Source organism: Amycolatopsis sp. A133 (genome assembly GCF_031082405.1).
In the GTDB taxonomy this organism is placed as follows: domain Bacteria; phylum Actinomycetota; class Actinomycetes; order Mycobacteriales; family Pseudonocardiaceae; genus Amycolatopsis.
In genome coordinates this window covers 172490-283089 of sequence record NZ_JAVHJU010000034.1, presented here as the reverse complement: position 1 = coordinate 283089, position 110600 = coordinate 172490, and the positions used below count along the sequence as shown (strand labels likewise).

At 71.2% G+C, this 110600-nt stretch carries 117 protein-coding genes and 2 tRNA genes (2 of these 119 running past the window's edge); 62 read left to right on the top strand and 57 right to left on the bottom strand.

Annotated elements, in window-relative coordinates; translation table 11 throughout:
* A protein-coding gene (locus Q5425_RS23310) for a serine/threonine-protein kinase (protein ID WP_308674393.1) crosses the window boundary here: on the bottom strand, positions 1–377 show its 5' portion. It extends 514 nt beyond the left edge of the window; only the first 377 of its 891 coding nucleotides appear in the window; it begins with the start codon at positions 375–377; its stop codon lies beyond the left edge, outside the window.
* An 8-nt stretch (positions 378–385) separates the two neighbouring features.
* The gene (locus Q5425_RS23305) at positions 386–2080 is read right to left on the bottom strand and encodes an N-6 DNA methylase (RefSeq protein ID WP_308674392.1); all 1695 of its coding nucleotides are present in this window, start codon (positions 2078–2080) and stop codon (positions 386–388) included.
* A 77-nt stretch (positions 2081–2157) separates the two neighbouring features.
* On the opposite strand from Q5425_RS23305, the gene Q5425_RS23300 reads away from it, so the two are divergent.
* The 6 genes from Q5425_RS23300 (at position 2158) to Q5425_RS23275 (ending at position 7246) form a co-directional block, all read left to right on the top strand.
* Positions 2158–2901, top strand: a complete 744-nt coding sequence (locus Q5425_RS23300; RefSeq protein ID WP_308674391.1) for a protein phosphatase 2C domain-containing protein — start codon at positions 2158–2160, stop codon at positions 2899–2901.
* Positions 2902–2946: 45 nt separating this feature from the next.
* Positions 2947–3031, top strand: a tRNA-Ser gene (locus Q5425_RS23295).
* Between the two features lie 539 nt (positions 3032–3570).
* On the top strand, positions 3571–3831 hold the full coding sequence (locus tag Q5425_RS23290) for a hypothetical protein (protein ID WP_003056176.1): 261 nt from the start codon (positions 3571–3573) through the stop codon (positions 3829–3831).
* 4 nt (positions 3832–3835) lie between these two features.
* On the top strand, positions 3836–4081 hold the full coding sequence (locus Q5425_RS23285; protein ID WP_003056173.1) for a hypothetical protein: 246 nt from the start codon (positions 3836–3838) through the stop codon (positions 4079–4081).
* 34 nt (positions 4082–4115) lie between these two features.
* Complete coding sequence (locus tag Q5425_RS23280; protein ID WP_308674390.1) at positions 4116–6842, top strand: FtsK/SpoIIIE domain-containing protein; 2727 nt, start codon at positions 4116–4118, stop codon at positions 6840–6842.
* The gene (locus tag Q5425_RS23275; protein ID WP_308674389.1) at positions 6839–7246 is read left to right on the top strand and encodes a hypothetical protein; all 408 of its coding nucleotides are present in this window, start codon (positions 6839–6841) and stop codon (positions 7244–7246) included. Before Q5425_RS23280 ends, Q5425_RS23275 begins: the two co-directional genes overlap by 4 nt.
* On the opposite strand, the gene Q5425_RS23270 is transcribed toward Q5425_RS23275, so the two are convergent.
* The 5 genes from Q5425_RS23270 to Q5425_RS23250 form a co-directional block, all read right to left on the bottom strand.
* A complete protein-coding gene (locus tag Q5425_RS23270; protein WP_308674388.1) occupies positions 7243–7626 on the bottom strand; it encodes a YbaB/EbfC family DNA-binding protein in 384 nt (127 codons plus the stop codon). The genes Q5425_RS23275 and Q5425_RS23270 overlap by 4 nt on opposite strands.
* Entirely contained in the window at positions 7623–8192 is a 570-nt protein-coding gene (locus tag Q5425_RS23265) for a hypothetical protein (RefSeq protein ID WP_308674387.1), read from the bottom strand. Before Q5425_RS23265 ends, Q5425_RS23270 begins: the two co-directional genes overlap by 4 nt.
* Entirely contained in the window at positions 8192–9373 is a 1182-nt protein-coding gene (locus tag Q5425_RS23260) for a putative T7SS-secreted protein (protein WP_308674386.1), read from the bottom strand. Before Q5425_RS23260 ends, Q5425_RS23265 begins: the two co-directional genes overlap by 1 nt.
* Positions 9370–9864, bottom strand: a complete 495-nt coding sequence (locus Q5425_RS23255) for a hypothetical protein (RefSeq protein ID WP_308674385.1) — start codon at positions 9862–9864, stop codon at positions 9370–9372. Before Q5425_RS23255 ends, Q5425_RS23260 begins: the two co-directional genes overlap by 4 nt.
* A 137-nt stretch (positions 9865–10001) precedes the next feature.
* On the bottom strand, positions 10002–12467 hold the full coding sequence (locus Q5425_RS23250) for an endonuclease/exonuclease/phosphatase family protein (protein ID WP_308674384.1): 2466 nt from the start codon (positions 12465–12467) through the stop codon (positions 10002–10004).
* Positions 12468–12593: 126 nt separating this feature from the next.
* Here Q5425_RS23250 and Q5425_RS23245 point away from each other — a divergent pair, with 126 nt between their 5' ends.
* On the top strand, positions 12594–13517 hold the full coding sequence (locus Q5425_RS23245) for a CapA family protein (protein ID WP_308674383.1): 924 nt from the start codon (positions 12594–12596) through the stop codon (positions 13515–13517).
* A gap of 291 nt (positions 13518–13808) precedes the next feature.
* Here the strand turns inward: Q5425_RS23245 and Q5425_RS23240 are convergent, their stop codons facing one another.
* Both Q5425_RS23240 and Q5425_RS23235 read right to left on the bottom strand, forming a co-directional pair.
* Positions 13809–14255, bottom strand: a complete 447-nt coding sequence (locus tag Q5425_RS23240) for a limonene-1,2-epoxide hydrolase family protein (protein ID WP_308674382.1) — start codon at positions 14253–14255, stop codon at positions 13809–13811.
* Between the two features lie 16 nt (positions 14256–14271).
* Positions 14272–15189 carry a TauD/TfdA family dioxygenase gene (locus Q5425_RS23235; protein ID WP_308674381.1) on the bottom strand — a complete coding sequence of 306 codons (918 nt, stop codon included), beginning with the start codon at positions 15187–15189 and terminating at the stop codon, positions 14272–14274.
* A 309-nt stretch (positions 15190–15498) separates the two neighbouring features.
* On the opposite strand from Q5425_RS23235, the gene Q5425_RS23230 reads away from it, so the two are divergent.
* Together Q5425_RS23230 and Q5425_RS23225 are read left to right on the top strand one after the other, a co-directional pair.
* On the top strand, positions 15499–15873 hold the full coding sequence (locus Q5425_RS23230) for a hypothetical protein (RefSeq protein WP_308674380.1): 375 nt from the start codon (positions 15499–15501) through the stop codon (positions 15871–15873).
* The gene (locus tag Q5425_RS23225) at positions 15870–16448 is read left to right on the top strand and encodes a hypothetical protein (RefSeq protein WP_308674379.1); all 579 of its coding nucleotides are present in this window, start codon (positions 15870–15872) and stop codon (positions 16446–16448) included. Before Q5425_RS23230 ends, Q5425_RS23225 begins: the two co-directional genes overlap by 4 nt.
* Here Q5425_RS23225 and Q5425_RS23220 read toward each other — a convergent pair.
* The 7 genes from Q5425_RS23220 to Q5425_RS23190 all read right to left on the bottom strand — a co-directional run bounded on the left by Q5425_RS23220 (position 16441) and on the right by Q5425_RS23190 (position 19599).
* Positions 16441–17223 (bottom strand): NAD(P)H-binding protein, encoded by a 783-nt coding sequence (locus Q5425_RS23220; protein WP_308674378.1) that lies wholly within the window; start codon positions 17221–17223, stop codon positions 16441–16443. The two genes, Q5425_RS23225 and Q5425_RS23220, sit on opposite strands and share 8 nt — an antisense overlap.
* Before the next feature lie 42 nt (positions 17224–17265).
* Positions 17266–17745, bottom strand: a complete 480-nt coding sequence (locus Q5425_RS23215; protein WP_308674377.1) for a hypothetical protein — start codon at positions 17743–17745, stop codon at positions 17266–17268.
* A gap of 53 nt (positions 17746–17798) precedes the next feature.
* Positions 17799–18218, bottom strand: coding sequence for a contact-dependent growth inhibition system immunity protein (locus Q5425_RS23210; protein WP_308674376.1), 420 nt, complete (start codon positions 18216–18218; stop codon positions 17799–17801).
* 89 nt (positions 18219–18307) lie between these two features.
* Positions 18308–18395: transfer RNA gene (locus Q5425_RS23205), tRNA-Ser, on the bottom strand.
* 33 nt (positions 18396–18428) lie between these two features.
* On the bottom strand, positions 18429–18644 hold the full coding sequence (locus tag Q5425_RS23200) for a CsbD family protein (protein ID WP_308674375.1): 216 nt from the start codon (positions 18642–18644) through the stop codon (positions 18429–18431).
* A gap of 20 nt (positions 18645–18664) precedes the next feature.
* The gene (locus tag Q5425_RS23195; RefSeq protein ID WP_308674374.1) at positions 18665–19093 is read right to left on the bottom strand and encodes a nucleoside deaminase; all 429 of its coding nucleotides are present in this window, start codon (positions 19091–19093) and stop codon (positions 18665–18667) included.
* 23 nt (positions 19094–19116) lie between these two features.
* The gene (locus Q5425_RS23190; RefSeq protein ID WP_308674373.1) at positions 19117–19599 is read right to left on the bottom strand and encodes a tRNA adenosine deaminase-associated protein; all 483 of its coding nucleotides are present in this window, start codon (positions 19597–19599) and stop codon (positions 19117–19119) included.
* Positions 19600–19676: 77 nt separating this feature from the next.
* On the opposite strand from Q5425_RS23190, the gene Q5425_RS23185 reads away from it, so the two are divergent.
* On the top strand, positions 19677–20906 hold the full coding sequence (locus Q5425_RS23185) for a M20 family metallopeptidase (protein WP_308674372.1): 1230 nt from the start codon (positions 19677–19679) through the stop codon (positions 20904–20906).
* Here the strand turns inward: Q5425_RS23185 and Q5425_RS23180 are convergent.
* Positions 20903–22849, bottom strand: coding sequence for a phosphocholine-specific phospholipase C (locus Q5425_RS23180; protein WP_308674371.1), 1947 nt, complete (start codon positions 22847–22849; stop codon positions 20903–20905). The two genes, Q5425_RS23185 and Q5425_RS23180, sit on opposite strands and share 4 nt — an antisense overlap.
* Before the next feature lie 85 nt (positions 22850–22934).
* On the opposite strand from Q5425_RS23180, the gene Q5425_RS23175 reads away from it, so the two are divergent.
* The 4 genes from Q5425_RS23175 to thrS all read left to right on the top strand — a co-directional run bounded on the left by Q5425_RS23175 (position 22935) and on the right by thrS (position 26099).
* The gene (locus tag Q5425_RS23175; RefSeq protein WP_308674370.1) at positions 22935–23402 is read left to right on the top strand and encodes a heme-degrading domain-containing protein; all 468 of its coding nucleotides are present in this window, start codon (positions 22935–22937) and stop codon (positions 23400–23402) included.
* A gap of 91 nt (positions 23403–23493) precedes the next feature.
* The gene (locus Q5425_RS23170) at positions 23494–24087 is read left to right on the top strand and encodes a dihydrofolate reductase family protein (protein WP_308674369.1); all 594 of its coding nucleotides are present in this window, start codon (positions 23494–23496) and stop codon (positions 24085–24087) included.
* On the top strand, positions 24084–24716 hold the full coding sequence (locus Q5425_RS23165; protein WP_308674368.1) for a dihydrofolate reductase family protein: 633 nt from the start codon (positions 24084–24086) through the stop codon (positions 24714–24716). The genes Q5425_RS23170 and Q5425_RS23165 overlap by 4 nt, the downstream gene beginning before the upstream one ends.
* A gap of 117 nt (positions 24717–24833) precedes the next feature.
* Entirely contained in the window at positions 24834–26099 is a 1266-nt protein-coding gene (thrS, locus tag Q5425_RS23160) for a threonine--tRNA ligase (protein ID WP_308674367.1), read from the top strand.
* Here the strand turns inward: thrS and Q5425_RS23155 are convergent.
* The 5 genes from Q5425_RS23155 to Q5425_RS23135 all read right to left on the bottom strand — a co-directional run bounded on the left by Q5425_RS23155 (position 26029) and on the right by Q5425_RS23135 (position 30958).
* A complete protein-coding gene (locus tag Q5425_RS23155; RefSeq protein ID WP_308674366.1) occupies positions 26029–26871 on the bottom strand; it encodes a MerR family transcriptional regulator in 843 nt (280 codons plus the stop codon). The two genes, thrS and Q5425_RS23155, sit on opposite strands and share 71 nt — an antisense overlap.
* A 106-nt stretch (positions 26872–26977) precedes the next feature.
* Positions 26978–27805, bottom strand: a complete 828-nt coding sequence (locus Q5425_RS23150) for an ABC transporter permease subunit (RefSeq protein ID WP_308674365.1) — start codon at positions 27803–27805, stop codon at positions 26978–26980.
* Complete coding sequence (locus Q5425_RS23145; RefSeq protein ID WP_013230680.1) at positions 27802–28695, bottom strand: ABC transporter permease; 894 nt, start codon at positions 28693–28695, stop codon at positions 27802–27804. The genes Q5425_RS23150 and Q5425_RS23145 overlap by 4 nt, the downstream gene beginning before the upstream one ends.
* Positions 28692–29735 carry an ABC transporter ATP-binding protein gene (locus tag Q5425_RS23140; RefSeq protein ID WP_308674364.1) on the bottom strand — a complete coding sequence of 348 codons (1044 nt, stop codon included), beginning with the start codon at positions 29733–29735 and terminating at the stop codon, positions 28692–28694. The genes Q5425_RS23145 and Q5425_RS23140 overlap by 4 nt, the downstream gene beginning before the upstream one ends.
* Complete coding sequence (locus Q5425_RS23135; protein ID WP_308674363.1) at positions 29732–30958, bottom strand: extracellular solute-binding protein; 1227 nt, start codon at positions 30956–30958, stop codon at positions 29732–29734. Before Q5425_RS23135 ends, Q5425_RS23140 begins: the two co-directional genes overlap by 4 nt.
* A gap of 62 nt (positions 30959–31020) precedes the next feature.
* Here Q5425_RS23135 and Q5425_RS23130 point away from each other — a divergent pair, with 62 nt between their 5' ends.
* From Q5425_RS23130 to lysA, 5 genes are all read left to right on the top strand, one after another.
* Entirely contained in the window at positions 31021–31725 is a 705-nt protein-coding gene (locus Q5425_RS23130) for a GntR family transcriptional regulator (protein ID WP_308674417.1), read from the top strand.
* A complete protein-coding gene (locus tag Q5425_RS23125) occupies positions 31722–32627 on the top strand; it encodes a dihydrodipicolinate synthase family protein (protein ID WP_308674362.1) in 906 nt (301 codons plus the stop codon). Before Q5425_RS23130 ends, Q5425_RS23125 begins: the two co-directional genes overlap by 4 nt.
* A 470-nt stretch (positions 32628–33097) precedes the next feature.
* A complete protein-coding gene (locus Q5425_RS23120) occupies positions 33098–34129 on the top strand; it encodes an acyl-CoA desaturase (RefSeq protein WP_308674361.1) in 1032 nt (343 codons plus the stop codon).
* Positions 34126–34305: an RGCVC family protein gene (locus tag Q5425_RS23115; RefSeq protein WP_308674360.1), complete on the top strand. Its 180-nt coding sequence runs from the start codon at positions 34126–34128 to the stop codon at positions 34303–34305. Before Q5425_RS23120 ends, Q5425_RS23115 begins: the two co-directional genes overlap by 4 nt.
* A gap of 391 nt (positions 34306–34696) precedes the next feature.
* Positions 34697–36040 carry a diaminopimelate decarboxylase gene (gene lysA, locus Q5425_RS23110; RefSeq protein ID WP_308674359.1) on the top strand — a complete coding sequence of 448 codons (1344 nt, stop codon included), beginning with the start codon at positions 34697–34699 and terminating at the stop codon, positions 36038–36040.
* On the opposite strand, the gene Q5425_RS23105 is transcribed toward lysA, so the two are convergent.
* On the bottom strand, positions 36037–37575 hold the full coding sequence (locus Q5425_RS23105) for an APC family permease (RefSeq protein WP_308674358.1): 1539 nt from the start codon (positions 37573–37575) through the stop codon (positions 36037–36039). The two genes, lysA and Q5425_RS23105, sit on opposite strands and share 4 nt — an antisense overlap.
* A gap of 263 nt (positions 37576–37838) precedes the next feature.
* On the opposite strand from Q5425_RS23105, the gene Q5425_RS23100 reads away from it, so the two are divergent.
* Positions 37839–38315 (top strand): Lrp/AsnC family transcriptional regulator, encoded by a 477-nt coding sequence (locus Q5425_RS23100; protein WP_091319192.1) that lies wholly within the window; start codon positions 37839–37841, stop codon positions 38313–38315.
* A gap of 43 nt (positions 38316–38358) precedes the next feature.
* Here the strand turns inward: Q5425_RS23100 and helR are convergent, their stop codons facing one another.
* Both helR and Q5425_RS23090 read right to left on the bottom strand, forming a co-directional pair.
* Complete coding sequence (gene helR, locus Q5425_RS23095) at positions 38359–40563, bottom strand: RNA polymerase recycling motor ATPase HelR (RefSeq protein WP_308674357.1); 2205 nt, start codon at positions 40561–40563, stop codon at positions 38359–38361.
* Between the two features lie 101 nt (positions 40564–40664).
* The gene (locus Q5425_RS23090) at positions 40665–42482 is read right to left on the bottom strand and encodes a LamG-like jellyroll fold domain-containing protein (protein ID WP_308674356.1); all 1818 of its coding nucleotides are present in this window, start codon (positions 42480–42482) and stop codon (positions 40665–40667) included.
* 79 nt (positions 42483–42561) lie between these two features.
* Here Q5425_RS23090 and Q5425_RS23085 point away from each other — a divergent pair, with 79 nt between their 5' ends.
* Complete coding sequence (locus Q5425_RS23085) at positions 42562–42954, top strand: VOC family protein (protein ID WP_308674355.1); 393 nt, start codon at positions 42562–42564, stop codon at positions 42952–42954.
* On the opposite strand, the gene Q5425_RS23080 is transcribed toward Q5425_RS23085, so the two are convergent.
* Positions 42930–43418, bottom strand: a complete 489-nt coding sequence (locus Q5425_RS23080) for a DUF6328 family protein (RefSeq protein ID WP_308674354.1) — start codon at positions 43416–43418, stop codon at positions 42930–42932. The two genes, Q5425_RS23085 and Q5425_RS23080, sit on opposite strands and share 25 nt — an antisense overlap.
* A gap of 125 nt (positions 43419–43543) precedes the next feature.
* Between Q5425_RS23080 and Q5425_RS23075 the strand changes: the two genes are divergently transcribed.
* The gene (locus tag Q5425_RS23075) at positions 43544–44107 is read left to right on the top strand and encodes a superoxide dismutase (protein WP_308674353.1); all 564 of its coding nucleotides are present in this window, start codon (positions 43544–43546) and stop codon (positions 44105–44107) included.
* Here Q5425_RS23075 and Q5425_RS23070 read toward each other — a convergent pair whose 3' ends face one another.
* From Q5425_RS23070 to Q5425_RS23060, 3 genes are all read right to left on the bottom strand, one after another.
* Complete coding sequence (locus Q5425_RS23070) at positions 44108–44497, bottom strand: TIGR03667 family PPOX class F420-dependent oxidoreductase (protein ID WP_308674352.1); 390 nt, start codon at positions 44495–44497, stop codon at positions 44108–44110. It abuts the gene before it with no gap.
* 66 nt (positions 44498–44563) lie between these two features.
* Entirely contained in the window at positions 44564–46468 is a 1905-nt protein-coding gene (locus Q5425_RS23065) for a DUF2339 domain-containing protein (protein ID WP_308674351.1), read from the bottom strand.
* Between the two features lie 59 nt (positions 46469–46527).
* Complete coding sequence (locus Q5425_RS23060; protein ID WP_308674350.1) at positions 46528–47493, bottom strand: Gfo/Idh/MocA family oxidoreductase; 966 nt, start codon at positions 47491–47493, stop codon at positions 46528–46530.
* A gap of 58 nt (positions 47494–47551) precedes the next feature.
* Between Q5425_RS23060 and Q5425_RS23055 the strand changes: the two genes are divergently transcribed.
* Positions 47552–48091, top strand: coding sequence for a hypothetical protein (locus Q5425_RS23055; RefSeq protein ID WP_308674349.1), 540 nt, complete (start codon positions 47552–47554; stop codon positions 48089–48091).
* On the opposite strand, the gene Q5425_RS23050 is transcribed toward Q5425_RS23055, so the two are convergent.
* Positions 48072–48647, bottom strand: a complete 576-nt coding sequence (locus Q5425_RS23050) for a hypothetical protein (protein ID WP_308674348.1) — start codon at positions 48645–48647, stop codon at positions 48072–48074. The genes Q5425_RS23055 and Q5425_RS23050 overlap by 20 nt on opposite strands.
* A 124-nt stretch (positions 48648–48771) precedes the next feature.
* Between Q5425_RS23050 and dusB the strand changes: the two genes are divergently transcribed.
* Complete coding sequence (gene dusB, locus Q5425_RS23045) at positions 48772–49911, top strand: tRNA dihydrouridine synthase DusB (RefSeq protein WP_308674347.1); 1140 nt, start codon at positions 48772–48774, stop codon at positions 49909–49911.
* Here dusB and Q5425_RS23040 read toward each other — a convergent pair.
* Positions 49832–50227 carry a hypothetical protein gene (locus Q5425_RS23040; protein ID WP_308674346.1) on the bottom strand — a complete coding sequence of 132 codons (396 nt, stop codon included), beginning with the start codon at positions 50225–50227 and terminating at the stop codon, positions 49832–49834. The two genes, dusB and Q5425_RS23040, sit on opposite strands and share 80 nt — an antisense overlap.
* Positions 50228–50342: 115 nt before the next feature.
* Here Q5425_RS23040 and Q5425_RS23035 point away from each other — a divergent pair, with 115 nt between their 5' ends.
* From Q5425_RS23035 to phoU, 11 genes are all read left to right on the top strand, one after another.
* A complete protein-coding gene (locus Q5425_RS23035; RefSeq protein ID WP_308674345.1) occupies positions 50343–50993 on the top strand; it encodes a VC0807 family protein in 651 nt (216 codons plus the stop codon).
* A gap of 26 nt (positions 50994–51019) precedes the next feature.
* Positions 51020–51718, top strand: a complete 699-nt coding sequence (locus Q5425_RS23030; protein ID WP_308674344.1) for a GntR family transcriptional regulator — start codon at positions 51020–51022, stop codon at positions 51716–51718.
* Positions 51715–52710 (top strand): ADP-ribosylglycohydrolase family protein, encoded by a 996-nt coding sequence (locus Q5425_RS23025; RefSeq protein WP_308674343.1) that lies wholly within the window; start codon positions 51715–51717, stop codon positions 52708–52710. The genes Q5425_RS23030 and Q5425_RS23025 overlap by 4 nt, the downstream gene beginning before the upstream one ends.
* Complete coding sequence (locus Q5425_RS23020) at positions 52707–53582, top strand: PfkB family carbohydrate kinase (protein WP_308674342.1); 876 nt, start codon at positions 52707–52709, stop codon at positions 53580–53582. Before Q5425_RS23025 ends, Q5425_RS23020 begins: the two co-directional genes overlap by 4 nt.
* Complete coding sequence (locus tag Q5425_RS23015) at positions 53579–55012, top strand: cytosine permease (protein ID WP_308674341.1); 1434 nt, start codon at positions 53579–53581, stop codon at positions 55010–55012. The genes Q5425_RS23020 and Q5425_RS23015 overlap by 4 nt, the downstream gene beginning before the upstream one ends.
* Positions 55009–55539: a cysteine hydrolase gene (locus tag Q5425_RS23010; RefSeq protein ID WP_308674340.1), complete on the top strand. Its 531-nt coding sequence runs from the start codon at positions 55009–55011 to the stop codon at positions 55537–55539. Before Q5425_RS23015 ends, Q5425_RS23010 begins: the two co-directional genes overlap by 4 nt.
* Positions 55540–55549: 10 nt before the next feature.
* On the top strand, positions 55550–56383 hold the full coding sequence (locus Q5425_RS23005; protein ID WP_308674339.1) for an alpha/beta hydrolase: 834 nt from the start codon (positions 55550–55552) through the stop codon (positions 56381–56383).
* A gap of 85 nt (positions 56384–56468) precedes the next feature.
* Positions 56469–57032: an isopentenyl-diphosphate Delta-isomerase gene (idi, locus tag Q5425_RS23000; protein ID WP_308674338.1), complete on the top strand. Its 564-nt coding sequence runs from the start codon at positions 56469–56471 to the stop codon at positions 57030–57032.
* Positions 57033–57152: 120 nt separating this feature from the next.
* Positions 57153–57827, top strand: a complete 675-nt coding sequence (locus tag Q5425_RS22995; protein ID WP_308674416.1) for a GGDEF domain-containing protein — start codon at positions 57153–57155, stop codon at positions 57825–57827.
* Between the two features lie 1368 nt (positions 57828–59195).
* Positions 59196–60626, top strand: a complete 1431-nt coding sequence (locus Q5425_RS22990; RefSeq protein WP_308674415.1) for an LCP family protein — start codon at positions 59196–59198, stop codon at positions 60624–60626.
* 83 nt (positions 60627–60709) lie between these two features.
* A complete protein-coding gene (gene phoU / locus Q5425_RS22985) occupies positions 60710–61375 on the top strand; it encodes a phosphate signaling complex protein PhoU (RefSeq protein ID WP_308674337.1) in 666 nt (221 codons plus the stop codon).
* A gap of 74 nt (positions 61376–61449) precedes the next feature.
* Here the strand turns inward: phoU and pstB are convergent, their stop codons facing one another.
* From pstB to Q5425_RS22955, 6 genes are all read right to left on the bottom strand, one after another.
* Positions 61450–62226 (bottom strand): phosphate ABC transporter ATP-binding protein PstB, encoded by a 777-nt coding sequence (gene pstB, locus Q5425_RS22980; protein WP_308674336.1) that lies wholly within the window; start codon positions 62224–62226, stop codon positions 61450–61452.
* 10 nt (positions 62227–62236) lie between these two features.
* Positions 62237–63154 (bottom strand): phosphate ABC transporter permease PstA, encoded by a 918-nt coding sequence (gene pstA / locus Q5425_RS22975; RefSeq protein ID WP_308674335.1) that lies wholly within the window; start codon positions 63152–63154, stop codon positions 62237–62239.
* Positions 63155–63156: 2 nt separating this feature from the next.
* Positions 63157–64077: a phosphate ABC transporter permease subunit PstC gene (gene pstC / locus Q5425_RS22970; RefSeq protein ID WP_308674414.1), complete on the bottom strand. Its 921-nt coding sequence runs from the start codon at positions 64075–64077 to the stop codon at positions 63157–63159.
* A 198-nt stretch (positions 64078–64275) separates the two neighbouring features.
* Positions 64276–65406, bottom strand: coding sequence for a phosphate ABC transporter substrate-binding protein PstS (pstS, locus tag Q5425_RS22965; RefSeq protein ID WP_308674334.1), 1131 nt, complete (start codon positions 65404–65406; stop codon positions 64276–64278).
* Positions 65407–65631: 225 nt separating this feature from the next.
* The gene (gene mshD / locus Q5425_RS22960; RefSeq protein ID WP_308674333.1) at positions 65632–66537 is read right to left on the bottom strand and encodes a mycothiol synthase; all 906 of its coding nucleotides are present in this window, start codon (positions 66535–66537) and stop codon (positions 65632–65634) included.
* 70 nt (positions 66538–66607) lie between these two features.
* Complete coding sequence (locus Q5425_RS22955) at positions 66608–67363, bottom strand: response regulator transcription factor (protein ID WP_308674332.1); 756 nt, start codon at positions 67361–67363, stop codon at positions 66608–66610.
* Between the two features lie 152 nt (positions 67364–67515).
* Here Q5425_RS22955 and Q5425_RS22950 point away from each other — a divergent pair, with 152 nt between their 5' ends.
* The 9 genes from Q5425_RS22950 (at position 67516) to Q5425_RS22910 (ending at position 73567) form a co-directional block, all read left to right on the top strand.
* Entirely contained in the window at positions 67516–68415 is a 900-nt protein-coding gene (locus tag Q5425_RS22950; RefSeq protein ID WP_308674331.1) for a DUF2993 domain-containing protein, read from the top strand.
* A gap of 10 nt (positions 68416–68425) precedes the next feature.
* A complete protein-coding gene (locus tag Q5425_RS22945; protein WP_308674330.1) occupies positions 68426–68854 on the top strand; it encodes a thioredoxin family protein in 429 nt (142 codons plus the stop codon).
* Positions 68855–69119: 265 nt separating this feature from the next.
* Positions 69120–69551, top strand: a complete 432-nt coding sequence (locus tag Q5425_RS22940; RefSeq protein WP_308674329.1) for a DUF4395 domain-containing protein — start codon at positions 69120–69122, stop codon at positions 69549–69551.
* A gap of 26 nt (positions 69552–69577) precedes the next feature.
* The gene (locus Q5425_RS22935) at positions 69578–70414 is read left to right on the top strand and encodes a sulfurtransferase (protein ID WP_308674328.1); all 837 of its coding nucleotides are present in this window, start codon (positions 69578–69580) and stop codon (positions 70412–70414) included.
* Positions 70414–70725, top strand: a complete 312-nt coding sequence (locus Q5425_RS22930; protein WP_308674327.1) for a DUF1416 domain-containing protein — start codon at positions 70414–70416, stop codon at positions 70723–70725. The genes Q5425_RS22935 and Q5425_RS22930 overlap by 1 nt, the downstream gene beginning before the upstream one ends.
* A gap of 260 nt (positions 70726–70985) precedes the next feature.
* Positions 70986–71600 carry an FABP family protein gene (locus tag Q5425_RS22925; RefSeq protein WP_308674326.1) on the top strand — a complete coding sequence of 205 codons (615 nt, stop codon included), beginning with the start codon at positions 70986–70988 and terminating at the stop codon, positions 71598–71600.
* Between the two features lie 4 nt (positions 71601–71604).
* Positions 71605–72201, top strand: a complete 597-nt coding sequence (pxpB, locus tag Q5425_RS22920) for a 5-oxoprolinase subunit PxpB (protein ID WP_308674325.1) — start codon at positions 71605–71607, stop codon at positions 72199–72201.
* Positions 72198–73043, top strand: a complete 846-nt coding sequence (locus Q5425_RS22915; protein WP_308674324.1) for a biotin-dependent carboxyltransferase family protein — start codon at positions 72198–72200, stop codon at positions 73041–73043. Before pxpB ends, Q5425_RS22915 begins: the two co-directional genes overlap by 4 nt.
* A gap of 98 nt (positions 73044–73141) precedes the next feature.
* Positions 73142–73567 carry a hypothetical protein gene (locus tag Q5425_RS22910; RefSeq protein ID WP_308674323.1) on the top strand — a complete coding sequence of 142 codons (426 nt, stop codon included), beginning with the start codon at positions 73142–73144 and terminating at the stop codon, positions 73565–73567.
* Here Q5425_RS22910 and Q5425_RS22905 read toward each other — a convergent pair.
* On the bottom strand, positions 73546–74394 hold the full coding sequence (locus Q5425_RS22905) for an aminodeoxychorismate lyase (RefSeq protein WP_308674322.1): 849 nt from the start codon (positions 74392–74394) through the stop codon (positions 73546–73548). The genes Q5425_RS22910 and Q5425_RS22905 overlap by 22 nt on opposite strands.
* Positions 74395–74425: 31 nt before the next feature.
* On the opposite strand from Q5425_RS22905, the gene Q5425_RS22900 reads away from it, so the two are divergent.
* The 3 genes from Q5425_RS22900 to Q5425_RS22890 are packed head-to-tail and all read left to right on the top strand — an operon-like array spanning position 74426 to position 77110.
* The gene (locus tag Q5425_RS22900; protein ID WP_308674321.1) at positions 74426–75565 is read left to right on the top strand and encodes a folate-binding protein; all 1140 of its coding nucleotides are present in this window, start codon (positions 74426–74428) and stop codon (positions 75563–75565) included.
* Positions 75566–75614: 49 nt separating this feature from the next.
* Positions 75615–76178: an aerial mycelium formation protein gene (locus Q5425_RS22895; protein ID WP_308674320.1), complete on the top strand. Its 564-nt coding sequence runs from the start codon at positions 75615–75617 to the stop codon at positions 76176–76178.
* Positions 76175–77110, top strand: coding sequence for an asparaginase (locus Q5425_RS22890; protein WP_308674319.1), 936 nt, complete (start codon positions 76175–76177; stop codon positions 77108–77110). The genes Q5425_RS22895 and Q5425_RS22890 overlap by 4 nt, the downstream gene beginning before the upstream one ends.
* Positions 77111–77145: 35 nt before the next feature.
* Here Q5425_RS22890 and Q5425_RS22885 read toward each other — a convergent pair whose 3' ends face one another.
* Entirely contained in the window at positions 77146–78042 is an 897-nt protein-coding gene (locus Q5425_RS22885; protein WP_308674318.1) for a hypothetical protein, read from the bottom strand.
* A gap of 207 nt (positions 78043–78249) precedes the next feature.
* On the opposite strand from Q5425_RS22885, the gene Q5425_RS22880 reads away from it, so the two are divergent.
* Positions 78250–78438 carry a DUF3073 domain-containing protein gene (locus tag Q5425_RS22880; protein ID WP_308674317.1) on the top strand — a complete coding sequence of 63 codons (189 nt, stop codon included), beginning with the start codon at positions 78250–78252 and terminating at the stop codon, positions 78436–78438.
* A 120-nt stretch (positions 78439–78558) separates the two neighbouring features.
* Positions 78559–79413 carry a 3-hydroxybutyryl-CoA dehydrogenase gene (locus Q5425_RS22875; protein WP_308674316.1) on the top strand — a complete coding sequence of 285 codons (855 nt, stop codon included), beginning with the start codon at positions 78559–78561 and terminating at the stop codon, positions 79411–79413.
* Here Q5425_RS22875 and Q5425_RS22870 read toward each other — a convergent pair.
* From Q5425_RS22870 to Q5425_RS22855, 4 genes are all read right to left on the bottom strand, one after another.
* Positions 79404–80231, bottom strand: coding sequence for an ECF transporter S component (locus tag Q5425_RS22870; protein ID WP_308674315.1), 828 nt, complete (start codon positions 80229–80231; stop codon positions 79404–79406). The two genes, Q5425_RS22875 and Q5425_RS22870, sit on opposite strands and share 10 nt — an antisense overlap.
* 274 nt (positions 80232–80505) lie before the next feature.
* Positions 80506–82116 carry an ATP-binding cassette domain-containing protein gene (locus Q5425_RS22865; protein ID WP_308674314.1) on the bottom strand — a complete coding sequence of 537 codons (1611 nt, stop codon included), beginning with the start codon at positions 82114–82116 and terminating at the stop codon, positions 80506–80508.
* Positions 82113–83183: a CbiQ family ECF transporter T component gene (locus Q5425_RS22860; protein ID WP_308674313.1), complete on the bottom strand. Its 1071-nt coding sequence runs from the start codon at positions 83181–83183 to the stop codon at positions 82113–82115. Before Q5425_RS22860 ends, Q5425_RS22865 begins: the two co-directional genes overlap by 4 nt.
* A complete protein-coding gene (locus Q5425_RS22855) occupies positions 83173–83796 on the bottom strand; it encodes a hypothetical protein (RefSeq protein WP_308674312.1) in 624 nt (207 codons plus the stop codon). The genes Q5425_RS22860 and Q5425_RS22855 overlap by 11 nt, the downstream gene beginning before the upstream one ends.
* Before the next feature lie 77 nt (positions 83797–83873).
* Between Q5425_RS22855 and Q5425_RS22850 the strand changes: the two genes are divergently transcribed.
* Both Q5425_RS22850 and Q5425_RS22845 read left to right on the top strand, forming a co-directional pair.
* Positions 83874–84782 carry a Gfo/Idh/MocA family oxidoreductase gene (locus Q5425_RS22850; protein WP_308674311.1) on the top strand — a complete coding sequence of 303 codons (909 nt, stop codon included), beginning with the start codon at positions 83874–83876 and terminating at the stop codon, positions 84780–84782.
* Between the two features lie 296 nt (positions 84783–85078).
* Positions 85079–85825 carry a GNAT family N-acetyltransferase gene (locus Q5425_RS22845; RefSeq protein WP_308674310.1) on the top strand — a complete coding sequence of 249 codons (747 nt, stop codon included), beginning with the start codon at positions 85079–85081 and terminating at the stop codon, positions 85823–85825.
* Here the strand turns inward: Q5425_RS22845 and arfB are convergent.
* The 6 genes from arfB to Q5425_RS22815 all read right to left on the bottom strand — a co-directional run bounded on the left by arfB (position 85822) and on the right by Q5425_RS22815 (position 90708).
* Positions 85822–86238: an alternative ribosome rescue aminoacyl-tRNA hydrolase ArfB gene (gene arfB / locus Q5425_RS22840; protein WP_308674413.1), complete on the bottom strand. Its 417-nt coding sequence runs from the start codon at positions 86236–86238 to the stop codon at positions 85822–85824. The genes Q5425_RS22845 and arfB overlap by 4 nt on opposite strands.
* 48 nt (positions 86239–86286) lie before the next feature.
* Entirely contained in the window at positions 86287–87357 is a 1071-nt protein-coding gene (gene purM, locus Q5425_RS22835) for a phosphoribosylformylglycinamidine cyclo-ligase (protein ID WP_308674309.1), read from the bottom strand.
* 29 nt (positions 87358–87386) lie between these two features.
* On the bottom strand, positions 87387–88922 hold the full coding sequence (gene purF / locus Q5425_RS22830) for an amidophosphoribosyltransferase (RefSeq protein ID WP_308674308.1): 1536 nt from the start codon (positions 88920–88922) through the stop codon (positions 87387–87389).
* A 118-nt stretch (positions 88923–89040) separates the two neighbouring features.
* The gene (locus Q5425_RS22825) at positions 89041–89346 is read right to left on the bottom strand and encodes a hypothetical protein (RefSeq protein ID WP_308674307.1); all 306 of its coding nucleotides are present in this window, start codon (positions 89344–89346) and stop codon (positions 89041–89043) included.
* Positions 89333–89572, bottom strand: a complete 240-nt coding sequence (locus Q5425_RS22820; protein ID WP_308674306.1) for a DUF397 domain-containing protein — start codon at positions 89570–89572, stop codon at positions 89333–89335. The genes Q5425_RS22825 and Q5425_RS22820 overlap by 14 nt, the downstream gene beginning before the upstream one ends.
* Positions 89573–89829: 257 nt before the next feature.
* Entirely contained in the window at positions 89830–90708 is an 879-nt protein-coding gene (locus Q5425_RS22815) for a helix-turn-helix transcriptional regulator (RefSeq protein ID WP_308674305.1), read from the bottom strand.
* A 200-nt stretch (positions 90709–90908) separates the two neighbouring features.
* Here Q5425_RS22815 and Q5425_RS22810 point away from each other — a divergent pair, with 200 nt between their 5' ends.
* Positions 90909–91706, top strand: coding sequence for an SAM-dependent methyltransferase (locus tag Q5425_RS22810; RefSeq protein ID WP_308674412.1), 798 nt, complete (start codon positions 90909–90911; stop codon positions 91704–91706).
* A gap of 65 nt (positions 91707–91771) precedes the next feature.
* On the opposite strand, the gene Q5425_RS22805 is transcribed toward Q5425_RS22810, so the two are convergent.
* A complete protein-coding gene (locus Q5425_RS22805) occupies positions 91772–92152 on the bottom strand; it encodes a sterol carrier family protein (protein WP_308674304.1) in 381 nt (126 codons plus the stop codon).
* A gap of 56 nt (positions 92153–92208) precedes the next feature.
* On the opposite strand from Q5425_RS22805, the gene Q5425_RS22800 reads away from it, so the two are divergent.
* The 5 genes from Q5425_RS22800 (at position 92209) to Q5425_RS22780 (ending at position 97067) form a co-directional block, all read left to right on the top strand.
* Positions 92209–92913, top strand: coding sequence for a type VII secretion system-associated protein (locus Q5425_RS22800; RefSeq protein WP_308674303.1), 705 nt, complete (start codon positions 92209–92211; stop codon positions 92911–92913).
* A gap of 88 nt (positions 92914–93001) precedes the next feature.
* Positions 93002–93826, top strand: coding sequence for a lysozyme (locus tag Q5425_RS22795; protein WP_396135216.1), 825 nt, complete (start codon positions 93002–93004; stop codon positions 93824–93826).
* Positions 93827–94018: 192 nt separating this feature from the next.
* Entirely contained in the window at positions 94019–94888 is an 870-nt protein-coding gene (locus Q5425_RS22790) for a lysozyme (protein WP_308674301.1), read from the top strand.
* A 177-nt stretch (positions 94889–95065) separates the two neighbouring features.
* Positions 95066–95959, top strand: a complete 894-nt coding sequence (locus Q5425_RS22785; RefSeq protein ID WP_308674300.1) for a hypothetical protein — start codon at positions 95066–95068, stop codon at positions 95957–95959.
* 4 nt (positions 95960–95963) lie between these two features.
* Positions 95964–97067, top strand: a complete 1104-nt coding sequence (locus Q5425_RS22780) for a pentapeptide repeat-containing protein (protein ID WP_308674299.1) — start codon at positions 95964–95966, stop codon at positions 97065–97067.
* 73 nt (positions 97068–97140) lie between these two features.
* On the opposite strand, the gene purL is transcribed toward Q5425_RS22780, so the two are convergent.
* On the bottom strand, positions 97141–99447 hold the full coding sequence (gene purL / locus Q5425_RS22775) for a phosphoribosylformylglycinamidine synthase subunit PurL (RefSeq protein ID WP_396135215.1): 2307 nt from the start codon (positions 99445–99447) through the stop codon (positions 97141–97143).
* Positions 99448–99622: 175 nt separating this feature from the next.
* Here purL and Q5425_RS22770 point away from each other — a divergent pair, with 175 nt between their 5' ends.
* From Q5425_RS22770 to Q5425_RS22760, 3 genes are all read left to right on the top strand, one after another.
* A complete protein-coding gene (locus Q5425_RS22770) occupies positions 99623–101257 on the top strand; it encodes an ABC transporter ATP-binding protein (RefSeq protein ID WP_308674298.1) in 1635 nt (544 codons plus the stop codon).
* Complete coding sequence (locus Q5425_RS22765) at positions 101254–102999, top strand: ABC transporter ATP-binding protein (RefSeq protein ID WP_308674297.1); 1746 nt, start codon at positions 101254–101256, stop codon at positions 102997–102999. Before Q5425_RS22770 ends, Q5425_RS22765 begins: the two co-directional genes overlap by 4 nt.
* A gap of 66 nt (positions 103000–103065) precedes the next feature.
* Complete coding sequence (locus Q5425_RS22760; protein WP_308674296.1) at positions 103066–103491, top strand: pyridoxamine 5'-phosphate oxidase family protein; 426 nt, start codon at positions 103066–103068, stop codon at positions 103489–103491.
* A 92-nt stretch (positions 103492–103583) separates the two neighbouring features.
* On the opposite strand, the gene purQ is transcribed toward Q5425_RS22760, so the two are convergent.
* Positions 103584–104261 carry a phosphoribosylformylglycinamidine synthase subunit PurQ gene (gene purQ / locus Q5425_RS22755; protein ID WP_308674295.1) on the bottom strand — a complete coding sequence of 226 codons (678 nt, stop codon included), beginning with the start codon at positions 104259–104261 and terminating at the stop codon, positions 103584–103586.
* Positions 104258–104497, bottom strand: coding sequence for a phosphoribosylformylglycinamidine synthase subunit PurS (gene purS, locus Q5425_RS22750; RefSeq protein WP_125308766.1), 240 nt, complete (start codon positions 104495–104497; stop codon positions 104258–104260). Before purS ends, purQ begins: the two co-directional genes overlap by 4 nt.
* 155 nt (positions 104498–104652) lie before the next feature.
* On the opposite strand from purS, the gene Q5425_RS22745 reads away from it, so the two are divergent.
* Positions 104653–106221 carry a GMC family oxidoreductase N-terminal domain-containing protein gene (locus Q5425_RS22745; RefSeq protein WP_308674294.1) on the top strand — a complete coding sequence of 523 codons (1569 nt, stop codon included), beginning with the start codon at positions 104653–104655 and terminating at the stop codon, positions 106219–106221.
* Here the strand turns inward: Q5425_RS22745 and Q5425_RS22740 are convergent.
* Positions 106178–106711 (bottom strand): nitroreductase/quinone reductase family protein, encoded by a 534-nt coding sequence (locus Q5425_RS22740; protein WP_308674293.1) that lies wholly within the window; start codon positions 106709–106711, stop codon positions 106178–106180. The genes Q5425_RS22745 and Q5425_RS22740 overlap by 44 nt on opposite strands.
* Positions 106708–107487: a glucose 1-dehydrogenase gene (locus Q5425_RS22735; RefSeq protein ID WP_308674292.1), complete on the bottom strand. Its 780-nt coding sequence runs from the start codon at positions 107485–107487 to the stop codon at positions 106708–106710. The genes Q5425_RS22740 and Q5425_RS22735 overlap by 4 nt, the downstream gene beginning before the upstream one ends.
* Positions 107488–107599: 112 nt before the next feature.
* Between Q5425_RS22735 and Q5425_RS22730 the strand changes: the two genes are divergently transcribed.
* Positions 107600–108238 (top strand): TetR/AcrR family transcriptional regulator, encoded by a 639-nt coding sequence (locus Q5425_RS22730; RefSeq protein WP_308674291.1) that lies wholly within the window; start codon positions 107600–107602, stop codon positions 108236–108238.
* Between the two features lie 131 nt (positions 108239–108369).
* On the opposite strand, the gene Q5425_RS22725 is transcribed toward Q5425_RS22730, so the two are convergent.
* Both Q5425_RS22725 and Q5425_RS22720 read right to left on the bottom strand, forming a co-directional pair.
* Positions 108370–109866 carry an aldehyde dehydrogenase family protein gene (locus Q5425_RS22725; RefSeq protein ID WP_308674290.1) on the bottom strand — a complete coding sequence of 499 codons (1497 nt, stop codon included), beginning with the start codon at positions 109864–109866 and terminating at the stop codon, positions 108370–108372.
* Positions 109867–109899: 33 nt separating this feature from the next.
* Positions 109900–110600, bottom strand: the 3' portion of a protein-coding gene (locus Q5425_RS22720) for an MFS transporter (RefSeq protein ID WP_308674289.1). The gene runs 442 nt beyond the window's last position; 701 of the gene's 1143 nt are visible here — the last part of the coding sequence; its start codon lies beyond the right edge, outside the window; the stop codon is at positions 109900–109902.

Genomic DNA, 110600 nt, shown 5'->3' with positions numbered 1-110600 from the left:
ACCGCGAGCGCGTGGGCGGCGGTCAGCACCGCGCACGCCTGCGCCGCGATCGCCGCGGCCCACGGCACCGGCAGCGGCCCGTGCTCGGCGAGCAGGTCGGCCACGGTCACGCCGTCGACGAACTGCATGACCTGGAACAACCGGTCGTCGTGGGTGCCGTAGTCGTACAGCGTCGGGACGCCGGGGTGGTCGAGCGTCGCCAGGATGCGGGCTTCGCGGGCGAAGCGGGCTTCCAGCTCTTCGTCGCGGCCCGGCAGCCTGAGCAGCTTGATCGCCACGCGCCGGCCCAGCCTGCGGTCGTGCCCGCCGTGCACCGCGCCCATCCCGCCGCGGCCGAGCGGCAGCTCGTCGAGCTCGTAGCGGTCGGCGATCAGCATCCGTTCCCCTATCGGCCCGGCCTGAGCCGTCCTTCGACAAGTCCTGCGAAGCCTAGCCGGACCAGCTCACGGCCCGTTTCGGCCGCCTCGCGCAGGACCTCGTCGAACTCGGCCAGCCGCCGGAAGACGCGGCCGTGCTCGCGCTGGAGCTCGATCGGCAACCGCGGGATCCGCACGCGCCTGCCGTCGATCCGGGTGGACGCCGACGCGGCGGGCAGGTCGGCCGCGCGCAGGCAGCCGGCCAGGAAGTCCGCGTCCAGCCGGCCGGCGTCGACGCGGTAGACGGTGAGACCGGCACCCACCGGCCGCGGAGATCCACTGTGGACGTACGCGATGCCGGTCACCGACGCGACGACGTCACCCGCCTCGGCCAGCGGGTGCTCGGCGTCCGCGCGCACCGCCGCGTGCCTGACCTCGACGACACCGGCCTTGACCAGCTCGCCGATCGTCGTGAACGCCGGTCCGGCGGCCGCCGGTTCGAGCGGCGGCAGCTGCGGGGCCAGCTCGGCGAACCGGGCTCGCACGGCCTGGAAGGCCTGGCCGGGATCCTCGTCCCTGGTGCGGCGGTGGGCCGGTGTGAGGTCGACGTCGTCGTCGAGCAGATCGATGATCCGGACCCCGGATTCGGGGTGGTCGCGGAACTCCCCCCAGAGTTCATCCACTGTGGACAGATTGTCGCCCGCTTCGCCGAGCAGCACGGTGGACGGCGCGCGCTCGCCGGGGGCCGGCCGCCGCAGCAGCCAGAGATCGGGGCCCGCCGAGGCCAGCGTGACGACCGCGCGGACCGCGCCCGCGCGCAGCAGGTTGCCGCGGATGCGCTTGCCACTGCGCCGGCCGGCCGCCGCGCCGGGCATCAGGATCGCCACCGTGCCGCCGGGTTCGACGTGCGCGAGGCAGTGCTGCACCCAGGCGAGCTCGGGCTCGCCGCGCGGGGGCAGGCCGTACTCCCAGCGCGCGTCGCCGACCAGCTCGTCGTGCCCCCAGGCCCGTTCGTTGAAAGGCGGGTCGCAGAGCACCGCTTCGGCGGCCCGCCCGGCGAAGGCGTCTTCGCGCAGCGCGTCGACCGCGTAGACCTCGGCTTCGATGCCGCGCAACCGCAGCCGCAGCGCCGCGATCGAGGCCGTCATCGGATCACTGTCCTGCCCCAGCACGGTTTTTGCGCCGCTCGCCAGCGCGAGCGCGCCGAAGCCGCACGCGGGGTCGAGGATCGTCGACACCGGTCCGACGAGCCGGGCCATCAGCTCGGCGACCGGCTCCGGCGTGGCCGACAACCGTCGCGAATGCGCCTCGAAGTACCGGCGGCACAACAGTTCGAACGCCTCGACCGGCCCCGCCTGGTGCGTCAGCTCGCTGAGCAGGGTGAGCAGCTCCGGGTCGTCGAGCTTGCTGTCGAAGGTGTCGAAGATCCCGGCCTGGAAGGCGAAGAAGACCCCCGCGCGGCTGACGCGCTCGGCGAGGTCGAGGTCGTCGCCGAGGGCGCGCAGGCGCTGCCAGGCGCGTTCGCCGGCGCTCAGCTCGAACTTCTTGCCGCGCGCGGTGAACCAGCCGGCGACGGCGGACAGGCTGAACAACGGGCTCGACGCCGTGCCGCCGACCGGCTGCGGGAAGTCCGGGTAGCGGCGGCGCCAGTTGCTGACGGCGGCCCGGCCGACCCCGGCGAGCCGCGCGATGTCGGCCGCGCTGACCGTGGCATCGTCGTCCATGGCGAGGACTCTATCGGAGGATGCTCCGTTCAGCCGAGGCCCTTGTGAACTCAGTCAACCAATGCTTTCATGGGGGCATGACACACGATCGGTACGTCCTGCGGTACGCCGCGGGGTCGGACGTCGGCAAGCGTCGCCGGGTCAACGAGGACGCGGTGTACGCGAGTTCCCGGCTGCTCGCCGTCGCCGACGGCATCGGCGGCCAGCCGCACGGCGAGGTCGCCAGCGCGACGGCGGTCGACGTGCTGCGCGAGCTCGAAGTGGACCTCCGGCGGATCGATCTGACGAACGTCGACCTGGCGGCCACCCTGGCCGGCGTGGTCAAGTCGATCGACGCGCGGCTGCACGAAGTGGCTTCGCAGGAGCCGGCGACCGAAGGCATGGGCACCACGCTGACGGCCCTGCTGTTCGACGGGGCCGAGTTCGCGGCCGCCCACATCGGCGACTCCCGCGGCTACCTCCTGCGCGAGGGTGGCCTGCGCCGGCTGACCCGCGACCACACGCTCGTCCAGGCACTGGTCGAAGACGGCCGCGTCGCCGCCGAGGACGCCGAGACCCACCCCCGGCGTTCGCTGCTGATGAAGGCGTTGCAGACGGCGGGTTCCGGTGACCCCGACATCTGGACGTTCAAAGCGAAGCCGGGCGACCGCTACCTGCTCTGTTCCGACGGCCTGAGCGGCCCGGTCTCCGAGGCCACGTTGCGGGACGTGCTGGCGGCGGGCGCAGAGCCGGCCGAGGTGATCCCGGAGCTGATCCGCCTGGCCAACGAAGGCGGCGGTCCGGACAACATCACCTGCGTGGTCGCCGACGTCACAACCTGAAGGCCCCTGCTCGGCCTCCCCGGGCCATCCGGTATCGTCTTCTGCGGAGGATTGGCCGAGCGGCCTAAGGCGCACGCTTGGAAAGCGTGTTGGGTTCACGCCCTCGCAGGTTCGAATCCTGTATCCTCCGCACTTGAAGCAGGCGAAACGCCGGGCAGCCGTCACAGGCCACCCGGCGTTTTGTCGTCTGCGCCCCCTTCGGCGCCCCCTTAGACGCCGCGTTCGGCGCCGCCCGCGCGACCCACCGTCGGTATGTCCTGGACACGTTCGCACGGCACTTTCGGCCCACTGGAACGTGAAATGCCTTCCGGGCTGCGGAATTCTCTACCAGTACGAGGAGTTACGAACAGGGCTGAGCGAAGGCCGTTACTCCGGTCGCGCTAGTCTCACCGTCACCTCGCCCGCCCCTGTCGAGAAAGGCCCGCAGTGGCACGAAAACCGCTCTGACCTGGGGTAGCGGTGGCCAGCGACTTCAGTCTGCGGTACTGGTGGCGGGACAACCCCGCACAGACCGTGATCGGCCCGGCCCCGGACGTTACACGTCCGGGGCCTTGCTGATTCCGGGCCCGCGATCACTCGGCAAAGTCTGATGATCACGCTGAGTCGCTGGATCTGTTTCAATGGAATCCGTCCCCTGTACGACACCAGATTTCGAGGAGTAGAGGCCCGATGGCCGGAGTCGAAGAGATCCGCGCTGGCATCGCGCTCGCCAACGAGAAGGCGTCCGCGAGCATCGCCGCCCTGCAGCAAGCAGCGCAGTCTCTCGAAGAAGCCCAGCAGTCGCTCGCACAGGCGACGCAGGGGAGCAGCCAGCACGAGGTGAGCCAGGCGCACGGTCTCCTGGCGGAAGCCCTGCAAGGCATCAACGGCTTGCAGAGCACCGTCCAAGCAAGCATTTCCTCCGCCGACTCCTACTCGGCGCGTCTCTAGCCGGATGACGCTCGCCGAACTCCACCAGCTGCTCACCGCTGCCGTGACCGGGCTCGCTGACGCGCGGGCCCACTCCGAACGGGCCACAAGCCTGCTCGGGGAAGCCCGGCAAGCTCTCGTGGATGCCCAGGCCAAGGCCGATCCCTGGCTTCCTTCGCAGTACGCACAGGCCGGCGAGGGGCTGGACCAGCTCCTCGTCCGGCTGCACGCCGCCGAGGATCTGGTGAGCGGATACCGGTCGCGCCTGTAATCCTTGTAGGGGACACCTTTTCTTGGGGACGCCGATGGCCAACAAAGCAGCCGAGCAACGCAACCGCGTCGAAACCGCACTCGACCGCGTCCGCCATCAGATCGGGCTGGTGCTGGGTGCGGCCGCCGGCGCGCGCCAAGCCGCGGAGGCCGACCTCGCGAAGCTCCGGTTGGAGCAGGAGATCGTCAAGGTCGGCATGAACCACGCCAGTGCCGAGCAGCAGCACGAATGGTCCCGCCACCCGGCCGCGCACGAGGTGTTCGGCGCGCTCGGCAGCGTGCGAAGCGCTTTCTACACCGACTGGAGCCAGGGCCCGGCCACGCTGCGGGAACTCGTCGCGCAGAACGCACCCGGCCCCGCCGGGCTGCCGCCGGGCGACTGGCTCGGCACGGTCGGGCACAACCCCGGCCTGACCTCGCCCGGGCTGTGGCGCGTCGGCACCGCCACGGCCGCCGGCGGCGACGCCACCCGCACGTTCGACGTCGCCATCCCGTTGCTCGACGAGTCGCACCTGGCCATCACGTCGGCGCCCAAGACGCGGTCCGCGATCGACGGCATCGTGCAGAACCTGCTGGTCCGCGTGCTTTCGACGTTCGAGCCCGGCGCCGTGCGGGTGCACCTGTGGGACATCGGGCAGCTGACCGCGATCCTGCCCGACCTCTACCCGCTCAGCCACACCAGCGCGCTTTCGCTCTACGACCCGGGCCGTCTCGAGGACCTCCTCGACGAGCTGGCCGGGCACATCCGCCGCATCCACGCCAGCTGCATGTCCGCCGGGTTCACGTCGCTGCGGGAAATGCGGAAGGAGACCGGGCAGCGGGGCGAGCCGTACCGCATCGTCGTGCTCTACGGCAACGGCGAAACCCTCGAACCCGAACGCGCCCGCGACCTCAAGCGCGTCGCGAGCGGTGCGCTGGCCGCGGGCATCTGCCTGATCATGGTCGACGTGCCGACCGCGGTGAGCGCACCCGTCGAGACACTCAGCCTGCTCGACGACCGGCACGCGATCAGCAGCATGACCGGCACCGACCTGGTCGCCGACCTCGAGGCCGCGATGCCGTCCGCGCAGGTGATCCGCGCCGTCGACAAGATCGCCAAGGCGCTGATCGCCAAGCAGGGCGGGCCGCGGTCGTTCGACGACCTCCTGCCGGCGGAGCTCGGCCAGGAGAACTCGGCGCGGGAACTGCGGGCCCCGGTCGGGTTCTTCGAAGGCGAGCCGGTCGAGGTCGTGATCGGCGACGCGAGCCCGCACGCCCTGATCGGCGGCCCGTCCGGTTCGGGCAAGACGAACTTCCTCTACGCGCTGCTCGGCAGCCTCGCGGCCAGGTACACCCCGGAAGAGCTGGCGCTGTACCTGCTGGACTTCAAGGAAGGCGTCTCGTTCGCCGGGCTGGCGCCGGGCCGGAAGGACGCGAGCTGGCTGCCGCACGCGCGGCTCGTCGGCGTCAACGTCAACACCGACCGCGAGTTCGGCTTGGCGCTGCTGCGGTTCCTGGCCGACGAGCTGCGCCGCCGGTCCGCGGCCGCGAAGGAACACGAGGTCACGAACCTCGCCGACCTGCGCGAAGCCGATCCGGGCGGGCACTGGCCGCGGATCGTCGCGGTGATCGACGAGTTCCAGTACCTGTTCGCCGGCCGCGACCAGGTGACCGCCACGGCGACGCAGCTGCTCGAGGACATCGCGCGGCGCGGCCGGTCGCAGGGCATCCACCTGGTGCTGGCCAGCCAGGACGTCGCCGGCATCGAGGCTTTTTGGGGCAAGCCGGCGGTGTTCGAGCAGTGCACGCTGCGGATCGCGATGCCGAAGGCGCGGCGCGTGCTGGCCGAAACGAACAACGCGGCGGTGTCGGCGCCGAAGTGGCACGCCGTGATCAACCACGACTCCGGCGTCGCGCACGGCAACCAGCTGGCCCACATCCCGGACGCGAGCAGCAAGAACGTCTTCGTCCGGCTGCAGCACCGGCTGTGGGAGGAGTACGCGGGCCGCTTCCCGCGGCCGCGGCTGTTCGACGGCGCGCATTCGCCGATCCTGGAACGGTTCCCCGCCTACCTCGACCTCAAGCCGAACTCGAAGCCGCGGGCCCTGCTCGGCCAGTCGATCGACGTGACCGAGACGGCGTGCGGGGCCGACCTGCCGCGGGCGCCGGGCCGCAACGTCGCGGTGCTCGGCTCGGCGACCGCCGAGGCGCTGTCCATCATGGACTCCGCGGCGCGGTCGCTGTCCCGGCAGTACGAACCGGGCGAAGTCGAGTTCATCCTGCACTGCCCGATCGAGGCGTGCGCCGACGCAGCGTTGGAGCTGACCGAGCGATTGCGTGGAGACCACCCCGCGACGCTGGTGGAGGACCTGACCGGCGTCCTCGAGTCGATGACCGGCTCCATGTCCGGCGGCGCGAAGGTGCTGCTGCTGTACGGCGTCGACGCGGCCCTGCCGTCGCTGGAGGCCAAAGCGGTCGGGCAGCTGAAGAGCGGCCTCGACCACCTGCGGATGGTGCTCAAACAGGGGCCGGGTCACGGCATCCACACGATCGGCTGGTGGCGCAGCATCGCCCGGCTCAAGGACACGCTGGGCTTCGCCGGCACCGACGACATCGGCACGTGGGCGGCGCTCGACGTCCAGGGCAACGAACTGTCGCCGTTCGCGGCGGGCCAGGTCGTGCACTGGTCGCCGCGGCCGGGCCGCGCGTTGTTCTTCGACCGCACCACCCACGGTGCGCCCGAAGTGATCATCCCGTTCCAGCGTCCGGAGAACGACCGATGACCGACGACGGTGCCACCGCGGCCATGCGGTACAAGGAGATCATCGCCCTCTCCCGGGGTTCGGCGGAGAACCTGCGGTCGTGGGAGCTGGCCCGCGCGGAAGCCCTGGAAACGGAGATCGAGGCCGCCCAGACCGCGATCGAGGTGGCGGCCGACCGCGAGGCGCGGGCGGCCGAGCGGGCGACGCGCTGGTGGAAGATGGCGCTGCACAACATCCAGGGCCTGCTGTGGCTCGCCCCGGGCGACGAACCACGCCCGGTCCCCACCGCGCGCGCGGCCTACCTGGAGCGGTACCTCGAGGAGGTCAAGCCGAGCTACCAGGAGCTGGTGCAGGCGGTGCTGGCGCTGGGGTGGCGGGCCAAGCGAGCGGCGGCGAAGCGCGGGGACCAGCCGCCCCCGGTTTAGACGTCGAACACGGTGTCGTAGGGATCGTCGTCGTCCGCGGGGGCCGGCCGGCGCTGCGGCGGCGCCGGTGCTGGGCGCGGCGCCGGTGCTTGCTGGGGCGGCGCCGGCGGTCTTGCGGCGGCCACGGCCTCCCGGATGGCCGCGGTGATGGTCCGGCTGAGCGTGACGGCGTCGAACCGCATGGCGTCGGGCGCAAGCCGCACTTCGCTGACGAGCCCATCGGGCCCGGCGAGCACGGTGACGCTCCGATCCGGCGAGACGACAGTCGTGTGGCCGCTCCCGGCGATCCCGGCCAGGAGGCGCCGGTTTTCGGCCTTGCGGTCTTCGATCTGCTTGAGCTGCCAGCGCATTTCCTCGATGAGCTGCGCGTTGTCGCTCATGCGGCCTCCCCGGCCCGGAGGCTCCAGGCCACCCTCGCCGTCGCTTCGGCGATCGCCGGCCATGCGTCTTCCGACTCCGCTACCACCGACAGGATCACCACGGACCGGCCGTCCGGCAAGGGGATCTGGTACTCCGCCTTGATCTGCGTCCGCACGTCCCGTTCGGGCAGGCGGAATTCGCCCCCGCTGATGGCGACGACGGCCGGGCCGATCGGGAGGCGCACCGGCTGGACCACCGCGTGCTGGTGGCGGCCGCGGTACTCCTCGGCCATCGCCGCCACCACCGCATCGCGGTTGCCGGGTGCTGTGTCCGGCCACTGTGCGACGCCGAGCGTCAGGGTCGCGACATCACCCTCTCGAGGCCCGACGGCGAACTTGCCGAACACGCGGATGCCGTTGGCCTGCATGGTCGGGATCAAGGCCAGCAGGTAGCTGCCGAACTGTTCGACGCTGATCCCGGACGCCGGATTTTCGGCCACCATCCAGGCCTGCCTGCGGTTGAGCTTGTCGTCGCTGCCCACCGGCAGGCCGGCGAACCCGGGCGGCAGGTCGATTTCCAGAGGCATCAGTTCCACACCTCGTCTTCCGCCCGCTGACGTCGGCGCTCCGGCGCGTTGTCGGCCTGCATCCCGGCATCGGCCGCGTTCCAATACGCCACCCCGGCCCAGGAGATCCCGGCGGCGGCGAGTTGATCGGCGCTCTTCGGCACCCAGTAGTTCTTGAAGTCGTCCAGCGGGCTTTCGAAGTTGCCGCCGCCGAAGAGTTCACCGAGTTCCTGCTCGCGGAGCAAGCCGTAGGTCGCCCCCTTGATGGCCCAGTCCGGCGCCCCCGGCACGAGGCCGAGCAGCGTGGTCACGACGCCTGCCCCGTCGAAGACCAGCGTCTCGAGCGCCACGTCGGCTCCCGCGCCGGCGGCGACCCCGTGCCCCGCCAGCGCGGCGAGCCCCAGCTCGCCGGCCACCGCGCCGACGACCGTTCCGGCCGGCTCCGGCAGGAAGTCACCCAGCACGCCGAGGGCGTTGCCGAGGTCGCCCGTCACGTCCGAGACCTTGGAGATCACCTCCGCGTGGTCCTGGACGAAGTTCCACGCCTCGTCGACCCCGTCCGCGAGGGTGTTCGACAAGTCGACAAGTGCCCCGCCGACCGCGTCGCCGAGCTTGTCGAGGACGTCCGGCTCGTCCGGGGCCAGCTCCTTCGCTTTCCGCAGCTGTTCGGCGACCTTGGCCGCGGCGTCCGTGTGCTCCAGCTGAAGCTGCTTCGCCGCGTCTTGGACGTTCTGGCAGCCGTCGATCGCGGCCTGGAGCTGCTGACCGGCGTTGTCGAGCAGGCGCTGGGCGATCTGCAGGGACTGCTGGTCCGGAAACGTCCGGTTGGCCAGCGCCAGGTCCGGGTTCGCCCGCGCCTGCTCGGCCGCCCGGGCCGCCGCTTCCGCGCGCGCTTCGAGCTCGGATGCGCGTTTCTGCAGGTCACCGAGGTTCTGGGCCCAACCTTCGAGCGCATCGGCGGCGCGGCTCATCGACTTGGCGGCGTCGTCGAGGTACTCCGGCAGCGGGCCGACGCGCCGGGCGAACGCTTCGCTCGCCTCGCCCTGCCAGACGCCCTGCTTCCGGACGATCCGGCGGAGCGAATCGTCGGCTTCGGTCAGGTCGTCGCCCACCGCGCGGTACTTGCCGGCCAGGTCGGTGACGCCGTCGAGGTCGCCGGGCGCCGGGTCGAAGCCCAGGGCCGGGAAGTCGCGGGCGCTCATCGGTCGAGGCCGTTCAGGAGATCGGTGATGCCGCCGGTCGCGCCGCCGCCGACCGGCCCCTCGCCCGGATCGGCGAGGCCACCGATACCCGGCACTTCGTCACCGACCGGGCCGCCGGCCGGCGGCCCGATCCGCGGGTGGTCCCCCTTCACCCCACCCGTGGGATCACCACCGGCGGGACCGTCTCCCAGCACCGCCGAGCCGAACTTCCCCAGCTCACCCCCGAACTGGGCCTCGATCTGCTCGTACTTCCGCTTCGCCACCTTCAGCCGCTCCGTCACCCCCGAAGCCGCCTCGCCCAGCCGGCCGATCCCGAACCCCCAGGCCTCCTCGAACTCGATCCCGGCCTGGCCCAGCTCCGCCGTCCCCAGCGAGCCGAACGCCCCGCCGCCGGCGAGCTTCTTGTTGGCCTCGGTCATGCGGTCCGCCGCCGTGCCGAGGTCGTCGATGAGCTTGCCCAGCTCGTCGACCTTCACCGCGTAGCCGTCCACGCCACCCCTCCCCTTGTGGTCCCGTCCACCGTAGGACGGCCGTCAACGCTCCGCGGTTTCCTCGTCACCCGAAGGGGTGCACACAAAAAGGCCACTTCCGGGCCAGGTGCCCGGAAGTGGCCTTCCCGCAACAAGAACTACTTCCCGCAGAGCTGCTCGAGGTAGTCGAGCAGGTCGTTGATCCCGTCCAGGACCGCGTTGCCCGCGCCCGGCCGGAACCGGACCACCTGCGGGTCGTGGTCGCTGGCCTGGTCGGCGAACTCCGCGTTGATGTGGACGACGTCGTAGTCGACCCCGCGCGGCGCCTTCGACGCCAGGATGTGGTCCAGCACCTGCGACTGGCCCTCGAAAACGTAGCTGTACCGCTCGGCTTCGGGCACCGACGCGATCAGGTCCTTCAGCGCGCCACCGGCGGTGAGCGTCTGGACGGCCGGTGAGAACGGGTAGTCGTTCAGGTCGCCCGCCACGACGATGTTCGCGGTGCGATCGGCCGCCAGCAACGCATCGACGAACCCGCGCAGCACCGTGGCCTGCTTCGCCCGCTGCACCTCGGAACTGCGCGACGGCGGCTGGAACCGGCCGTGCGTCGGCTGGTCGCCGCCCTTGGAGTTGAAGTGGTTGGCGATGACGAACACCGTGCGGCCCTTGAACACGAACTCGCCGGCGAGGGGCTTGCGGCTGTTCTCCCAGGCTTCGTTCGCCGGGTCGACGCGGCCCGGCGACGCCGTCAGGTGCGCCTTGCCGTGCTCGCGCACCACGCCGACGGCCGTCGTCGGCGTCCCACCCGGACGATCCACAAAGGACACGCGAGCCGGGTTGAACAGGAACGCCACGCGGATGTTGCCGCCCGGCTGGCCGCCGTCGGCGTCGTCGACCGGGTCGATCTCGCGCCACTCGTAGCGCGGGCCGCCCTTCGCGACGATCGCGTCGGCGAACTTCTGCAGCGTCTGGCCGGCGGTGACCACGCTGTCGTTCGCCGGGCCGTTGTCGTCCTGGATCTCCTCCAGGTTCACGATGTCCGGCGTCGCGAGGTGCGTCACGATCGCGTCGGCGAGCCGGTCGAACTTCGCCTGGGTGTCCACCGGGGACAGGTTCTCGACGTTGTACGTCGCGACCGAAAGCTCGCCGGAACGCTGCTTGCGCGTGGTTTCGCCCTGCAGCCCGTTGTCCTTTTCGGTGCCGAGCACGCTGGCGAACAGCGTGTAGCCACCGAAGTCGTCGTACTCGACCGGGCCCGACGTGGTGCCGGTCAGCACGTCACCGACGTTGAGCTTCGGGAAGGACCGCTCGGCGAACGGGATCAGCGACTGGACCTTCAGGACCCCGCTGTTCAGCTGGTCGTAGCCGAGGTAGACGGTGCCGCCGCGCACGGACCGGTGCTGGTCCGGCTTGGTCGTCACGTACAGCTCGTCGTGCGAGTTCGTCGGGCCGACGACCCGGGCGTCGCTGACCAAAACGATTTCGCTCTCGTGCGCCTCCCAGAAGTCCAGCGCGTACCTCGACGGCTCCAGGGTGAGCGGCTCGATGTTCCCGCCGGGCGACGGCGCGTACGTCGTCGGCACGGTGTCCGGGTTGAGCACCGTCGGCGCCGGGAGGGCGTTCCCGTGCGAATCGACCGTCCACTGTGCACTCGACAGCTCGGTCAGCGACTGGTACGGCGACGTCGCCGGCGTGTCCGGGTAGAACTCGCGGACGGTGCCGGTCGCGGTCACCGCGTCGCCGATCGCGACGGCCGGGCTCGCCGAGCCGGTGAAGACGAACAGCCCCTCGCTGGTGCGCGGGTCGGCGTCGGCGTTCGGGTCGGTGAGCCAGAAGCCACGCGTCGAACCGAACGTCCGGGTCGCGGTGACGACACCGGTGACACCGGAGACCTTCTTGTCCTTGAAGGGCGAAATGCGCGTGGTGCCCTGGATGTCGTGAATCTTCGCCGGGGTCGGCGCCGGGCCGGGGTCCCCGCCGGTCGACTCGCCCGCGGCGTTGGCCGGGGTCGGCTCACCGGCGGTGAAGTCGGCGGCGTTGTCGTCGGTGTCGGCGAGCGCCGTGCCGCGCGCGACGGACGTCGTGTTCGACGGCGCCGCGGCCGGGGTGCCCTCGCGCACGGTCGCCGTGCCGAACCCGGCGAGGTCCTTGATCCGGGGATCGGCAGCGCAGTCGGCGGCGGTCTTGCAGGTCAGCGCGGTGGTGCCGGAGACGAGGGCGATCGTCCCGGCGGTGGCCGACAGCGCGATCGAGCCGGTCGCGTCCGGGGTGGGCAGCGCGACCGTGCCGCCGGAGCCCTTGCTCTCGGCCACGAGGTAGCGCCCGCCCGGCGCGACGCTGCCGGCCAGCGGCGTCACCTGCCAGGCGCTCGACGGGCTCGCCGAACCGGGCAGGTACTGGACGCTGAAGCCGGCCAGGCTCGCGGCGGCCACGCCGCGGTTGGCGAGCTCGACGAAGTCGCTGGTGAGCGTCGCGCCGGAGTTGCCGCCACCGCCGTAGACCTCGGCGATGACCGCGTCGGCGCTGGGTGCGGCGAGCGCGGCCGGTGCGGCCACGCCGCCGAGCACCAGGCCCGAGGCGACGGCCACCGTGAAGGCGGCCTTGGATCTGTGGGTCTTGGTCACCCTGAGTCCCCTTTGTGCTTGAACAGTCGTGGCATAGTCCCCCGAACAAGTGAGGAGGAGGAAGACAAAGATGCAACGATTGGTAACAACTACTTTCGTCGTCACTCAATCGGCAGAGCAGGTTTCGTGATCACGCTCGTCCTCGGTGGAGACGTCAACCTCCACGGCCGCACTACTCCCTCGACCGCGTTCGACCGGCTGAAACCGCTGTTCGAAGGCGCCGACCTCCGGTTCGCGAACCTCGAAGGGCCCCTGGACGCGGCGATGGCCGAAGCTCTGACGTCAGCCGGTATCGACGTGGTCTCGGTCGCCAACGACGCGCCCCACCCGCCGGCGAGCCTCGCGGTCCTCGAGCACGCCGGGATCGTGTACTGCGGCGCGGGCGCGAACCTCGACGCCGCGCACGCGCCCGCGGTGGTCGAGCGATCCCGCCGGGAGGTCGCATTCCTCGCCTACACGTCACTCCGCCGCCCGTTCGCCGGGCAGCCGGAGTTCCCGGCGGTCGCGCAAGCGTTTGCGACGACGGCGTACCAGCCGGACCCGCACGTCGCGGAGATCCCGGGCCGCCCGCCGCTCGTCCGCACCACGCCGCTGCCCGAGCACCTGAACCGGCTGGTGGCCGACATCAAGCGGGCGAAGAGCGACCACGACCACGTCGTCGTCTCGATGCACTGGGGACTGCCGGGGCCCGACCTGGCCGAATACCAGGTCACCTACGGGCGTGCGGCGATCGACGCCGGCGCCGACCTGGTCGCCGGGCACGGGCCGCGCACGATCCAGGCCGTCGAGGTGTACCGCGGCCGGCCGATCCTCTACAGCCTCGGCAACCTCGTCGCCGACCGGCCGGACGGGCTGCTGGCCGGCTGCATGTTCGGCGACGAACCGCGGCTCGAGCTCATCCCGGTCCGGCGGACCGCCGACAACGAGTGCGAGCCGCTCGCCGGGGACGAAGCGGACAGGGTGCTGCGGTACCTGGCCGAGCTTTCGGCCCTGCGCTCGACGAAAGTGACCGTCCAGAGCGGAATCGCATCGATTGCCGTTGGCACATAACGGATTGCGCTCGTTCTGTGACAGCCGGACACCGGCTTGTCACCCATCCGGCGCATCTGCCTTAAATGAAGGTCAAGGGGCGGAACAACCTGCGCGAAGCGGCGGTACGGTCTGCGTGAGCCGCCGGAAAAGTGGCACAGACCACTCCCCGACAGCTCTCGATCGGCACGACACGGGGGGAGGGGGAACGATCATGTGGGGGCTGATTGTTCTCAGCTGCGTGTTCGTGCTGGTGCTGGGGATAGCCGCGGTCGTGGACCTTCGGGACCACGACCGCGGCGAACACCGGGTCTAGCGCACCGCCTGCCGTCCCTTGTAGCGGCCGAGCAGTGTCTTCGCGCCGGCCAGCGCCACCCGCCCCGCGCCCTTCGCGCTCGCGGCCAGCACCGTCGTCCAGTCGAAGTAGTCGCGCCAGAGCACGATGCGCCCCGCCTCGACCTCGAACGTGCCGCACACCCAGAACTCCGCTTCCCACGCGCCGCGGCGCAGCACGTCGGTGCGTTCGGTGAGCACGACGTTGCCGTCCGCGGCGATGTGGTGCGTCCGCGCCTCGAACCCGGAGCCGTACTTGGCCATCACGCGCAGCTGCTTTTCGACCGCCGCGACGCCGCGGGCGGGCGGCAACGGCACGTTCTGGTACACGATGTCGCTCGCCACGAACGTCAGCGCCCGGTCGACGTCGAGCTCTTCGAGGGCCTTGAGGAAACCGGTCACCACTGCCTGGGGTTCATCGGTCATGACCCCAGGCTAAGGCTCAGAACGGCCGGTCGCCCGCTATCGCGACGCGCTCCGCGATCCGGACGTGCGGGTGGTAGTCGTTGACCGCGTAGTGCTGCGTCGCGCGGTTGTCCCAGAACGCGACCGAGTTCGGCCGCCAGCTGAACCGGACCTGGAATTCGGGCGTGTGAGCCTGCAGGAACAGGTACCGCAGCAGCCGGTCGCTCTCGTCCCGGTCCAGTCCGGCGATGTGCGTGGTGAACGCCTGGTTCACGAACAGGGTGCGCCGCCCGGTCTCCGGGTGCGTCCGGACCACCGGGTGCTCCACCGGCGGGAAGCGGTCCTGCCAGCGCGCCAGGAGCGCGGGGTCGGAGAACCGGTCGAAACCGGGGAGGTAGTCGTGCACCGCGGTGAGCCCGTCGATGCGGGCGCGCACGTCTTCGGGCAGGTTGTCGTAGGCGGCGGCCATGTCGGCCCACATCGTGTCGCCGCCGACGGGCGGCACCTCGATCAGCCGCAGCACCGAGCCGAGGGCCGGGTTCGGCCGCCAGGTGACGTCGGTGTGCCAGATGTTCTCGTAACCGGGCATGGCCGCGGTGCGCTCGAAGCGCGTGACGGCGTCGTCGTCGCCCTTCGGGATGAACGGGTTGGTCTCCAGCTCGCCCCAGTTCGCGGCGAACGCGCGCTGCTGCGCCGAGGTGATCCGCTGGTCGCGGAAGAACAGCACCTTCCACTCGAGCAGGGCCCGGTTGAGCTCCTCGCGCAGTGCGGGGCCCACCGGCTCGCCGAGGTCGACGCCGTCGATCTCGGCGCCGATCACCCGGCCCAGCGGGCGGAGGCTGAACAGCTCGTACTTTTCCTGCGGTTCCCGCAGGAGCCGAGGGCCTTCGACGATGCCATCCGCGGGCGTGACGGCCTCGCGCAGCTGAATCCGGGCAGGAAGATCTACGGACATGGTTGTGCTCCAAGGGTTTCGGGGAACAGGACGCCGGGTTCGCGTCAGGCGGGCGGCGAACCCAGGCGGCCGCGGCGCAGCAGAAGCGCCACGACGCCTTCCCCGATCGACCGCGAGGTGGCCCGGATCGGCGTGCTTTCCGAGGTGGCGGGCATGCGTTCATGGTCGCTGTCTTCCCGACGCGCGGTCAAGACGTCCACTTGGTGGAACGCTGTTCAACGCCGCAGGTCACCGCGATGCGAGCGCCTCGGGGAGCATGAGGCAAGATCTTCCCCGATCGGGTGAGCGCCCTTGATGACGGAGGTCCCCATGCCGGAAGGCAGAGGCTCGCGGATCGGCAGTGGCAACCCGGTGCTCCGCCCCGGGGGCGGGGGCTCCGCCACCCGGAACCGCCCGAAGGCGCCGGACCGGTTGCGCGCCGGAGCCGACTTGCTCGACCAGGCGGCGGCCGCCGACGACAAGGCCGCGGGCCGGTTCGCCGAAGCCCGCGTCGACTCGACGCCGTTCGGCATCTCGCCGCAGGCGCGCGAACTGGCGGCGCGCTGGACGTTCGCCCTCGCCGCCCGCGAAGCGGACGCGCGGGTCCTCGGCGACGCGACGTCGGACCTGGCGGGCCGGCTGCGCATGGCGGCCGAGAGCACCCGCAGCACCGGATTCCGGGCCCGGCTGGCGGTGGCGCCGTGACCTCGGCCGTCGAGGTCTTCGAACACCCGGCCCTGACCGCGGCGGCTTCGCAGCTGTCCGCGTTGCGCGCGGCGGCCGGCCGTCTCGGCGTCCCCGACCCGGTCGCGGCACTGCGGCACCTCGACTGCTCACCGGCGTCGATCCGCACGTCCGCCTCGGCGGTCGACACCGGCGCGCTGGTGGTGACCTCGGCTCAGGCCGAGTTCCGCGCCGGCGTCGAGCGAGCCGAAAACGGCGGCAGCAGCGAAACGTTCGGCACCTGGGCGGACACAGTGGACGGTCAGTACGCCGCGGCGGCGCACGCGGCCGCTTCGACGGCAGAACTGGGTGTCCGGATCGCCGACCGGCTGGACGAGCTGGCCGTGACCGCGTCCTCGGAGGTCTGCGCACTCGCTACCGCCGCGTCGGCTTCGGTGTCGGCGGTGCTGGCGGGCGACCGTTCGGCCGAGGTGGTGAGCGAGGTCAGTGCCACGTGCACAGCGGTGGTCCGCGCGGTGCAGGAGAAGGTCGCGGCGCTGACCGCGCTGGCGGCGGAACTGGAGCCGGTGACGGCCCCGGTCGTCCAGCTCAGCTGAAGTGCTCCCGGGCCCATTCCGCGAAGGGCCGCGCGGGATGCCCGGTCACCTGGGCCACGTCCAGCGAGACGGGCTCGGGGTCGTCGACGAGCGAGGCCCAGTGGTCCACCGCACTCGCCGCGAATTCCGCTCCCATGTAGACACTCAACTGCGCTTTCGCCTCATCCGGCGGCTGTTCTTCCCAGACGACGGGCTTCCCGAGCGCTTCACCGATGAGCCGGACCTGCTCGGCCTGCGCCACGGATTCCGGGCCGGTGACGAGGTAGAGCTGCTTCGCGTGGTCCTCGGTGAGGGCCTTGACGGCCATGTCTGCGACGTCGCGTTCGTGGACGACCGACCGCTTGGCTTGCCCGTGAGGTGCCCGGACGACACCGGTTTCGACCTGCGGCGCCCAGGCGAGCGCGTTGGTGGCGAGGCCGGTGACGCGGAGGAAGGTCCAGTGGTCGGTCACTTTCGTGATGGCGGCCTCGACGTCGCCCCACACGCCCCCGTCTTCGGCGGACATGGCGGAGAGGTAGACGATTTTCCGGCCCCGGAAGGGTTCCACGGCCTTCTTGATGCCATCGGCGGTGAAGAAGGGCCAGAGCAGGTAGACGGCGTCGACACCCTCGGCGGCCGCGGCGGGATCGGTGATGTCCCCCTGGACGACGTCGACGCCGTCCGGTGCCTTGGCCGGATCCCGGACGAGGACCCTGGTGGGCACGCCCGCGGCCTTGAGGCCGGCGACGACGTGCTGTCCGGTGTGGCCGGTGGCCCCGGTGACGAGAACGGTCATGTGTGCTCCTGGTGATCAGCTGGTGCCGACCACGGTCACACTTCAAGAGCCCTTCAGGTCAAGCGGCGCGCTCAATTCATCCCGCGCCGCATCGAGGAACGCGACCTTCGGGCCCCTGAGGTGGTCCCACAGCGAACCGCCGTCGAGCTCCTGCCAGAGGACGTGGTCCAGCGCCTGCACGTAGGCGCGGGCCAGGCTGTGCAGGCTCGAGGCGAACAGGACGTGGATCATCCGTTCGCACACCCACAGCTCATCGAGGGCATCGAGGGCCGCCGCTTTCCAGGACGGCGCGGAGTCGTCACGGTCCTCGGCCGCGCGTTCGGCCTGCTGGGCAACGCGGATGAACTGGCGCAACAGGTCCAGCTGCTCCTCACGCCGCGCCTCGGCCCGCTCGGCGGCCAGCCGCCGTCGCTCGGTGCGTTCGGTACGACGCTGCACGCTGGTCTGCACGAGGTAGGACAGGCCACCACCGAGCAGCACGCCGGTCAGGGACAGGATCGCGAGCCACACCTGCGTCTGCATGCCGCGATTCTTACCAAAACCGGACGGGGGGAAACAGCAAAACGCCCGGCAACCTACCCGCGCCGAGCCCGGTACTCCTTGAGTGCTGCAGAGATGACGTCCGCAGGCGCGTGGTGAGCGTCGAGGTCGAGAGTGCCGGCGATGGCGGCGACTCGCGCCAGGCGCGCGGCCGGCTCGGCGTGCCGCCGCCAGAACTCAGCGGGGAGCTCGAGCACCGTGACCAGAAGGTCACCGGGGTAGTAGTCGCCTTCGGCCAGGGGGTTCGTCTCGAGCAGGCTCAGGGCGTACGGCACGAGCACCTCGACGCCGATCCGCTGGCCGAGCAGGAGGCGCAGGTCTTCGGCATCAAGCCGGCTGACCGGCTTGCGGCGCAGTTCGTGGCCCGTCTTCACCAACCGAGACGCGTCGGCCGGCGGCTCGCCCCACGCTTCGCCGTCGATCTGCTCCAGGGTCAGGGATCCGTCACTCGGCACGTTCCCACCCAATCCCGTCTCACGTCCGCGGGCGAAACAGCAGAACGCCCGGCAACCCTGCAAGGGTCACCGGGCGTTCTGCCTACGAGCGGTGGCGGTGGGATTTGAACCCACGGACGGGGATTAGCCGTCACACGATTTCGAGTCGTGCTCCTTCGGCCGCTCGGACACGCCACCGCCGAGAACAATACCCGAGGGCCGATGCCGGTCTCACCTGGGGTCGGTCGCCCGTCCGCTGCCCAGCTTGACCTGCGCCTCGCGTGCTACGCGGCGGGCGCGGAGGCGGATGTCCGATGCCGCGGATCGAATCTGGGCCGACCTTCGCTGGGTGCGGCCCGATGCCTCCAGACGGCGGTTGCCGGTTGCCGCGCCGGCCCGCTCGCGAGCACTGCCCACTACCTGCTGGATCTTGTGCTTCATCGTCATACCGGAGGAGTACCCGGAAATCAGCGGCGCAAAGTGAAGTACGTCTCCAGGACCGAAGCGCACTCCGCCTCGAGGACGCCTCCGTGGACCTCCGGGCGGTGGTTGAGCCGGCGGTCGCGCACGACGTCCCACAGCGAACCGACCGCGCCCGTCTTGGGCTCCCACGCCCCGAACACCAGCCGCGAGATGCGCGCCAGCACCAACGCACCCGCGCACATCGTGCACGGCTCCAGCGTCACCGCCAGCGTGCAGCCCTCGAGCCGCCAGCCGTCGCCGATCACGGCGGCCGCCGCTCGCAGCGCCAGGATCTCCGCGTGGGCCGTCGGGTCGCCCAGCTCGACGCGGGCGTTGCGCGCCGCCGCCAGGGGGATGCCGTCGGGGCCGAAGACGACCGCGCCGATCGGCACGTCCGAGCCGGGGGCGCGCGCCGCTTCCAGCGCGGCCTCCACGGCCTCGGTGTCGGACGGGCGTCTCAGAGCTCGTCCAGGAGCTTGGCGAACTCGCTGCCGAACCCGCACCGCTGCGCGACCATCTGCAGCTGCTCGTCCGGGTAGAGGTCGACCTCGCCGACGATGACCTCCAGCTCCGGCCCGGGCAGCCCGAGGTCGGTGAGGATCTCCAGGTCGCCCTCGGGCCAGACGGAGTCGTCCTCCTCGTCCGGCGGGTCGACGCGCAGGACGTCGAGGACGTCCGCCGCGATGTCGTAGTCCAGCGCCGCCGCCGCGTCCGAGAGCAGCAACGACGGCCCCCGCGGGCTGGGCCGGACGATCACGAAGAACTCGTCGTCGACCGCCAGCAGCCCGAAGGACGCACCGGTGGACCGTAGTTTGCCCAGCTCCGTGATCGCCGCGTCCAGCTCGGTCAACGCCCCCGGGTCGAGCGCACTGCACCGCCACCGACCGTCTTCCCGGACCACTGCCACCGCGAAGCCCGTGACCGGCTCATCCACCGCCATGCGCACACCGTATTCCGCCGGTCGATCCGGCGCACGCACGGTGCGCCCGAAGCGCCGCATACGGCACTATCGGGACCATGACCGGCCCCACTGACCTGCCCACCCTGCCCGGCACGCCGTTCGCCGGGCTCCTCGACGACGCGCGGGCGCTCCAGGACCGCACCGTCACCCTCCGGCGGGCCGTGCACCGCCACCCGGAACAGGGCCTCCACCTGCCGCGCACGCAGACGGCGATCCGCGAAGCTCTCGACGGCCTGCCGCTGGAAATCACCGAAGGCAAGGCCACCACCTCCCTGACGGCGGTCCTGCGCGGGGCGCGGCCGGGTCCCGCGGTGCTGCTGCGCGGCGACATGGACGCGCTGCCGCTGACCGAGGAGACCGGCCTCGACTTCGCGTCGGAGGACCCGGAGTCGATGCACGCGTGCGGGCACGACACGCACGTCGCGATGCTGGCCTCGGCGGCGCGGCTGCTCGCCGAGCGCCGGGACCAGCTGGCCGGGTCGGTCGTCTTCATGTTCCAGCCGGGCGAGGAGGGGCACCACGGCGCCCGGTTCATGATCCACGAGGGCGTGCTCGACGCGGCCGGGACGCGGGTCGAGCGCGCGTTCGGCGTGCACATCCTGGCCAACGCGCGCAGCGGGCTGCTGCAGCTGCGGCCCGGCCCGCTGATGGCGTCGGCGGACTCGTTCACCGTGCGCGTCACCGGCAAGGGCGGCCACGGCTCCGCGCCGCAGCACACGATCGACCCCGTGCCGGCGGCCGCGGCGATGGTCGGGGCGCTGCACACGATGATCACGCGCCGGGTCAGCGTCTTCGACCCCGCGGTGCTTTCGGTGACCCGGATCCAGGCCGGCACGACGTCCAACATCATCCCGGAGACCGCCGAGCTCGAAGGCACCATCCGCACGCTGTCCGAGCAGACGCGCGCGCTGGTCCGCACCGAGCTGCCCAAGGTGTGCGAGCAGGTCGGCGCCGCCTACGGCTGCCGCGTGGTCGCCGACGTCGAGCCGGGCTACCCGGTGACGGTGAACGACGACCGCGTCGCCGCCGAGGTGCTGGAGCTGGGCGCGGCCGTGCTGGGGCCGGACAACGTCGAGCTGCTCGCCGACCCGCTGATGGGCGCCGAGGACTTCTCGTACGTCCTGCAACGCGTTCCCGGCGCCTACGCGTTCCTCGGCGCGTGCCCGCCCGGCGTCGACCCCGCCGAAGCGGCGGCGAACCACTCCAACCGCGTGCTCTTCGACGAGGACGCGATGCCCAACGGCGTCGCGATGCTCGCCGCCTTCGCCCTGGACGCCCTGCGCTAGGGGCCCGTCCGCGATGGGCGGCCGTCCTCCAGGTGACCGGCGAAGCGGCGGCGCCACCCCGGCGCCTCGAACGTGACGTCGTACCAGCCGTTGCGCGCCGGCACCGGGAAGTCGTGCGCACCACCCGGCGGGATGGTGACGTCGTTCAACGTGACCGGTGCCGGTCCGCGGTTGGTCACCGTCACCCGCAGGGCGGGGGTGCCGAGGAACGTGACGGCCGCGTCGAGGCCCACCCCGCCCGAAGCCTCGACGACAAAGCCGTTCGGGCCGTGGACGGCGACGTCGTACGTCCCGCTGTGCGCGACTTCGCCCGTCGCCGAGCCGCCGGGACCGACGTCGAAGCGTTGCGGCGGCCCGCCCGCGTGGTAGGCGTACGCGGCCAGCTGCAGCGCCTGCGTCCCGTGGTTGGCCAGGTGCAGTTTCAGGACGTCCGCCTCGGCCTGCACCCAGGCGACCGGCTGGTACGGCAGCGGGCGCGCCTTCGCCGTGCCGGGGTCCTGCACCAGCGCGGCCGGCCCCAGCCCCGGCTTCGGGAGTCGTCTCTGCGTCCGGTCGGCTTCGGCGCGCAACGCGTTCGCGTCCGGCAGCAGCGGGATGGTCGTGTCGGGTGCCCGGAAGTCGAAGCAGCTGGTCAGGTCGCCGCAGATGGCCCGGCGCCAGGCCGAGATGTTCGGCTCGCGCACGCCGGTCCACGTCTCCAGGAACCGCAGCACCGACGTGTGGTCGAAGACCTGCGAGTTCACCCAGCCGCCGCGGCTCCACGGCGAAACGACGGTCATCGGCACGCGCGGGCCCAGGCCGATCGGGACGGGCGGCCCGGACGGCTCGCCCTTCTCCGGCCGGTTCCCCGGCAGGTACTCGCCGGGGGTGCCGGGCGGCGGGGCCGGCGGGACGAGGTGGTCGAAGAAGCCGTCGTTTTCGTCGTAGTTGATGAAGACGACCGTCGATTCCCACAGCTCCGGCTTGTCCCACAACGCTTTCAGCATGCGGTGGAGGTAGGCGGCGCCGTCGACCGGCCGCGCGGCGGGGTGCTCGCAGTAACCGTAGGGAGCCACCACCCACGAGACCGCGGGCAGCGTGCCGGCCGCGCAGTCGGCGATGAACTCGGCCAGCACGTGGTCGAGGTCCTTCCCCCGGCCCGAATCGGGCTTGAGCTTCTTGCGCAGGTTCGCCCGGTCGGCCAGCCGGCGCTTCACCGGATCCATCGAGTACAGCGCGTCGTGGAAGTTCTGGAACAGCCAGAGCGGGTTGTCGCCGTAGTCGCCGACGAAGTGCTCGGGGACGCCGCGTTCCTCGTCGTTGGCGTAGATCCGCCACGAAATGCCCGCCGCCTCGAGCCGCTCCGGGTACGTCGTCCAGCGGAAGGAGGGTTCGTAGTCCGGCGCGTTGCGCGTCACCGGGCCGCCGGCGACGCCGTCCGGGTCGATCGTGCCGGTCCAGTGGTAGAGCCGGTTCGGGTGCGTGGGGCCCTGGATCGAGCAGAAGTAGTGGTCGCACAGGGTGAACGCGCTGGCCAGCGCGTGCTGGAACGGCAGGTCGTCGCGCGTGAAGTACCCCATCGTCATCGGGCTCTTCGCCGCGACCCAGCGGTCGTACGCGCCGTCGTTCCACGCGCGGTGCGTGCTGTTCCAGTCGTGCGGCAGCTCGCCGAGGTCCTGGCCGTCCACAACGGAGGTGTCGATCCGGAACGGCAGCACCGGGCCGCCGGTGGTGCCCCGCTGGCGGAAGACGTCGCGCAGGGCCGCGCGGTCACCGAAGCCGCGTACCCCGGCCATGGTGCCGTAGTAGTGGTCGAACGACCGGTTCTCCTGCATGAGGACGACGACGTGGCGGACGTCTTCGATCGTGCCCTTCCGCGGCGGCGGGGCGCAGGCGACGGGCAGCGCCCCGACCGTGGCCGCGGCCGCACCGCCCAGCACCGTGCGACGACGGATCCGGCCCATGCCCCACCTCCTGTCCAAGGTACGGACGCGGTGACCCTCCAGTTCACCACTGGCAATTACACAACAGTGTTGATTTAATTGCCCCATGACGGAAGCCGATCGCCTCGCCCAGCTCGCCGAGCAGGAGGAACGCCTCCAGTTCACGCAGTTCGACAACGAAACCGCGCTCGCTCTCGGCCAGCAGCTGCTGACGGCCGCCCGCGAACGCGGGCTCGCGGTGACGATCTCCATCCGGCGCAACGGCCAGCGGCTCTTCCACGCCGCGCTGCCCGGGACGTCGGCCGACAACGACGCCTGGATCGACCGCAAGAGCAACGTCGTCGACCGCTACGGGCACAGCTCCTTCCTGATCGGGACGCAGTTCCGCGCGAAGGGCGGCTCGTTCGAGGAGCACTCCCGCCTCGACCTGGACCGGTACGCCGCCCACGGCGGCGTGTTCCCGGTGCTGGTCCGCGGCGTCGGACCGGTCGGCACGGTCGGCGTGTCCGGGCTCCCGCAGGCCGACGACCACGCGTTCGTCGTCGAGCAGCTGGAGCTCTTCCTCAGCTCCTGAAAAAATTTCCGCGGCGGTTTGTCGAATCGACGCGGCCCCATCCGACGGGATAGGTGTAGGCCCCGACCGGCACCGACCCGAAGGAGACACCATGGGCAAGCTCACCGTGACGACGTTCGTGACGCTGGACGGCGTCCAGCAGGGCCCCGGCCACCAGGCCGAAGACACCAGCGGGGGCTTCGACCTCGGCGGCTGGGTGCCCCCGCACGCCGACGAGGTGATGGGCGGCAAGATGGCCGAGTGGTACGGCCGCGCCGACGCGTTCCTGCTCGGCCGCCGGACGTACGAGAACTTCGCCGGCTTCTGGCCGACCGTGACCGACCCGAACGACCCGATCGCCGCCGCGCTGAACGGCCGCCCCAAGCACGTCGTGTCGACCACGCTGACCAGCTCGGACTGGGCGGACACGTCGTTCATCGACGGCGACGTCGCGGCCGCCGTCCGCGACCTCAAGAAGCGCTACGAGGGCGAGGTCCAGGTCCACGCGTCGGCGACGCTGCTCAAGACGCTCATCGAGCACGACCTCGTCGACGAGTACCGGCTGATGGTGTTCCCGGTGATCCTCGGCAAGGGCCGCAAGCTGTTCGCCGAGGGCGTCCCGCCGCGGACGGTCAAGCACGTGTCCACCGACGTCACCGGCAACGGCGTCGTGATCCACGTCTTCGAGAAGAGCGAAACGGAATGAGCTCGCTGACGGCCATGACGTTCCTGACCCTCGACGGCGTCTACCAGGCGCCCGGGGGTCAGGAAGAGGACACGTCCGGCGGCTTCGACCTCGGCGGCTGGGTGAAGCCGTTCTACGACGAGGACATGGGGCGGCTCGTCGGGGAGTGGTTCTCGCAGGCGGAGGCGTTCCTGCTCGGACGGCGGACGTACGACATCTTCGCCGCGCACTGGCCGAAGGTCACCGACCCCGGCGACCCGGTCGCGTCCCGGCTCAACGGCCTGCCGAAGCACGTGGCGTCGCGGACGCTGACGGACCCGGCGTGGCCCGGGACGTCCGTTGTGGACGGCGACGTCGTGGCGTTCGTCCGCGAGCTCAAGTCCCGGCCGGGCGGCGAGATCCAGGTCCACGGAAGCGGCGCCCTGCTGCAGACGCTGATCGCGCACGACCTGGTGGACGAGTACCGGCTGTGGCTGTACCCGGTCGTGCTGGGCAAGGGGCGCCGGCTCTTCCCGGACGGTGCGGCACCGAAGGGGTTCGAGCACGTCGAGACGCGGCACACCGCCGCCGGCGTGAACGTGCTCGTGCTGCGCCCGGCGGGGAAGCCGCGGTTCGACACGTTCCGGCTGCCGGAGGACCTAAAGGAGTAGCGGGCGGCTGCTACCGTCGATCCCATGGAGCGCGCTGGACAGACGACGACGCCGAGGAGTGTCCCGGCGCGCTGAACGACGTTTCCGGCCCGGGGCGGTTGCCCCGGGCTTCGTCTTGTGGTCAACCGCCTCGCCACCTGCGAGGAGTCCACAATGCACGATCACCGCAAGCTCGGCCGTGAGCTCGGCCTGTTCGGCACCGACCCGCTGATCGGCGCGGGCCTGCCCTACTGGCTGCCCGACGGCGCGCTCGTCCGCCACAGCCTCGAGGAGTACGTCCGCGGCCTCGAACGGCGCGCGGGGTACCGGCACGTCCATTCGCCGGTGCTCGGCAAACGCGAGCTGTACGAGATCTCCGGCCACTGGGCGCACTACCGCGACGACATGTACCCGCCGATGGACGTCGGCGGTGAGCAGCTCGTGCTGCGGCCGAGCTTGTGCCCGCACCACGCGCTGATCTACCGCTCCCGCGGCCGCAGCTACCGCGAGCTGCCGTTGCGGATCGCCGAGGTGGGCGGGATGTACCGGGCCGAGCTGTCCGGCGTGCTCGGCGGCCTGAACCGGGTGCGCGCGATCCAGCTCAACGACGCGCACGTCTTCTGCACCCTCGACCAGGTGGAGGCCGAGGCCGTCGCCGCGCTGGCCCTGATCCGGCGGGCCTACGACGCGCTCGGCATCAGCCCGGCGCGCTACCGGCTCTCCCTGCCCGGCCCCGGCGGCAAGTACGTCGACAGCGATTGGGACCGCGCCGCGGACATCCTGCGCTCGGCCCTCGACGGCCTCCCCTACGACGCCGTCGAGGGCGAAGCGGCGTTCTACGGACCGAAGATCGACGTCCAGATCGCCGACGGCGCGGGCCGCGAGTCGACCCTGTCCACCGTCCAGGTCGACTTCCACCAGCCCGCGCGGTTCGGCCTGGAGTACGTCGGCGCGGACGGGGCGAAGCACCGGCCGGTCATGCTGCACCGCAGCATCATCGGCAGCGTCGAACGGGCGGTGGCCCAGCTGATCGAGGTCCACGGCGGTGCGTTCCCGGCCTGGCTGGCGCCGGTGCAGCTGCGGCTGCTGCCGGTGTCTCCCGCCGAACTGCCCTACGCGCGGGAGATCCTCGACCGGTGCGGCGACCTGCGGGCGGAGATCGCGGCGGAAGGCAGCCTCGGTGCGCGGATCCGGGACGGACGGCTGGTCCCGTACCAGGCCGTGCTCGGCCCGCAGGAGGTCGCCGCGGGGCAGCTTTCGGTGCGGCTGCGCGACGGACACCGTCTCGACGCCCAACCGGTGGAGGACGCGCTGGCGTCGATCCGGGAGGCCGTCAGGCTGCCATCGCCTCGGCCAGCCAGTCGAAGGCAGGAGCCAGGCTTTCCGGTGCCGCCCAGCCGTTGATCACCCCCAAAAGCTCCAGGTAACGCTCGCGGCGCGGATCGGCGGCCACGTCGAGCCACTCCCGCAGCTCGCCGGGATCCCGCCCGAGACCGTCGACGATCGCCTTGGCCGCCGGGGACCTCGGCGGGATCCCGGCCACGACGGCCGGGGTGACGGCGTCCCGCACCTCGGCCGCCAGGTCACGACGCAAGCCGCCTTCGTGACCGTCCGCGAGCCGGCGCAGGTTGGCGCGGAACTCCGTGTCCCGCATCAGCGCGGCCAGCTCGATCCACGCCTCGGCCTGTTCGGGAGTGGGGTCCCCGGGCAGGTCCGGCGTCAACGTCCGGGCGACCCCCGCCAGTTCGGGACGATCACCCAGGGCATCGGCGAGGAAATCGCCGACCAGGCACTGCCGCTCCACTTCGGACAACAAGGCCCGCTGGTGCGCGAGACTCGCCGCCTCGGGTGGCGAACCGCGGTTCGCCACCGCCTTCAGCACCACACTCCGCCGGCGCAGCACGCCGATCTGCGCCTCCACCGCGGCGGCGTGCTCCGCCGCGACCTCCGCGACGGTGGCCTCGCCGTCGATCACCCGCCGGATCGTGGCGAGGTCGACGCCGAGGTCGCGGAAGACGCGGATGACGTCGAGCCGGGCGAGCGCGGCGCCGTCATAACGGCGCTGGCCCGCGGCGTTGCGCCCGGACGGCGGCACGAGGCCGCGATCCGAGTAGAACCGGACGGCCTTGACCGTCAGCCCGGTCCGGTGGGCGAGTTCGCCGATCGAGTAGCGCATGCCACAAGCCTGGCAGCTCCCCTCGGGGGAGGCGCAAGACCTGCGGGTTCGCTCGATCGTGTCGATCACATGTTCGACGAATCGCGGTAATGTGGATCACACCGGCTCAGGTGTCTTCCCGGATCCGGGTCACCAGCTGGGTCGGGTTCACGAACCGCAACGCGACGATGAGGAGCACGAGCATGGACCCGGTGTAGATGGCCGCCATGGCGTCGACCGACTGGTTGGCGCGGATGCCCGCGGCGAACACGGAGTTGTACAGCGCCACCACGAGGGTCGTGGAGTCCGGGCCGGCGGTGAGGAACGTCAGCTCGAACATGCCGACCGTGCGCACCAGCACCAGGATCGACGCGGCCAGGATGCCCGGCAGCAGCAGCGGGCCGAGGATGCGGGTGAACACCGAGCCGGTCCGCGCGCCGGACATGCGGGCCGCGGCCTCGATCTTCGGGTCGATCTGCTCGATGAACGGCGTCATCGTCAGCACGACGAACGGCACCGAGGGCACGAGGTTGGCCAGGATGACGCCGGTGATCGTGCCGGCCAGGTGGAACTTGTAGAGCACAGTGGCCAGCGGGATGCCGTAGGTGATGGGAGGGATCAGGATCGGCAGCACGAACAGCAGCATCACCAGGCGCTTGCCGGGGAACGAGCGACGGGCCAGCGCGTAGGCGGCCGGGACGCCGACCGCCACCGACACGGCGATCACCACGAGCGCGACGATCGCCGTCGTGAGGAGGACGTCCGAGAGGCCGAACTCGCGCCAGGCGTCGGCGTACCAGTGGGTGGTGAAGCCGTCCGGGAGCCAGGTGCCGAACCACTGCGTGCCGAACGAGTCGACGACCACCGAGAGCACCACGCCCGCGAGGTTGACGAAGAAGAACCCGACGACGGCCCAGACGACCCAACGTCCGGGACGCGCGACCCAACCGGTCATCCCTTGCCTCCGGTCGCTCCGCGGTACAGCGTGCCCCGCCACGCCATGACCAGGCCGATCACGATCAGCATGACCACCGCCATCAGCATCGCGACGGCCGAGCCCATCGAGTAGTCGTACTCCTCGAACGCGGCGTGGTAGGCGGCGATCGAGATGACGCGGGTCTCGTTCGCCGGGTCGCCGACGAGCTGGGCGCTCGGGAAGACCGAGAACGCCATGACGAACGAAAGGCAGAAGGTGATCGCCAGGCCGGGCGCGAGCAGGGGCAGCGTGATGCGGCGGAAGCGCTGGACGCCGTTGGCGCCGAGCGTCGCGGCCGCCTTCTCCAGCGAGGGGTCGATGCCCGAGAGGTAGGACAACGTCAGCAGGAAGGAGAACGGGAAGCCGGTGATCACCAGTGACAGCAGCACGCCGGTGTAGTTGTGGATCAGCGGGAGCGGCTGGTCGGTGACGCCGAGGACGGTGAGCACCTTGTTCAGCCAGCCCGCCGGTCCGCCGTACATGATCAGGCCCTGCGCGGTGAGGACCGTGCCGAGCGTGATCGGCACGACGAGGATCGTCGTCAGGAGGCGTTTGCCGCGGACGCGGCCGCGCATCACGTAGGCGATCGGGATGCTGGCGAGGACGTTGATGAACGTCGCGGGCAGCGCGATGCCCAGCGTCGTCCAGATGGTGTTGCGCAGGTACGGGTCGCCGAAGAACCGCGCGTAGTTCGCGAAGACCCCGCCCTTGCGCGGCGCGAACGAGAGCTGGAGGCCGTAGAGGAAGGGGTACAGGAACAGGCAGGCGGTGACCAGCAGGCCGGGCACCAGCAGCAGCAGGGTGCGGTCGATGCCGCGTTCGGCCAGCCGGTGCCGCAGCGCGGGCCGGGCGGTCGCCACGGCGGTCATGGCGCGAACACCAGGACCCGCTCGGCGGGGACACCGATCTTGACGGTATCCCCGGGCGCGAGGCGCTTGTCCGTCCGGAAGTAGACCGGCACGCCGGTCTCCAGCCGGGCCGAGACCGACAGCTCGCGGCCGTGGTACTCGACGATCTCGACCGTCACGTCGAGGGCGTTCTCCGTGCCGTCGCCGACGACGAAATCCTCCGGGCGGATCGCCACCTTCGCCGGGCCCTCGGTGAGCGTGCCGCGGCCGGTCAGGCGGACTCCCGCGCCCTCCACGGTGATCGAGGAGCCGGCCGTTCCGGTGATCGTCGCGTCCAGGAGGTTGCGGTAGCCCATGAAGGACGCGACGTAGCTGTTCACCGGCTGGGCGTAGACCTCCTCGGGCGTGCCGATCTGCTGGACCGCGCCCTCGCGCAGCACCACCAGGCGGTCGGCCAGCGACAGGGCCTCCTCCTGGTCGTGGGTGACGTACACCGTGGTCAGGCCGAGTGTCTGGTGGAGGCGGCGGATCTCCATCCGCATCTCGAGCCGCAACTTGGCGTCCAAATTGGACAGCGGCTCGTCCATCAGGACGACCGGTGGCTCCAGCACCACGGCGCGGGCGATGGCGACACGCTGCTGCTGCCCGCCGGACAGCTGCGCGGGGAACTTCGCCGCATGCTCGGTCAGCTGCACCAGGCGGAGCGCTTCGTCGACCCTCCGCCGCGCCTCGGCGCGCCCGACCTTGCGCATCTTGAGGCCGAAGCCGACGTTGGCGCGGACGGACATGTGCGGGAACAGCGCGTAGTTCTGGAAGACCATCCCGAATCCGCGCTGCTCCGGCGGCTGCCCGTCGATGCGGGTGTCGTCGAGCCAGATGCTGCCCGCGGTCAGGGGCAGCAGGCCGGCCAGGCAGTTCAACGCCGTCGACTTGCCGCAGCCGGACGGGCCGAGCAGAGCCACGAACTCGCCACGGGCGATGGCGAGGTCGAGGCCGCGCAGGGCGTTCGCCGTGCCGAAGCTGCGGGACACCCCGTCCAGGCGCAGCTGCTCGAACGTCACTTCTTGCCGACCTTCGAGCCGCCGACCAGCTGGTTCCACTTGTCGAACGCCTTGACCTGCTGCTCGGTGGGCAGCGAGGTCTCCTTCGGGTACTGGGCGATCCACTGGTCGTACTCCGGGCGCCCGAACTGCCGGAGGGTGTCCTGGCTCTTCTGCGGCGCCATCTGCAGCGTGACGTCCTTGACCGCGGGGCCCGGGTAGAAGTACCCGTCGTCGTAGGCGATCGCCTGCTGGTCCGGCTTCAGCATCCACGCGACCAGCTGCAGGATCGCCGACTCCTGGTCGGGCGAGAGACCCTTCGGGATCAGGGCGTACTGGGCGTCGGTGACCCAGTGCATCGGCTGCATGATCGCCGTCTTGACCGTGTTGGGCACCGTGCCGAGCTTGCGCGGGTTGATGTCCCAGCCGGTGGTCGACATGACCATGTCCACCGAACCGGACGCGAGGTTCTTCATCGTCTCCGTGGTGCCCGACGGGTAGTACTTCACGTACTTGCCGAGCTCCTGCAGGAACGCCCAGGTCTTGTCCCAGCCCTGGTCCGGGTCCTTGGGGTCCTTGTCGCCGAGCAGGTACGGCAACCCCATCAGGAAGGTGCGGCCCGGCCCGGAGTTCGACGGCTGGGCGTACTGGAACTTCTCCGGGTGCGCCTTCGCCCAGTCGAGCAGCTCCTGCGGGGACGCCGGGGCGGCGGGCACCGCGCCGGGGTTGAACTCCAGGAGCGGACCCGACGGGTAGTAGACGACCTCGATGCCGTAGCCGTTGGCCAGCTCCTGCATCTTCGCCGCGGGCTCGAGGTAGTTCTGCATCAGGTTCGGGAACCGGCCGGCGAAGTCGGGGAGCACCTTCGCGAGCGTGCCGTTCGCGATGCCGGCGGACAGCCCGTCGGTGCCGCTCAGGACCAGGTGGGTCTGGGCGACGCCGCCGTCCTGCTCGGCCTTCAGCTTGCCCGCCATGCTCGGCGCGGGCGCCGTCGAATAGGTCACCTTCGAGAGCACTTCCGGGTGTGCGGCCTTGAAGTTCTCGATCATCTGCTTGGTGAGCTGCAGGTTGCCCGCGACGTCGAGGATGTTCAGCTCGACCGGCTTGCTCGGCTTGTCGGGCACGGCCTGGGGATCCGCCGCCTGGCCGCCGTCACCGCCGGGCGCGCCACAGGCCGCCAGACCGGCGGCGAGGCTCACCGCCAGCAACACTCGTCGGAATCGGAAGCCGGTGCAACGCTGCATGGCTGCTCCCTAGGTCCGTGATAATGTTGTATGTCGCATCGTATATCAGATCGGACATGCCAGTGGCGAGCACTTCTTCGGCCCGGAGGCCGCCGCCGCCCGTCTCACGGACGGATTTTGTCCGCGACGCGATCAAGGAAGCGATCTTGAACGGGGAGTTCGGGCCGGGCGAAACGCTCGTCGAAGCCGAGGTCGGCGCCCTGCTCGGGGTGTCGAAGACGCCGGTGCGCGAGGCCCTGCGGATCCTGGCCGGTTCCGGTTTGGTCACGATGAGCACGTACAAGGGGGCGGCGGTCCGGGTCATGGACGCCGAGAGCGCGTACGCGGTGTACGACCTGCGCGCGCTTCTCGAGCCCGAAGCCGTCCGGCGGGCGGTCGAGCGCGGCGCGGACTTCGGGGAGGCGCGGCAGGTGCTGGCCGGGGTCGAGACCGGCCCGGCGGCCGGCGACCGCGCGAAGGCCAGCCTGGCCAACCGGCTGTTCCACCGCGCGCTCTACGCCGGGTGCGGGAACCCGCTGCTGGTGGAGGTCCTGGACGGGTTGCGCGACCAGGCCGCACTGATCACCGTCACCGGCTGGGGCATCAGCCCGACCTGGCCCGGCGAAGCGGCCGAACACCGGGCGATCCTGAACGCCGCCGAGAGCGGCAACGCCCGGCAGGCCGAACACCTGCTGCGCAAGCACATCACCGATTTCATCGACCGGGTCGCCCGCGGGCTGCCCGGCGAACGCACCACCGAGACCGGCGATCCGAAGGGGGCCCGATGACGTTCGAGGAGCAGAGGCGGCGGCTGTCCGGGGTGGTGGCCATCCCGGTCACGCCGTTCGACGCCGAGGGCGCCGTCGACGGCCAGACGTACGCGAAGCTGGTGGACCGGCTGATCACCGGCGGCATCGAGGTCGTGACGCCGAACGGGAACACCGGCGAGTTCTACGCGCTCGACGCGGCCGAAGCCCGGCAGTGCCTGGAGGTCACCGTCGAGGCCGCGGCGGGCCGGGCGAGCGTGCTCGCCGGGATCGGGCACGACGTCGCGTCGGCGACGCGGGCCGCGGTGCACGCGCGGGAGGCCGGCGCCGACATGGTCATGATCCACCAGCCGGTGCACCCGTACATCTCCGGTGACGGCTGGGTCGATTACCACGCGGCGATCGCCGCCGCGGTGCCGGAACTGGGTGTTGTGCTCTACGTCCGCAACCCGGCGATCGCCGGTGAGCAGCTGCGGGCGCTCGGGGAGGCGGCGCCGAACGTCATCGGCGTGAAGTACGCGGTCCCGGACCCGGTGCGGTTCGGCTCGGTCGCCCGGGACGCGGGCTTCGACCGGTTCGTGTGGATCGCGGGGCTGGCGGAGCTCTCGGCGCCCGGCTACTTCGCCGTCGGCGCCACCGGTTTCACCTCGGGCCTGGTGAACGTCGACCCGGCGATCTCGCTGGAGATGTTCCGCGCACTGTCCACAGGGGACTATCCGGCGGCGATGACCGTCTGGGAGCGGATCCGGCCGTTCGAGGAACTGCGGGCCGCCAACGGGAACGCCAACAACGTCAGCGTGGTCAAGGACGCGCTCGGCCAGCTCGGCCTCTGCCGCCCCGACGTCCGGCCGCCGAGCCGGCTGCTGACCGGAGCGGAGCGGGAGCAGCTCTTCGGGCTGCTTTCCTCGTGGGGGCTCTCGTGAATGGCGGCTCGTCGGCGGGTCGGGGGGCGGCGGCAGTGCCGAACCCCGGCTCGTCGACGAGCCACCCGCTGACAGGGGCCTCCCGGACGCGAACCTCGCTGTAGCAACCTGATCGGGCGCCCCGGGCGTCGCTTGCGCAACTGCGGGCGGCTGCTCGCCGGTCGAACGGCCGGCACGGCTGCAAGACGAACGGGTTCACCAATCCGGGGTGCGGCTCCTGTCTCCGGCCAAGCGAACCGGCCGGACGGCCTCGGGTGTGTGGTATGTCACCGTCATCCCGATGTGGCCGACTGTACACCTCATCGGTGATCCACGGGGAATTGCCACGGAGGGCGCGGGGTGGGAGGCTGAGGGCATGCCGCGGGGCGACCCCACGGCCAGGCGCCAGCGCCCTTATCCCGGATCGGACCGGCCCATCGTGGCCGGAAGCCGTTGTTGGACAAGCATTTCAGCTGACCAGAACGGCGGACATGACTTCGCTTCAAGCTCCGGACACCTCGCACGGCAGTGACTTCGCCGAGCTGTCCCGGCTCATCAAGGACGCGGGCCTCCTGCGGCGGCGGCGCCGCTACTACGCCGTGCGGATCGGGCTCAACCTCGCCGCGTTCGGCGGCGGCTGGGTCGCCTTCGCTTACCTCGGCGACTCGTGGTGGCAGCTGTTGCTCGCCGCGTTCTTCGCGATGGTTTTCGGGCAGCTGGCGTTCATCGGCCACGACGCCGGGCACAAGCAGATCTTCCGCACCCGCCGGGCGAACGACGTCACCGGACTGGTCCACGGTGGACTCACCGGTTTGAGCTACGGCTGGTGGATCGGCACGCACGCGCGCCACCACGCCAACCCCAACCACGAAGACGAAGACCCGGACGTCGACATGGCCGCGCTCGCGTTCAGCAAGGCGCAGAGCTCGCAGAAGCGCGGTTTCCTGCGCTGGGTGGCGAAGTACCAGGCGTTCCTGTTCTTCCCGTTGCTCCTGCTCGAAGGCCTCAACCTGCACGTCTCGAGCGTGAAGGCGGTGTGGGCCGGGAACGTCCGCAAGCACAAGCTGGAATCCGCGCTGCTGATCGCGCACCTGGTGGCCTACCTCGCCGCGGTGTTCGTCGTGCTGTCGCCGCTGACCGGGATCATCTTCATCCTGGTGCACCAGTTCCTGTGGGGGCTGTACATGGGCTGTTCGTTCGCCCCCAACCACAAGGGCATGGAGATGCTGACGGCCGGCCACAAGCTCGACTTCCTGCGCAAGCAGGTACTGACGTCGCGCAACATCCGCGGCGGCCGGGTGACCGACTTCGCCCTCGGCGGGCTGAACTACCAGATCGAGCACCACCTGTTCCCGAGCATGGCCCGGCCGAACCTCAAGCACGCGCAGGTGATCGTCCGTGACTTCTGCGCCCGGCACGAGATTTCCTACGCCCAGTGCGGCTGGGCCCGCTCGTACGGGTACGTGCTGCAGCACCTCCACGCGGTGGGCGCGCCCCTGCGGGCAGCGACGGTGACCCCGTGACGGCCCCGGAGCCCGAGGCACCGGCGGAGCCCCGCAACGGCACGCAGTGCCCGAGCTGTCCCCACCCGCTGGGCACGCACGACGCAATCGCCCGCCGCTATTGCGCAGCAACGGCAGCGGGCCACGGAACCGACCGCGGCTGCGTGTGCGGCAAGGTGCCCGCCAAGACCCGCTGAGGCCGAGCAGCCGCGGCCGACGCACGAACGCGCTGGGGGCGGGAGGCCTGACCGCCTCCCGCGCGCCGGCATCCGGACCCACCTGCCCGCGCTCTGGCAGGCCGGCCCCCAGCCTCCCCGCGCGCCCAGCAGGGCCCACCCCGCCGGACTCCGGCGCCTGCCGGCCAACCCCAGCAGCGCAGGATCAGCAACCATGCCCCGCGTGACGACGCCCGGCTCCGGAAATCACCTCTTCGCAGGTCAACCGGGGCGTGACCCAAGTTACTCACGCGTTAACAACGCGTCAGCGAGCGCGGCGAATCCGTCAACACGGCATTCACGGGTGATCTTCGGCCCCGCCCGCGGGGGTGTGCTGGCGGAGTCCGATCCGCCGTGATGCCCGGAGGCACCCGTGACGCTCAGCGAGCTTCTTCCCAGCCTCGGCTGCGAAGCCGCCGATCACCTCGAGCCAGGAGTCTGGCCGCGAAGCACCCGACTCGGCGAAGACGGCGAACTGCTCTTCGCCGGCGCGCCGGTCAGTCACCTCGCCGCCCGCTTCGGGACGCCGTCGTACCTCATCGACGAACAGCAGGTCCGCGACACCGCCCGCGAGTACCGCGAAGCGCTCCCGGACGTCGAAGTCGCGTACGCGAGCAAGGCGTTGTGCACCCGCGCGGTGCTGCGCTGGGTCGCCGAAGCGGGGTTGTCGCTCGACACCTGCTCCGCCGGCGAGATCGCCGTCGCGCGCTCGGTCGGCTTTCCCGCGGAGCGCATGCTGCTGCACGGCAACGCAAAGACGCCCGAGGACCTGAAGGCCGCGCTCGGCTACGGCGTCCGGCGGATCGTGGTCGACTCGCTCGACGAGATCGAGCAGCTCGGCGCGCTCGCCCACGGCGCTCAGCAGGTGATGATCCGGGTGACACCCGGGGTCGCGGCCGGGGCGCACGCGGCCATCAGCACCGGCACCGAAGGCCAGAAGTTCGGCTTCTCGCTCCTCGACGGTGTTCCCGACAACGTCGATGCCGCCGTCGAAGCGGTGCAAAAACAACCCGGGCTGCGGCTCCGGGGACTGCACTGCCACATCGGCTCGCAGGTGACCAGGATCGACCGGTATGAGGCGGCCGCGCGGCGGATGGCCGAGGTGCTGGTGCGGATCCGCGACACCCACGGCGTGCCGCTGCGGGAGCTCGACCTCGGCGGCGGGCACGCGGTGCCGTACGTCGGCGGCGAGCCCGCGTTCGACCTCGGCGGCTATTCGCGCCGCCTGCGCGTGGCGCTCGCCTACGAATGCGCGGCGCACGGCTTCCCCCTGCCCCGCCTGACGATCGAGCCCGGCCGGGCGATCGTCGGGCCGGCCGGGATCACGGTGTACCGCGTGTGCGCGGTCAAGCGCGGGAGCCGCACCTTCGTCGCGGTCGACGGCGGCATGAGCGACAACGCCCGGCCTGCCCTGTACGGCGCCCGGTACACAACGCGCCTGGTGGGGCGGCGGTCGAAGGAAAAGCGCGTCCCGATGACCGTGGTCGGCAGGCACTGCGAAGCCGGTGACGTCCTCGCCGAGGACATCAGCCTGCCCGCGGACCTCCACGCCGGCGATCTGCTGGCCGTGCCCTGCACCGGCGCGTACCACCACTCGCTGGCGTCGAACTACAACCAGGTCGGCCGGCCGCCGCTGGTCGGGGTGCGGGACGGCGTCGCGACGCTGCTGGTGCGCCGGGAGACCGAGGAGGACCTCAGCCGCCGCGATCTGGGCTAAGCCTCGACGATGCTGTCGCCGTCGCGGGGGACGAACCCCCGCGGCAGGCGGCGGCCGGCGAAGAAGTCGCGGCAGGCCCGGTGGACCGCGAACATCAGCGGCACCCCGAGCACGATCGACACCACGCCGATCACCGCGACGCCGCCGATGCCGAACACCGTCGTCTCGCCCGCGTCCGGCCGGGCGTACTCGATCAGCGCGAACACCAGCACCGTCAGGAAGAACACGCCGCCGGTGAAGGGCAACAGCCCGCGCAGCACGAAGTTGCGCACGCTCGCGAAGAGCGTCCGGCGGAACACCCAGACGCAGGCCAGCGCCGTCATCGTGTACTCGATGGCGATGGTCAGCCCGACCGCGTCGACCGAGTCCGCCAGCACGTTCCCGCTGACCAGCGCCAGGAGCACGTACACCGCGAGCGAGACCAAGCCGAACGCCCAGGTGGCCACCGAAGGCGTCCGGAACCGGGGGTGCACGCGCCCGAAGACCGGCGGCAGCGCACCGTGGCTGGCCATCGACAACGTCGTGCGCGCCGCCGGCATGATCGTCGCCTGGCTGGTGGCCGCGCCGCTGGTGAGCACGGAGACGATCAGCAGCACGCCCAGCACCTTGCCCGTCGTACCGTCGCCGAACACCGCGCCGCCCAAGCCCGCCAGCACGTCCTCGGAATTGGCCTCGTTCGCCAGGCCGATCCCCTCGGCGCCGACCCCGGCGAAAGCCAGCGCGGCGACCGTCACGAGCAGGTAGTTCAGCACCAGCAGCACCGTCGAAAGCACCGCCGCCCGCCCCGGCGCGCGGCGCGGGTCGGCGGACTCTTCGTTGACCGACAGCGAGCTTTCCCAGCCCCAGTAGATGAACACGGCCAGCAGCACCGCCGAAACCGCGGTGCCGGCGGAGACCCCGCCCGGCCACAGCCAGTCGAGCCGGGGCACCGACGCCTGCGGACCGGCCGTGCCGTCGAAGACGCGGACCAGCGCGACGGCCGAGAAGAGCACCAGGACGGCGAGTTCCACCCCGAGCAGGATCCACTGCGCCCGCGCGGACACCTCGATCCCGCGGTAGCAGAGCCAGCACAGCGCCAGCAGCCAGGCGGCGCCGATCGCCGTCGTCACCCACCGGTTGCCCGCCGCTTCGGGCGCGCCGAACAGCAGCAGCGTGTACCGGCCGGTGAGCGCGGACTGGCTGCTCATCACCAGCAGCTGGGCGACCGTGACGACCCAGCCGGTGAACCACCCGGCGTGCGGGCCGAACGCGCGCGCCGCCCACGTGAAGTTGGTGCCACAGTCGGGTTCCGCGGTGTTCAGCTCGCGGAAGGCGACGGCGACGAACAGCACCGGCACGAACGAGAGCAGCACGAACGCGGCCGCCTTGAACCCGGTGCCCGCCAGCACGATCAGCCCGAGCGTGGCCGCGATGGAATAGGCGGGCGCGGTCGAGGACATCCCGATGACCATCGACGACACCATGCCCAGCGCACCGCCGCGCAGTCCCTTTGCGGGAACGGCGGGGGCGGCGCCGAGCGCCACGGCCTCCGACATGCGTTGGTCCTCCTGGGGTTGCCGGTACGGGAAAGCCGCCAGACGGTACCTGGAGCCGGGCGGTAAGTGCGGCCTGCTGTGCGCGGGCGCACAAAACCGCCTCGGAAAGCCTCGTGGATTCCGCCGCTGACCACCGATTCCTCGGCTGAGCGCGGCGTGCACGTCGAATCGCGCGAAGCTGCCCCGGAGGGCTCGCTTTCTCGGCAGGTCTCGATACGCTGCGCACTTGACAAATCACATGCCGAAACACAGGGAGGGACGGCATGGGTGACGAAACACGTGCGCGCGCGCTGGACAATACGGACAGATCACTGATCGCTCTGCTGCAGCAGGACGGGCGGGCCTCGTTCACCGCACTCGCCAAGGCGGTCGGGCTTTCGGAGGGAGCGGTCCGCCAGCGCGTGCAGCGGCTGCTGCGCGACGACCTGATGCAGATCGTCGCGGTGACCGATCCCGCCAACGTGGATCTGACGCGCCAGGCCATGGTCGGCATCAACGTCGACGGCGTCGATCCGCGTGAGGTGGCGGACAAGCTGTCCGAGCTGACGAACGTGCACTACGTCGTGCTGTGCGCCGGGCGCTACGACCTGCTGGCCGAGCTGGTCTGCCGCGACGACGACCACATGCTCGACGTGCTCGGCGAAGAGATACGGAAGATCCCGGGTGTGTCCGGGACGGAGTTGTTCGTGTACCTGAAGCTGGCCAAGCAGAATTACTCCTGGGGCCGGCTCACGGCGTAGCGACCGGGGATGACGGGCGCCGCCGCCCGCCACCCCCCGTTCGCTACTGGAACCTCCGGTGCCCGGACCTCGCGGGCACCCCGGCCTCGGCGAGGCCGGTCAGCGCCGCCGGGAGCGGATCCCGGTGCAGCACCCCGAGGCGCTGCGTGGCGCGCGTGAGCGCGACGTAGAGCTCGGCCGCGCCGCGCGGGCCCGCGGCCAGGATCCGCTCCGGTTCGACGACGAGGACGGCGTCGAACTCCAGGCCCTTGGTGGCCGAGGCCGGGATCGTTCCCGGCACCCCCGGCGGACCGATCACGACGCTGGTGCCCTCGCGGCCGGCCTCGTCGCGGACGAAGTCTTCGACGGCGCCGGGCAGCTCGTCGTCCGCCACTCGTCTGGACCACGGCCGGACCCCGCACGCGCGCACCGATTCCGGGGTGCGCGCGCCGGGCGCGAACTCCGCCAGCAGCGCGTTCGCGACGGTCATGATCTCCGCCGGGGTCCGGTAGTTCACGGTCAGCTCGCGGTGGACCCAGCGGTCGCCGACGTACGGCTCGAGCATCGGGCCCCACGCACTCGCCCCGGCGGCCGAGCGGCGCTGCGCGAGGTCGCCGACGATCGTGAACGAGCGGCTGGGGCACCGCCGCATCAGCACCCGCCAGTCCATTTCGGACAGTTCCTGGGCCTCGTCGACGACGACGTGCCCGTACGTCCAGTCGCGGTCCGCGGCCGCCCGTTCGGCGAGGTCGCGCGGGTCGCGCTCGGTGAACCGCTCGGCCAGGTCGCCGGCGTCGAGCAGGTTCTCGGCGACCAGCTGGACGTCCTCGTCCAGCTCCTCGCGGTCCAGCTTCATGAGCTCCATGACGCCGGAGGCGTACTCGGCCTCCGCTTCGGCCCGCCCGCGCGCGGCGGCGCGTTCGGCGGTGTCGTCCCGGCCGAGCAGGTCGGCCAGCTCGTCGAGCAACGGCACGTCCGGCACGGTCCAAGCCCGGCCGTCGGCGCGGAACAACGCCGGATCGGCTCCGGCGGCCTCGAGCCGGCGTGGCGACGCGTACAGCGTCGCCAGCAGCGTCTCCGGCGTCAGGTACGGCCACAGCGCGTCGAGTGCAGCATCGAGCGCTTCGTGCTCCACGAGCCCGTCGAGGACGTCGGTGCGCAGGTCGGCCCACAGCCCGCGGTCCTCCCGGTCCAGCCAGCCTTCGCCGATCTTCGTCACGGCCCGCTCGGCGACGAGCGCCGCGGCGTGCTCGCGGAAGATCGCGCGGGCTTCGTTGTGCGGGAGCCCGGACCGGCGCGCTTCGCGCCGGGCCTCGGCCACGAGACCCGCGTCGAGCTCCACGACGACGTCACCCAGATCGACCGGCACCGGTTCTCCGGGCACCTCCTGGCGGTCGGCGACCGCGGCCTCCAGCACGTCGAGGATCTCCAGCGAACCCTTGAGCCGCGCCACCTCCGGCCGGTCTTCGGCGGTGACGCGCAGGCCGGGGACGAGGTCGCCGGTGGTCAGGGGAACGACGTCCGACTCGCCGAGCGACGGCAGCACGCGGCCGATGTGGTCGAGGAACAGCGGGCTCGGCCCGACCACCAGCACGCCGCTGCGCGACATCCGTTCGCGGCGGGTGTAGAGCAGGTACGCCACCCGGTGCAGGGCGACGGCCGTCTTGCCGGTGCCGGGGCCACCCTCGACCACCAGCACGCCCGGGTGGCCGAGGCGGATGATCTCGTCCTGCTCGGCCTGGATCGTCGCGACGATGTCCCGCATGCCCTGGCCGCGGGGCGCGTTGACGGCCGCGAGCAGGGCCGCGTCCCCGCGTTCGGCGGCTCCCGGCCGGCCCAGCACTTCGTCGGTGAAATCGAGGACCCGGCGGCCCATCGTGTGGAATTGGCGACGGCGGCGCGTGTTTTCCGGTGTCGCCGCGGTGGCGACGTAGAACGGCCGCGCCGCCGGCGCCCGCCAATCGAGCAGGAACGGCTCGTAGTCGTTTTCCGCGTCGAAGAGCCCGACCCGGCCGATGTAGCTCCGTTCGCCCGAAAGGGCGTCCAACCGGCCGAAACAAAGCCCGTTGTCGGCGACGTCCAGCCGAGCCGCCTCCCGCGACCGGCAGCGGACGTCGGTCTCCCGTTCCCCCGGCGTCACCCCGGTTTGCCCGAGTGCGCCGTGGTAGCGGGCCTGCGCCGCCGCGCGCTCGCGATCGAGCCGCTCGTACAGCGCGGCGACGTAGGCCCGTTCTTCCCGCAATTCCTCGTCGTACCCCTGGTTTGACAAGTTCCCCTCACAGCGGTTAGACTCTTATCAGGTTCGGCGCGTACTCCGTTGTTTCGGAGAGCACGCCGATTTTTTATTGTCCACCCGCTGTCAAGGGCCGCTCAGCCCAGCATGAATTCGCGCACGCTCAACGGCCGGTCGACCACCCGCACGTCACCCAGCAGCCCCGCGAAACTGCGGTCGACCTTCCCGCCGTAGGACGAGGCACCGACCAGCCACGAACCGCCCGGGTCGGCGAGCCCGACGGCGGGCGTGGCCGGGTTCCGGACGACCGGGCAGCCGTCGACGTACAGGGTCGTGCGCCTGCCGTCGTTGACCACGGCCACGTGCCACCACTTTTCGACCGGCAGCTCGTGCCCCCAGTTCGTCGAGGTCCGGTTCTGGTTCAGCGGGTACACCGCCCACTGCAGCTCCCCACCGTCCGAAAGGGACAGTGTGGCCGCCGACTCCTGCGGGTCGTCGCCGGTCTTGCCGGCGGCCGCGCCGCTGCCCTGCCGGGCGAAGAGGCCGCACCAGCCGTGGTGGCCGTCCTTGAAGTCCGCGGGCAGCCGGAAGAACGCCTCGACGGTGTAGCCGCGCTCGAACTTCAGCCGGTTCATCGGCGCCGCGTCGACCGTGCGCAGGTACGCACCGCGGCTCGGGTCCCGGCCGCCGGCGAACCGCAGGCTCGCCCGCGACGGCTGCCGCGGCGAGAACTCGCTCGAGTACTTCAGCGCGTCCGGCCCGCTCCCGGGCGCGGTGACGCGCCTGAGGTCGTTGCCGCGGCCGGTCTGGTCCCGCACGACGACGTCGTCCGGCACCGCCTTGCCGTCCTGGCCGCCTTCGAACCGCCAGTACGCGACGGTTCCGGGGATGACCAGCTGCTTCGCCGGCCGTCCGGGCGGCACCGGGACCGGCGCGAAGCCCCGGAAGCGCTCGGCGAAGTCGATCTCCAGGCTGAAGTAGTCGGCCGTGCCGCTGCGCTCGACCTCGACCCGCTGCAGCTCGCTCAGGTGGTCCTGGGCGGCGAGCCACGGCGAGAACGTCCGGACGTCGATCACGCCCCGCGCGAGGTCGAACCGGTAGAGCCGGACCATCGCGCCGCCGCCGTAGTAGCGGTCTTGGTAGTTGGCGATGTGGACGTGCACGTCGTGCCCGGCGGCGTTCTTCCGGACGGTGCGCCCGGTCGGCCAGTAGTGGCCGTTGAGCGTGAGGAAGATCTGGTCGTTGCCCTGCACCAGCTCCTGCCAGACGTGCTCGCCGAACGTCGAGAACTGCGCCTGGGCGTTGTCGTCGGCCCAGACCAGCTCGTGGATCGTGAGGATCGCCGGCAGCGTCGGGTGCTGCGCGAGGACCTGCTTCGCCCAGTTCAGGCCACCGGCCGAGGGCCGCCAGTCGAGGGCGAGCAGCAGCCACTCGCGGCCGCCGCCGCGGAAGACGTGGTAGCTGTTGTAGCCGTCCTTCGTCGCGCCGCGGAACGTCGGGGAGTTGCGCTGGCGCTGCGGGCCGAACGCGTCGAGGTACGGCGAGGGGCCGCGCTGGTCGTCCTTCGAGCCGTCGATGTCGTGGTTGCCCGCGAGGGTGCTGTACGGGAACCGGCGGCGGTCGAGGGCCTGGAAGGACCGGCTGATGCGGGCGAACTCGTCCGCCCGCCCGTTCTGGGTGAGATCGCCGAGGTGAGCGAGGAAGACAACGTTGTCGTCGGCTTCGTCGAGGACGTACCGCAGCGAGGCGTCCAGCGGGGCCGCGTCGCCGCGGTCCTCGTCGAACAGGTACTGCGTGTCCGGCATGACCACAAGCGTGAAGCGCGGGTCTTCCGGGTCGGGGCGGTGCCGGCCGGTGGCTCCGGCGGCCGGTGCGCCGAGGACGTTCGGCAGGGTCGCCGCGGCGGCGACGGCCGGGGCGCCGAGGAGGAAGGTCCGGCGAGAAGTGTCAGTCACGGGCGGGAAGCTACGGGCGGCGTCCGACCACCCCGGCAACTGCTGCCGAACGGGAAATGAACAGCGGTACTCTGCGCCCATGAGCGGCCCGCGGGTGTTCCGGTTGATCCAGCCCGTCGACGACATCGAGGTCGCCGTCGCGTTCTACGGCGCCGTCTTCGGCGACCCCGGCGAGCGGATCGCGGTCAACCGGCACTACTTCACCTGCGGCGGCGTGGTGCTGGCCTGCGTCGAGGCCCCGCGCGAGCACCGCGAGCCGCGCCCGCAGCGGGACCCGCGGATCGTCTACCTCGCGGTCGAGGACGTCGAGGAGACGTTCGAGCGGGTGCGCGCCGCCGGACCGCGCTGGGCCGACGACGCCATCGAGACGCAGTTCTGGGGCGAACGCTCCTTCTACGCCGACGACCCCTTCGGCAACCCGCTCTGCTTCGTCCAGGAGGACACGCTCTACTCGGGCGGGTCCGCCGGCTGAGTGCCGTTGGCCGGGTGCAACCGCATCGGCATGACGAACCAGAGGATCCCGAAGATCAGCAGGCACAGCGCGAGCATGACGAACATCGCGATCTCGCCGTAGACCACCTTGGCGATCAGCGCGACCGTCGACGTGATCGCCAGGGCCAGGCAGACCAGGCCGACCAGTACGAGCCGGTTGCCGGCGGTCAGGATCCGTTCCCGGCTGCCCGTGCGGAACAGCAGCCGGTGCCACGCCGCGGGCGCCGTCAGCAGCGCCGTCGCCGCCACCGCGAGCGCCACCGCGGACAGGTGCAGCGACTTCTCGAACCCGCTGGCGTCGTGGAACCGCTCGGTGAACACGACCGACAGCAGGAAGCCGAAGAGGATCTGCACCCCGGCCTGCGCGACACGCAGCTCTTGCAGCAGTTCGCCGACGTTGCGGGTGAGCTGCTCGTTGCGGGTTTCGCCGGTGTGTTCGGGCACGAATGCACAATAACCGGACACGGGAGCGCCCACCGGCTGGGAAATCCGTAACTTTTCCACCAGTTCGATCACGCTTCCGGGTGATGATCATGGCGGCTCCCCGGCCGACTGGCTAAAGAGGGCAGATGCGTCTTCTTCCCGCTTTCGCCGCTGCGGCCGCCGTCGCCGTGCTCGCTCCCGGCGCCGCCGCCGCGTCGTCGGCACCGGTGCGGTTCGCGACCGCGCACGGCACGTTCACCGCGGGTGCCCCCGGCGCACCCGCGGTGACGTACCGCCCCGACCTCGTCCCGGCCGGCGCCCGGGCGCACGTGGTCAGCCTCTCGGCCGCGGCCACCGGCACGAGCACCACGCTCGTCGTCAGCGGCCTGCGGCCGGGACGGGCCTACGGCGCCCACGCGCACGCCCGGCCGTGCGGCACCACCGGCGACGCCGCCGGGCCGCACTTCCAGCACGCGCCGGACCCGGTGCAGCCGTCGGTCGACCCCGCCTACGCGAACCCCCGCAACGAGATCTGGCTCGACTTCACCACCGACCGGCTCGGCACCGGCTTCGGCCGATCCACAGTGGACTGGACGTTCGGCGCCCGGCGGGCGAAGTCCGTGGTCCTCCACGAAACGCCCACGCACACCGATCCCGGTCACGCGGGCACGGCGGGTGCCCGGCTCGCCTGCCTGGACGTCGGCTTCTAGTCAGAACCCCCAGGAGCGCTCGGGCACCACGCGGATGCGGACGGAGTACTTGGCGTCGAACCCGTCCGCGGTCAAGCCGATCGCCGCGTAGTGCGAGCCGTACTTGCCGAGGTACCCGGGCGCCTCCGAGGCCTTGCCCGCCTCGACGTGCGCTTTCCCGTTGACGACGAGGATCGAGCCGCCGTGCTCGTCGCTGTTGAGGTGGAAGCTCACGTCGGGGTTCGCCTCGATGTGCCGGAGCTTCGCGGTGCCGGGCTCGCTGAACACCACGATGTCGTCGCCGTCGAGGACGAACCACACGGGCCGCGGTGCCGGCCGCCCCTTCGGCGTGACTGTCGTCAGCCAGGCGATCGGCTCGCCCGCCCGGTCGGCGAGGTTCGGCTGTGCCATATCGGTGCCCCCTGGTCGTCGGTCAGGTGATCCAGGTAACCACGGGGCACCGACAATTCTTCCGCGCTAGCGCGACGCGACCCGCCGCGCGTACCGCGTCCCGGCCGCCAGCAGCACCAGGCCCGCGCCGAGGAACGCGCCCACCCTGGCCAGGCCGTCGAGCGCCGACAGGTCGAACAGCACCAGCTTGAGCACCGCGGCGCCGACCAGGATCAGCCCCGTCACCCGCAGCGCGGTGACGTCGATCCCGCGCAGGAGCAGCACGAGCGCCGCGATCGTCCAGGACACCGTGATCAGCGCGTGGCCGAGGAGGAACCCCGTCCGGCCGGGGACCGCCAGCAGCGCCCCGCAGAGCACGACCCCGGCGGCGCCGTACAGCGCCGAAACCCCGGCGAGCAGCCAGATCGGCAGGTCGTCGGCCGGTCCGCGGAACACCGCCAGCCGGGCCGCGGCCCACGGCAGCGCGACCGACACGGCGAGGATCAGCGCGGCGACCGCGAGCGCACCGGCCAGATCGGCGGCCGAGCGGGTGCGGGGGACGATCAGCAGCGCGGGTGTGACGTCGAAGGCCACGCCGATCAGGCCGCCGATCGCCGCGAACCCGAGCGCGGCGGCCAGTGCGCCCCGGTTGCGGCCGCCCACCGCGGCCACGACCAGCAGCAGCGCCTCGCCGAGCAGCACCCCGGCGCGCGCCGGGCCGTCGAACTGGGTGACCGTCGCCTGCAGGAGCGCGAGCAGCCCGGCCAGGCCGGCCACCTGCCCGGCGAACCCGGGCCACCAGCGGCGGGCCGCCCAGACGGCGAGCAGCAGGACGCCCGCCCCGGCCGTGATCGGCACCGCCTGCGCCTTCGGCAGCAGCAGCGCCGCGACGAGCGTGGGCAGCACCGCGGTCGCCAGCAGCGAGAGCGCCGCGGGGTCGTTCTCCCGGCGGCGCAGCACGATCAGCGCGAGCACCAGCCCGGTGACCCCGGCGCCGCCGGCCGCGGCGGTGTTGGCCCAGCTGCCGCCCCCGCCGAGCACCGCCGTGCTGATCACGGCGGCGAACAGCGGCGGGACACCGGCGGCGAGCGTCAGCGACGACCAGTCGCGGCGCAGCTGCACCGGCGCCGTCGCGAGCTGGATCATCAGCAGGAAGGTGACCAGTTCGGGGGTGAACCCGCGGACGATCATCGGCGCGCACACGACGCACCCGGCAACGACGGCCGAGGCCAGCAGCGGCGACTCCCAGCGCACGGCGACGAGCAGCCCGCCGACGGCGACCGCCAGCCCGGCGGCGAGCCCGGCGAGCACCGGCAGGTACTCGTAGAGCGTGGTCGCGGCGACGACGTCCAGGTAGAGCGTGGCGATGCCGGTGGCGGCCAGCGCGAAGGCGCCGGTGCGGCCGGCGGGCTTGCGGTGCAGCCACACGCCGGTGCCGGTGAGCGCCAGCCCGAACGCGGCGCCGACGAGCACCCGCGGCAGCGGCCCGAGCCAGCCGCGCTGCACGGCCAGCACCAGCAGCAGGACGACGCCGAGCAGCGTCACGGCCCCGCCGACCCAGGCGAGCACGCGGCTCCCGGCGCCTTCCTTGCCGAGCTTCTCGCCCAGCGTCTGCCGCGGAACCGGCGGCTGGAACGGCGGCGGGGCGTAGTGCTGTTGCGGCGGCGGGCCGTACTGCGGCGGCGGGCCGTACTGCTGCTGCGGCGGCTGCCACTGGTACTGCGGCCACGGGACCGATTCCGGCCGCATCGGCCGGGGAGCCGGCTGGGGTTGCGGTTGCGGCTGGGGTTGCGGTTGCGGTGCCTGCTGCGGCTGTCCGGCCTGCTCGGGCTCCCGGGCCTGCTCAGGCTGCCGGGCCTGCTCAGGCTCTTGGGCCTGTTCAGGCGGCCCGACCCGGACGGTTCGCAGTTCGGAGCCCACCACGGCGAGACGACGCCCCAGGTCGTCGATCTCGCCGGCGAGCCGGAGGAGCACATCTGCTTCGGTGGTCATACCGGACAGGGTCACCCACCGCGTCCACCTGCGGATCCGTAGCACTACTCAAACCCGGGTCACGTCCTGGTCGCGGCCAGCACCTCGTCCATGGTCGCCATGATCGAGACCGTCTCGGCCAGTGGCATGAGCGGGCTTTCGGTCTCCCCGGCGGCCAGCCGGAGCGCCACCTCGTCGGCCTGGTGCCGCAGGCCCCGCCCCTCGTCGACGTACTCGAAGCGGCTCGGCTCACCGTCGCGCGGGATGAAGGTGAAGGAGGCGGGCGCGTAGAAGGGCCCGTCGATCTCGATGCGCGCGTCCGTGCCGACGATCGACGCCGTCGTCGGCGAAACCGCGCTCAACGTGCAGGTCAGGACGGCCTGGGCCCCGCCGGGGTAGCCGAACAGCATCGACGTCTGCGCATCGACGCCGGTGAAGGCGGGCGTGGTCATGGCGGCGACGCGGTCGGGCGCCCCGAGGACCATCGAAGCGAACGAAACCGGGTAGATCCCCAGGTCGAGCAGGGCGCCCCCGCCCAGCTCCGGCGCGAAGAGCCGGAAAGCGGGGTCCTCGGCGAACCACTGCCCGTGGTCGGCGGAGACGGTGACGATCCGGCCGAGGGTAGGCAGGAGCTCGCGGATGTGCCGGATGTGCGGCAGGAAGCGCGTCCACATGGCTTCCATCAGGAAGAGGTCCTTGTCCCGCGCCAGCTCGACGAGGTCCCGCGCTTCTCCGGCGTTCATCGTGAACGGCTTTTCGACGAGCACGGGCTTGCCGGCTTCGAGGGCGAGCCGCGCGTTGGCGTGGTGCAGGGGGTGCGGGGTGGCGACGTAGACGACGTCGACGTCCGGGTCGTTCGCGAGGGCTTCGTAGCTGCTATGGCGGACCGGGATGCGCCGCTCGCCGGCGAACCGCTCGGCGCTCGCGGCCGAGCGCGACCCGACCGCGGCGGCGACGCCGGACCCGGTGAGCTCGAGGTCCCGGGCGAAGGCGCCGGCGATGCCGCCGGTGCCCATGATTCCCCAGCGGAGGGGCTCGTTGGTCATACGCCGAACCCTATGCCTGTCTAGAGTGTCGAATCGATCACCGGGAGAGGGGACTGGGGTGGCGGAGGCGAAGAAGGCGGGCTGCATCGCGGGAGCGGTCGCGCTGATGGGTGCGATCGGGGCGTTGCTGAGCGGGATCGCCGACTTCGGCGGGCTGTTCAAGGACGACCCGCCTGCCGCCGGCTCCCCCACGGCCGCGGCGCCCGTCCCGTCCCAGCCGCCGGCTGCGGGCACCACGGCCGCCGCCGCGGCGACGGTGTACTTCCAGGGCCACCTCGAGTTCGGCCGCTTCAACCTGGACCTGAACCCCCCGAAGCGCACGGGCGACACCTACATCGTGGGCGGCACGGGCGGGGTGTTCGAGAGTTACCACGACGCGGGGAAGCTGGCGGTCTGGACGAGCGGCGGGACCCCGGACAGCGCGGCGTGCGGATCGGCGGTCGACGAACGGGGCGCCGCGTACATCAGCGGCGTCGAGAAGGGCAACCACGTCTGCGGGCGGACAGCGGAGGGCCGCGTGTTCCGGGTCGACGTCACCGGCGTGAGCGACCGCATCGACGGAGGCGTCACGGGGGACGTCACGGTCTGGGGGAAGTAGGCGCCGCTGTCGCCCCGAGTGGGCGCGAGATCCGCCGCAGGTACTGCACGACGTAGAAGACGACCAGCAGCCCGTCGAGGACGGCGAGCGGGATCTTCACGCCGACGTGTCCTTCGTACTGCCAGGCGAGGGCCAGCGCCGCGACGGTGGGAACCGCCACCGTCAGCATGATCGGCAAGTGGAACACCGTGAAGATCTCCCGGAACCGGGTCTTCCGCCACGCCGGGCGGCCGTGCCACCCCATGGCCCCGGGGTACTGCTCGTCCAGTGGCTGCTCGATGTCGGTCAGCAGGTATCGGGACACATCGGCAATGGCTTTGGTGTGGTAGAGCACAAGCAGGCCGAAAAGGACCGTGACAATGGGCGCTACCAGCAACAGAGGACCGTTGTTCCGTTCGAGGCCGATGCCGAGGATCGCCCCGCTCACGGTGATCGACGAAACCAGGAGCGTGATGCGGTGATCCATGCGCTTGAGGCATTCATCGCGCAACGACTTGTATTCGACGAGCATCAATTCGCGGTGCACCGCGGAATACACCTCGGCCGGCTCGGTCATGCGAAGGTCTCCTCCCCTGACGACGATCACCCAGAGTAAGGACCCGGCCGCGGCGCTGTGTTCCGCCAGACAGGGGCGACCGGCTCGGCCACCCAGGTTCACGTGACCGACACCACAAGCGACAATGGAGGACGTGACCGCCACCCTGAGCAAGCCCGCCCTGAAGATCGGCCCCTACCAGGTCGATCCCCCAGTCGTGCTCGCTCCCATGGCCGGCATCACCAACGTCGCCTTCCGGCAGCTGTGCGCCGAGTACGGCGCCGGCATCTACGTGTGCGAAATGATCACCGCCCGCGCCGTCGTCGAACGCCACCCCGGCACCATGCACATGATGACCTTCGGCGAGCACGAAAAGCCCAGGTCCATGCAGCTCTACGGCGTCGACCCGAAGACCATGGCCGAAGCCGTCCGGATCATCGTCGGCGAGGGGCTCGCCGACCACGTCGACTCCAACTTCGGCTGTCCCGTCGCGAAGGTGACGCGCAAGGGCGGCGGGGCGGCGCTGCCGTTCAAGCGGAAGCTGTTCGAAGCCATCGTGCGCGAGTCCGTGAAGGCCGCCGGGGACACACCGTTCACGGTGAAGTTCCGCATCGGCATCGACGACGACCACCACACCTTCCTCGACGCCGGACGCATCGCCGAAGCCGAGGGGGCCGCCGCCGTCAGCCTGCACTCCCGGACGGCCGCGCAGCGCTACTCCGGCCAGGCCGACTGGACCAAGATCGCGGCGCTGAAACAGGCCGTCACCAGCATCCCCGTCCTCGGCAACGGCGACATCTTCAGCGCCGCCGACGCCCTGCGCATGGTCGAGGAGACGGGCTGCGACGGCGTTGTCGTCGGCCGCGGCTGCCTCGGCCGGCCGTGGCTGTTCGGCGAGCTCGAAGCCGCCTTCGCGGGTCGGCCGTTGCCGACCCCGCCCAACCTGGGCGAGGTGGCCCGGGTGCTGCGGAGGCACACCGAGCTCCTCATCGAGCACGACGGCCACGACAAGGCCATGCGCGACATCCGCAAGCACATGGCCTGGTACCTGATGGGCTTCCCGGTCGGCTCCGAACTCCGCCGCGGCTTCGCGATGCTCTCCAGCATGACCCAGCTCGACGACCTGATCGCCCAGCTCGACCACGACGCCCCCTTCCCCGAAGCCGCCACCGGCCCGCGCGGGCGTCAGGGCTCCCCGGGCAAGGTCACGCTGCCACACGGCTGGCTGGACGACCCGGACGACGACTGCGTCCCCGAGGCGGAAGACATGCACTCGGGCGGCTGAGCTGCACCAGGCTCAGGCCGAACAGCAGCACCCCCAGCGGCACGTGCACGGCCTTGACGTGCGCGATCCCGAGCACCACCTGGACCGAGACGAGCCCCAGGAACACGACCGCGTAGAGCACCGCTCGCGGCGATCCGCCGCCCGGCCGCCAGACCAGGACGGCAGCGATCAGCTGCACGACGGCGACGACCCACACCGTGTACGCGGAAGCGCTGTGCAGGACGTGCCCGTTCGGGGTGGTCAGCAGCAGGCCGGCGGTGACCGCCGAGAGGAAGGCGGCCAGCGTCTGCAGGCCGATCGTGAGGCGCAAGAACATTCCCATGCGGACCCGACGACGCAGGCCCGCGGAATGTGCGGCCGTGACATCTGTCAGGCCCAAGTCGTGGCGGACGGCATCCCTCACCGGCCCCTCGCCGCGACAAGCTCTTCCCATGACGACGAACCAGCCCGGCAGCTCCCCGCTCAAGTCCCTCGCCATCGACATCGCCGTGCCGATCGGCGTCTACTACGGACTCCACTCCCTCGGCGCGAGCGACTTCACCGCGCTCGCCCTCTCCGGGGTCTTCCCGCTCGCCCGGACCCTCCACCAGTTCGCCAAGAACCGGACGCTCAACGGCCTCGCCCTCGTCGTCCTCGTCACCAACGTCGTCGGCATGCTGTTGACCCTCGTCTCCGGGGACGCCCGCATGATGATCGCCAAAGACTCGCTCGGCAGCGGGATCACCGGGGTCGTCATCCTGATCTCCGCCTTCACCGCGCAGCCGATCATGACGAAGACCCTGCGCCCGTTCCTCACCCACGGCCAGGCCGACCACGAAGCCGCCTGGGAACGCCTGGCGGGCAACCGGCGGTTCGACACCGTCCTGCGCCGCAGCAGCTACATCTGGGGCGTCGGGTTCGTGCTGGAGAGCGCCGCCCGGGTCGTGGGCGCCTTCACCCTGCCGGTGTCCACGATGGTGTGGTTGAGCACGGTCGTCTTCGTGGGCACGTTCACCCTGATCATGCTGGTCGCCGGCGTGAGCGCCAAGGAAGCGGGCAAGATGGTCGCGGTCGAGGCGAAACGCGAGCTCGTCGCCGCTTGACCTGCAACAACCCAGGGCGTACAGGTATGTACATGTACAGCAAGCGGCAGCAGCTGGTCGGCGACCTCACCGACCTGATCCGCTCCGGGCGCCTCGCCCACGGCGAGCGCCTCCCCGGCGAGAACCAGCTGGCCCTGCGGTACCAGGTCAGCCGCGGCACCGTCCGCAGCGCGCTGTCCGAGCTCCAGCAGCTCGAGCTCATCTCCACCCAGGCGGGCGTCGGGTCGTTCGTCATCTTCGACGGCGTCCAGCTCGACCAGCGGATCGGCTGGGCCCGCGCCCTCGCCGACGCCGGTGCGCCGGTCACCACCGACCTGCTCGGCATCAACACCGTCGAAGACCGCGCCCTGGAAGAAGAATTCGGCGAGAAGACCTACGTCGCCGTGCGGCGGCTGCGGCGGGAACACGATCGCGGGATCTCCCTCGAAACCGCCACCGTGCCCGCCGTCGGGCCGCTCGCCGGGCTTCCCGAAACAGGTCTCCGGGACGGCTCCCTCACCAAGACCCTCGAAGCCGCCGGGCGGATCTCCGTCGGCGGCGACCAGTGGATCAGCACCGAACGCCTCGACGCCTGCGCCGCCGGACTGCTCGGCCGGCCGATCGGCGAGCTCTTCCTCCGCGCCGAGCGCACCTCGGTCGACGTCGAAGGCCGGCTCGTCGAGCGGGTCGTCAGCCTGCTGGACCCGGACCGGTTCCAGTTCCACCTCACCTTCGGACACCGGTGACCGCGCGGGACCGGGCGCTCGGCGCGTTCACCGGGCTGGCCGTCGGCGACGCGCTGGGCATGCCGACGCAGTCGATGTCCCGCGCCGCCATCGCCGCCACCTACGGGCCGGTCACCGGCCTGCTCACCGCCGTCGCCGAGCAGCCGGTCGCGCCGTTGATGCCCGCCGGCTCGGTCACCGACGACACCGAGCAGGCCGTCCTGCTGGCCCGGCTGCTCATCGACGGCCGCGGCACCGTGGAGCCGCACGTCTTCGCCGACGCGCTGCTGATCTGGGAGGCGGACATGGTCCGCCGCGGCTCCGCGGACCTGCTCGGGCCCTCCACCAAGCGCGCGCTCGCGCGGCTCCAGGACGGCGTCCCGGCCGACGAAGCCGGCCGCACGGGCACCACCAACGGCGCCGCCATGCGGGTCGCGCCGGTCGGCATCGCCACGCCGTCGGACGACCTGCACCGGCTGGTCGACGCCGTCGTCGCGACCGCGCGGGTCACGCACAACACCAGCCTGGGCATCGCTTCGGCGGCCGCGGTCGCCGCCGCCGTCTCCGCCGGGGTCGACGGCGCGAGCGTGGCCGAAGCGCTCGACGCGGGCGAGCGCGCCGCCGTCGTCGGCGGGGAACGCGGCCACTGGGCCCCCGGCGGGGAGATCGCCGCCCGGATCCGCTGGGCGCGCGATTGGGTGCGCGGCATGGCCCCGGCCGCCGTCGCCGACGCGGTCGCGCAGGTGATCGGCACCTCGGTGGCGTCGCAGGAGTCCGTCGTCGCCGCGTTCGCGCTGGCCGAAGCGATGGGCGACGACCCGCCGTCGGCGTTGCGCCTGGCCGCCGGGCTCGGCGGCGACACCGACACCGTCGGCGCGATCTGCGGGGCGATGCTCGGCGCCGCGCACGGGGTCGGCGCCTTCCGCCCCGACGTCGTCGAGACCGTGCTCGCCGTCAACCGGCTCGAATTCGGGCCGCTGGTCGACGAACTCCTCAAGCTGCGCCGTCGATGACCGGGCGGCTGGTGCACACCGGGCAGGTCGTCCTCGACCTGGTCATGGCGGTCCCGGCCCTGCCGCCGCCCGGCGGTGACGTCCTCGCCTCGTCGACGAACCTGTTGCCCGGCGGCGGTTTCAACGTCATGGCCGCCGCCGCCCGGTCCGGCGCGCGCGTGCTTTACGCGGGCAGCCACGGAATCGGCGGTTTCGGCGACCTCGCCCGCAGCGCCCTCGCGGCCGAAGGCGTGGAACTGGCGCACGAACCAGTGTCCGAAATGGACACCGGAGTCGTCGTCGTGTTGGTGGACGCGACCGGCGAGCGCACCTTCGCGACCGGAACCGGCGCCGAAGGCCGGCTGCGCACCGAGTTGCTCGACCGGGTCACCCCAAAGAATGACGACGTCGTGTACGTGAGCGGATACAGTTGGTTGCACGAGATCAATCGCGCGGCCCTCATCGAGTGGCTGCCCCGGCTGCCCGGCTCGAAGATCCTGTTCGACCCCGGCCCGCTCATCGCCGACATCGACCCTGGAGACCTCTATGACCTGCTGTCCACAATAGACATACTGAGCTGCACCGCCCGCGAAGCCGAGGTGCTGGGCGAGCTGCCGCCGGTCGCCGTCGTCCGCGAGGGCGCGAAGGGCTGTCGCGTCCACGAAAACGGCCGGATCACCGACGTGCCCGGGTTCCCGGTCGACGTCGTGGACACCACCGGCGCCGGCGACACGCACTGCGGCGTGCTGGCCGCGGAGCTGCTGCGCGGCAGTACCCTCCTCGACGCCGCAGTGCGCGCCAACGCGGCGGCCGCGCTTTCGGTGACCCGCCCCGGCCCGGCGACCGCGCCGGGCCGGCAGGAGATCGACCAGCTGGTGGAGGCCACGCGATGACCGGTTCCCGCAGGCTCGAGGTGGAGACCAACGGCCTCGACGTGATCGACGACGCCGAGCGCCGCGGACGGCCCCGGCAGCTGTTCTGGCCGTGGTTCGGCGCGAACGTGTCGGTGCTGGGGCTGAGCTACGGCTCGTTCACCCTCGGCTTCGGCATCTCGTTCGGCCAGGCGCTGGTCGCCGGCGTCGTCGGCATCCTGTTCTCGTTCCTGCTGTGCGGGTTCATCGCCATCGCGGGCAAACGCGGGTCGGCGCCGACGATGCTGCTCTCGCGGGCGGCGTTCGGCGTGCGCGGCAACCGGCTGCCGTCGGCGATTTCGTGGCTGCTCACAGTGGGCTGGGAAACCGTGCTCGCGGCGCTGGCGACGCTGGCCACGGCGACGGTGTTCGAGCGCCTCGGCTGGGGCGGCGGGACGCCGACGAAGGTGGTCGCGCTCGTCGTGGTGGCGGCGCTGACCGTCGTCGCCGGGGTGCTCGGCTTCGACGCGATCATGAAGCTGCAGACGTGGATCACCTGGATCACCGGCGTGCTCACGGTCGTCTACGTGGTGCTCGTGGCCGGCGACGTGCACTGGGAAGCGGTCAGCGCGCTGCCGTCCGGCTCGGCGCAGCAGTGGGTCGGGGCGCTGGTCTTCCTGATGACCGGGTTCGGCCTCGGCTGGGTCAACGCGGCCGCGGACTACTCCCGCTACCTGCCGCGGTCGTCGTCGAGCCGCCGCGTGGTCGGCTGGACGACGTTCGGGGCGTCGGTGGCCCCCGTGGTGCTGCTGGTGTTCGGGCTGCTGCTGGCCGGGTCGTCACCGGACCTGAACAAGGCGATCGCGGCCGACCCGATCGGCGCGCTGACGACGTTGCTGCCGCTGTGGTTCCTGGTGCCGTTCGCGCTCGTCGCGGTGCTCGGCCTGGTCGGCGGCGCGGTGCTGGACATCTATTCGTCGGGGCTGGCGCTGCTCTCGGCGGGCGTGCGCATCCCCCGCCCGGCAGCGGCGCTGGTCGACGGCGTGCTCATGATCCTCGGCACGATCTACATCGTCTTCTTCGGCGGCGAGTTCCTCGGCCAGTTCCAGGGTTTCCTGGTGACGCTGGGCGTCCCGGTCGCGGCCTGGTGCGGCGTGATGCTCGCGGACGTCCTGCTGCGGCGGAGTGGTTACGCCGAGCGCGAGCTGTTCGACCCGGCCGGCCGCTACGGCGACGTCCGGGTGGGGCCGATCGCGCTGGTGCTGGTGGCGACGGCGCTCGGCTGGGGCCTGGTGACGAACGGTTCCGCGGACTGGCTGAAGTGGCAGGGCTACCTGCTGGAACCGTTCGGCCTCGGCGGCCGCGAAGGTGCGTGGGCCTACGCGAACCTGGGCGTGCTGCTGGCACTGGCCCTGGGCTTCCTGGTGACCTTGCTGACGCGGCCGCGGGTCCGCGCGCAGGAGGCGGCGTGAAGTCGATCCTGGCGGTCATCGACCTGCAGAACGTGTTCGCCGACCCGCCGAGCCCGTGGTTCACCCCGCGTTTCGCCGAGGTCGTCCCCCCGATCCGCCGCCTGGTGACGGCCTTCGGCAACGACGTCGTGTTCACGCGGTTCGTCGCACCGGCTCGCCCGGAAGGGGCGTGGAAGCGGTACTACGAGCAGTGGCCGTTCGCCCTCCAGCCCCCGGACGCACCGCTGTACCAGGTGGTGGACGCTTTCCGGCCGTCGTCCACAGTGGACGCGACCACGTTCGGCAAGTGGAACCCGCGAATGGCGACCCGGGTGGGCGGCGCGGGCCTGGTGCTCGCGGGGGTCTCGACGGACTGCTGCGTGCTGTCGACGGCGTTGGCCGCGGCGGACGCGGGGGTTTCGGTGACGGTGGTGTCCGACGCGTGCGCGGGCGTGGACGACGAGAGCCACGCGAAGGCGCTGGACATCATGCGGCTGTACGGCCCGCTGGTGCAGGTCGCCACCACCGACGAGGTGCTCGCGAAGTAGATTCGCCTGCGTGATCGACCACATCAGCATCCCCACCGAGGCCGGTTCCTTCGACGCCATCGCCGCCGGGCCCGAAGACGGGCGGCCCGTGCTGCTGCTGCACGGCTTCCCCGAAGCCGCGGTCGAGTGGGAGCACCAGGTCGCCACCCTCGGGGTGCTCGGGTTCCGGGCCGTTGCGCCGGATCAGCGCGGTTACTCGCCGGGGGTGCGGCCCGAGCAGGCCGGCGACTACTCGATCGATCACCTCGTCGGGGACGTCGTCGCGATCACCGAAGCGCTGGGCTGGCCGAAGTTCGACCTCGTCGGGCACGACTGGGGTGGCGCTGTCGCCTGGTGGACCGCCGATGCGCACCCCGAGCGGCTGCGCAGCCTCGCCGTCGTCTCCACGCCGCACCCCGCCGCGCTCGCCGAAGCCATGAAGACCGACGAAGACCAGCACCTGCGGACCCGCTACATGACCGAGTGGCGGCAGACCCGCGTCACCGAGCGGCGGATGCTGGAGAACGACGCCCGTGCGCTGCGCGACATGTTCGAGCGGCGCGTGTCGCCGACCAAGGTCGACGACTACGTGCAGCGGCTGTCCGAGCCGGGCGCGCTCACCGCCGCCCTCAACTGGTACCGGGCCGGACGGCCGGGCGGGAAGATCGGCAAGATCGCCGTGCCGACGCTCTACATCTGGAGCAGCGAGGACGTCTCCTTCGGGTCGGCCGCCGCGCTCGACACCGCCAACTGGGTCACCGGTCCCTACCGCTTCGAGATGCTCGAAGACGTGACGCACTGGGTGCCCGAAGAGGCGCCGGAAGCCGTCACCACCCTGCTCGTGGAGCACCTCCACGCGCGGTGACGGCCCGTCACCCCGCCGGGCGGACCGTCGTAACCCACCCTCCTCGCGGTACGGATCCGCGGCGCCCGTCGTGTTCACTGGAGGCGTGGATACCGCGATCGAACCCGAGACCGAGCAGGTCGTCTTCGTCACCGAGGACGGCGAGCCCACCGGAGAGACCGGCCCGAAGCTGGCCAGCCACCACGAGCACACCCGGTTGCACCTGGCCTTCTCGTGCTACGTCCTCCGGCGCAGCGACAACGCCCTGCTGATCACCCAGCGTGCCCTCCACAAGAAGGTCTGGCCGGGGGTCTGGACCAACAGCGTCTGCGGTCACCCCGCGCCCGGCGAAACCCTCGAGGACGCCGTCCGGCGCCGCGCCGGTTACGAACTCGGGCTGCCGTCGCTGTCCGGGCTGCACTGCGTGCTGCCGAAGTACCGGTACCGGACGCCGCCGTTCCAGGGGATCGTCGAGAACGAGTTCTGCCCGGTGTTCGCCGCGTGGGCCGACGCCGAGCCGTCGCCGAACTCCGACGAGGTCGGGGACTGGCGCTGGGTCACCTGGACCGACTACACAAAGCTACTGAACGACACAACGGCTAATATGAGCTACTGGGCCAAAGACCAATTCTCGCAGCTCAAGGACATCGAGCCGTTCTCCGGGCTCTGACCCGCCCACTCCGCAGAGTCACCAGCACCGTCCCGTTTGAGCGAAGTTCACCTTGTTCCGGACCGACGCCTCAAGCGCGGCCGCCCCGGCGACGACAACCAAGGAGTGGTCGAGGTGGGGATGGTCGCCGAGGGCGAAGGCGCGCTGAGCCGGGCAGCCGGCCCGCGGCCGCCGGACCTGCTCCGCCTGCACGAGGCCGTCGCCGACCTCTTCGCCAACCAGGGTGACTGGCGGCGCGCCTACCAGCACCTGCGGTCCGCGCTGGACATCGCCCGCGACGGCAGCCTCCGCGACGCGCTGACGGCGAGCTACAACCGCCGTTACCTCGACGAGCGGCTGTACGGACCGTTCACCGACCGTCCGCCGCTGGGGCTTGCGCTGATCGATCTCGACCGGTTCAAGACCGTCAACGACACGTACGGTCACCTCGTCGGCGACCGCGTCCTGCGCCGGGTCGCCGATCTGCTCCAGGAGGACCTGCCGCCGGAGGGCTTCTGCGCCCGCTACGGCGGCGAGGAGTTCGTGCTGTGGCTGCCGGCGGTCGACGCCCGGCAGGCCGTCCGCATCGTCGAGGACGCCCGGCTGCGCGTCGCTCGTCATCCCTGGTCAGAACTCCAGCCGGGCCTGCGGGTGACCATCAGCGCCGGCCTGGCGCACGAGACGCCGGGCGACGGCACCCCGGAGCGCCAGCTGCGCCGCGCGGACGCGCTCCTTTATGCCGCGAAACGCGCAGGCCGCAACAAAGTCGTCTATCACGACGCGCAAACGACACAGTTAATAACCCACTCTGAGTAACACGAACACGGCATTACTCCGGTAGTCGACAAGGGTCCTCACCCGTTTGTCGACGCGCACCAGCCGTTCGTCGACTCAAGGTGAAGAAAATTCCGGGAGGGTGTCGTCACGAACGGGGGGTATCCGTACGATAACAAAAACCTCCCCGGGAACGATCACCTCCTGCGGGGGAACACGGCCAAGTCGAAGCCACCCTTCGATCGCGCGAAAGGAGACCGAGTGCCGGACGAGCACGACAGCCCGGGAACCGGTCACCACCCCGACGGTCCCGCGCGGCCCCGGCCCGGACGGCGCCGGTCGATGGAGGACCAGGGCGGGATCAGCGTCTCCGACGTCGTCGCCAAGACCACGGGCGTCCGCCCCCTGCCGGCCCGCGAGCAGCAGGACCGCTCCGACCAGCCGGGACACCGGGCGCGGCCGGCCGAACCACCGGCCCCTCCGGCCCCGGCGCGGGCTTCGCAGCCGCGTGCTCCGCGGCCGGCGCAGGCCCCTACGGATAACCCAGTACCCGCGGATGCCACTCGTCAACCGCGCACCCCGCGACCGCGTCAGCCGCGCCGCACGACCGCCGCCGCCCCGCTGCCGGAGGCCCCGCTCCAGCGCCGCCCCCCGGCCGCGACCCCGGGCCCGCAGCAGACGTCGGCGGCACCTCAGCCGCCTCGGCGGCTCCGCCGCCCGATGGCCGAGGGCGCCGCACCCGAGAGCGCCCCACCGCACCGCGCGGCCCGCCCCACCCCGGACAGCCCGGCACCCCGCCGCGCGGCCGCCGAAGGAAGCGCACCGCAACGCCCCATGCCGGACGGCCCGGCACCCCGCCGAGCCGACGCCGCAGCACCCCCGCGCCCGGCCGCGGACGGTCCGGCACCCCGCCGGGCTGCGGAGAGCCCCGCGGCCCGCCGCCCGGTGGCACCGGCCGAGGCAGTAGCACCGCAGCGGCCCACACCGGACAGCCCGACGCCTCGCCGCGCCGACGGCCCCGCACCTCGTCGGGCAGCGGCTCCGGCCGAGCCGCGTGTGGCCGCGGATGGCCCAGCCCCGCGCCGAGCTGCCGAGAGCCCTGCGGCCCGCCGCCCGACGGCTGAGGCAGCCGCGCCCCAGCGGCCCGCACCGGACAGCCCGACGCCCCGCCACGCCAGCGCCGACGGCCCCGCACCCCGCCGAGCCGCAGCTCCGGCCGAGCCGCGCGTCGCCGCCGACGGCCCCGCACCCCGCCGCACCGCCGAAAACCCCGTGGCCCGCCGCTCGCCGGCTCCGGCCGAGCCGCGCGTCGCCGCCGACGGCCCGGCACCCCGCCGCACGCCGGCTGACGCAGCCGCACCCCCGCGCTCCACCCCCGACAGCCCTTCCCCCCGGCGCACCACGGTCGCCGTGCCGCCGCGGGCCGCGCTTGATCCGCTCACCATGACCGATGAGATGGAAGCGATCGACGAGGCGACCCAGTACCGCCGCAAGATCGACCACACCCTCGCCCGGTTCTCCGCCGCGCACGACGAGATGGAAGCCGAAGAGGCCAAGCGGCGGGAACGCAGGGAACGCCTCTCGCCCGCTTCGATCCTCGAGAGCACCCGCACCGCCCTCCACCGTGTTGTCACCACTGCGCCCCCGGAGGAAGACGCGGCCGAGAAGGCCGAACAGACCCGGCTGCAGGAGAAGAAACAGCAGAAGCTCGACCGGTCGGCGCGGTTCGGGCGGATCGCCGCCGCCGTTGTCGCCGGGCTCGTTTTCCTCGGCATCGGGGGCGCTTGGGGCGCCCAGACCTACTTCGACGCCAAGTTCACCCAGGTCTCCGCGCTGGACGAGAACTCGGCCGACATCCAGGACGCCGACGCGCAGGCCAACGACGAGAACTTCCTGATGGTCGGCTCCGACACCCGCGACGGCGCGTCCGCCGAGGAAGGCGTCGGCACCGCCGACAGCACTCCGGGCGCCCGGAGCGACACCGTGATGGTCGCGCACATCCCGGCCGACCGGAAACGGGTCGTCGTCACGTCGTTCCCGCGCGACCTCGAGGTCGACCGGCCCGAGTGCCAGCGCTGGGACCCCGTGCAGAGCAAGACGACCGACGAAAAGGTGCCCGCGCAGAAGATCGCGAAGCTGAACACCGCCTACGCGGTCGGCGGGCCGGCGTGCGTGACCAAGGTGATCCAGCAGATCACCGGGCTGCGGATCAACCACTTCGTCGGCATCGACTTCAACGGCTTCAAGGAGATGGTCGACGCGGTGCACGGCGTCACCATCCACACCGAGATCCCGATCGACGACAGCATCCTCGGCAAGGTGCTGCTGGAGACCGGCGACGTGACGATCTCCGGCGACCAGGCGCTGAACTTCGTGCGCGCCCGGCACGTCAAGAACGATCCGACGTCGGACTACGGCCGGATCAAGCGGCAGCAGGAGTTCATCGGTGCGCTGCTGCGGAAGGTCATGTCGTCGGACGTCGTGCTCGACCCGGGCAAGCTCAGCGACTTCATCACGGCCTTCGCGAAGGCGACCTTCGGCGACAACCTCGGTGTCAAGCAGATGATGACGCTGGCGCAGTCGATGAAGGGCCTGGACCCGTCGAAGATCTCGTTCCTGACCGTCCCGACGGTCGGCACGGCCAACAACCGCGGCAACGAGGTGCTCGTCCGCAGCAAGACGAAGGCCCTCTTCGACGCGCTGCGCAACAACACCCCGCTGCCCGACCCGAACGCACCGGTCCCGGTGAGCGAACAGGCTCCGCCGACCAGCACGTCGAAGTCGAAGAGCAGTGGCAGCTCCAAGTCGACCACGACCCGGAAGACCACCAGCACCGGCTGAGCCGGGACGATCGTTAGTCCGGGTTCACGTGCGGTTCACCCGGCGATGCGGTGTTCGACCTCGGTTGGCCGTAGGGTTGGGCCATGCGTGAGGCTTACCATGTCGAACTCGAACAGCTCGCCGACCACCTGACCGCGATGTCGGTCCAGGTCGCCGACGCCATGGAGCGGGCGACCCGGGCACTGCTGGAGGTCGATCTCGGTCTCGCCGAGCAGGTGATCAGCGACGACGCCAAGGTCGACGACGCCCGCGCCCAGTGCGAGGAGCAGGCGTACGCCCTGCTGGCCCTGCAGGCGCCCGTGGCCACCGATCTGCGCACCGTCCTGGCGGCGATCCACGCCGCGGAAAGCCTGGAGCGGATGGGCGACCTGGCGCTGCACGTGGCGAAGGCCGCGCGGCGCCGTCACCCCGAGCCGGTCCTGCCGGACGCGGTGCGCCCGTACTTCGCCGAGATGGGCGAGGTCGCGGTCAAGCTGGCCCGCCAGACCGAGCAGGTCATCAAGTCGAAGGACGTCGAAGCGGCGAAGACGCTCGAGTCCGACGACGACCAGGTGGACGACATCCACCGCCACCTGTTCACCGTCATCATGGACCGCGAGTGGCCCCACGGTGTGGCCGCGGCGGTCGACGTGACGCTGCTGGGCCGCTTCTACGAGCGCTACGCCGACCACGCGGTGTCGGTCGCGAAGCGGATGATCTTCGTGGTCACCGGCAAGATGCCGGGCTACGGCTCCGCCGACGACCTCTGAGTCCTGCCAACGAGAAAGCCCCCGGCCGGAGCCGGGGGCTTTCTTCGTGGGCCGCTCTGTCGTCCTTTTAGGACTCAGCCGAAGCGGCCGGAGATGTAGTCTTCCGTGGCCTTTTGGTCGGGGTTGGAGAAGATCTTCTCCGTGTCGTTCAGCTCCACCAGCCGGCCCGGCTGGCCGACGCCCGCCAGGTTGAAGAACGCCGTCTGGTCGGAAACCCGCGCCGCCTGCTGCATGTTGTGCGTGACGATGACGATCGTGTAGTCCTTCTTCAGTTCGCCGATCAGGTCCTCGATCGCGAGCGTCGAGATCGGGTCCAGGGCCGAGCACGGCTCGTCCATCAGCAGCACGTCCGGCTGGACCGCGATCGCGCGGGCGATGCACAGCCGCTGCTGCTGACCGCCCGAAAGGCCGCCGCCCGGCTTGTTGAGGCGGTCCTTGACCTCGTTCCACAGGTTCGCTCCGCGCAGCGCGCGCTCGGCGATCTCGTCGAGGGTCTTCCTGCCCTTGGTGCCGCCCAGCTTCAGCCCGGCGACGACGTTGTCCTTGATGGACATCGTCGGGAACGGGTTGGGGCGCTGGAACACCATGCCGATCGTGCGGCGCACCTGCACCGGGTCGACCGCCGACGCGTAGATGTCCTCGCCGTCGAGGAGCACCTGGCCGTCCACGCGGGCGCCGGGGATCACTTCGTGCATGCGGTTGAGCGTGCGCAGCACCGTCGACTTGCCACAGCCCGACGGGCCGATGAACGCGGTGACGTTGCGCGGCGGCACCGACAGGGTGACGCCGTCCACGGCGTGGAACTTGCCGTAGTAGATGTCGACGTCCTTGACATCGATTCGCTTGGCCATCAGGAACAGCTCACTTCTTCTTCGGGGCGACGAGGCGCGCGAACACGGTGGCGAGGAGGTTGATCACAGCGATGATGAGCACCAGGGTCAGCGCCGCGCCCCAGATCCGGTCGAAGCCGACCGAGCCGGGATCCATCGAGTTGGTGACCCGCTCGTTGTTCATCAGCAACGGCAGTGCCGCCTGCTCGCCGCTGAAGATGTCCCAGTTCGTGTAGGCGGAGTAGCCCACCAGGACCAGCAGCGGCGCGGTCTCGCCCATCACGCGGGCCAGCGCCATCATGATGCCGCCGATGATGCCGGACATCGCCGTCGGCAGGACGATCTTCATGATCGTCTTCCACTTCGGCACCCCCAGCGCGTACGACGCCTCGCGCAGGTCGTCCGGGACGATCCGCAGCATTTCCTCCGACGAGCGGACGACCACCGGGATCATCAGCAGCACCAGGGCCAGCGACACGGCGAAACCGCTGCGCGGCAGGCCGAAGGTGGTGATCCAGAGCGCGTAGATGAACAGCGCGGCGACGATCGAGGGGACACCGGAGAGGATGTCGACCATGAACGTCGTGGCCTTCGCCAGCTTGCCCCGGCCGTACTCGACGAGGTAGATCGCCACGAGCATGCCGATCGGCACCGCGATGATCGCGCAGACCAGGCCCTGCAGCAAGCTGCCGATGATGGCGTGCAGCACGCCGCCGCCGACCTCGTCGGACAGGTAGTTGCCCAGGTCCTGCGACCACCAGTTGGAGTACGGGAGGCGCTTGATGCCGTTCGCGACGACCGTGTAGAGCACCCACACCAGCGGGACTACGGCGATCAGGAACGACAGCCAGACCAGCGTGGTCGCGATGCCGTTCTTGACCTTGCGGGCGAGGCTGACCTGCTGGAACGCCGGCGTCGTGGCGGGGGCCTCGAGCGTGGTGACGGACATGCTCAGTCTCCCTTCTTGCCGATGACGGACCGGGCCGCGAAGTTCACCACGAACGTGAGCACGAACAGCACCAGGCCGGCCGCGATGTACGCGCCCGCCGAGATCTCGTTGTTGAACTCGCTGTAGTTCGCGGCGATCTTCGACGCGAAGGTGGCGCCACCGTCGAAGAGGCTCCAGTCGAAGTTCTTGCCCTGCGGGATCAGCAGGATGACGGCCAGCGCGATCGTCTCGCCCAGCGCACGGCCGAGACCGAGCATGGACGCGCCGACGTACCCGGCCTTGCCGAACGGCAGCACCGTGGTGCGGATGACCTCCCAGCGGGTGGCGCCGAGCGCCAGCGCACCCTCGATGTGCGGCGTCGGCGTCCGCTCGAACACCTCGCGCGAGAGCGACGTGATGATCGGCAGGATCATCACGGCCAGCACGATGCCGGCGGTGAAGATCGTGCCGCGCACGCTGGGCGCGACGTTGCCGGGCGCCAGCAGCGGGAACCACGAGAACGTGTCGTTGATCCACTGCGAGAACGGCTCGATCGCCGGAGCGAACACGAGGATGCCCCAGAGGCCGAAGATGATCGACGGCACCGCGGCGAGCAGGTCGATGACGTACCCGAACGGCCGCGCGAGCCGCTTCGGCGCGTACTGGGTCAGGAACAGCGCGATGCCCAGCGAAATCGGCATCGCGATGACCAGCGCCACGAGCGACGTCGCCACCGTGACCTCGAGCAGGTCGAGGATGCCGAACGACATGTTCGCGGGGTCGCTGGTCGACCAGCCGTGGTTCGTCAGGAAGTTGGCCTTGTTGGCCTGCAGCGCCGGGATCGCCTGGATGAGCAGGAAGAGCCCGATCAGGCCGATCAGGCCGACGACGAAGATCCCGGCCCCGGTGGTCAAGTTCTGGAAGATGCGGTCACCGGGCCGCACCTTCTTCGGTTTCTCACCCGCGGGCGGTTGCTTCTCCGCCGGCGGGGCTTGCTGCTCCGAAATCGGGACCTCCGGGGGCGTCGTGACGGACGACGAACGCCCACCGGGGTCGCCGGTGGGCGTTCGCGTCGAGGATGACTCGCTCATCAGCTACTTCTGACCAGCCTCTATCACTCGGATTTCAGTCGCAACGCCGGTTCAGGAGATGGCCTTGACCGCGGCCAGGACCTTGGTCTGCAGGGACTGCGGGATCGGCACGTAACCCTTGGCGGACAGCGGCTGCTGGCCGTCGGTGGCGGCGACCGTCAGGAACGCCTTGACGGCCTTCGCGACGTCCGGGTTCGCGTACTTCGAGCAGACGATCTCGTAGGTCGTCAGCAGCAGCGGGTAGGCACCCGGGGTGTTGCTGGCGTAGATGCCGTTGAGGTCGAGCGCGAGGTCGTTCGACCCGTCCTTGAGGAACTTCGCCGCGTCGAGGGACTTGGCCACGTTCGCCGCGCTGAGCTCGACGCCGCCGGAGCCGCTGTCGATGAGGGCCGGGGTCAGGCCGTCCTTGGCGAACGCACCCTCGACGTAGGTGATGCCGCCGTCGGAGGCCTTCACCGCGGTCGCGACGCCGTTGGAGCCCTGCGCACCGTTGCCGACGCCACCGTTGAACTTCTTGCCGGCACCCTTGGTCCAGTCGGCCTTCGCGGCCGCACCCAGGTACTTCTGGAAGTTGTCGGTGGTGCCCGACTCGTCGGCGCGGGAGACGACCTGGATCGGCTTGTCCGGCAGGTTCAGGCTCTCGTTGCCCTTGACGGCCTTGATGGCCGGGTCGTTCCACTTGGTGATGCCACCGCTGAAGATCTTGGCGGTCACCGCCGGGGTCAGCGTCAGCTTGTCCACACCGGACAGCTTGTAGGCGACGGCGATCGGGCCGACGACCAGCGGGATGTTCCACGCGTCGCTGGCGCAGCGCTTCTTGGCCGCCTCGGCGTCGGCGTCCTTGATCGGCGAGTCCGAGCCGCCGAAGTCGATCTGGTTGGCGTTGAACTGCTTGACGCCGGCGCCCGAGCCGCTCGGGTTGTAGTTGACCTGCTGGCCCGAGCACTTCTTGCCGTACTGCTGCGTGAAGATGTCGATGGCGTTCTTCTGGGCCGACGAACCTTCGGCGGAGAGCGGGCTCTTGCCACCGCACTCCACGTCGGCGGTGCCGGTCGCAGCGGGCGCCGAAGCCGAGTTCGAGCTGCTGCTGTTGGTCGCCGCGGGGTCGGAACCACAGGCGGCGAGCACGAGGGCGGCGCTCGCGACGATGCCCACCGCGCTCAGGGGCCGCATGATCTTCACTGCTGTTTCCTCCATCAGGAGCTTGACCGGGTCGCCGCGGCTGTGCTGCCGCGCCGATCCGGACATTAGGCAGCGCCGGTGGACGGTCGGCCCTCTCCAGATGAACGCAAAGTGAACAAGGCTCCGGATGTGAGCAGTGCTACTGACTTGGGTGAGCCCCGTGTCCGGGCCGTGACCTGCGCGTTCGCCCTCCGTGACGGACTGTTCGCGCGGTGTCCATAGTGGTCACCGACCGTACTGGACGTCGGTTTCGTGACGCGCAAACCCGAGCTTGGTGTAGACCGCCAGCGCCGGCGCGTTGTCGCCCTCGACGTACAGGATGATCTGCCGCAGGCCCCGGCCCGCGAGGTACCGCAGCCCGGCGAGCGTGAGGGCCCGCCCGAGCCCGCCGCCCTGCGCGGCCGGGTCGACACCGACGACGTACACCTCGCCGACGCGTTCGCCGCCGAACCGGCCCGGCGTCGGCTCGTGCACCTTCGTCCAGTGGAAGCCGATGACCTCGCCCTTTTGTTCGGCGAGGAAGAAACCGTCCGCGTCGAACCAGGGCCGCCGCTCGTCCGCGCGGACGTCGTCGGCGGTCATGGCCCCCTGCTCGGGGTGCCAGTCGAAGGCCCGCGCGTTGACCCGGACGACGGCGTCCTCGTCCTGCCCCGGCACGAACGTCCGCAGCGAGACGCCGTCGCGCAGCACCGGCTCGGGCCAGTCCGCGCCCTCGGCGTCGACGTGCAGGATCAGCAGCTCGCGCTTGCGCTCCAGGCCGGTCTTCCGGGCCAGGCGCTGCGCGGCCGGGTGGTCGCCGTGGGCCCAGACGCGGAAGCCGACGGCGGCCCGCTCGTCGAGCGCCTGGAGCAGCTTGGCGCCGTAACCGCGGTTGCGGTGGGCCGGGTGCACGAACAGCTCGGCGACCTGGTGCCCGAACGAGTTGCCAGTGGTGTTGAGGTGGGCGTAGCCGACGACGTCGCCCTCGACGCAGGCGACGAGGTGCTCACCGCCGTCGAACTCGCCGGGCAGCGCGCCGTCGGGCTCGACCTCGGGCCGCCCGTCGGCTTCGCGCACGGCCAGCAGCAGCCCCCGCACGTCCTCGAGCTGCTGTTCGTCCAGTTCCTGGCGCCACTCGCCGTCTCCGCTCACCCTGCGACCGTACCCGTGACGGAGGCAACGCGATGGTTGTGCGGGACGTCTTCCGTGCGCGGAAGGGGGATCAGTGGGCGAGTTCGGGAGTTTCGGCCGAGGGCTCGGCGGTGGCCTGCGCGGCCACGCCCGGCCGCGGCCCGCCGCTCTTGGCCGGCCGCTCGAACTTGTAGCCGACGTTGCGCACGGTGCCGATCATCTGCTCGTGCTCGGGGCCGAGCTTGGCGCGCAGCCGCCGGACGTGCACGTCGACCGTGCGGGTGCCGCCGAAGAAGTCGTAGCCCCAGACCTCCTGCAGCAGCTGGGCGCGGGTGAACACCCGGCCCGCGTGCTGCGCGAGGTACTTGAGCAGCTCGAACTCCTTGTAGGTGAGCTCCAGGGTGCGCTTGCGCAGGCGGGCGGTGTAGGTCGCCTCGTCGATCACCAGCTCGCCGACCCGCAGCTCGGCGTCGACCTGCGCGGAACCGCCGTCGCGGGTCGTGACCAGCCGCAGCCGGGCGTCGACCTCGGCCGGGCCCGCGGTGGGCAGCAGGATGTCGTCGGTGCGCCACTCGGCGCTCACGGCGACGAGCCCGCCTTCGCCGACGACCGCGATGATCGGGGTGGCCGCCTCGTCCTCGCCGGTGCCCTTGAGCAGGCGGCAGAGGCTCTTCGCCGAGGCCAGGTCGCTGCGGGCGTCGAGGACGATCACGTCCCGGTGGCCCGCGTCGAGCAGGGCCGTCACCTCGGGAGCACGGACGCGTACGGTGTGCGGCAGCAGATCCAGTGCGGGGAGCACCGAAGTGGCGTCGGCTTCCGCAGTCAGTACCAGAAGGTCCAGGCTCATCAGCCGCACCGCCTTCTCGAGTCGTCGCCGCACGGCGGCTTTGGTCGGTGCTAAGTGAGAATAGCGGCTGAACGGCCGGGCACCTAACCCTTGCTGGATCGATCACACCTGGCGGAATGCGGGTGTCCCCGACGAACAGGAGTACGGAAGCGATGGTGAGCAGGCCCGTGACCCGGGACGACCGACCCGCACCGAGGCCGGACGCACGACGCCGCGGCCGCCGCGCCCGCCGCTGGGTGATCGCCCTCATCGTGCTGGTGCTGCTGCTGGTCGGCGCCGATTTCGGGGCCGCCGCGTACGCCGAGCACATGATTTCGCAGAAGGCCCGCACGCAGCTGCAGCTGAGCGACGACCCGTCGGTGACCATCCACGGCTTCCCGTTCCTCACGCAGGCGCTCGGCGGTGACTACCGTCACATCAGCGTGTCCGCCGCCGGTGTGCCCGTCGCCGGCAAGCTCCAGGACGTCGCGGTGAACGCCGAGCTGGAGAACGTCGCGGCGCCGTTGTCGGACCTCGCCAACGGCAACACGAAGGCGATCACCATCGGCGAGCTGACCGGCTCGGTCACCATCAAGGCCGCCGACCTGGCCCGCCTCTCGCCGCTGGACAAGATCAAGGACCTGCGGATCGAGCCGTCGACCACGGAGTACGTCGAGAACGGCGACGCCGGCCAGAGCGAGCCCGCGCCGACCACGACGAAGACCACCGAGGGCCAGCCCGACCAGGACGAGTCGAGCACCGGTGTCCGCATTTCGGGACACCTTCAGTTCGCGGGCAAGGATCTGGAAATCTTCTGTTTCGCGATGATCGAAGCGGACGCCGCCAAGGGCACGATCAACTTCCTCCCCAAGCGGCTGCAGTTCGGGAACGACCAGGAGACCACCGTGGTCCCCGCGGCCGTGCAGAAGGTGCTGATGCCGAACTTCAACGCCTCGATCAGCACGAAGGACCTGCCGCTGTCGGTCACCCCGACCGGCGTGCAGGTGCACAGCGGATCGGTGACGATCAAGGGCAAGGCGGCGAACGTGTCCTTCGCGGACCTGAGCAAGTAGGGAGCGGCCGGTGACGGGACTGTGGGTGCTCGTGGCGACGCTGGTGGCCGCCGCGGCCGTCGGCGTGCTGCTCCGAGCGCGCAACGGCCGTGTGCGGGCCGCCAAGCCCGCCGCTCGCGAGCTGCCCGCTCCCGTCACCGCCGCCCTCGACCCGGCGTCCGCGGTGACGCTGGTCCAGATCTCCACCACCTTCTGCGCGCCCTGCCGGCACGCGAAGGCCGTGCTCGCGCCGCTGGCCGAGCGGACGGCCGGCCTGCACCACGTCGAGCTGGACGTGACGAACCAGCCGGAGGTCGCGCAGGCGCTGTCGGTGCTGCGGACGCCGACCACGATCGCGCTGACCCCGGACGGCCGGGAGCTCCTGCGCGTCGGCGGCGTCCCCAAGGGGCCCGAGCTGCTCGACGCGTTGCGGCCGCATCTCACGACGCGGACGGCCTGACCAGGGCGTTGTCCCGGAAATCGGGAATCGTCCCAAGGTATGAACGTGGTTCCCACTCTGAGGGAGCTCTGGGTACCCTCGCACCCGTGACCGGGCTGACCACCTTCTTGACGCAGCGACGCGCAGTCGACCTCTGCCGCGTCCGCAGCAGCCTGTGTCGCGCTCGGCCCGACCGGCGCTGAACCTTTCGACCCGGTCCCCACCAGCCCTGATGCCGCTGACGCGTGCCGTTCGCACGCACCCTCTCCGCCCAGCTGGAGGATCCATGTCCGCCGGACCGGCCGTCGACCCGCGAGGCCCGCGGTTCGCCGCCATCCTGACCACGATCGTGCTCGCGATCGTCCTGGTCACCGAGTGGTGGCCGCTGCTGGCGCTGCAAACCGTCGTGTTCGCGATCGGCGCCTTCGTGGGGCTGAAGCCGGCGCCCTACTCGATCGTGTACCGCGCGCTGGTGGCCCCCCGGCTCGGCCCGACGTCCGAGCGGGAGGACGCGGCGCCGCTGCGGTTCGCCCAGGCCGTCGGATTCGTCTTCGCCCTGGTCGGCACGATCGGCTTCGCCGTGGGGATCACCCCGCTCGGCATCGTCGCGACGGCGTTCGCGCTGTTCGCGGCCTTCCTCAACGCGGCCTTCGACTTCTGCCTGGGCTGCGAAGTGTTCTTGCTGGTCAAACGCTTCAGCCCCACCCGCGCGTCCTGACCCAACCCAGAAAGAGAGTCCAGTTCATGAGCCGTGAAGACGTCCTGGTCACCACCCAGTGGGCCGAGGAGAACCTGGACACCCCCGGCGTCGTGTTCGCCGAGGTCGACGAGGACACCACCGCCTACGACGCCGGCCACATCCGGGGCGCGGTGAAGTTCGACTGGCGCAACGACCTGCAGGACGGGGTGCGCCGCGACTTCGTCTCCAAGGAGGGCTTCGAGAAGCTCCTCTCGGAGAAGGGCATTTCCAACGACGACCTCGTGATCCTCTACGGCGGCAACAACAACTGGTTCGCCGCGTACGCGTACTGGTACTTCAAGCTGTACGGCCACGAGAAGGTCAAGCTGCTCGACGGCGGCCGCAAGAAGTGGGAGCTCGACGGCCGCGAGCTGAACTCCGACGAGGTCAAGCGCGACCGCACCGAGTACCGGGCCCAGGACCAGGACCTGTCGCTGCGCGCGTTCCGCGACGAGGTCGTCCAGTCGATCGGCTCGAAGAACTTCGTCGACGTCCGCTCCCCGGACGAGTTCTCCGGCAAGCTGCTCGCCCCGGCGCACCTGCCGCAGGAGCAGTCCCAGGTTCCCGGTCACATCCCCGGCGCGCTGAACGTGCCGTGGGCGAAGGTCGCCAACGAAGACGGCACCTTCAAGACCGAGGAAGAGATCAAGGAGCTCTACAAGGACGAGGGCATCGACGAGGGCAAGGGCACCATCGCCTACTGCCGCATCGGTGAGCGCTCCTCGATCGCGTGGTTCGCCCTCCACGAGCTGCTGGGCTACGAGGACGTGAAGAACTACGACGGTTCATGGACGGAATACGGCTCGCTCGTCGGCGTGCCGGTCGAGTTGGGAGCCAAGTGATGGCGGTTGACGACAGCTGCGGCGCACCGGTCCAGGAGGCCACGCCGTCGGACTTCGACACGCGCGGGCAGGTTGTGCTCGCGGGCAAGGTGACCGGCGCGGACGGGCCGGTCGGCGGCGCGTTCGTCCGGCTGCTGGACGGCGGCGGCGACTTCACCGGCGAGGTCGTCTCGTCGGCCGACGGCGACTTCCGCTTCTACGCGGCACCGGGCGAGTGGACGGTCCGTGCGCTGCACCGCACCGGCAACGGCGAAGCTTCGGTCACGGCCGACGGCCCCGGCCTGCACCAGCTGGCCATCTCGGTGGCCTGAGTCCCACCTCCGGGGCCGCACTTTCACGTGAAAGTGCGGCCCCGGAGGTGCGCACTTTCACGTGAAAGTGCGAGTCCGGGGGCCCGGTGCGGTGACCGTGCTCACCGCGGCGACCCTGCGCAGGGCCGTCCGGGTCCGGGCGGACTATTCTGCGGGGCGTGGAAGCCATCTTTACGACTCTGCTGGTCCTCGCCGGCATCGCGATCACCTGGTTCGCCGTGTACGTCGTCTACCGGCTGTACGCGGACCAGCGCTGACCCATGACCGCCAGCGGCGACGAAGCCATCGTGGCAGCGGAGAAGCGCGCGGAGAGCACCCGCTCGCGCAACCTCCCGCTGTGGGACGACCTGCCCATCCCCAACGACACCGCGAACCTGCGCGAGGGGCCGAACCTCAACGACGCCTGCCTCGCGCTGCTGCCGCTCGTCGGCGTCTGGCGCGGTGAGGGCGAGGTCGACTACCCGACCATCGACGGCCCCCGCAAGTTCGCGCAGCAGCTGACGATCTCGCACGACGGCCGTCCGTTCCTGATCCACGAGTCCCGTGCGTGGCTGCTGGACGACGACGGCAACGTCATCCGCCCCGCCGCCCGCGAGTCCGGGTTCTGGCGGCCGCAGGCCGACGACACGATCGAGCTGCTGCTCACGCACAACACCGGCATCGTCGAGCTGTACTACGGCAAACCCCGCAACCAGACGTCGTGGGAGCTCGGCACCGACGCGGTGATCCGCACGGCCACGGCCAAGGACGTCACCGCGGCCCAGCGGCTGTACGGCCTGATCGAAGGCTCCCTCGGCTACGTCGAGGAACGGGCGATGACCGGCCAGGAGATGCAGCCGCACACCTCGGCCCTGCTGCACCGCGTCGTCGGCTGAGGCCGTGCGCTGGCGGCGGTGTGGCGAGGACGCCGCCCTGCTCGACTGCGACTCGCTCGAGCAGATGCGGGCGGCGCACGCGGCCGTCTCGGCGGCGCGCCCGCCCGGGGTCGTCGAGCTCGTGCCCGGGGCGCGCAGTCTGCTCGTGGTCGGGGGTGTCGCGGCGGTGCGGGCGCTGCTGGCCGACGCCGACCTCGCGCACCCGCCGTCGGAGGAGCCCCGCGAAGTGACCCTCGACGTCCGCTACGACGGCGAGGACCTCTCCCTGATCGCTTCGGACGCCGGGATTTCGCCGGACGCCGTCGTCGCGATGCACACCGAAGCCGGCTACACGGTGGCGTTCACCGGCTTCGCGCCCGGCTTCGGCTACCTGACCGGCCTCCCGCCACAGCTCCAGCAGCCTCGCCTGGAGTCCCCGCGGACCCGCGTCCCGGCCGGGTCGGTCGGGCTCGCGGGCGAGTTCACCGGCGTTTACCCGCGCGAGTCACCGGGCGGGTGGCGGCTGCTCGGGCACACGTCGGCGACGCTGTTCGACCCGCACGCGGACCCGCCCGCGTTGTTCGCGCCGGGTGACCGCGTCCGCTTCCGGAGCGTCCGATGAGGTCCCTGGAGGTGCTCGACCCGGGCCGGTACGCGCTGGTGGAGGACCTGGGCCGGCCCGGTTACGCCCACCTGGGTGTCGCACCGTCGGGGGCACTCGACGCGGCGTCGCTGCGGCTGGCGAACCGGCTCGCCGGCAACCCCGAGGACGCCGCCGGGATCGAAGCCCTGCTCGGCGGGCTTTCCGTGCGGTTCACGGCCTCGGTGACGGCGACGGTCACCGGCCCGGCGGTCGACGTCCGCGTCGACGGCCGACCGGCAGGCTCCCACGTGCCGCTGCCGGTTCGCGCGGGGCAGACGCTGTCGGTCGGGACGCCGTCGGCCGGGCTGCGGTGCTACCTGGCGGTGTCCGGCGGAATCGCCGTCGAGCCGGTGCTGGGCAGCCGCTCCCGGGACGTCCTGTCCGGCATCGGCCCGCCGCCGCTTCGCGCCGGCGACGTGCTCCCGCTCGGCGTCCCGGGGATCGCGGCGGGCGCGGATGTCGTCGTGCCGGTCCGGGCCCCGGGCGAACTCGTGGTGCCCGTGACGCTCGGCCCGCGCGACGACTGGTTCGCCGACCCGGCGGGCGGCCTCTCGGCGTGGTGGACGGTCACCGCCGAGTCGAACCGCGTCGGCCTGCGCCTCGACGGGACGCCGTTGCGCCGGACCACCGACGGCGAACTGCCCAGCGAAGGTGTCGTCACCGGCGCGATCCAGGTCCCGCCGAACGGGCGGCCGGTGGTCTTCCTCGCCGACCACCCCACCACCGGCGGTTATCCCGTCGCCGCCGTCGTCAAAACCGCCGCGTTGAGCGCGCTCGCGCAAGCTCGGCCGGGTACCCGAATCCGGTTCCGGCCTTCCTGACCAAGCCGTACCGCCGCGCGGGTGAGACCCGGGTCACGCCCTGCACCCGTCCGGGTAGGGGCTGGAACCATGTCGCGCCGTCACCCGTCCTGATAAGTGTGGAACAGGTGACGATCAGCGGTGGCACGGGTTTCCTCGACGTGAACACACGAGCGCGGGCGGAGCTGCCGCAATCGCTGCGGATCGCCCTCGCCACCGGGCAGCTGCGCCGTCCGCTGGCCACCACGCTCGGGCCGGTCCTCGACCTGCTCGTCGACGGCGACTACCGCGTGAGCGGCCCGGAACGGCTGCCCGAGGACCGGCAGCTCACGCCGACCGACACCTGGCCGCCGTCGGACGAATCCCGCGTCGGTTACTACCGGACGGCCATCCGCACCGGGCACCGGCCGGTCGCGGTGGTGCTGGCCGGCGCCGAAAGCGAGCTGATCATCGACGGCCACCACAAGATCGCCGCCTACCGCGCCGAAGAGGTCGCCCCCGCCGTCGTCCGGATCACCCAGGGTCAGGCGTATTCGCCCTCGTAGGCCGCGAGGAGCTCGGCGTACACCGCTTCGGAACCGGGCAGGCGCTCGCCGTCGAGCGTGTGCACCCGGGTCAGCTTGCGCACGCTCGAAGCCATGAACACGCCGTCGCCCTCGACCAGGTCGCGGACCGTCAGCGGCTCGACCTTGACCGCCCAGCCCGCCTTCTCGGCGCCGCGGAACAGCGCGGCCTGCGTGGTGCCCGGCAGGATGCCGATGCTCGGCGGCGGTGTGTAGAGCGTCCGCCCCTTCGCCAGCACCACGGTCGACGTCGGGCCTTCGAAGATCGAACCGTCGGCGGCGGTGAAAATCACATCTTCGGCCCCGCGGCGGCCCGCCTCGCGGACCGCGGCCATGTTCATCGCGTACGACAACGGCTTCGCGCCGAGCAGCAGCCAGGGCGCGCGCTCGGCGAGATCCGGCGGGAAACCGCGTTCGAGGGTGATCGCGGCGACGCCTTCGGCGCGGGCTTTGCGGATCGACGGCGCGACCTCCGAACCGAGCGCGAAAGCGGTCGGCTTCGCGGCCGGGTCGCCGTCGGATCCCCTCGTGTACACCAGTTTCAGCACCATTTCCGCGCTGCCGGCCCACTTTTCGAGCACCAGCGAAACGACCCGTTCCCAGGCCGCGAGGTCGGGCTCGGGCAGGTCGAGCATGGCCGCCGAGCGGGCCAGCCGCTCCAGGTGCGGCCGGAGTTCGCGGGGCTTGCCGTCGACGACGAGGATCGTCTCGAAGACGCCGTCGCCGCGCATCAGCCCGAGGTCGTCGACCTTGATCTGGGCCTGGTCGGGGTCGGCCGGGGTTCCGTCGAGGAAGACGAGCACGCGCATTCCGACACCGTACTCACCTAGGCTGGGCGGTATGCCGTACCGCTCGCCGCTGCTGGACGTGCCCGGATCGATCCCTCCGCCCGAGTCGGACCCTGCCCACCCGGAGGCCGGCGTCCCCTGGCACTGGGGAGACCCCTTCGCGGAGCAGCGCACGGCTTCGCGCAGCGTGGTCGTGATCGACCGGTCGCACCGCGAGTTCCTCGCCGTCACCGGCGAAGACCGGCTGTCGTGGCTGCACCTGGTGATCTCGCAGCACGTGACCGGCTTGGCCGAGGGCTCCGGCACCGAGGCGCTGGTCCTCGACAGCCAGGGCCGGGTCGAGACGCACATGGTGCTGGCCCACCTCGACGGCACGGTCTACCTCGACAGCGACGCGAACCCTCGCGTGACGAGCGCGCTGCCCAAGGGCGGCCCCCAGACGCTGCACGAGTACCTCGAGGCGATGAAGTTCTGGTCCAAGGTGGACATCCGGGACGCGACGGGCGAGCTCGCGCTGCTCACCGTGCTCGGCCCGGACGCCGAGCGCGTGCTGAGCGCGGCCGGCGCCGAGGTCGGGCCGGAGCCGTACGCGGTCGCGGCGCTGCCCGGTGGCGGGTTCGCGCGGCGGATGCCGTGGCCCGGCCGGTCCAGCGTGGACCTGGCGGTGCCGCGCGCGGCGCTGGTGGACTGGTGGAAGCGGCTCACCGACGCCGGCGCGCGAGCGGCGGGCAGCTGGGTGTTCGACGCGCTGCGCGTCGAATCGGTGCGGCCGCGGCTGGGCGTCGACACCGACGACCGCACGATCCCGCACGAGGTGGGCTGGGTCGGCTCGGCCGCGCACGTCGCCAAGGGCTGCTACCGCGGTCAGGAAACGGTGTCGAAGGTCCACAACGTGGGACGCCCGCCGCGGAACCTGCTCCTGCTGCACCTGGACGGATCCCCCGCGGTCACCCCGGAGACCGGCGATCCGGTGCTGCTCGACGGCCGGACGGTCGGCCGGATCGGCACGGTGATCCAGCACCACGAGCTCGGCCCGATCGCGTTGGCGCTGGTCAAACGGTCGACGCCGGTGGGCGCGGAGCTGCTGGCGGGATCGGAGGACAACCTCGTCCAGGCGGCGATCGACCCCGATTCGGTGCCCTCGGAACAGCCCGCACCCGGCCGCGCGGCGGCGGCGCAACTTCGTGGCTGACCGGACGGCCCTGACAGCGAGATCACGCTCAACCGGGATAAACTGCGCTGTGATCGAAGTGCGGCCCGGCGGCAGGCGGCGGATCGACCGCGTGCTCGGCCCGGGGTACCTCAGCGGCCTGGGTGAATTGCCGCTGAAGGTGCTGCGCGAGCGGCGCGACGAAGCCGCGCAAGAAGAGACCGACCTGTCCTACCTGCGCCGTCTCCTGCACGCCCGCATCGACATCGTGCGCGCGGAGCAGGCGCGGCGAAGCTCGGGCGGCGAAGCCAGCATCGTCGACCAGCTGGCCACGATCCTGGCGGACAACGCGCTGGGCCCCGCGGCGGGTTCGGGCCGGCACCAGCAGCTGGAGCCGTCCCGGGCCGGCGAGCACCGCCGGCACGCCGAGGCCCTGATCGGCGACACGGACCTGACCGACGTCGGGTCGCTGTCGGACGAGAAGCTCGCCTCCGCATTGGACACGTACGCGAGCGAAGAGCTGTCGGTGTCGTCCTTCCGCCGCGAGGTGCAGGGCGTGATGGACACGCTCAACGCGGAGATCGCGAAGCGCTACCAGCAGGGATCGGCCACTGTGGACGAGCTGCTGGAGAACGAAGGCGGCCGCGCCGAGTGACCAACCCCGTGCTCGCCGAAGTCGTGCGGTCGGGTTTTGTCGAAAGCGCCCACCGCGGCGCGCTCGTGGTGACCGGCCCCGAAGGCCAGGTCCGCCTGGCCCTCGGCGACGTGGTCTCGCCGGTGTCCCCGCGGTCGTCGAACAAGCCGCTGCAGGCGGTCGGCATGCTGCGCGCGGGCTTGGGCTTCACGGACGAGGACCTGGCGCTGGCGTGCGCGTCGCACTCGGGTGAGCCCGGCCACGTGAAGCGGGTGCTGGAGCTGCTGGAGGCGGCCGGCCTGCGCGAAGAGGACTTGGCGTGCCCGCCCGACTTCCCGTTGCACGTACCGAGCATGCGCGACGCCGCCGAGCCCCGCCGGGTGATGATGAACTGCTCGGGCAAGCACACGGCGATGCTGACGACGTGTGTCCGCGCGGGCTGGCCGGTATCGGGCTACTCGGCGCCGGACCACCCCCTGCAGCAGGCGATCGCGCTCGTGGTCGCGGAACTGACGGACGAGCCGATCGCCCACACGGGTGTCGACGGCTGCGGCGCGCCGCTGTTCGCGTTCTCGCTGACGGGGTTGGCTCGGGCGTTCGGCCGGATTGCCTGTGCTGCAGAGGGGTCTTCGGCGGCGGTGGCTTCGGCGATGCGGGCGCACCCCTGGCTGGTGGCGGGGACGGGCCGCGAGGACACGACGCTGATGTCCGCGGTGGAGGGGTTGATCGCGAAGGCGGGCGCGGAAGGGGTCCAGGCGTTCGCCTTGCCGGACGGTTTCGCGGTGGCGATGAAGGTGGACGACGGCGCGAAGCGGGCTTGTGCGCCGCTGGCGGTGGAGGCGCTGCGGTATCTCGGCGCGGACGTGTCCGGGCTGGCGGAGCTGGCCCGGCCCGCGGTTTTGGGCGGCGGGCAAGCGGTCGGCGAGATCCGGGTGCCGGAGCTGCGGGGCTGAGCAGCCCCCGACGGCCGTTCGCGGTGGTCCCGGTCCTAGTTGGCGCGTTCGCGGGCGGCCACGTCGCCCCAGAATTCCCGCAGGTCGGAGAACAGCTCGGCCAGCTCCTCGACGTTGCCCGAGCGCAGGGCGTCCAGGATGTCGTGGACCTCGTCGGCCGTGTTGTCGGCCTCCAGGACCGGGTCCGTAAACAGCTGGACCAGGCCGCCGTAGTCGAGCTCGATCACCGAGTCCGCGTGGAAGTTGTCCAGCCAGCGGCGCGTCTCGAACAGCACCCGGCCCGGCCCCGAGTCGCCGAACGTCTGCTCCAGCAGCTCACCCGCCTCGCGGGCGCGGTGCTGCGCGTCGGCGAGCGTCGCGCGCCAGGACAGCTCGCGCTTCGGGTCGGTGCGGCCGCTGCCCAGCACCAGCCGTCGCTCTTCCGGCTCGATCAGCACGAACCACGGCAGCGGGACCGTCCACGTGGTCGACAACGTGTGCGCCGCCGACGTGCTCAAGTCCACCATCGCCGACTTGGTCCGGGCGCGGATCGTCTCCTGGGTGAAGCCACCCTCGTCGAGGACGACGTTCTTCAGCGCCGGGTGCGCGTCACCGAGGAACGTGACCAGCGCCGCCGCCGAGCGGGCCCGCAGCTCGAGCGGGCAGACCAGCGGACCGTGTTCGGCCTTGCCGCCCGGCACCTCGCCGGGATCGAGCACCAGGACGTCGGTCAGCAGGCTCGGCGCGGGACGGCCGTCGGCGAGCTCGGCGGGCAGCAGCCGCCGCGGTGCGGCGACCTGTGACTTGAGCCACATGGCCTGCTCGCGCGCTCCCGCGTCCGTCCGCCTCAGCTTGGCCGCCGCGACGGCCGCACGCAGCCGTTCGTCCGGCGGATCGCCCAGGGCGAGCAGGGGTTCGTACACCCGCAGGTAAGCCACAAAGGGACGGAGCACGGGTAGATCGTGGCACGTCTACCTGCACCGATCGCCACCGACCGGCCGGTAACCGGTGTCCGGCGGACACTGTCGTGACCGGCACACCGTGCCACGTCGCATCGAACCCCCCGGACACGGTACGGTGTGAGCAGGAAATAATTGTCGAGACGATGCGGGGCCGCCGATTCCCCCGGCCGCCCCGCCCCTGTGCGAGGGGGTCGAGCCATGGGGCGCGGCCGGGCTAAGGCCAAGCAGACGAAGGTGGCGCGTGAGCTCAAGTACAGCTCGCACGAGACTGACTTCGATGCTTTGCAGCGCGAGCTGTCGAGTAACTCCTCCAGTAGTCATTACGAGGAGTCCGACAGCGATGATCAAGACCCGTACGACGACGGGTACGACGAGTACCGTCGTTGAGCACGCGTAACCGCGCGAGGGTGGAGCCGGCCACAGCCGGCAACCGCCCTCGCGCGTCGCGTGCTGCCCAAAATCGTGTCAAAAGCACGCGGGCCTGCGAAGCGATGAAGGAGTGAGCCGGTGGTAAGTCGGGTTGGAGTCGTCGGGGCGGGCCTGATGGGGTCCGGTATCGCCGAAGTGCACGCGCGGTCCGGATTGGACGTCGTGGTCACCGAGGTGAACCAGCCGGCGCTCGACGCGGGCAAGGCGCGCATCGAGAAGTCGCTGCAACGCGGCATCAAGAGCGGCAAGCTCTCCACCGAGGACGCCGACGCGGCGCTCGCCAGGCTCCGGTTCACCACGGACATCGCCGAGTTCGCCGACCGCGAACTGGTCATCGAGGCGATCCTCGAGCAGGAGCAGGCGAAGGTCGAGGTCTTCCGCCAGCTGGACAAGATCGTCGAGGCCGAGGACGCGCTGTTCGCGTCCAACACGTCGTCGATCCCGATCATGAAGCTGGGCATGGCGACGAGCCGCCCGCAGCAGGTGGTCGGCATCCACTTCTTCAACCCGGTGCCGGTGCTGCCGCTGGTGGAGCTGGTCCCCTCGCTGCTGACCAGCGAGGAAACCGCCCGCCGCGCGGAGGAGCACGCGACGACGGCGCTGGGCAAAACGGTCATCCGCTCGCAGGACCGCGCCGGGTTCATCGTGAACTCGCTGCTGGTGCCGTACCTGCTTTCGGCGATCCGGATGATCGAGTCGGGTTTCGCCTCGGCCGAGGACATCGACCGCGGCATGGAGCTGGGCACCGCCCACCCGATGGGCCCGCTGCGCCTGTCCGACCTGATCGGGCTGGACACGATCAAGGCCATCGCGGACTCGATGTACGCGGAGTTCAAGGAGCCGCTGTACTCGTCGCCGCCGTTGCTGCTGCGCATGGTGGACGCGGGCCTGCTCGGCAAGAAGACCGGCCGCGGCTTCTACTCCTACAGCTGACCCCGGTCGAACGTCACGGGCGCGCCGAAGGCCGCCCGCCTGGCGGCGCGCCGCAGCACGGCCAGGACGGCCGGCCCCAGCAGGACGATGGCGACCGCGTTGGTGACGGCGCGGCCGGTGTCCCAGCCGAGGGTCGACGTCAGGACGGTGTACACCGCGAACCGGTGCAGATTTTCCGGCAGCGGCGCGCCGGGCACGAACCCGAGGTCGCCGCTGGTGCCGGCGAGGAACGGCCACGACCACAGGCTCATCAGGAGCCCGAAGAAGTAGGCCGCGAAGACGCCGTAGGCGACCAGCAGGGCGATCTCGGCTTTGCCACGCGGTGTCCGCGGCAGCAGCCCGGCCCCGAGCCCGATCAGCGACGACGCGAGCATCTGGAACGGCAGCCACGGCCCGACCCCGGCGGTGAGCAGCGCGCTGGTGAACAGCGAAGTCGAGCCGAGCACAAACCCGAACCCGGGCCCGAAGACGCGACCGGCGAGCACGAGCAGGAAGAACACCAGCTCAATGCCGCCGGTACCCGCACCGAGCGGCCGCAGCCCCGCGTTGACGGCCGAGAGCACCCCGAGCAGGGCGAGCGCCTTGGCATCGATGCCGCCGCGGGAGAGCTCGGCGAGCACAACGAGGATCAGCACCGGCAGGGTCGCCATGAAGACGAAGGGTGCGTCGATCGTGTGCGCGGCCGCGGTGGGTTGCGGGTGGGTGAACAGGGGCCAGCAGAACATGGCCAGGCCGAGGAGGCTCGCGACGGTCAGGACCAGCGCGGGCCGCGGGGTCAGGCGGATGGGGCGAGGCGGTGGGCCGAGGAAGTCGGTCATGCCGGGACCTGGGCCGGTTCGGGGGCGCGGACCGGTGGACGCGGGTCGACGGCGAAGGCCGGCGAGGCTTCGGCTCGGCAGCGAACCACCGCTGGGCGCGGGCCGATGGCCGAAGTCGGCGAGGCTTCACGTCGGCGCTGAGCCATGGCGAACTCCGCGCCGGAGCGGTCGCGCGCCTGCGGGACACCACCCACCGCGACCCGCCGGCCGGCGGAGCCTGCTCGTCGGCTTCGGCCCCCCGCCCGCCCCCGCCCCCTCCCCTCCACCTGCGTCCTCATGCCAGTGCTTCCGCGACCTCGTCCACCGTCAGCCACCGCTCCGGGGCCAAGATCTTCGCCACCTGCGGGGCGAACGCCGGTGATGCGACGACCACCTCCTTCGTCGGGCCGTCCGCTACCACCTCGCCCTCGGCCATGACCACCACGCGGTCGGCCACCGTGGCCACGAACTCGACGTCGTGGGTGGCCAGCACCACCGCCCGGCCCTGCGAGGCCAGCTCTCGCAGGATCGTGGCGAAGCGCCGTTTCGCGTGGTAGTCCAGGCCGCGGGTGGGCTCGTCGAGCAGCACGACCGGTGGGGCCGCCGCCAGCTGGACCGCCAGCACCAGCGCCAGCCGCTGCCCTTCCGAAAGATCGCCGGGGTGCGCTTCACCGGCGATCCCGGGGGCGAGCCGGTCCAGCAGCGCCCGGGCCGTGCCTGCCGGCACCTCCGATTCCGCGTCCGCCTGTGCGCACTCGGCGTCCACCGAATCGAGGTACAGCAGGTCGGCCGGGGTCTGGGGGACCAGTCCGACGCGCTGACGGGCCACTCGTGGCTTGAGCGACGCCGGGTCAGCTCCGCCGACGTCGACCTTCCCCGCCGACCTCGGCCCGCTGCCCTGCACCGCCCAGAGAAGCGACGACTTGCCGGAGCCGTTGCGTCCCATCAGCGCGACCACTTCCCCCGGCCCGACACGCAGGTCGACCCCGCGCACCGCCAGAACATCTCCGTATCGGACCACCACCCCTCTCACATCCAGTGCCGAACCGGTCACCGAGAGACTACGACCCACCACCGACAATTTTTGGCGACTCAGCGAGAGCCGCGAGCGCAGCGGCCCCGCGACCCGCCGCGCGTCCCGGACCGACAGCGGCAGCGGTGACCAGCCCGCGAGCCGTCCCAGCTCGGCGATCGGCGGGGCGATCGACGACGTCGCCAGGATCTCGGCGGGCGGGCCGGAGCGCACCGAGCCGTCGCCCGGCAGGTACAGCAGCCGGTCCGCGTACTGCGCGACGCGCTCCATCCGGTGCTCCGCGACGATCACCGTCGTCCCGAGGTCGTGCACCAGGCGCGTGATCGCCGCGAGCACGTCCTCGGCGGCCGTCGGGTCCAGCGCCGACGTCGGTTCGTCGAGCACGACCACCGAGGGGTGCGCCGTCAGCACCGAGCCGATCGCGACCCGCTGCTGCTGGCCGCCCGACAACGTCCGCAGCGGACGGTTGCGCAGCTCCGCGATGCCCAGCAGGTCCAGGGTTTCCTCGACCCGCTTGCGCATGACCTCCGGCGGCACCGCCAGCTGCTCCATCGCGTACGCGAGCTCCTCCTCGACGGTGTCCGTCACGAACCCCGCCAGCGGGTCCTGCCCGACGACGCCGACGACCGAGGCCAGCTCCCGCGGTGGGAACGCCGCGGTGTCGCGCCCGGCCACGAGCACCCGACCGGCCAGCCGGCCGCCGGTGAAGTGCGGGACGAGCCCGTTGATCGCGCCGAGGAACGTCGACTTGCCGGCCCCGGTCGGACCGGCGACCAGGCACAGCTCTCCCTCCTCGACCAGCAGGGACACGTCCGAGAGCACCGGCCGCGCCGCGTCCGGGTAGGTCACCGTGACCCGGGAGAACTCGATCACCGGACGACCTCCAACGACGGCGGCGGGGGTGCGACGAACGCCGGGAGCACGGCGACCAGCAGGGACAACGCGTGCACCGGCGAGACTTCCGGCCAGCGCAGCGGGCTCAGCGAGGGGAACAACCGCCCCGGATCGACCCGCGCGGTGACGAACAGCAGCGCGCACGCCCCGGCTCCGGCCGCGACGACCAGCGTCTCCGGCCAGCGCCACGGATCCGGCCGGTACGCCGTCCGCCGCACCCGGCGCCCGCCGAGGACGAAGCCCGCGACGGCCACGACCAGGCCGCCCGCCAGCAGCGGCACCCCGAGCCAGGACGGCGACGTCCCGTCGAGCACACCGTAGACGCCGACGCACACCCCGACCAGCCCGAACAGGACGCACGAAGCGATCAGCACGCGCAAGCGGAAGCTCAGGTCGGCCCGGCGGCCGTAGCCCCGGGAGTCCATCGCGGCCGCCAGCCGCAGGGACCGGTCCATCGCGTCCTCCAGCACCGGCACCACGATGCCCTTGACCGCCCGCAGCCCGCGAGTCCGGCCCGCCCGCAACCGGCGGGCCCGCCGCACGCGCTGCACGCTCTCGACGAGCTGGGGGGCGACCGTCAACGCCACCGTCACCGCCGTGCCGACCTCGTACAACGCTCCCGGCACCGCCTTGAGCAGGCGTTTCGGGTTGGCCAGGGCGTTCGCCGCACCGACGCAGACGACCATCGTGGCCAGCCGCAGGCCGTCGTAGAAGCCGCCGAGCAGCTCCTCCGCCGACGCCGGCCCGAACAGGGACAGCCCGGCGATGAGCGGGATCCGCGGCAGCGTGAACAGGACGTGCCCGCCGTCTTCACCGCCGATCAAGATCCGGAACAGCACGCGCGAGGCGACGATCAGCGCGCCGACGTAGACGTACAGCCGGAACGCCAGTGCCCAGGGCGCGTCACTGCGCCGGTTCGCGACGACGAACCCGGCGATCGCGATGATCAGGCCGAGCAGCAGCGGGTTCGTCGTGCGGCTGGCGGCGACGGCCAGCGCGAGCGCCCAGGCCCACCAGGCGCCGGGGTGCAGCGCCCTACTGCGCACGCCGGCGACGGGCGACGACGATCCCGGCGCCGCCGACCACCACGATCACGACGGCCCCGATCACCAGGCCCCACGGGAACGAACTGCCCTGGTCAGCGGCGGGCGCGGGGGCCGGCGAAGCAACCTGGCGCACCGGCGGCACCCGGGGCGGCGACGGCAGGTCGTTCGCGGACTTCGGCCGCGCGAACGCCCACCCTTCGAACCCGCCGGCCGTCGGCTTCGCCGTCTGCGCGCCTTCCTGGCTCGACGTCCAGCTGCCGCCGGCGGAGGCGTGCCAGTAGCTCCAGTACGCCGTGGCCGACGGCATCCCGGCGCAGGGTTCGACGTCCGGGCCGGGCTTGCCGTTGATCCGGCAGGCCACGGCGAGGCCGTACTTCTGCGAACCGGCCACCTCGATCCCGGCGTCCTGCAGGGCAGCGACGCCGTTCGCGGGTGTCCCGGGGGCGCAGCGGATCAGCGGCTCGGGGCCCAGGTCGCCGAAGTCGACGACCACCGTCACGCCGTCGCCCTCCGGGCAGGCGCCTTCGGTACCCGTCGCCGAAGCGGGTGCGGCACCCACGAAGGCGGCGCCGAACAGGAGAGCGCAAACAACGGCGAAGCGGGACGCGATCATGCAGGCACTTTAACCACGCCGGCGCCCGGCGATGGTGCGGTTCCGGCGCGACGCGGGACACACCTAGACTGCGGGCCGTGGGACAGCTCATCGCGGACGGACAGCTGCGCGTCGGCCTAATCGGCGCCGGCCCGTGGGCGACGACGGTGCACGCGCCAGGACTGGCGGATCACCCCGGCACGGCGCTGACCGCGGTCTGGGCCCGGCGGCCGGAGGCGGCGCAAGCGCTTGCGGAGACGCACTGCGCGACGGCCGCCGCCAGCGTCGAAGAACTGTTTGCGCAGGTCGACGCGGTCGCGTTCGCCGTGCCGCCGTCGATCCAGGCGGCGCTGGGCGTGCGCGCGGCCGAAGCGGGGAAGCACCTGATCCTGGAGAAGCCGATTGCTGCCGACCTCGACGGCGCGCGGCGGCTGGCCGACGCCGTCGCGACCGCCGACGTGGCCGCGCTCGTCATGCTGACCCTGCGCTATTCGGCGCAGACGCAGGAGTGGCTCGCCGGTCTCGCCCAGGCGGGCGGCTGGGCGGGCGGCGGTGCGCGCTGGCTGTCCGGTGCCCTGCTCGGCGGCCAGTACGCCACCTCGGAGTGGCGTCAGGACGACGGCGGCGCGCTGTTCGACATCGGCCCGCACGCACTCGACCTGCTGGACGCCGCGCTCGGCCCGATCACCGAGGTCGTGGCGGCCCGGCAGAGCCCCGGCGACCTCTGGCACCTGATGCTGGCCCACGACGGCGGTGTGGTCAGCACGGCCACGCTCTCGCTGCGGCTGCCGGTGCAGCCGACCGTCGTCGAGGTCGCGGTCTGGGGGCAGCACGGTTACCGGACGCTCGGGCGCAAACCGGGCTCGGCGCAGGAGTCCTACACCGCGCTGCTGGACGACTTCGCGGCGATGATCGCGAGCGGCACGACGACGCACCCCTGCGACGTCCGGCGAGGTCTGCACCTGCAGGCACTGCTCGAGCAGGCGCGGCAACTGGCCGTGAAGTAGTACACAGGCACCCTTCGCGGATTTCCCTTGCACGGCAGGGGTTACCGGCTTTTCCGGAAAATTCATCCACAGGGTTGTCCACAGCATCCACTGTGGACAGTGCGCGGCCCGGTAAACCCCTTGCCCGCCGTGCGACCATGGCGGGGAAGAGCCCGTTCGAGTCCAAGGAATGACTGCCTATGCCTGGCGCCGTCTCCGGCGTCGGCCCCCGCTAGGCCCGACGCCCAGCGCCCCGCCCGCACCCCGTCTGGGGGCTGCGGTTCCTTGACACGCTCTCGAAAGGCTCCAACCCAGCAATGTCTGCTATCCAGGCTTATGTCCGCACGACGGCGCCGCGCGGCCGGGAAACCGAGCGGGTCGGCCCGTTCCTCGCCACCTACTCGCCGGGCACGGCCCACCCGATGCTCAACTACGCGATCCCGGACGACAGCGCCAAGCCGACGGCGGCCGAGATCGACGCGCTGACCGCGGCCTTCCGGCGGCGGGACCTGCTCCCGCGGCTGGAGTACTTCACCGAAATCGCCCCCGACCTGGAGAAACTGCTGGTCGAGGCCGGGTACGAGCTCGAGCGGCGGGTGCCGCTGATGACCTGCGCGCCGGGCGAGCGGGTCGACCAGCCGGCTCCGGCGGGGATCCGGCTGCGCGTGCCGGAGTCCGGCGAGGACTTCCGGCGCATGCGGTCGGCGCAGAACACGGCGTTCGGCGAACCCGCCGAAATCGGCGACGAAGAGGTCGAACAGCTGAAGGCCGGCGCCGGGGTGCGGCACCTCCTGGCGGAGGACATCGCGACGAAGACGGTGGTCGGCGGCGGGCTCGCGCTCGAAATCGTCGACGGCACCACCGAGGTCGCCGGGATCGCCGTGCTCGAGCCGTACCGCGGCCGCGGGATCGCCGCGGCGCTCACCGCGCACCTCACCCGCGAAGTCCACGAGGCCGGAGCCCACACGGCGTTCCTCACCCCCGGTGACCTGGGGATCGGGAACGTCTACGCCCGCGTCGGCTACCGGCCGGCGGGCGAGTGCGTGCACCTGTCGCTGAGCTAGTCCTCGAAGCGGCCGGAGCGGCCTCGCTTCACGTCGCTCCGGCGCTTCTTCGACGCCAGGCGGCGCTCCTTCGAACCGCGGGACGGTTTTGTGGGGCGCCGTTTGGCGGGCGGCGGGGCCGACGCGTCGAGCAGGAGGTTCACCAGTCGGCCGCGCGCGGCCTCCCGGTTCTGCAACTGCGAGCGGTGTTCGCTGGCCGCGATCGTGAGGACGCCGTCGACCAGCCGTGAGCCGAGCCCGGCCAGCACCCGGTCACGCAGGTGTTCGGGGATCGACGGCGACGCGGCGACGTCAAAGGACAGCTCCACGCGCGAGTCCGTGGTGTTCACGCCCTGCCCGCCGGGGCCGGACGAGCGCGAAAAGCGCTCGCTCAACTCGGCTCCCGGGATCACGAACCGGGAGCCGATCACCACGTCCTCGGCTGCCACCCCTCAAGTGTGACAGCCGCGGGCAACCGCGTTTCAGAACCGGGGGTGGTCACCCGAGAGCACCGCGCGGGGGCCGTCGACGTCGTCGGCCGGCTGGACGTCGCCCAGCACCCACGCCGGGACGTGCCGCGCGGTGAGCATGGCCAGCGCCCGGTCGACGTCTTCGGCGCCGACGATCGCGACCATGCCGACGCCCATGTTGAACGTCTTCTCCAGCTCGGCGCGCTCGACCTTGCCGCGGTGGCCGATCAACGCGAACACCGCCGACGGCGTCCACGTGCCGCGGTCGAGCCGGGCGACCAGGCCGCGCGGCATGACCCGGGCCAGGTTCGCCTCCAGGCCGCCGCCGGTGATGTGCGCGAACGTCCGGACCTCGGTCTCGGCGGCGAGGGCCAGGCAGTCCTTCGCGTAGATCCGCGTCGGTTCGAGCATCTCCTCGCCGAGGGTGCGGCCGAACTCCTCGACGTGCCCGCCGAGCGGCATCCGGGCGATGTCCAGCAGCACGTGCCGGGCCAGCGAGTAGCCGTTCGAGTGCAGGCCCGACGAGCCGAGGGCCAGCACGACGTCACCCGGGCGGACCTTCTCCGGCGAGAGCAGCTGCGACGCCTCGACCACGCCGACGCCGGTGGCCGACATGTCGTAGTCGTGCTCGCCCATCATCCCCGGGTGCTCCGCGGTCTCGCCGCCGAGCAGCGCGCAGCCGGCTTGGACGCAGCCCTCGGCGATGCCGCCGACCAGGGAGGCGATCTTCTCCGGGTGCACCTTGCCGACGGCGATGTAGTCCTGGAGGAACAGCGGCTCGGCCCCGGTCACGACCAGGTCGTCGACCACCATGGCGACCAGGTCGATGCCGACGGTGTCGTGCTTGTCGAGCGCCTGCGCGATCGCGATCTTCGTGCCGACGCCGTCGGTGGAGGACGCGAGCACCGGCTCCTTCCAGCGGTCGAGCTTCAGGGAGAAGAGCCCGGCGAAACCGCCGACGCCGCCCAGGACCTCGGGGCGCGTGGCCCGCTGGGCGTGCGGCTTGAGCAGCTCGACGGCTTGGTCACCGGCGTCGATGCTGACCCCGGCGGCGGCGTACGTGGCGCTCGTGGACTCGCTCACGGTGGAAGGACTCCCTACTGGAAGGACTGCTAGGGACGCCGGACGGCGTCTTCGGCACCGTACCCGGCGGGGCTGACGGGGACTGGAGACACTGCCGCGCCATCCGTTGAACCGAGGCTTTCGAGCAGGTGTTTCCCGATCAGCGCGTCCTCCGGCAGCGGGATCGGGTACTCGCCGGAGAAGCACGCGGTGCACAGCCGCGACTTCGGCTGCTCCGTCGCCGCGACCAGGCCGTCCAGGGAAATGTAGCCCAGGGAGTCGGCGCCGATCGAGCGCCGGATGCCGTCGAGGTCGACGCCGTTCGCGACCAGCTCGGCCCGCGAGGCGAAGTCGATGCCGTAGAAGCACGGCCAGCGCACGGGCGGGGACGCGATCCGGACGTGCACCTCGAGCGCGCCGGCCTCGCGCAGCATCCGGACGAGCGCGCGCTGGGTGTTGCCGCGGACGATCGAGTCGTCCACCACGACCAGGCGCTTGCCGCGGATGACGTCGCGCAGCGGGTTCAGCTTGAGCCGGATGCCCAGCTGGCGGATGGTCTGCGACGGCTGGATGAACGTGCGCCCGACGTAGGCGTTCTTCACCAGGCCGGTGCCGTAGGGGATGCCGGAGCCCTGCGCGTACCCGATCGCGGCCGGGGTGCCCGACTCCGGCACCGGCATGACCAGGTCGGCTTCGACCGGCTGCTCGGAGGCGAGCCGGCGGCCGATCTCGACGCGGGTGGCGTGCACCCCGCGGCCGGCGATCGTGGTGTCGGGGCGGGCGAGGTAGACGTATTCGAAGACGCAGCCCTTGGGGTCCGGGTTCGCGAACCGCGAGGAGCGCAGGCCGGCGGCGTCGATCGCGATCAGCTCGCCGGGCTCGACCTCGCGGACGAAGGACGCACCGACGATGTCGAGGCCCGCCGTCTCGCTCGAGACGACCCAGCCGCGCTCGAGCCTGCCGAGCACCAGCGGGTGCACGCCGTGCGGGTCACGGGCCGCGTAGAGCGTGTTCTCGTCGGCGAACACCAGGCAGAAGGCGCCCTTCAGGGTCGGCAGCAGCTCCATGGCGGCGGCCTCGATGCCCTTGTCGGCGGCGTTCGCGGCGAGCAGGCCGCAGATCAGGTCGGAGTCGCTCGAGGAGCCGGTGAGACCCGCGTGCGGCTTCAGGCCCGCTTCGATGGTGCGTTCGCGCAGCTCGGCCGTGTTGACGAGGTTGCCGTTGTGCGCGAAGGAGAGGCCGCTGCCGGTCGCGGTGGTGCGGAAGATCGGCTGCGCGTTCTCCCAGATGGTCGCGCCGGTGGTCGAGTACCGGCAGTGCCCGACGGCGATGTGCCCCTGCAGCGACTGCAGGATCTGCTCGTCGAACACCTGGCTGACCAGGCCGAGGTCCTTGAAGACCACGATCTGGGAGCCGTCGGAGACGGAGATGCCGGCGGCCTCCTGCCCGCGGTGCTGCAGGGCGTAGAGGCCGTAGTAGGTCAGCTTCGCGACTTCTTCCCCGGGAGCCCAGACGCCGAAGACGCCACACTCCTCACGGGGTTCCGGGTCAGGCTGGTCGGACACGACTTGCGGGTCGGAAACCACCGAGGAGCTCCTGGGAAGACGTGGTCAGGCCGGTTTCAGTGTAGACGGTCCGGTCCTGAGCCAGGCCCCGCCCGACGTGGCACTGACCACTTCGGACGAGGCCCGCGAGTTCGCACGTTCAGCACGCATCCGGCAGCGAGAGGATCTCCGCCAGCACCTGAGCACCTTCCCCGCGGCGGCGCCAAAGCCACCGCTCCGGCTCGAAGATGTTCTCTTCGGAGCCGGGCATCCTGGTCGCCACGACGTCGTCTTCGGCGTTGAGCCGGACCACGTCCACGACGTCGTCGTGCACCCGCACGCCGACGACGGCGAGGACCTCACCGCGTTCGTCGGCGGGGTGGACGAACTGGTAGCCGCGGGCCACCAGCTCCTGCAGTCCGGTGTCGATGTCGATGACGGGGGCGATGGCCTCAGCCGAGGACATCGTCGAATTCACCGTCCTTGGCGCCCGCCAGGAACGCCGCCATCTCGGCGCGCGTGTACACGAGCGCCGGGCCGGTCGGGAACCGCGAGTTGCGCATCGCGATCTCCCCGCTGGACAGCGGCGCGACTTCGACGCAGTTGCCGTATGCACCGCTGTAGCTCGCCTTGCGCCACTCGGCACCGGACAGCCGATCGGCCGGGATGCCGTTCTCGAATCGCTCAGCCATGTTCCCACCTCTCGATGCGGAAAGCTCCAGCGGGCAATGCAGATGCATGTGCATTTGCCCGCGTATCCGAGGCTAGCACGTGTGACTGCAACGGTAAATGCACGTGCAGAATTTCTTGCAAAGTTCGCGGACGGTTAGAAAAGTCAGCCTGCCGTTAACCTATCAGGTGACAGGCATGCGCACGAATGGCGTAATGGCTACTGCTGGTTACCGTTCACTAAGACAAAACTGGCCTGCGACGCGCAGGCGAAGGGCTGCTAGATCTCCTGACGGCGCTTCGCGAGCATCGACCGGCTCCGCTCGGGCGTCTCCGCGTCGACCGCCAGCATGTCCAGCGCGCGGCTGTACTTCTCGATCTCTTCGCGCTTTTCGATGTAGTGCGCACCGGTCATGTACTCGACGTAGGCGATGTTCGGCAGTTCCGGTTCGCCGAACCGCAGCAGCGAAAACGCGTGCTCCGCGGACAGGCCGCTGCGCGTGTACGGCAGGACCTGGATCGACACGTGCGGCAGGGCGCTCATCTCGAGCAGGTATTCGATCTGCTGCTTGAGGACCTTCACGCCCCCGATCGGGCGATAGAGCACCGACTCGTCGAGCACCATCCACACCCGCGGCGCGTCCGGCCTGCTGAACATCTTCTGGCGCCGCATCCGCAGCGCGACCAGCTGGTCGACCCGCTCGTCGGCCATCTCCGAACGTCCGTGGCTGAAGATCGCCCGCGCGTACGGCTCGATCTGAAGCAGGCCCGAAACGTAGAGCGGCTCCCAGATCTGGATTCGCGCCGCAGCTTCTTCGAGGCCGACGAGGTCGGTGAACCAGTTCGGCATGGTGTCGCCGAAGCGCCGCCACCAGCCCGGCTCGTTCGACTGCTTGACCATGTCGAGGAACGCCCGGCGCTCCGTCGGGTCGTCGACGCCGTACATCGTCAGCAGGTCGGTGACGTCGCGTTCCTTGAACCCGACGCGGCCCAGCTCGAGACGGCTGATCTTCGACTCGGAGCCACGGATGTTGTAACCGGCCTGCTGGCGGGTGATGCCGGCCTCTTCACGGAGCCGGCGAAGCTGCGAGCCCAAGATCATTCGGCGCGCAGTGGGGCCGATGTTCTGTTCACCTGCGGACGCGTTCACCGCGTTCATTCCCGGACCTTCCGCGCTCACGTCACCAGGGGGTTCTAGCCCGACTACCGAAAGTACACGTTGGGCCGTCCTGCGCAAAGAGGTGACCCGGTTTACCGCGTGCGTGTGGAGTCCTACTCTACGTAGAGTACGAGATTTTCGACACAAAACTTGCGAGGTTCACCATGCCCGACGCCGCGACCCGGACCGAACGAGTTCCCGTGGGGGTCGACCCGACCCGAGCGAGCATCGCGCGCGTGTACGACGCATTCCTGCTCGGGAAGGACAACTACGAGATCGACCGGGAGGTCCTGCACAAGGTGCAGAAGGCCGCCCCGGAGGCACAGGACCTCGCGTTCGAAAACCGTGGCTTCCTGATCCGCGCCTGCCGCTTCCTGGCCAGCCAGACCGGCATCACCCAGTTCCTCGACTGCGGCTCCGGCCTCCCGACCGCCGAGAACACCCACCAGGTCGTCCAGCGGATCAACCCGGACATCCGGGTCGTCTACGTCGACAACGACCCGGTCGTGCTCGCCCACGGCCGCGCGCTGCTCGAAGAAAACGAGAACACCCACTTCGTCGCCGAGGACATCTTCGAGCCGCAGCGGATCCTCGAAAACGAGGTCGTCCGCCAGCACATCGACTTCTCGGAACCGGTCGCCCTCCTCCAGATGGGCACGCTGCACCACTTCAACGGCGCCGAGGAACGGCCGGCGGAAATCATGAAGGAGTACGTCGACGCGCTGCCGCCGGGCTCGTTCGTGGCGATCTCCCACTTCTTCGACCCCGAGGACGAGGACTCCGCGACGGCCCGCCGGATGGAGGACTTCTTCCTGCACAGCCCGATGGGCTCGGGCACCTTCCGGACGCAGAAGGAAATCGAGAACCTGTTCCCCGGTCTCGAAATGATTCCCCCGGGCGTGGTCCGGTGCGCCGACTGGTGGCCGGACGGCCCGCGGCTCAAGGAGCTCAACGTGGCCCAGCGGACCATCGCCGGCGGGATCGGCCGCAAGCCGTAGCCCAAGTCCCGCTGCCGGTCGTGAGTGGTAAGGCGGGTTCTAACCCGCCTTACCACTCACGAGCGTCAGACGCGGAGCAGGGGGAGCCAGTGGGAGAGGTCGGCCCGGGTGCCCGACGCGGACACCCGGCCGTCCGCGACGGCCGTGGTCCAGTCCAGTTGCCCGGTGGCGAGTTCGAGCCACGTGCGCGGGTCGGTCTCGATCACGTTCGGCGGGGTGCCGCGGGTGTGCCGCGGGCCCGCCACGCACTGCACCGCGGCGAACGGCGGCACCCGCACCTCGACCGTCCGGCCCGGTGCGTCCGCCGCCAGTGCGCGCAGGGACAGGCGCACCGCCGCGGCCAGTTCCGGGCGCGCGGGAGCGGGCGCACCCTCCTGCAGCCACGGGGAAATCGCCAGCACCGCCGCACGTAACTGTCCGGGGTCGACCGAACGCGAAGAGGCCATGGGCAAACAGTAGAGTGGCGCACCAAGACCTGGCAGGCACACCCGAGAACCTGGGGATGACGATGGCGCAGCGGGACGAGGCGGATCGGATGGTTTCGCAGCAGCCCACCGGAAGCGGAGCCGATCGCCCCGGCAGGCACGGCAAACCCAACCGCGCCGCGCGGCGCGACGGCAGTCAGGCGCGGCGCTCCGGCAAGCACGGCACGCCCGAGATCACCGCGGAGATGCGCTCGAACGCCCGCGCCAACCCCGACAGCTGGCTCTACGTCATCGACGAGGCCTTCGACCCCAACGGCCCGGTGCCGTCGTGGGCGGTCGTCGGCGCCTACCCGGTGAACGCCGCCGGCGACGTCGTCGCCGACTTCCACCCCAACGACCGCTACCGGCCCTCGCCCAAGGCGCTCGGCTTCCCGGACCCGGCGAACGATCTCGAGCACCTGCTGCAGCTCGTCCGCACCGAGCACCGCCCGCCGTCGGACCTGCCGAAGGTCGTCCTCGACGCGACGCTGTTCGTCTACGCGATGTCGCCGGTGCAGCGGACGGTCATCGGTTTCCACAACACCGACGGCCGGGTCATGGTGCCCGCCTACACCCGCAAGGCGCTGGTGCCGCGCGAGTGGCCGCACGCGCGGGCCGTGCTCGGCCGCGACATCGTCGGCCTGCTCGGCGGACACCCCGTCGCGATCAACCCGCACGACCTCATCACGGCCGTCGTGCCGGCGGAGCACCTGATGAAGGCCATCGCCGAAGAACGCCGCTGACCTGCGGGTCCCACCCCATCGAGTGATCATCGATTCGCCAATTCGCCGATCCGGCGAGGCCGGTGCATCGTGAGACTGGAGAAGTCTCATGAGATCGGTGGGGAGCAAGAGGGTGAAAAGACGTTCGCTGCCCTTCGCCGCCGTCCTCGCGTCCGTCCTCCTCGTGGCCGGGCAGGCGCCGGCGAAGGCCGACGACCCCTACGCCGGCGCGGAGGACCACTACGCGGGTTCGCAGATCGCCGCGGCCGAGGGCGTCGGCGAGACCCCCGACCTGCTGTACGGCGGGGACGACCAGCAGCTCGGCCACGACGTCAGCGGGCACCAGGGCCCGGTCGACTGGCCCGGCGCGGCGGGATCGGGCGCCAAGTTCGTCTACGTCAAGGCGACCGAGGGCACCGGATTCCGGAACCCGCAGTTCGCGCAGCAGTACAACGGCTCCTACAGCGTCGGCCTGATCCGCGGTGCCTACCACTTCGCGCGGCCGGACATCTCCGACGGCGCGTCGCAGGCGCGGTACTTCCTGGCCCACGGCGGCGGCTGGTCGAGGGACGGCCGGACGCTGCCCGGCGCGCTCGACGTGGAGTACAACCCCTACGGCGAAACGTGTTACGGCAAGGACGCCGCGGGCATGGTCGCCTGGATCCGCGGCTTCTCCGACACCTACCGGGCGGCGACCGGCCGGTTCCCGACGATCTACACGTCGACGAGCTGGTGGAAGCGGTGCACCGCCAACAACGGCGGTTTCGGCTCGAACCCGCTCTGGATCGCGCGCTACAACACCTTCATCGGCGAGCTGCCGTCCGGCTGGAGCATCCACACGATCTGGCAGTTCGCCGACCGCGGCACCCTGCCCGGCGACCAGAACTGGTTCAACGGCCCGGCGGACCGGCTGCTCGCCCTGGCGCTGGGCTGAACGGCCCAACGTTCCAATAATAGGTGTTAACCTGTCACCAATTAACGATCAAGTTCCCGGGAAAATCACCCACACGTATACCCAATTTCACGGAACTGAGTGACAAACGGCACTTCGTCCCTAACAATCGTGCACGGGCGGCTACCTGCAGTAAGCCGCTCACCGCGAGGGTATCCGTGAAGGGATTCAACGATGTCCACATCCCGAAGAGGGCGGCTGTTCGCTGCCCTGGTCGTCCCGGCCACGCTGCTCCTGCTCGGCAGCACGGCCCAGGCGGCGACCTTCTCCCCCGAAGTCGACCCCGTGGCCGCGATCAACGCGGACATCGCGCAGAACAACCACGAGCTGGGGTCGCAGATCCGGCGCGTCGAAGGCGACAAGTCCACCCCGGACACGCAGCAGGCGGCGCAGCAGCCGCAGCCCGGCCAGGCCATCCCCGGCCAGGTGCTGGCCACCGTGGCCGGCATGGACGTCGCCGGCTACCAGGGCAACGTCGACTGGGCGAACTGGTGGAACCAAGGCAAGCGGTTCGTGTGGACCAAGGCCACGGAGAGCACCAGCTACACCAACCCCTACTTCGCGCAGCAGTACAACGGCTCTTACAACCAGGGCTTCATCCGCGGCGCCTACCACTTCGCCACGCCGAACACCTCGAGCGGCGCGGCGCAGGCCCGGTACTTCGTCGCCCACGGCGGCGGCTGGTCGAAGGACGGCCGGACGCTGCCCGGCGCGCTGGACATGGAGTACAACCCGTACGGCGCGACCTGCTACGGGCTGAGCAAGGCGGGGATGACGTCGTGGATCCTCGACTTCCACGACACGTACCACTCCCTGACCGGCCGCTACCCGGTGATCTACACGTCGACGACCTGGTGGAGCAGCTGCGTGAGCGGTGACTTCTCCAGCACGGCCCCCCTCTGGGTCGCGCGGTACTCGTCGTCGGTCGGCACCCTGCCCTACAACTGGGGCTTCTACACCGTCTGGCAGTACACCTCGAGCCCGCTCGACCAGGACACCTTCAACGGTGCCTACGACCGGCTCCAGGCACTCGCCAACGGCTGACCCACCCCCGACCCGGCTCCCGGATCGTGCCGGCTTCGCGTCGGCACGACCGGGAGCCGGTTCCATGCCGTACCGTCCGAGCTTGCAGAATGCTGCAGCCACGTCCTGGGGGAACCGCACGCCTCCACCGGACGTCGGAAGCGCACGAACTCCCAAGCGCCCGGAAGGCATGGAACGATGACCTACCCGCCTCAGCCGGGCCAGCCCGGTCAGCCCGACCCGTACGGCCAGCCGCACTCCGGCGGCTACCCGCAGCAGGGCGGCTGGGACCCCAACCAGCAGCAGCAGCCCTATCCGACGCAGCAGTACCCGCAGGGCTGGGACCCGAACCAGCAGCAGGGCTACCCGCCGGCCTCGGGCGGCTTCCCGGCGAACCCGCAGCCGGGGTGGGGTGACCCGTACGCGCAGCAGCAGCAGCAGTCGGCGTGGGCGGACCCGAACGCGCAGCAGTACGGCCAGCAGGCCTGGGACCCGAACGCGGCGGGCCAGGTGTCCGGCTGGGACCCGGCGACCGGCGGTTACTCGCAGGGCTTCGGCGGGCCGCCCGCGCCGCCGAAGAAGAGCAAGACCGGGATGTGGATCGCCATCGGCGCCGCCGTGGTCGTCGTGCTCGCCCTGGTCGGCATCACGGGCTTCGTCGCACCGGGGTTCTTCCTCTCGAAGGACGACACCAACACGGCCGCCGCCCCGTCGTCGAGCACGTCCGCCAAGCCGACGACGCCGAAGTCGACGTCCAAGAGGCCGACGGCCACAAAACCGTCGACGCCGAGCGGCGACGGCAGCTCGGACGCCAAGGCCGTGCTGCAGGGCTTCATCACCAAGCTGAACGCGGGCGACAACGCCGGAGCCGTCGCGCTGGGCTGCGCCGACTCGAAGGACCTGCTCAGCTCGTGGCTCGAGACGTTCCTCAAGCCGCCGCTGCAGCTGCAGCTCGGCGACGTGCCCGCCGACAAGTACCTGGTCGAGGGCGAAGTCACCGGAACGTCGGCCGGCAAGCCGGTCAAGGGCACGCTGAGCGCGACCAACTTCGACAAAAAGGGCTTCTGCGTCAGCACCATGCTGGTGTCCTGAGGCCGTGAAGCTTTGGCGATCGCCGCTGGCGTGGACGTTCCTCGCGTCGGTGGCGCTGCTGCTCGGGGTCGGCGGCTGGCTGCTGGCCGACCCCGCCACCAGCCGCAGCGACGCGCTGAAGACGGGCGGCCTCGCCGGCGGCGCGATCGTGGCCCTGTACGCACTGTGGCTCAACGACCGGCGCCGCCGGGTCGAGGAGCGGCGCCAGGACATCGAGCGGCAGCGGCACGAACTCGAGGCCCAGCGCGCGGAACAGGACCGCGAGCGCGTGGCCGACGAGCGGTTCGCGAAGGCGGTCGAGCTGCTCGGGCACGCGGCCGACCAGGTCCGGGTGGGGGCTTTGCACGCGTTGGCGGGGTTGGCGCGGAGCAGGCCGGCCTACACGCAGACGGTGCTGGACGTGCTGTGCTCGTACCTGCGGCGGCCGTTCGAGCACCCGCGGTACGCGGCCGACCTGGATCGGCACGTCCGCAGCGACACTCGAGGTGATCCCGAACAGGAGCAGGAACTCCAGGTACGCCTGACCGCGCAGCGGCTGCTCAAGGATCTGCTCCCGGCCACCGAGCTGCCGGATGCGCCGGACTACGACCTCGATCTCACCGGCGCCGTTCTCGAATACCTCGACCTCGCGGGACGCAGGATCGGCGGGATGCTGCTGCGGTACGCAGCCCTGCACAGCAGCACGAACCTCAACGGGTGCCGGTTCACCGGCCGCGTGTACTTCACCGCCGCAGGCACCGGAGACGGCCGGCTGATCGGCAACTTCCGTTGCCGGGGAGCAGTGTTCGAAAGCCACGCCTGGTTCAGCGGAACCCACTTCGCCGAGCTCGCCGACTTCTCCGAGACAACTTTCTCCGGACCGACCAAGTTCAAAGACGCGGAGTTCGCCGGCGACGCGCTGTTCACCGGAGTGAAGGCCACCGGCTCCCTCGATCTGCGGCGGGCTTGCTTCCGGGGCCAGACCGACCTGCGATTCGCCGAGCTGCCCGCGCAGATCTCCTTGTACAACACGAAGGTGCTCGCCGAGAAAGACATCCGGCTACCGCCGAGCTGGGCCACCGAAGAGCTGCGTGACGGGGACGCCCGGATCGTCGCCGAAGCGGGCTGAGCAGCCCCCGTTTCCCACGCTAGCGGAGGGCACCGACAGGAATCGGTGCCCTCCGGTCAGCTGTCCACAGTTCTCAGCCGAACAGGGCCGGGAGGGTGCTCTCCCAGGCTCCGCGCAGCTCGTCGAGCGTGAACTCCGTGATGCCCTGCAGCTCCAGCCGGCCCGAATCCGGGTCCACGACACCGGTCTTGCGCCACGGCAGGCCGCGCGCGGTGCACATCTCCGTGAAGCGGAGTTCTTCCGTGCGCGGGACCGCCACCAGCACCCGGCCCGCCGACTCGGAGAACAGCTGCACGAACGGGTCCTGGTCGCTGTCCAGGAAGACCCGGGCGCCGCACTGTCCGATCAGGACCGTCTCGACCAGTGTCTGGATCAGGCCGCCGTCGGAGAGGTCGTGGGCCGCCGAGATCATGCCGTCGCGGGAACCCGCCACCAGGATCTCCGCCAGCAGCTTTTCGCGGGCGAGGTCCACGCGCGGGGGCACACCGCCGAGGTGGCCGTGCAGCTCGCGGGCCCACGCCGAGCCGTCCAGCTCGTCGTGCGTTTCGCCCAGCAGCAGCAGGGTTTCGCCCGCCTCCGCGCCGATGCCCGTCGGGATGCGGCGGGTCACGTCGTCGATCACGCCGAGGACGCCGATCACCGGCGTCGGCAGGATCGCCGTGTCACCGGTCTGGTTGAAGAAGCTGACGTTGCCGCCGGTGACCGGGATGCCGAGCTCGACGCAGCCGTCCGCGAGGCCGTGGACCGCCTGCTCGAACTGCCACATGACGCCCGGATCGGTGGGGGCGCCGAAGTTCAGGCAGTCCGACACCGCGACCGGCGTCGCCCCGCCCGTCGCCACGTTGCGGTACGCCTCCGCCAGCGCCAGCTGCGCGCCGCGGTACGGGTCCAGGTACACGAACTTGCTGTTGCAGTCCGTCGCCACCGAGACGCCGCGGCCGGACGACTCGTCGATCCGGATCATGCCGGAGTCCGACGGCTGCGCCAGCACGGAGTTGCCGCGCACGTACCGGTCGTACTGCGACGTCACCCATTCCTTGGACGCCTGGTTCGGCGACGAGATCAGCTTCAGCACGTCCGCGCGCAGTTCGTCCGGAGTAGACGGACGCGGCAGCTTCGCGGAGGTGTCGGCGATCAGGGCGTCCTGAGTGGACGGTCGCTCGATCGGCCGGTCGTACACCGGGCCCTGGTGGGCCACCGTGTGCGCCGGGACGTCGACGACGACCTCGTCGTGCCAGGTGATGACCAGGTGCTCGCCGTCGGTGACCTCGCCGATGTCGGTCGCGATGACGTCCCACTTTTCGCAAACCTTCATGAACGCCTCGACGTTCTCCGGCGAGACGACCGCGCACATGCGCTCCTGCGACTCGCTGGAGAGCACCTCCGCGGGGGTCATCCCGGTGGCGCGCAACGGAACCCGGTCGAGGTAGATGTGCATGCCGCCGTCGCCGGCCGCGGCCAGCTCCGACGTCGCGCAGGACAGCCCGGCGCCGCCGAGGTCCTGGATGCCGACCACGAGGTCCTGGGCGAACAGCTCGAGGCAGCACTCGATGAGCACCTTCTCGGTGAACGGGTCGCCGACCTGGACGCTCGGCAGCTTCTTGCGGCCGCCCGACGACTCGTCACCCGAAAAGGTGTCACTCGCCAGTACGGAAACGCCGCCGATGCCGTCGAGGCCGGTGCGCGCGCCGAACAGGATGATCTTGTTGCCGGTGCCGGACGCGAACGCCAGGTGCAGGTCCTCGACGCGCATCGCGCCGACGCACAGGGCGTTCACCAGCGGGTTGCCCGAGTAGGACGGGTCGAACACCAGCTCGCCGCCGATGTTCGGCAGGCCGAGGCAGTTGCCGTAGCCGCCGACGCCGGCGACCACACCGGGCAGCACGCGCTTGGTGTCGGGGGCGTCGGCCGGGCCGAAGCGCAGCGCGTCGGCGACGGCGAGCGGCCGCGCGCCCATCGCCATGATGTCGCGGACGATGCCGCCGACCCCGGTCGCGGCGCCCTGGTACGGCTCCACATAGGACGGGTGGTTGTGGCTCTCCACCTTGAAGGTGACCGCCCAGCCCTCGCCGATGTCGACGACGCCCGCGTTCTCGCCGATGCCGGCCAGCATCTTGGCCTTCATCTCGTCGGTGGCGGTCTCCCCGAAGTAGCGCAGGTGCTTCTTCGACGACTTGTACGAGCAGTGCTCGCTCCACATGACCGAGTACATCGCCAGCTCCGCGTCGGTGGGCCGGCGGCCGAGGATTTCCCGGATGCGGGCGTACTCGTCGTCGGCGAGCCCGAGCTCGCGGTAGGGCTGGGTCTGCTCCGGGGTCGCCCCGGCGCGCTCGGTGGTGTCAACGGTGCTGGTCACGGTGTCCGTGTCAGGGTTCGCCACGGCCGTCAGGATACGTGCCGCCGGGTGCCGCCCCGGACACTGGGCCACCGAACCCGGACGGCCCGCGACAGGTGTGATGGAGGCGACACCCGAGCGCCCCAGTTGGGGCGCTCGGGGCCTGGGCGGGGCGAAAATCGGTCGCCTTCATCCCGGAGTCGGCTTAACGTCGGGGATCGTGCTTTCCGCCACGTACCCCTTTCCGCCGCTGCGGCTGCCCGCACGGCCGACCGCGAGCCGCTTCCTGCTCGCCGTGTTCCGGGCCCGGCTCGGCTCGGTGCTCGGTGCGGCCGCGATCGGGGTCGTCTGGGCCCTGCCCGGTGCGCTGGTGCCGCTGGTGATCGGCCAGGGCATCGGGGCCGTCAGCGCGCACGACGGCGCCGCGGTCTGGCGCTGGGCGCTGGCCGCGGCCGCGCTCGGTGTCGTGCAGACGCTGTCCGGGACCTGGCTGCACTTCCTCAACTACGGCCTGTGGCTGCACGGCGCGGGCTCGACGCAGCGGGCCGTGTCGGCGCACACCACGCGCGCCGGCGCGGCCCTGCGAGAACAGACGACCACCGGGAACCTCGTCGCGATCAGCACGACGGACATCAACCACATCGGCAACACCGTCGAGATGACCGGACGGGCGTTCGGTTCGCTGCTGGCGTTCGTCGTGGTGGCGGTGTGGCTGATCTCGACGTCGCCGCTGCTCGGCGTGGTCGCGCTGGTCGGTGTGCCGCTCGCGGTGCTGGGCATCGGGCCGCTGCTCGCGCCGCTGCAGAAGCGCAAGTCCGCCCAGCGCGAGAAGCGCGGGGACGTCAACGCGCTCGGCGCGGACATCGTGTCCGGCCTGCGGATCCTGCGCGGCATCGGCGGTGAGCGGCGGTTCTTCGCTCGCTTCCGCGACACGAGCCAGCGGGTGCGCCGGGCCGGCATCGAGGTCGGGAAGGCCGAGGCGTGGCTGGCCGCGGCGGAAATCGCGCTGCCCGGCCTGGTCACCGTGGTGATCACCTGGCTGGGCGCGCGGCTGGCCGTGGCCGGCGAGATCGGCCTCGGGCAGCTGGTGGCGTTCTACGGCGTTTCGGCGTTCCTCATCTGGCCGGTCACCGCGGCGACGGAGGCGGTCGGCTCGATCACCTCCGGCCTGGTCGCCGCGCGGAAGGTGGTCGCCCTGCTGGCCATCCGCCCGAAGCTGGCGGACCCGGAAACGCCGGTGCCGCTGCCCGAGGGGCCGCTGGAACTGGTGGACACCGAATCCGGGATCCGGGTCGCGCCCGGCAGGCTGACGGTCGTCGACTTCGGTGCCGACGGCGAAGCGGTGGCCGACCGGCTGGCGCGGTTCGCCGATCCGGCCGAGGGCGAAGAGGTGCTGGTCGGCGGGGTCCGGGCGGACCAGGTCGCGCTCGCGGAGCTGCGGCGGCGGATCGTCTACGCGCACAACCAGGACATCTGGTTCTCGGGCGTGCTGCGCGAGCAGCTGGCGCCGGCGCGGCCGAGCGATGTCAGCCTCACCGAAGCGCTGTACGCGGCCGACGCCGACGACATCGTCGACGCGCTGCCCGACGGCGTCGACGAGGTGATCGGCGAGCGCGGCCGCGAGGTCTCCGGCGGCCAGCGGCAGCGGCTGAACCTGGCCCGCGCGCTGGCGACCGGCGCCGACGTCCTGGTGCTCGACGAGCCGACGTCGGCGGTCGACGCGCACACGGAGGCACGCATCACCGAACGCGTCGCCGCACTGCGGCGGGGCCGGACGACGGTGGTGTTCAGCCAGAGTCCCTTGTGGACACACGTGGCCGATGAGGTTTTCACGGCGAAGGTGGTGACGGTGTGAAACGGCTTCCCACGGCGTCCCGGCAGGACGTCCGGCGCTGGGCGCTGAAGACGGCGCTGGGCCACAAACGCGAGTTCGGCCTGTTGCTGGGCTCTCTGGCGGTGGCCACGCTGATCGGGCTGGCCGGGCCGCAGCTGCTCGGCACGCTCGTCGACGACGTCGCCGCCGGCACCACGACCGGGCACGTCGACGTGCTGGCGGCGGTGTTCGTCGCGATCCTCGTGCTGCAGGCGCTGGCGCGGAAGGTCGCGCGGATGCGCGGCGCGGTGTTCGGCGAGCTGGTGCTGGCCGAGACGCGCGAGGAGTTCGTCGGGACGGCGCTGCAGCTGCCGCTCGGTACGGTCGAGGCGGCCGGGACGGGCGACCTGCTCAGCCGGGCCACCACCGACCTCGGCCGGATCGACCACGCGGCGCGGTTCGCGGCGCCGGAGATCCTGGTCGCGGCCGTGACCGTGGTGTTCACGGTGGTCGCGATGGTGCTGACGTCGCCGCTGCTGGCGCTGGGCCTGCTGGTCGCGCTGCCGCTGCTGGTCCCGGTGAACGTCTGGTACCAGCGGCGGATCCCGTCGGTCATGCAGTGGATGCTCGACCGGTGGGCGGACCTGACCACCAGCGTCCACGAGACGGCGGAGGGCGCGCGCACGGTCGAGGCGCTCGGGCTGACCGAGCGGCGGATCGACGCCGCGCACCACGCGCTGGACGAGAGCATCCTCGGTGAACGCCGGATGCGGGCGCTGCAGCTGCGGTGGCTGCCGTCGCTGGAGATCAGCTACGTGCTGCCGCTGGCGGTCATGCTGCCGCTCGGGCTGTTCGCGTACTCGCGCGGCTGGGCCGGGCTCGGCGAGATCACCACGGTGCTGTTGTACGTCCAGGCGCTGGCGGCCCCGCTCAACGAGGCGCTGTTCTGGCTGGAGGACCTGCAGGTCGCGGCGGCCGCGGCGCGCCGGATCCTCGGTGTCCGGTCGGTCACGGTCGAGGACGCGCAGAAGGTGACCGAGGTGCCGCGCGGGCGCGACATCGACGTCCACGGCGTCCGGTTCGGCTACACCGCCGACCGCGAGGTGCTGCACGGCATCGACCTGCGCGTGCCGCGCGGCGAGCGGCTGGCGATCGTCGGGCCGTCCGGCGCGGGCAAGTCGACGCTCGGGCGGCTGCTGGCCGGCATCGCGGCGCCGTCGTCGGGCTCGGTCCGGATCGGCGGCCAGGACGTGTCGGGACTGGCCGACGACGTCCTGCGCGGCGAGGTGCTGCTGCTGACCCAGGAGCACCACGTGTTCTCCGGGACGCTGCGGCAGAACCTGGCGCTGCCGACGCGGCGCGAGGGTGGGGACTGGACGGACGACGAGCTCCTCGCCGCCCTCGCCTCGGCGGGTGCGTCGGACTGGGTGGCGACGCTGCCTTCCGGGCTGGACACGAAGCTGGGTTCGGGCGAGCACCCGGTGCCCGCGGCGATCGCGCAGCAGCTGGCGCTGGCCCGGGTGGTGCTGGCGGACCCGCACACGCTGGTGCTCGACGAGGCGACGTCGCTGCTGGACACCGGCTCGGCCCGGGACCTGGAGCGGTCGCTGAACAGCGTGCTGTCGGGCCGCACGGTGATCGCGATCGCGCACCGGCTGCACACGGCCGCGGCGGCCGACCGGGTCGCGGTGGTCGAGGGCGGCCGCATCACCGAACTGGGCCCGCACGAGCAGCTGCTGTCCGCGGGCGGCTCGTACGCGCGGCTGGTGGCGGCGGCCAGTTAGTCCGGAATGTCCGGCATTCGTGGTGTGTTGCTCCCCAGGTAGCCGATCTTCTACCTGGGGAGTGCCATGTCTTTTGTGATGACCGCCGCCGAGCGCGAGCAGTTCCTGAGCGGGGTGCACGTGGGGGTGCTGGCGGTGGAGCGCGCCGGCCGGGCTCCGCTGGCGGTCCCGGTCTGGTACGACTACGCACCGGGCGGCGAGCTGCTGATCTGGATGGACCGCGACACGGTCAAGGACCGCGCGATCCGCGCGGCGGGCCGGCTGAGCCTGGTGGCGCAGGACGAGAACCCGCCGTACAAGTACGTGACGGTCGAGGGCCCGGTCGTGGCGAACGACGAGCCGCCGACGCGCGAGCAGGCCCTGCGGATCGCGAAGCGGTACTGGCCGGAGGACCAGGCCACGGCCTACGTGGACTCGGCGCTGGGTGAGACGTCGGTCCTGGTGCGGGTCCGGCCGGAGAAGTGGCTGTCGAACGACCAGAGCAAGGGCTGAGGGGGTTCCGGGGCTGTGGACAACTCCGGTCCGCAACCCCGGAACTGTCGGTGCCCCCCGGTAAACTGGTTACCGGGGGGCGAGGCCCGCCCTCAGGCCTTCACCAGCGCGTCGATCGCGCTGAAGAACATGCCGAGCCCGTCGTCCGACGGCCCCGTCAGCGCGTCGATCGCGTGCTCCGGGTGCGGCATCAGGCCCACGACCCGGCCGTTTTCGCTGCGGATCCCGGCGATGTCGTTGCGCGACCCGTTCGGGTTGCCGCCGACGTACCGGAACACGACGCGCCCCTCGCCCTCGAGCTCGTCCAAAGTGGACTGCTCGGCGACGTAACAGCCGTCGATGTTCTTCATCGGGATGAGGATTTCCGCGCCGGTGTCGTACCGCGTGGTCCACGCCGTGTCGGTGTTCTCCACCCGCAGCCACTGGTCGCGGCAGATGAAGTGCAGACCCTGGTTGCGGATCATCGCGCCCGGCAGCAGGCCGGCCTCGCACAGGATCTGGAACCCGTTGCAGATGCCGAGCACCGGCATGCCCGCGCGCGCCGCCTCGATCACCGGCGTCATGACCGGCGCGAACCGGGCGATCACGCCCGCGCGCAGGTAGTCGCCGTAGGAGAAGCCACCCGGGACGACGACCGCGTCGACCTCGCGCAGGTCTTCGTCGGCGTGCCACAGCGGCACCGCCTCGCCGCCGGCGTAGCGGACCGCGCGGGCCGCGTCACCGTCGTCCAGCGTGCCCGGGAAGGTGATGACGCCGATGCGCGCGCTCACGCGTCGACCCGCTTGATGGTCCACTGCTCGATGACCGGGTTCGCGAGGAAGCCCTCGGCGATCTTCTCGAGCGTCGCGTCGTCGACCGTGTCGTCGACCTCGATCTCGAAGTGCTTGCCCTGGCGGATCTCCTTGATCCCGGTGAAGCCGAGACGGCCGGCGGCGCCGAGCGCGGCCTGTCCCTGCGGGTCGAGGATTTCGGGCTTCGGCATGACGTCGACGACGACTCGGGCCACGGCAGGCTGCTCCTTATTCACGCAGGTCGTGGGTACCCCGCGAGCATAGTTCACCCGCTGAGCCCCCTGCCGGGGCCCACCGGGAAACCTAGACTGGCCGACGGCGCGGCGCTGCGCCATGATGAGTCGTTGACATCTCGCCAACAGGAGGCACCGTGGCCGTCCAAGACTCCTACGACTACGTCATCGTCGGCGCCGGGAGCGCGGGCTGCGTGCTGGCGAACCGGCTGACCGAAGACCCGGCGGCGCAGGTCCTGCTGCTGGAAGCGGGCGCGGAGGACACCGCGGACGAGATCCACATCCCGGCCGCGTTCCCGTCGCTGTTCAAGACCAAGTGGGACTGGAACTACGAGACCGTCGAGCAGAAGCACACGGGCAAGACGTCGTACTGGCCGCGCGGCAAGATGCTCGGCGGCTGCTCGTCGATCAACGCCATGATCTACATCCGCGGCAACCGCGCCGACTACGACGGCTGGCGCGATTCCCACGGCGCCGAAGGCTGGGGCTGGGACGACGTCCTGCCGTACTTCAAGCGCGCCGAGGGCAACGAGCGGCTCGGCGGCCCGCTGCACGGCACCGACGGCCCGCTGCACGTCGAAGACCGCCGGTTCACCCACGAGCTGTCGCACGCCTGGGTCGATTCGGCCGTCGCGTGGGGCCTCAAGCGCACCGACGACTTCAACGGCGAGAGCCAGGAAGGCGCCGGCGTCTACCAGGTGACCTGCAAGAAGGGCCGCCGGTGGTCCACCGCCGACGCGTACCTCCGGCCCGCTTCGGAGCGGCCGAACCTCACGGTGAAGACCAACGCGCCCGCCACCCGGGTCGTCTTCGAAGGCACCCGCGCGGTCGGTGTGTCCTATTTGGACAACGGCGTGGAGCGCACGGCGCACGCGTCGGCCGAGGTCGTCCTGAGCGGTGGCGCGGTGAATTCGCCGCAGCTGCTGATGCTGTCGGGCGTGGGCCCGGCCGAGCACCTGCGCGAGCACGGCATCAACGTCGTCGCCGCGCTGCCGGGCGTCGGCGAGAACCTGCACGACCACCCGGCGTGCGGGATCATCTGGTCGACGCGCGGCACCACCGACCTGGTCGACGCGGCCACCCCGCGCGGGCTCGTCCGCTACCAGCTGACGAAGCGCGGGCCGCTGACGTCCAACATCGGCGAAGCGGGCGCGTTCTACCCGACCACGGACGGCCTGCCGGCGCCGGACATGCAGATCCACGTGGCCCCGACGTTGTTCTACGACAACGGGATGCGCGAGCCGACGGTCCCGGGGTTCACGTCGGCGGCGACGCTGGTGGACGTCGCGAGCCGCGGACGGCTGCGGCTGAAGTCGGCGAACCCGTTGTGGAAGCCGGAAATCGACCCGGCGTACTACTCGGAGCCCCGGGACATGGAGACGATGATCGCGGGCCTGCGCTCGTTGATCGAGATCGGGAAGTCGGGGCCGCTGCGGCGGTTCCTGGACCAGCCGTTCCTGCCGGCGCGGCACGACTTGAGCGACGCCGAGCTGGCCGAGCACGTCCGGGAGAACACGCAGACGCTGTACCACCCGGTGGGGACCTGCGCGATCGGGTCGGTGGTCGATCCGCAGCTGCGGGTGCAGGGCGTGGAGGGGCTGCGGGTGGTCGATGCGTCCGTGATGCCGGTGGTGCCGCGGGGGAACACGAACGCGCCGACGATCATGGTGGCGGAGAAGGCGGCGGATCTGATCCGGGGCCGGTGAGGCGGTCCGCGACCTCGTTGCCGACGGGGAAGCTGATGCGCATCAGCCGGCTGTCCGCCCAGTCTTCGAGCCGGGTCGGCCGGATGGTGCCGGGGTCGTGGGGCTGGTTGAGATCCGCCACGATCTCCGCCAGCACGGCCCGGCGTTCGGCTGGGTCGGTGACCGGCGTCGCCCGTGCCGGCAGATCCGCACGGATCCCGTTCTTGAGGTGGAAGGTGAAGTCGGGATGGGCGAGCAGGTTCGCGTGCCAGCCGGTCGCGGCGCCGCCGGCGCCGCTGCACAGGTAAGTGGTGCCCGCAGCTCGGTAGAAGAAGATCTCGATGCGGCGTGGCCGGCCGGTGCGGCGCCCCAGCGTCGTGATGTCGATGATCCGTTCCCTGGTGCCCGCGGCGGGGGTGATCTCGATGGCTCGCCGGACGTGGTCGGGCAGGTGGGACACCGACGCGTCCCGTGCGGAGTCGTTCGACCCGGTCGCCTCCGAAGTGCTCATGCGGCCTCGGCCTGAAGGGCGGGACCGAGGAGGAGCCCACCGTCGATGACGTACTCCGACCCCGTGATGAACGACGCGTCCGACGACGTGAGGAACAGGAGAAGGCGGCTGACGTCGGCCGGCTCCCCGAGCCGGGGGATGGCGAACGGCTCGGGTGAGTAGAAGTCGGCGATGGCCGCGGCTGCGCCGGCTGCCGGTTCGTGGATGAAGGGGGTCGAGATCACGCCGGGGTGGATGGTGTTCACCCGGATGTGATCGCGGCCGAGCTCGAGTGCTGCCGCCCGGGTGAGGCCCCGCACGGCCCACTTGCTCGCGACGTACGGCGCGTAGTGAGCCGTGCCGCCCAGGCCCATGGTCGAGGCGATGTTGACGATGGCTCCCCCTCCTGCGCGGCGCAGAGCGGGGGCGGCGGCCTTGATGCCGAGGAAGGTCCCGGTGAGGTTGACGTCGAGGATGCGCGACCACGTGGCCTGCTCCGTGTTTTCGATCGTTGCCGGCGGATTCTGCACGCCCGCGTTGTTGACGAGCACGTTCAGGCCGCCGAAAGCGCTTTCAGCGGCCAGCACAGCGGCGGACCACGAGCTCTCGTCGGTGACGTCAAGGCGGGCGAAGCGAGCGCGGGTCCCGAGCTCGTCGGCGAGAGCGGCGCCACGGTCCGCGTCGATGCCGCCGATCACCACGTTCGCTCCCTCCGCGTGGAAGGCGCGCACGTGGCTCGAGCCCTGGCCGCCGGCCCCGCCGGTCACGAGCACGGTCTGGTTGTCGAAGCGGGGCATCAGCTGTTCCTCCGGTACGTGGACCAGTGGTGAGCCGAGCGACTCACCATCCCTTTCGACACTAGGTCGGCGACAGTGGCGAGTCAAGCCACTCACCTCGTATGCTCGGCCCATGAGCAGGGTCGTGACGACGTACCACCAGCGCGTCGCCCAGGAGAAGCGCGCGCTGATCGTGGCGGCCGCGACCGCACTGTTCCTCGAGCTGGGCTACGACCGGACGTCGCTGGCGCGGATCGCCGAGCGCTCGTGTGTTTCGCGGGCCACCTTGTTCAAGCAGTTCCCGACCAAAGCTGCCCTGTTCGACGCCATCGTGACCGAGTCCTGGTCAACCGCCGACGAGCAGGATCCTCCGCCGGCGGGCAACGTCGTCGCCGGACTCGGCATCATCGGTCGCCGTTACGCCGAGCTGCTGGGCCGGGCCCGGATGACCGACCTGTTCAGGATCGTCATCGCCGAGCTGCCGCGGTTCCCCGAGCTGGCCCATGCGCAGTTCTCGCAGGGGAAGATGCCCTACTTCGAGTCCGTGCGCAGCTATCTCCTGGCCGAGCACGAGGCCGGAACGGTGCGGATCGAGGACGTGGACCTCGCCGCCACCCAGTTCCTGGGCATGATCTCCAACTACGTCTTCTGGCCGGCACTCCTGGTGCCGGGCTGGGAGGTGAGCGCCGAACGCGTCGCTCAGGTGGTCGACGAGGCCGTCCGCACCACCGCCGCCCGGTACGCCGTGACCGGGCCGGGAGCCAACGACTGAGTACCGGGCCGCGGCTACGCTCTCAGCTGGCCGGCCCTCGGCCCCCCGGTATCCAGTTTACCGGCGGGCACCGACAATTCCGGAGCTGCGCCGGGGCTGCGGACGTCGGTTGTCCACAGCCCCGGGCCCGCTCAGCGCTTGCCGTGGAGGATGGTCACCAGCTTGGCCACCAGGGCGTCCGTCGATTCCTTGCGGTTGAACGACGTCAGCGTCAACGGGGCCGTGAAGCGCTGGCGGGCGATCGCCTTCGTGCGGGCGAACTCGCGCAGTCCCTCCGGGCCGTGGATGCGGCCGAAGCCCGAGTCGCCGACGCCGCCGAACGGCAGGGATGCGATGCCGGCGAACGACAGCGGTGCGTTGATCGCCGTCATGCCCGTACGCAGCTTCTCCGCCAGCTCCACGCCGCGGGACTTCGAGAACACCGTCGACCCCAGGCCGTACTTCGTGCTGTTCGCCTTCTCGACCGCTTCGTCCATGTCGCGGACCTTGGCGATCGTCACCGTCGGACCGAACGTCTCTTCCTTCACCGCCTCGGAGTCCTCGGGGACGTCGACCAGCACCGTCGGCTGCGCGTACCGGTCACCGACCGCGTCCTCGCCGCCGACGACCGCCTTGCCGCCGCGGGCCAGTGCGTCGTGGATGTGGCGCCTGATCACGCCCAGCTGGGACGGCATCGTCACCGGGCCGTACTGGGCCGCCTCGTCCGAGCCCGCGCGCACGTCCTTCGACTTCTCGACGACCTTCGCGACGAACTCGTCGTGGACCTTCTCGTGGACGTACACCCGCTCGACGCCGATGCAGGTCTGGCCCGAGTTGGAGAACGCGCCCCAGACCGTGGCGTCGGCCGCCGCGTCGAGGTCGGCGTCCGCGTCGACCAGCACCGGGTCCTTGCCGCCCGCCTCGATGACCACCGGCGTGAGCGTCGCGGCGGCCGCGGCCATGATCCGCTTGCCCGTCGCCGTCGAGCCGGTGAAGGCGATCTTGTCGACACCCGCCCCCACCAGCGCCGCGCCCGTCTCGCCGAAGCCCGTGATGAGCTGCAGCACCGGCTGCTCCGGCACGATCTCGGCGAACGCGTCGACCAGCCACTTCCCAACGCCCGGCGTGTACTCGCTGGGCTTGAACACCACGGCGTTGCCCGCCGCGAGCGCGTACGCGATCGAGCCCAGCGGCGTGAACACCGGGTAGTTCCACGGGCCGATCACGCCGACCACGCCCAGCGGCTGGTACTCGACGGTCGCCGCCTGGTTCGACATCAGCAGGCCGGCCGAGCGCTTGTGCTTGCCCAAGATCTTCTTCGCGTTCTTGCCCGCCCACGCGATGTGCTCGATGGCCAGGACGCTCTCGAGCTGCGCGTCGGCGATCGGTTTGCCGGTCTCGTCGCGGACCACCTGGCACAGCTGCGGCAGCCGCCGCGTCAGCACACCCTTCCAGCTCTTGAGCCGCTCGGCGCGCCCGGCGAAGCCGAGGCCCGCCCACCACTGCGCCGCGACGCGCGCCCGTTCGACCGCCGCCTGGACGTCCTCGGCGGTGTGGATCGGGTAGGTTCCGACCACCTCGTCGGTCGCCGGGCTGAGCGAGTCGAAGGTCTCGCCGACCGACGTCGGCTTAGGCTGGACGGCAGTCATCGGCGTCTCCCGTGGGTCGAGGGTCAGCCCAGGTTACGACGTTACTGACACTGTGCCAATATCTCGTGCGGGCTTCACCACCAGCATTGCACCGGCGATCGCCGCGGCAAAGACACCGAACAACGGCGGGAGCCACAACGGCAGCACGCCGACCGCCAGCGAGCCGAGCCCGAAGCCGCACGCCTGGACCGTGAAACTCAACGAGAACCCCGCTGACCTGCGGCTCTTCGGCAACAGGCGCTGCAGGTTGACCGAGGTCGCGGCGACCAGTGGTCCGCCGCACGCGCCGATCACCGCCACCGACGCGACCAAGCCCGGCCAGCCGAGGTCCGCGGTGAGCCCGAGCCCGCCGACGACGAACCCGCCGAGGAACAGCCGTGCATCGCCGGTTTTGCCCCGCCACGCGTAGAGCGCGCTGCCCGCGATGCTCGCCCCGGTCAGCACGGCGATCACCACCGGCGCGGCCGCCTCGGTCGCGCCGAGGCGCTGGACCAGCGGCAACGGCGCGACCTCGATCGTCGACGTCAGCAGCCCGATGGTGAAGGCGCAGCACAGCCACGGCAGGTAGGTGCCGAGCCGGGCCGGAACGTCCGGCGCGGGTGCCACCCGATCGTGAGAACTTCCGCGACGCGGGACGAGCACGGCGGCGGCGGCGCAAGCGGCAGCCATCGCGGCCAGTGGCACGAGCGGCCCGGCCATGTCGAGCACCGCGACCAGCGCCGGACCGCCGACGA

What these genes read in the sequence shown, in the direction of transcription:
- Q5425_RS23305 (WP_308674392.1), bottom strand. Translation starts at nt 2,080, where the DNA reads ATGGACGACGATGCCACGGTCAGCGCGGCCGACATCGCGCGGCTCGCC.
- Q5425_RS23300 (WP_308674391.1), top strand. Translation starts at nt 2,158, where the DNA reads ATGACACACGATCGGTACGTCCTGCGGTACGCCGCGGGGTCGGACGTC.
- Q5425_RS23290 (WP_003056176.1), top strand. Translation starts at nt 3,571, where the DNA reads ATGGCCGGAGTCGAAGAGATCCGCGCTGGCATCGCGCTCGCCAACGAG.
- Q5425_RS23285 (WP_003056173.1), top strand. Translation starts at nt 3,836, where the DNA reads ATGACGCTCGCCGAACTCCACCAGCTGCTCACCGCTGCCGTGACCGGG.
- Q5425_RS23280 (WP_308674390.1), top strand. Translation starts at nt 4,116, where the DNA reads ATGGCCAACAAAGCAGCCGAGCAACGCAACCGCGTCGAAACCGCACTC.
- Q5425_RS23275 (WP_308674389.1), top strand. Translation starts at nt 6,839, where the DNA reads ATGACCGACGACGGTGCCACCGCGGCCATGCGGTACAAGGAGATCATC.
- Q5425_RS23270 (WP_308674388.1), bottom strand. Translation starts at nt 7,626, where the DNA reads ATGAGCGACAACGCGCAGCTCATCGAGGAAATGCGCTGGCAGCTCAAG.
- Q5425_RS23265 (WP_308674387.1), bottom strand. Translation starts at nt 8,192, where the DNA reads ATGCCTCTGGAAATCGACCTGCCGCCCGGGTTCGCCGGCCTGCCGGTG.
- Q5425_RS23260 (WP_308674386.1), bottom strand. Translation starts at nt 9,373, where the DNA reads ATGAGCGCCCGCGACTTCCCGGCCCTGGGCTTCGACCCGGCGCCCGGC.
- Q5425_RS23240 (WP_308674382.1), bottom strand. Translation starts at nt 14,255, where the DNA reads ATGACCGATGAACCCCAGGCAGTGGTGACCGGTTTCCTCAAGGCCCTC.
- Q5425_RS23235 (WP_308674381.1), bottom strand. Translation starts at nt 15,189, where the DNA reads ATGTCCGTAGATCTTCCTGCCCGGATTCAGCTGCGCGAGGCCGTCACG.
- Q5425_RS23230 (WP_308674380.1), top strand. Translation starts at nt 15,499, where the DNA reads ATGCCGGAAGGCAGAGGCTCGCGGATCGGCAGTGGCAACCCGGTGCTC.
- Q5425_RS23220 (WP_308674378.1), bottom strand. Translation starts at nt 17,223, where the DNA reads ATGACCGTTCTCGTCACCGGGGCCACCGGCCACACCGGACAGCACGTC.
- Q5425_RS23215 (WP_308674377.1), bottom strand. Translation starts at nt 17,745, where the DNA reads ATGCAGACGCAGGTGTGGCTCGCGATCCTGTCCCTGACCGGCGTGCTG.
- Q5425_RS23200 (WP_308674375.1), bottom strand. Translation starts at nt 18,644, where the DNA reads ATGACGATGAAGCACAAGATCCAGCAGGTAGTGGGCAGTGCTCGCGAG.
- Q5425_RS23190 (WP_308674373.1), bottom strand. Translation starts at nt 19,599, where the DNA reads ATGGCGGTGGATGAGCCGGTCACGGGCTTCGCGGTGGCAGTGGTCCGG.
- Q5425_RS23185 (WP_308674372.1), top strand. Translation starts at nt 19,677, where the DNA reads ATGACCGGCCCCACTGACCTGCCCACCCTGCCCGGCACGCCGTTCGCC.
- Q5425_RS23180 (WP_308674371.1), bottom strand. Translation starts at nt 22,849, where the DNA reads ATGGGCCGGATCCGTCGTCGCACGGTGCTGGGCGGTGCGGCCGCGGCC.
- Q5425_RS23175 (WP_308674370.1), top strand. Translation starts at nt 22,935, where the DNA reads ATGACGGAAGCCGATCGCCTCGCCCAGCTCGCCGAGCAGGAGGAACGC.
- Q5425_RS23170 (WP_308674369.1), top strand. Translation starts at nt 23,494, where the DNA reads ATGGGCAAGCTCACCGTGACGACGTTCGTGACGCTGGACGGCGTCCAG.
- Q5425_RS23165 (WP_308674368.1), top strand. Translation starts at nt 24,084, where the DNA reads ATGAGCTCGCTGACGGCCATGACGTTCCTGACCCTCGACGGCGTCTAC.
- Q5425_RS23155 (WP_308674366.1), bottom strand. Translation starts at nt 26,871, where the DNA reads ATGCGCTACTCGATCGGCGAACTCGCCCACCGGACCGGGCTGACGGTC.
- Q5425_RS23150 (WP_308674365.1), bottom strand. Translation starts at nt 27,805, where the DNA reads ATGACCGGTTGGGTCGCGCGTCCCGGACGTTGGGTCGTCTGGGCCGTC.
- Q5425_RS23145 (WP_013230680.1), bottom strand. Translation starts at nt 28,695, where the DNA reads ATGACCGCCGTGGCGACCGCCCGGCCCGCGCTGCGGCACCGGCTGGCC.
- Q5425_RS23135 (WP_308674363.1), bottom strand. Translation starts at nt 30,958, where the DNA reads ATGCAGCGTTGCACCGGCTTCCGATTCCGACGAGTGTTGCTGGCGGTG.
- Q5425_RS23125 (WP_308674362.1), top strand. Translation starts at nt 31,722, where the DNA reads ATGACGTTCGAGGAGCAGAGGCGGCGGCTGTCCGGGGTGGTGGCCATC.
- Q5425_RS23120 (WP_308674361.1), top strand. Translation starts at nt 33,098, where the DNA reads ATGACTTCGCTTCAAGCTCCGGACACCTCGCACGGCAGTGACTTCGCC.
- Q5425_RS23105 (WP_308674358.1), bottom strand. Translation starts at nt 37,575, where the DNA reads ATGTCGGAGGCCGTGGCGCTCGGCGCCGCCCCCGCCGTTCCCGCAAAG.
- Q5425_RS23100 (WP_091319192.1), top strand. Translation starts at nt 37,839, where the DNA reads ATGGGTGACGAAACACGTGCGCGCGCGCTGGACAATACGGACAGATCA.
- Q5425_RS23085 (WP_308674355.1), top strand. Translation starts at nt 42,562, where the DNA reads ATGAGCGGCCCGCGGGTGTTCCGGTTGATCCAGCCCGTCGACGACATC.
- Q5425_RS23075 (WP_308674353.1), top strand. Translation starts at nt 43,544, where the DNA reads ATGCGTCTTCTTCCCGCTTTCGCCGCTGCGGCCGCCGTCGCCGTGCTC.
- Q5425_RS23070 (WP_308674352.1), bottom strand. Translation starts at nt 44,497, where the DNA reads ATGGCACAGCCGAACCTCGCCGACCGGGCGGGCGAGCCGATCGCCTGG.
- Q5425_RS23065 (WP_308674351.1), bottom strand. Translation starts at nt 46,468, where the DNA reads ATGACCACCGAAGCAGATGTGCTCCTCCGGCTCGCCGGCGAGATCGAC.
- Q5425_RS23060 (WP_308674350.1), bottom strand. Translation starts at nt 47,493, where the DNA reads ATGACCAACGAGCCCCTCCGCTGGGGAATCATGGGCACCGGCGGCATC.
- Q5425_RS23050 (WP_308674348.1), bottom strand. Translation starts at nt 48,647, where the DNA reads ATGACCGAGCCGGCCGAGGTGTATTCCGCGGTGCACCGCGAATTGATG.
- dusB (WP_308674347.1), top strand. Translation starts at nt 48,772, where the DNA reads ATGGAGGACGTGACCGCCACCCTGAGCAAGCCCGCCCTGAAGATCGGC.
- Q5425_RS23040 (WP_308674346.1), bottom strand. Translation starts at nt 50,227, where the DNA reads ATGTTCTTGCGCCTCACGATCGGCCTGCAGACGCTGGCCGCCTTCCTC.
- Q5425_RS23035 (WP_308674345.1), top strand. Translation starts at nt 50,343, where the DNA reads ATGACGACGAACCAGCCCGGCAGCTCCCCGCTCAAGTCCCTCGCCATC.
- Q5425_RS23030 (WP_308674344.1), top strand. Translation starts at nt 51,020, where the DNA reads ATGTACATGTACAGCAAGCGGCAGCAGCTGGTCGGCGACCTCACCGAC.
- Q5425_RS23020 (WP_308674342.1), top strand. Translation starts at nt 52,707, where the DNA reads ATGACCGGGCGGCTGGTGCACACCGGGCAGGTCGTCCTCGACCTGGTC.
- Q5425_RS23015 (WP_308674341.1), top strand. Translation starts at nt 53,579, where the DNA reads ATGACCGGTTCCCGCAGGCTCGAGGTGGAGACCAACGGCCTCGACGTG.
- Q5425_RS22995 (WP_308674416.1), top strand. Translation starts at nt 57,153, where the DNA reads ATGGTCGCCGAGGGCGAAGGCGCGCTGAGCCGGGCAGCCGGCCCGCGG.
- phoU (WP_308674337.1), top strand. Translation starts at nt 60,710, where the DNA reads ATGCGTGAGGCTTACCATGTCGAACTCGAACAGCTCGCCGACCACCTG.
- pstB (WP_308674336.1), bottom strand. Translation starts at nt 62,226, where the DNA reads ATGGCCAAGCGAATCGATGTCAAGGACGTCGACATCTACTACGGCAAG.
- pstA (WP_308674335.1), bottom strand. Translation starts at nt 63,154, where the DNA reads ATGTCCGTCACCACGCTCGAGGCCCCCGCCACGACGCCGGCGTTCCAG.
- Q5425_RS22955 (WP_308674332.1), bottom strand. Translation starts at nt 67,363, where the DNA reads ATGAGCCTGGACCTTCTGGTACTGACTGCGGAAGCCGACGCCACTTCG.
- Q5425_RS22950 (WP_308674331.1), top strand. Translation starts at nt 67,516, where the DNA reads ATGGTGAGCAGGCCCGTGACCCGGGACGACCGACCCGCACCGAGGCCG.
- Q5425_RS22940 (WP_308674329.1), top strand. Translation starts at nt 69,120, where the DNA reads ATGTCCGCCGGACCGGCCGTCGACCCGCGAGGCCCGCGGTTCGCCGCC.
- Q5425_RS22935 (WP_308674328.1), top strand. Translation starts at nt 69,578, where the DNA reads ATGAGCCGTGAAGACGTCCTGGTCACCACCCAGTGGGCCGAGGAGAAC.
- Q5425_RS22930 (WP_308674327.1), top strand. Translation starts at nt 70,414, where the DNA reads ATGGCGGTTGACGACAGCTGCGGCGCACCGGTCCAGGAGGCCACGCCG.
- Q5425_RS22925 (WP_308674326.1), top strand. Translation starts at nt 70,986, where the DNA reads ATGACCGCCAGCGGCGACGAAGCCATCGTGGCAGCGGAGAAGCGCGCG.
- Q5425_RS22915 (WP_308674324.1), top strand. Translation starts at nt 72,198, where the DNA reads ATGAGGTCCCTGGAGGTGCTCGACCCGGGCCGGTACGCGCTGGTGGAG.
- Q5425_RS22905 (WP_308674322.1), bottom strand. Translation starts at nt 74,394, where the DNA reads ATGCGCGTGCTCGTCTTCCTCGACGGAACCCCGGCCGACCCCGACCAG.
- Q5425_RS22900 (WP_308674321.1), top strand. Translation starts at nt 74,426, where the DNA reads ATGCCGTACCGCTCGCCGCTGCTGGACGTGCCCGGATCGATCCCTCCG.
- Q5425_RS22880 (WP_308674317.1), top strand. Translation starts at nt 78,250, where the DNA reads ATGGGGCGCGGCCGGGCTAAGGCCAAGCAGACGAAGGTGGCGCGTGAG.
- Q5425_RS22870 (WP_308674315.1), bottom strand. Translation starts at nt 80,231, where the DNA reads ATGACCGACTTCCTCGGCCCACCGCCTCGCCCCATCCGCCTGACCCCG.
- Q5425_RS22855 (WP_308674312.1), bottom strand. Translation starts at nt 83,796, where the DNA reads ATGATCGCGTCCCGCTTCGCCGTTGTTTGCGCTCTCCTGTTCGGCGCC.
- Q5425_RS22845 (WP_308674310.1), top strand. Translation starts at nt 85,079, where the DNA reads ATGTCTGCTATCCAGGCTTATGTCCGCACGACGGCGCCGCGCGGCCGG.
- Q5425_RS22825 (WP_308674307.1), bottom strand. Translation starts at nt 89,346, where the DNA reads ATGTCCTCGGCTGAGGCCATCGCCCCCGTCATCGACATCGACACCGGA.
- Q5425_RS22820 (WP_308674306.1), bottom strand. Translation starts at nt 89,572, where the DNA reads ATGGCTGAGCGATTCGAGAACGGCATCCCGGCCGATCGGCTGTCCGGT.
- Q5425_RS22815 (WP_308674305.1), bottom strand. Translation starts at nt 90,708, where the DNA reads ATGAACGCGGTGAACGCGTCCGCAGGTGAACAGAACATCGGCCCCACT.
- Q5425_RS22805 (WP_308674304.1), bottom strand. Translation starts at nt 92,152, where the DNA reads ATGGCCTCTTCGCGTTCGGTCGACCCCGGACAGTTACGTGCGGCGGTG.
- Q5425_RS22800 (WP_308674303.1), top strand. Translation starts at nt 92,209, where the DNA reads ATGACGATGGCGCAGCGGGACGAGGCGGATCGGATGGTTTCGCAGCAG.
- Q5425_RS22795 (WP_396135216.1), top strand. Translation starts at nt 93,002, where the DNA reads ATGAGATCGGTGGGGAGCAAGAGGGTGAAAAGACGTTCGCTGCCCTTC.
- Q5425_RS22790 (WP_308674301.1), top strand. Translation starts at nt 94,019, where the DNA reads ATGTCCACATCCCGAAGAGGGCGGCTGTTCGCTGCCCTGGTCGTCCCG.
- Q5425_RS22785 (WP_308674300.1), top strand. Translation starts at nt 95,066, where the DNA reads ATGACCTACCCGCCTCAGCCGGGCCAGCCCGGTCAGCCCGACCCGTAC.
- Q5425_RS22760 (WP_308674296.1), top strand. Translation starts at nt 103,066, where the DNA reads ATGTCTTTTGTGATGACCGCCGCCGAGCGCGAGCAGTTCCTGAGCGGG.
- Q5425_RS22740 (WP_308674293.1), bottom strand. Translation starts at nt 106,711, where the DNA reads ATGAGCACTTCGGAGGCGACCGGGTCGAACGACTCCGCACGGGACGCG.
- Q5425_RS22735 (WP_308674292.1), bottom strand. Translation starts at nt 107,487, where the DNA reads ATGCCCCGCTTCGACAACCAGACCGTGCTCGTGACCGGCGGGGCCGGC.
- Q5425_RS22730 (WP_308674291.1), top strand. Translation starts at nt 107,600, where the DNA reads ATGAGCAGGGTCGTGACGACGTACCACCAGCGCGTCGCCCAGGAGAAG.
- Q5425_RS22725 (WP_308674290.1), bottom strand. Translation starts at nt 109,866, where the DNA reads ATGACTGCCGTCCAGCCTAAGCCGACGTCGGTCGGCGAGACCTTCGAC.